General features: G+C 73.5%; 102 protein-coding genes, 2 tRNA genes and 3 pseudogenes (2 of these 107 running past the window's edge). 48 read left to right on the top strand and 59 right to left on the bottom strand.

What is annotated here, in order from left to right:
• Positions 1-272 carry the start of a Sco1979 family transcriptional regulator gene (locus HDA43_RS05695; protein ID WP_376770491.1) on the bottom strand. It extends 589 nt beyond the left edge of the window, so only the first 272 of its 861 coding nucleotides appear in the window; its start codon is at positions 270-272; its stop codon lies beyond the left edge, outside the window.
• A 184-nt stretch (positions 273-456) separates the two neighbouring features.
• Here HDA43_RS05695 and HDA43_RS05700 point away from each other — a divergent pair, with 184 nt between their 5' ends.
• Positions 457-972 (top strand): ATP-binding protein, encoded by a 516-nt coding sequence (locus tag HDA43_RS05700; RefSeq protein WP_179822826.1) that lies wholly within the window; start codon positions 457-459, stop codon positions 970-972.
• 432 nt (positions 973-1,404) lie between these two features.
• Entirely contained in the window at positions 1,405-3,801 is a 2,397-nt protein-coding gene (locus HDA43_RS05705) for a helicase-associated domain-containing protein (RefSeq protein WP_179818670.1), read from the top strand.
• Positions 3,802-3,941: 140 nt separating this feature from the next.
• Here HDA43_RS05705 and HDA43_RS05710 read toward each other — a convergent pair whose 3' ends face one another.
• On the bottom strand, positions 3,942-4,553 hold the full coding sequence (locus tag HDA43_RS05710; RefSeq protein WP_179818671.1) for a TetR/AcrR family transcriptional regulator: 612 nt from the start codon (positions 4,551-4,553) through the stop codon (positions 3,942-3,944).
• 50 nt (positions 4,554-4,603) lie between these two features.
• Between HDA43_RS05710 and HDA43_RS05715 the strand changes: the two genes are divergently transcribed.
• Positions 4,604-4,942: a rhodanese-like domain-containing protein gene (locus tag HDA43_RS05715; protein WP_179818672.1), complete on the top strand. Its 339-nt coding sequence runs from the start codon at positions 4,604-4,606 to the stop codon at positions 4,940-4,942.
• A gap of 6 nt (positions 4,943-4,948) precedes the next feature.
• Here HDA43_RS05715 and HDA43_RS05720 read toward each other — a convergent pair whose 3' ends face one another.
• The gene (locus tag HDA43_RS05720; protein ID WP_179818673.1) at positions 4,949-6,229 is read right to left on the bottom strand and encodes an ArgE/DapE family deacylase; all 1,281 of its coding nucleotides are present in this window, start codon (positions 6,227-6,229) and stop codon (positions 4,949-4,951) included.
• 4 nt (positions 6,230-6,233) lie between these two features.
• Complete coding sequence (locus HDA43_RS05725) at positions 6,234-7,844, bottom strand: DUF885 domain-containing protein (protein ID WP_179818674.1); 1,611 nt, start codon at positions 7,842-7,844, stop codon at positions 6,234-6,236.
• 77 nt (positions 7,845-7,921) lie between these two features.
• Between HDA43_RS05725 and HDA43_RS05730 the strand changes: the two genes are divergently transcribed.
• Positions 7,922-8,242, top strand: a complete 321-nt coding sequence (locus HDA43_RS05730) for a GroES family chaperonin (RefSeq protein ID WP_179818675.1) — start codon at positions 7,922-7,924, stop codon at positions 8,240-8,242.
• A 470-nt stretch (positions 8,243-8,712) separates the two neighbouring features.
• Positions 8,713-9,969, top strand: coding sequence for an MFS transporter (locus HDA43_RS05735; RefSeq protein WP_179818676.1), 1,257 nt, complete (start codon positions 8,713-8,715; stop codon positions 9,967-9,969).
• Positions 9,970-10,071: 102 nt separating this feature from the next.
• On the opposite strand, the gene HDA43_RS05740 is transcribed toward HDA43_RS05735, so the two are convergent.
• From HDA43_RS05740 to HDA43_RS05765, 6 genes are all read right to left on the bottom strand, one after another.
• Entirely contained in the window at positions 10,072-11,070 is a 999-nt protein-coding gene (locus tag HDA43_RS05740) for a hypothetical protein (protein ID WP_179818677.1), read from the bottom strand.
• A gap of 87 nt (positions 11,071-11,157) precedes the next feature.
• Positions 11,158-11,952: an SDR family NAD(P)-dependent oxidoreductase gene (locus HDA43_RS05745; protein WP_179818678.1), complete on the bottom strand. Its 795-nt coding sequence runs from the start codon at positions 11,950-11,952 to the stop codon at positions 11,158-11,160.
• A gap of 244 nt (positions 11,953-12,196) precedes the next feature.
• Positions 12,197-12,739, bottom strand: a complete 543-nt coding sequence (locus HDA43_RS05750) for a hypothetical protein (protein WP_179818679.1) — start codon at positions 12,737-12,739, stop codon at positions 12,197-12,199.
• A gap of 175 nt (positions 12,740-12,914) precedes the next feature.
• The gene (locus HDA43_RS36310; protein WP_312873033.1) at positions 12,915-13,439 is read right to left on the bottom strand and encodes a TIGR02611 family protein; all 525 of its coding nucleotides are present in this window, start codon (positions 13,437-13,439) and stop codon (positions 12,915-12,917) included.
• Positions 13,440-13,589: 150 nt separating this feature from the next.
• Entirely contained in the window at positions 13,590-14,450 is an 861-nt protein-coding gene (locus HDA43_RS05760; RefSeq protein ID WP_179818680.1) for a fibronectin type III domain-containing protein, read from the bottom strand.
• Between the two features lie 98 nt (positions 14,451-14,548).
• Positions 14,549-15,709, bottom strand: coding sequence for an RNA-guided endonuclease InsQ/TnpB family protein (locus tag HDA43_RS05765; protein ID WP_218911611.1), 1,161 nt, complete (start codon positions 15,707-15,709; stop codon positions 14,549-14,551).
• A gap of 333 nt (positions 15,710-16,042) precedes the next feature.
• Here HDA43_RS05765 and HDA43_RS05770 point away from each other — a divergent pair, with 333 nt between their 5' ends.
• Both HDA43_RS05770 and HDA43_RS05775 read left to right on the top strand, forming a co-directional pair.
• Positions 16,043-16,966: a phosphotriesterase family protein gene (locus HDA43_RS05770; protein WP_179818682.1), complete on the top strand. Its 924-nt coding sequence runs from the start codon at positions 16,043-16,045 to the stop codon at positions 16,964-16,966.
• Entirely contained in the window at positions 16,966-17,844 is an 879-nt protein-coding gene (locus tag HDA43_RS05775; protein WP_179818683.1) for a sugar phosphate isomerase/epimerase family protein, read from the top strand. The genes HDA43_RS05770 and HDA43_RS05775 overlap by 1 nt, the downstream gene beginning before the upstream one ends.
• 85 nt (positions 17,845-17,929) lie before the next feature.
• Here HDA43_RS05775 and soxR read toward each other — a convergent pair whose 3' ends face one another.
• Together soxR and HDA43_RS05785 are read right to left on the bottom strand one after the other, a co-directional pair.
• Positions 17,930-18,415 carry a redox-sensitive transcriptional activator SoxR gene (soxR, locus tag HDA43_RS05780; protein ID WP_179818684.1) on the bottom strand — a complete coding sequence of 162 codons (486 nt, stop codon included), beginning with the start codon at positions 18,413-18,415 and terminating at the stop codon, positions 17,930-17,932.
• Between the two features lie 156 nt (positions 18,416-18,571).
• Positions 18,572-19,567, bottom strand: coding sequence for a LacI family DNA-binding transcriptional regulator (locus HDA43_RS05785; RefSeq protein ID WP_312873034.1), 996 nt, complete (start codon positions 19,565-19,567; stop codon positions 18,572-18,574).
• A gap of 175 nt (positions 19,568-19,742) precedes the next feature.
• On the opposite strand from HDA43_RS05785, the gene arfA reads away from it, so the two are divergent.
• The 5 genes from arfA (at position 19,743) to HDA43_RS05810 (ending at position 25,404) form a co-directional block, all read left to right on the top strand.
• Entirely contained in the window at positions 19,743-21,257 is a 1,515-nt protein-coding gene (arfA, locus tag HDA43_RS05790) for an arabinosylfuranosidase ArfA (RefSeq protein WP_179818686.1), read from the top strand.
• Between the two features lie 2 nt (positions 21,258-21,259).
• On the top strand, positions 21,260-22,600 hold the full coding sequence (locus HDA43_RS05795) for a substrate-binding domain-containing protein (protein ID WP_179818687.1): 1,341 nt from the start codon (positions 21,260-21,262) through the stop codon (positions 22,598-22,600).
• Complete coding sequence (locus HDA43_RS05800) at positions 22,597-23,538, top strand: carbohydrate ABC transporter permease (protein WP_218911612.1); 942 nt, start codon at positions 22,597-22,599, stop codon at positions 23,536-23,538. Before HDA43_RS05795 ends, HDA43_RS05800 begins: the two co-directional genes overlap by 4 nt.
• An 82-nt stretch (positions 23,539-23,620) precedes the next feature.
• On the top strand, positions 23,621-24,457 hold the full coding sequence (locus tag HDA43_RS05805; RefSeq protein WP_218911613.1) for a carbohydrate ABC transporter permease: 837 nt from the start codon (positions 23,621-23,623) through the stop codon (positions 24,455-24,457).
• 101 nt (positions 24,458-24,558) lie between these two features.
• Positions 24,559-25,404 carry a patatin-like phospholipase family protein gene (locus tag HDA43_RS05810; RefSeq protein WP_179818688.1) on the top strand — a complete coding sequence of 282 codons (846 nt, stop codon included), beginning with the start codon at positions 24,559-24,561 and terminating at the stop codon, positions 25,402-25,404.
• A 73-nt stretch (positions 25,405-25,477) separates the two neighbouring features.
• Here the strand turns inward: HDA43_RS05810 and HDA43_RS05815 are convergent, their stop codons facing one another.
• Both HDA43_RS05815 and HDA43_RS05820 read right to left on the bottom strand, forming a co-directional pair.
• Entirely contained in the window at positions 25,478-26,134 is a 657-nt protein-coding gene (locus HDA43_RS05815; RefSeq protein WP_312873035.1) for a neutral zinc metallopeptidase, read from the bottom strand.
• A gap of 164 nt (positions 26,135-26,298) precedes the next feature.
• On the bottom strand, positions 26,299-26,520 hold the full coding sequence (locus HDA43_RS05820) for a DUF6158 family protein (RefSeq protein ID WP_179818689.1): 222 nt from the start codon (positions 26,518-26,520) through the stop codon (positions 26,299-26,301).
• Positions 26,521-26,677: 157 nt separating this feature from the next.
• Between HDA43_RS05820 and HDA43_RS05825 the strand changes: the two genes are divergently transcribed.
• On the top strand, positions 26,678-27,637 hold the full coding sequence (locus HDA43_RS05825) for a LysR family transcriptional regulator (protein WP_179818690.1): 960 nt from the start codon (positions 26,678-26,680) through the stop codon (positions 27,635-27,637).
• 44 nt (positions 27,638-27,681) lie between these two features.
• The gene (locus tag HDA43_RS05830; RefSeq protein WP_179818691.1) at positions 27,682-29,121 is read left to right on the top strand and encodes a hypothetical protein; all 1,440 of its coding nucleotides are present in this window, start codon (positions 27,682-27,684) and stop codon (positions 29,119-29,121) included.
• Between the two features lie 53 nt (positions 29,122-29,174).
• Here the strand turns inward: HDA43_RS05830 and HDA43_RS05835 are convergent, their stop codons facing one another.
• The gene (locus tag HDA43_RS05835; RefSeq protein ID WP_179818692.1) at positions 29,175-29,678 is read right to left on the bottom strand and encodes a hypothetical protein; all 504 of its coding nucleotides are present in this window, start codon (positions 29,676-29,678) and stop codon (positions 29,175-29,177) included.
• A 439-nt stretch (positions 29,679-30,117) separates the two neighbouring features.
• Here HDA43_RS05835 and HDA43_RS05840 point away from each other — a divergent pair, with 439 nt between their 5' ends.
• Positions 30,118-31,299 carry an ROK family protein gene (locus HDA43_RS05840; RefSeq protein ID WP_179822836.1) on the top strand — a complete coding sequence of 394 codons (1,182 nt, stop codon included), beginning with the start codon at positions 30,118-30,120 and terminating at the stop codon, positions 31,297-31,299.
• A gap of 63 nt (positions 31,300-31,362) precedes the next feature.
• On the top strand, positions 31,363-31,851 hold the full coding sequence (locus HDA43_RS05845; RefSeq protein ID WP_179818693.1) for a GNAT family N-acetyltransferase: 489 nt from the start codon (positions 31,363-31,365) through the stop codon (positions 31,849-31,851).
• Between the two features lie 25 nt (positions 31,852-31,876).
• Here HDA43_RS05845 and HDA43_RS05850 read toward each other — a convergent pair whose 3' ends face one another.
• From HDA43_RS05850 to HDA43_RS05905, 12 genes are all read right to left on the bottom strand, one after another.
• Positions 31,877-32,839 carry a UDP-glucuronic acid decarboxylase family protein gene (locus tag HDA43_RS05850; RefSeq protein WP_179818694.1) on the bottom strand — a complete coding sequence of 321 codons (963 nt, stop codon included), beginning with the start codon at positions 32,837-32,839 and terminating at the stop codon, positions 31,877-31,879.
• Positions 32,836-34,002: a glycosyltransferase family 9 protein gene (locus tag HDA43_RS05855; protein ID WP_246423911.1), complete on the bottom strand. Its 1,167-nt coding sequence runs from the start codon at positions 34,000-34,002 to the stop codon at positions 32,836-32,838. Before HDA43_RS05855 ends, HDA43_RS05850 begins: the two co-directional genes overlap by 4 nt.
• The gene (locus HDA43_RS05860) at positions 33,993-34,673 is read right to left on the bottom strand and encodes an SDR family oxidoreductase (protein ID WP_179818695.1); all 681 of its coding nucleotides are present in this window, start codon (positions 34,671-34,673) and stop codon (positions 33,993-33,995) included. Before HDA43_RS05860 ends, HDA43_RS05855 begins: the two co-directional genes overlap by 10 nt.
• A 16-nt stretch (positions 34,674-34,689) precedes the next feature.
• On the bottom strand, positions 34,690-36,048 hold the full coding sequence (rfaE2, locus tag HDA43_RS05865) for a D-glycero-beta-D-manno-heptose 1-phosphate adenylyltransferase (RefSeq protein ID WP_179818696.1): 1,359 nt from the start codon (positions 36,046-36,048) through the stop codon (positions 34,690-34,692).
• Positions 36,045-36,608, bottom strand: coding sequence for a D-sedoheptulose-7-phosphate isomerase (locus tag HDA43_RS05870; protein WP_312873382.1), 564 nt, complete (start codon positions 36,606-36,608; stop codon positions 36,045-36,047). Before HDA43_RS05870 ends, rfaE2 begins: the two co-directional genes overlap by 4 nt.
• Before the next feature lie 2 nt (positions 36,609-36,610).
• Positions 36,611-37,804 carry a glycosyltransferase gene (locus tag HDA43_RS05875; RefSeq protein ID WP_179818698.1) on the bottom strand — a complete coding sequence of 398 codons (1,194 nt, stop codon included), beginning with the start codon at positions 37,802-37,804 and terminating at the stop codon, positions 36,611-36,613.
• A gap of 129 nt (positions 37,805-37,933) precedes the next feature.
• Positions 37,934-39,031 carry a glycosyltransferase family 9 protein gene (locus HDA43_RS05880; protein WP_218911945.1) on the bottom strand — a complete coding sequence of 366 codons (1,098 nt, stop codon included), beginning with the start codon at positions 39,029-39,031 and terminating at the stop codon, positions 37,934-37,936.
• A 200-nt stretch (positions 39,032-39,231) separates the two neighbouring features.
• Positions 39,232-40,284, bottom strand: coding sequence for a glycosyltransferase family 2 protein (locus HDA43_RS05885; RefSeq protein ID WP_179818699.1), 1,053 nt, complete (start codon positions 40,282-40,284; stop codon positions 39,232-39,234).
• Complete coding sequence (locus HDA43_RS05890; protein WP_179818700.1) at positions 40,281-41,921, bottom strand: carbamoyltransferase family protein; 1,641 nt, start codon at positions 41,919-41,921, stop codon at positions 40,281-40,283. The genes HDA43_RS05885 and HDA43_RS05890 overlap by 4 nt, the downstream gene beginning before the upstream one ends.
• Before the next feature lie 223 nt (positions 41,922-42,144).
• Positions 42,145-42,330 carry a hypothetical protein gene (locus tag HDA43_RS05895; protein WP_179818701.1) on the bottom strand — a complete coding sequence of 62 codons (186 nt, stop codon included), beginning with the start codon at positions 42,328-42,330 and terminating at the stop codon, positions 42,145-42,147.
• A gap of 227 nt (positions 42,331-42,557) precedes the next feature.
• The gene (locus HDA43_RS05900; RefSeq protein ID WP_179818702.1) at positions 42,558-42,842 is read right to left on the bottom strand and encodes a hypothetical protein; all 285 of its coding nucleotides are present in this window, start codon (positions 42,840-42,842) and stop codon (positions 42,558-42,560) included.
• A gap of 115 nt (positions 42,843-42,957) precedes the next feature.
• On the bottom strand, positions 42,958-43,356 hold the full coding sequence (locus tag HDA43_RS05905) for a DUF1622 domain-containing protein (RefSeq protein WP_179818703.1): 399 nt from the start codon (positions 43,354-43,356) through the stop codon (positions 42,958-42,960).
• Between the two features lie 102 nt (positions 43,357-43,458).
• Between HDA43_RS05905 and HDA43_RS05910 the strand changes: the two genes are divergently transcribed.
• Positions 43,459-43,998: a hypothetical protein gene (locus HDA43_RS05910; RefSeq protein WP_179818704.1), complete on the top strand. Its 540-nt coding sequence runs from the start codon at positions 43,459-43,461 to the stop codon at positions 43,996-43,998.
• Positions 43,999-44,120: 122 nt separating this feature from the next.
• Here the strand turns inward: HDA43_RS05910 and HDA43_RS05915 are convergent, their stop codons facing one another.
• Positions 44,121-44,864, bottom strand: a complete 744-nt coding sequence (locus HDA43_RS05915) for a maleylpyruvate isomerase family mycothiol-dependent enzyme (protein WP_246423912.1) — start codon at positions 44,862-44,864, stop codon at positions 44,121-44,123.
• A gap of 186 nt (positions 44,865-45,050) precedes the next feature.
• On the opposite strand from HDA43_RS05915, the gene HDA43_RS05920 reads away from it, so the two are divergent.
• Entirely contained in the window at positions 45,051-46,364 is a 1,314-nt protein-coding gene (locus tag HDA43_RS05920) for an NAD(P)/FAD-dependent oxidoreductase (RefSeq protein ID WP_179818705.1), read from the top strand.
• A 138-nt stretch (positions 46,365-46,502) separates the two neighbouring features.
• Positions 46,503-48,035 carry an FAD-dependent oxidoreductase gene (locus HDA43_RS05925; RefSeq protein ID WP_179818706.1) on the top strand — a complete coding sequence of 511 codons (1,533 nt, stop codon included), beginning with the start codon at positions 46,503-46,505 and terminating at the stop codon, positions 48,033-48,035.
• A 107-nt stretch (positions 48,036-48,142) separates the two neighbouring features.
• Here the strand turns inward: HDA43_RS05925 and HDA43_RS05930 are convergent, their stop codons facing one another.
• Positions 48,143-49,336, bottom strand: a complete 1,194-nt coding sequence (locus tag HDA43_RS05930) for a globin domain-containing protein (protein WP_179818707.1) — start codon at positions 49,334-49,336, stop codon at positions 48,143-48,145.
• Between the two features lie 365 nt (positions 49,337-49,701).
• Positions 49,702-50,133 (bottom strand): annotated as a pseudogene (locus tag HDA43_RS05935) (RrF2 family transcriptional regulator); the annotation flags it as partial.
• A gap of 279 nt (positions 50,134-50,412) precedes the next feature.
• On the opposite strand from HDA43_RS05935, the gene HDA43_RS05940 reads away from it, so the two are divergent.
• From HDA43_RS05940 to HDA43_RS05995, 12 genes are all read left to right on the top strand, one after another.
• The gene (locus HDA43_RS05940; RefSeq protein WP_179818708.1) at positions 50,413-50,865 is read left to right on the top strand and encodes an NUDIX domain-containing protein; all 453 of its coding nucleotides are present in this window, start codon (positions 50,413-50,415) and stop codon (positions 50,863-50,865) included.
• A gap of 203 nt (positions 50,866-51,068) precedes the next feature.
• Positions 51,069-51,962 carry a TetR/AcrR family transcriptional regulator gene (locus tag HDA43_RS05945; RefSeq protein ID WP_218911616.1) on the top strand — a complete coding sequence of 298 codons (894 nt, stop codon included), beginning with the start codon at positions 51,069-51,071 and terminating at the stop codon, positions 51,960-51,962.
• Positions 51,959-54,475: a PEP/pyruvate-binding domain-containing protein gene (locus HDA43_RS05950; RefSeq protein ID WP_179818709.1), complete on the top strand. Its 2,517-nt coding sequence runs from the start codon at positions 51,959-51,961 to the stop codon at positions 54,473-54,475. The genes HDA43_RS05945 and HDA43_RS05950 overlap by 4 nt, the downstream gene beginning before the upstream one ends.
• Positions 54,476-54,512: 37 nt before the next feature.
• The gene (locus HDA43_RS05955) at positions 54,513-55,439 is read left to right on the top strand and encodes a neutral zinc metallopeptidase (protein WP_246423913.1); all 927 of its coding nucleotides are present in this window, start codon (positions 54,513-54,515) and stop codon (positions 55,437-55,439) included.
• Between the two features lie 142 nt (positions 55,440-55,581).
• The gene (locus HDA43_RS05960) at positions 55,582-57,126 is read left to right on the top strand and encodes a PucR family transcriptional regulator (RefSeq protein ID WP_179818710.1); all 1,545 of its coding nucleotides are present in this window, start codon (positions 55,582-55,584) and stop codon (positions 57,124-57,126) included.
• A gap of 286 nt (positions 57,127-57,412) precedes the next feature.
• The gene (locus HDA43_RS05965) at positions 57,413-58,663 is read left to right on the top strand and encodes an NAD(P)/FAD-dependent oxidoreductase (RefSeq protein ID WP_179818711.1); all 1,251 of its coding nucleotides are present in this window, start codon (positions 57,413-57,415) and stop codon (positions 58,661-58,663) included.
• 231 nt (positions 58,664-58,894) lie between these two features.
• Positions 58,895-60,109, top strand: a complete 1,215-nt coding sequence (locus HDA43_RS05970) for an MFS transporter (RefSeq protein ID WP_179818712.1) — start codon at positions 58,895-58,897, stop codon at positions 60,107-60,109.
• Complete coding sequence (locus HDA43_RS05975; protein WP_179818713.1) at positions 60,106-63,771, top strand: nitrate reductase subunit alpha; 3,666 nt, start codon at positions 60,106-60,108, stop codon at positions 63,769-63,771. The genes HDA43_RS05970 and HDA43_RS05975 overlap by 4 nt, the downstream gene beginning before the upstream one ends.
• 79 nt (positions 63,772-63,850) lie before the next feature.
• Positions 63,851-65,548: a nitrate reductase subunit beta gene (narH, locus tag HDA43_RS05980; protein ID WP_179818714.1), complete on the top strand. Its 1,698-nt coding sequence runs from the start codon at positions 63,851-63,853 to the stop codon at positions 65,546-65,548.
• Entirely contained in the window at positions 65,545-66,171 is a 627-nt protein-coding gene (narJ, locus tag HDA43_RS05985; protein WP_179818715.1) for a nitrate reductase molybdenum cofactor assembly chaperone, read from the top strand. Before narH ends, narJ begins: the two co-directional genes overlap by 4 nt.
• Positions 66,168-66,896, top strand: a complete 729-nt coding sequence (gene narI, locus HDA43_RS05990; RefSeq protein WP_312873038.1) for a respiratory nitrate reductase subunit gamma — start codon at positions 66,168-66,170, stop codon at positions 66,894-66,896. The genes narJ and narI overlap by 4 nt, the downstream gene beginning before the upstream one ends.
• Before the next feature lie 324 nt (positions 66,897-67,220).
• Positions 67,221-67,802 (top strand): nitrate reductase molybdenum cofactor assembly chaperone, encoded by a 582-nt coding sequence (locus tag HDA43_RS05995; RefSeq protein WP_179818716.1) that lies wholly within the window; start codon positions 67,221-67,223, stop codon positions 67,800-67,802.
• 72 nt (positions 67,803-67,874) lie between these two features.
• On the opposite strand, the gene HDA43_RS06000 is transcribed toward HDA43_RS05995, so the two are convergent.
• The 4 genes from HDA43_RS06000 to HDA43_RS06015 form a co-directional block, all read right to left on the bottom strand.
• Positions 67,875-68,036 (bottom strand): hypothetical protein, encoded by a 162-nt coding sequence (locus HDA43_RS06000; protein ID WP_179818717.1) that lies wholly within the window; start codon positions 68,034-68,036, stop codon positions 67,875-67,877.
• Positions 68,037-68,272: 236 nt separating this feature from the next.
• A complete protein-coding gene (locus tag HDA43_RS06005) occupies positions 68,273-68,893 on the bottom strand; it encodes a GH12 family glycosyl hydrolase domain-containing protein (protein ID WP_179818718.1) in 621 nt (206 codons plus the stop codon).
• Positions 68,894-69,182: 289 nt separating this feature from the next.
• Positions 69,183-69,944: an NUDIX hydrolase gene (locus HDA43_RS36315; protein ID WP_312873039.1), complete on the bottom strand. Its 762-nt coding sequence runs from the start codon at positions 69,942-69,944 to the stop codon at positions 69,183-69,185.
• Positions 69,945-70,101: 157 nt separating this feature from the next.
• Entirely contained in the window at positions 70,102-70,854 is a 753-nt protein-coding gene (locus HDA43_RS06015; RefSeq protein WP_179818719.1) for a peptidylprolyl isomerase, read from the bottom strand.
• A 178-nt stretch (positions 70,855-71,032) separates the two neighbouring features.
• Between HDA43_RS06015 and HDA43_RS06020 the strand changes: the two genes are divergently transcribed.
• The 6 genes from HDA43_RS06020 (at position 71,033) to HDA43_RS06045 (ending at position 77,202) form a co-directional block, all read left to right on the top strand.
• Positions 71,033-71,554, top strand: a complete 522-nt coding sequence (locus HDA43_RS06020; protein WP_179818720.1) for an O-acetyl-ADP-ribose deacetylase — start codon at positions 71,033-71,035, stop codon at positions 71,552-71,554.
• Between the two features lie 170 nt (positions 71,555-71,724).
• Positions 71,725-72,324, top strand: coding sequence for a riboflavin biosynthesis intermediates N-glycosidase (gene ybiA / locus HDA43_RS06025; RefSeq protein ID WP_179818721.1), 600 nt, complete (start codon positions 71,725-71,727; stop codon positions 72,322-72,324).
• Between the two features lie 253 nt (positions 72,325-72,577).
• Positions 72,578-74,362 carry a bifunctional metallophosphatase/5'-nucleotidase gene (locus tag HDA43_RS06030; protein WP_218911617.1) on the top strand — a complete coding sequence of 595 codons (1,785 nt, stop codon included), beginning with the start codon at positions 72,578-72,580 and terminating at the stop codon, positions 74,360-74,362.
• A 219-nt stretch (positions 74,363-74,581) separates the two neighbouring features.
• Positions 74,582-75,205 (top strand): TetR/AcrR family transcriptional regulator, encoded by a 624-nt coding sequence (locus HDA43_RS06035; protein WP_179818722.1) that lies wholly within the window; start codon positions 74,582-74,584, stop codon positions 75,203-75,205.
• Between the two features lie 178 nt (positions 75,206-75,383).
• Complete coding sequence (locus HDA43_RS06040) at positions 75,384-76,592, top strand: MFS transporter (protein WP_179818723.1); 1,209 nt, start codon at positions 75,384-75,386, stop codon at positions 76,590-76,592.
• 151 nt (positions 76,593-76,743) lie between these two features.
• Positions 76,744-77,202 (top strand): hypothetical protein, encoded by a 459-nt coding sequence (locus tag HDA43_RS06045; RefSeq protein WP_179818724.1) that lies wholly within the window; start codon positions 76,744-76,746, stop codon positions 77,200-77,202.
• Positions 77,203-77,317: 115 nt separating this feature from the next.
• On the opposite strand, the gene HDA43_RS06050 is transcribed toward HDA43_RS06045, so the two are convergent.
• From HDA43_RS06050 to HDA43_RS36635, 6 genes and pseudogenes are all read right to left on the bottom strand, one after another.
• On the bottom strand, positions 77,318-78,028 hold the full coding sequence (locus HDA43_RS06050) for an NADPH-dependent F420 reductase (protein ID WP_376770493.1): 711 nt from the start codon (positions 78,026-78,028) through the stop codon (positions 77,318-77,320).
• Positions 78,029-78,285: 257 nt separating this feature from the next.
• A complete protein-coding gene (locus tag HDA43_RS06055) occupies positions 78,286-78,447 on the bottom strand; it encodes a hypothetical protein (RefSeq protein WP_179818726.1) in 162 nt (53 codons plus the stop codon).
• Between the two features lie 75 nt (positions 78,448-78,522).
• Complete coding sequence (locus tag HDA43_RS06060; RefSeq protein WP_179818727.1) at positions 78,523-78,981, bottom strand: S26 family signal peptidase; 459 nt, start codon at positions 78,979-78,981, stop codon at positions 78,523-78,525.
• Between the two features lie 77 nt (positions 78,982-79,058).
• Positions 79,059-80,978, bottom strand: coding sequence for an ABC transporter ATP-binding protein (locus tag HDA43_RS06065; protein ID WP_179818728.1), 1,920 nt, complete (start codon positions 80,976-80,978; stop codon positions 79,059-79,061).
• Positions 80,975-81,493: a thioredoxin domain-containing protein gene (locus HDA43_RS36630; protein ID WP_362746251.1), complete on the bottom strand. Its 519-nt coding sequence runs from the start codon at positions 81,491-81,493 to the stop codon at positions 80,975-80,977. The genes HDA43_RS06065 and HDA43_RS36630 overlap by 4 nt, the downstream gene beginning before the upstream one ends.
• A 166-nt stretch (positions 81,494-81,659) precedes the next feature.
• A pseudogene (locus HDA43_RS36635) lies at positions 81,660-82,163 on the bottom strand (MauE/DoxX family redox-associated membrane protein); the annotation flags it as partial.
• 279 nt (positions 82,164-82,442) lie between these two features.
• Between HDA43_RS36635 and HDA43_RS06075 the strand changes: the two are divergent.
• Positions 82,443-82,925, top strand: coding sequence for a DnaJ family domain-containing protein (locus HDA43_RS06075; protein ID WP_179818730.1), 483 nt, complete (start codon positions 82,443-82,445; stop codon positions 82,923-82,925).
• 111 nt (positions 82,926-83,036) lie between these two features.
• Here the strand turns inward: HDA43_RS06075 and HDA43_RS35770 are convergent, their stop codons facing one another.
• Complete coding sequence (locus HDA43_RS35770; protein WP_179818731.1) at positions 83,037-85,988, bottom strand: S8 family serine peptidase; 2,952 nt, start codon at positions 85,986-85,988, stop codon at positions 83,037-83,039.
• Between the two features lie 151 nt (positions 85,989-86,139).
• Between HDA43_RS35770 and HDA43_RS06085 the strand changes: the two genes are divergently transcribed.
• Positions 86,140-87,138 (top strand): helix-turn-helix domain-containing protein, encoded by a 999-nt coding sequence (locus HDA43_RS06085; RefSeq protein WP_218911618.1) that lies wholly within the window; start codon positions 86,140-86,142, stop codon positions 87,136-87,138.
• Positions 87,139-87,289: 151 nt separating this feature from the next.
• Here HDA43_RS06085 and HDA43_RS06090 read toward each other — a convergent pair whose 3' ends face one another.
• A complete protein-coding gene (locus HDA43_RS06090) occupies positions 87,290-87,622 on the bottom strand; it encodes a hypothetical protein (protein WP_179818732.1) in 333 nt (110 codons plus the stop codon).
• A 39-nt stretch (positions 87,623-87,661) separates the two neighbouring features.
• A complete protein-coding gene (locus HDA43_RS06095; RefSeq protein ID WP_179818733.1) occupies positions 87,662-88,561 on the bottom strand; it encodes a LysR family transcriptional regulator in 900 nt (299 codons plus the stop codon).
• Between the two features lie 118 nt (positions 88,562-88,679).
• On the opposite strand from HDA43_RS06095, the gene HDA43_RS06100 reads away from it, so the two are divergent.
• Entirely contained in the window at positions 88,680-89,936 is a 1,257-nt protein-coding gene (locus tag HDA43_RS06100) for an MFS transporter (RefSeq protein WP_179818734.1), read from the top strand.
• A 23-nt stretch (positions 89,937-89,959) separates the two neighbouring features.
• On the opposite strand, the gene HDA43_RS06105 is transcribed toward HDA43_RS06100, so the two are convergent.
• Together HDA43_RS06105 and HDA43_RS06110 are read right to left on the bottom strand one after the other, a co-directional pair.
• Positions 89,960-90,832 carry a class I SAM-dependent methyltransferase gene (locus HDA43_RS06105; RefSeq protein ID WP_179818735.1) on the bottom strand — a complete coding sequence of 291 codons (873 nt, stop codon included), beginning with the start codon at positions 90,830-90,832 and terminating at the stop codon, positions 89,960-89,962.
• 173 nt (positions 90,833-91,005) lie between these two features.
• Positions 91,006-91,491, bottom strand: a complete 486-nt coding sequence (locus HDA43_RS06110) for a GNAT family N-acetyltransferase (protein ID WP_179818736.1) — start codon at positions 91,489-91,491, stop codon at positions 91,006-91,008.
• Positions 91,492-91,784: 293 nt separating this feature from the next.
• On the opposite strand from HDA43_RS06110, the gene HDA43_RS06115 reads away from it, so the two are divergent.
• On the top strand, positions 91,785-92,792 hold the full coding sequence (locus tag HDA43_RS06115; protein ID WP_312873384.1) for a trypsin-like serine peptidase: 1,008 nt from the start codon (positions 91,785-91,787) through the stop codon (positions 92,790-92,792).
• A gap of 206 nt (positions 92,793-92,998) precedes the next feature.
• On the opposite strand, the gene HDA43_RS06120 is transcribed toward HDA43_RS06115, so the two are convergent.
• From HDA43_RS06120 to HDA43_RS06130, 3 genes and pseudogenes are all read right to left on the bottom strand, one after another.
• A complete protein-coding gene (locus tag HDA43_RS06120) occupies positions 92,999-93,394 on the bottom strand; it encodes a DUF2809 domain-containing protein (RefSeq protein ID WP_179818738.1) in 396 nt (131 codons plus the stop codon).
• Between the two features lie 70 nt (positions 93,395-93,464).
• Positions 93,465-93,680: pseudogene (locus tag HDA43_RS06125) on the bottom strand (IS5/IS1182 family transposase); the annotation flags it as partial.
• Between the two features lie 99 nt (positions 93,681-93,779).
• Positions 93,780-93,853 (bottom strand) — tRNA-Ile (locus tag HDA43_RS06130).
• 172 nt (positions 93,854-94,025) lie between these two features.
• Between HDA43_RS06130 and galK the strand changes: the two genes are divergently transcribed.
• The gene (galK, locus tag HDA43_RS06135) at positions 94,026-95,153 is read left to right on the top strand and encodes a galactokinase (RefSeq protein WP_179818740.1); all 1,128 of its coding nucleotides are present in this window, start codon (positions 94,026-94,028) and stop codon (positions 95,151-95,153) included.
• A gap of 149 nt (positions 95,154-95,302) precedes the next feature.
• Positions 95,303-95,803 carry a DUF402 domain-containing protein gene (locus tag HDA43_RS06140; RefSeq protein ID WP_179818741.1) on the top strand — a complete coding sequence of 167 codons (501 nt, stop codon included), beginning with the start codon at positions 95,303-95,305 and terminating at the stop codon, positions 95,801-95,803.
• Here the strand turns inward: HDA43_RS06140 and HDA43_RS06145 are convergent.
• From HDA43_RS06145 to HDA43_RS06155, 3 genes are all read right to left on the bottom strand, one after another.
• The gene (locus tag HDA43_RS06145) at positions 95,798-96,586 is read right to left on the bottom strand and encodes an enoyl-CoA hydratase-related protein (protein ID WP_179818742.1); all 789 of its coding nucleotides are present in this window, start codon (positions 96,584-96,586) and stop codon (positions 95,798-95,800) included. The genes HDA43_RS06140 and HDA43_RS06145 overlap by 6 nt on opposite strands.
• Positions 96,587-96,814: 228 nt before the next feature.
• Positions 96,815-97,438, bottom strand: coding sequence for an FMN-binding negative transcriptional regulator (locus HDA43_RS06150; RefSeq protein ID WP_179818743.1), 624 nt, complete (start codon positions 97,436-97,438; stop codon positions 96,815-96,817).
• A 116-nt stretch (positions 97,439-97,554) separates the two neighbouring features.
• Positions 97,555-97,630 (bottom strand) — tRNA-Asn (locus tag HDA43_RS06155).
• A 168-nt stretch (positions 97,631-97,798) separates the two neighbouring features.
• Between HDA43_RS06155 and HDA43_RS06160 the strand changes: the two genes are divergently transcribed.
• On the top strand, positions 97,799-98,113 hold the full coding sequence (locus HDA43_RS06160) for a YtxH domain-containing protein (protein WP_179818744.1): 315 nt from the start codon (positions 97,799-97,801) through the stop codon (positions 98,111-98,113).
• 153 nt (positions 98,114-98,266) lie between these two features.
• On the opposite strand, the gene HDA43_RS06165 is transcribed toward HDA43_RS06160, so the two are convergent.
• From HDA43_RS06165 to dnaG, 4 genes are all read right to left on the bottom strand, one after another.
• On the bottom strand, positions 98,267-98,728 hold the full coding sequence (locus HDA43_RS06165) for a hypothetical protein (RefSeq protein ID WP_179818745.1): 462 nt from the start codon (positions 98,726-98,728) through the stop codon (positions 98,267-98,269).
• A complete protein-coding gene (locus HDA43_RS06170) occupies positions 98,725-100,029 on the bottom strand; it encodes an MGH1-like glycoside hydrolase domain-containing protein (RefSeq protein ID WP_179818746.1) in 1,305 nt (434 codons plus the stop codon). The genes HDA43_RS06165 and HDA43_RS06170 overlap by 4 nt, the downstream gene beginning before the upstream one ends.
• A 213-nt stretch (positions 100,030-100,242) precedes the next feature.
• On the bottom strand, positions 100,243-101,346 hold the full coding sequence (rpoD, locus tag HDA43_RS06175; protein ID WP_346020611.1) for an RNA polymerase sigma factor RpoD: 1,104 nt from the start codon (positions 101,344-101,346) through the stop codon (positions 100,243-100,245).
• A gap of 184 nt (positions 101,347-101,530) precedes the next feature.
• The gene (gene dnaG / locus HDA43_RS06180) at positions 101,531-103,381 is read right to left on the bottom strand and encodes a DNA primase (protein WP_179818748.1); all 1,851 of its coding nucleotides are present in this window, start codon (positions 103,379-103,381) and stop codon (positions 101,531-101,533) included.
• 214 nt (positions 103,382-103,595) lie between these two features.
• On the opposite strand from dnaG, the gene HDA43_RS06185 reads away from it, so the two are divergent.
• Positions 103,596-104,504, top strand: coding sequence for a M23 family metallopeptidase (locus tag HDA43_RS06185; protein ID WP_179822857.1), 909 nt, complete (start codon positions 103,596-103,598; stop codon positions 104,502-104,504).
• A gap of 121 nt (positions 104,505-104,625) precedes the next feature.
• On the opposite strand, the gene HDA43_RS06190 is transcribed toward HDA43_RS06185, so the two are convergent.
• The 4 genes from HDA43_RS06190 to HDA43_RS06205 form a co-directional block, all read right to left on the bottom strand.
• Positions 104,626-105,864 carry a deoxyguanosinetriphosphate triphosphohydrolase gene (locus HDA43_RS06190; RefSeq protein WP_179818749.1) on the bottom strand — a complete coding sequence of 413 codons (1,239 nt, stop codon included), beginning with the start codon at positions 105,862-105,864 and terminating at the stop codon, positions 104,626-104,628.
• 164 nt (positions 105,865-106,028) lie between these two features.
• A complete protein-coding gene (gene ppdK, locus HDA43_RS06195) occupies positions 106,029-108,671 on the bottom strand; it encodes a pyruvate, phosphate dikinase (RefSeq protein WP_179818750.1) in 2,643 nt (880 codons plus the stop codon).
• A 358-nt stretch (positions 108,672-109,029) separates the two neighbouring features.
• Positions 109,030-110,415: a glycine--tRNA ligase gene (locus HDA43_RS06200; protein WP_179818751.1), complete on the bottom strand. Its 1,386-nt coding sequence runs from the start codon at positions 110,413-110,415 to the stop codon at positions 109,030-109,032.
• Between the two features lie 194 nt (positions 110,416-110,609).
• Positions 110,610-110,888, bottom strand: coding sequence for an antibiotic biosynthesis monooxygenase family protein (locus HDA43_RS06205; RefSeq protein WP_179818752.1), 279 nt, complete (start codon positions 110,886-110,888; stop codon positions 110,610-110,612).
• Positions 110,889-111,082: 194 nt separating this feature from the next.
• Here HDA43_RS06205 and HDA43_RS06210 point away from each other — a divergent pair, with 194 nt between their 5' ends.
• From HDA43_RS06210 to HDA43_RS06220, 3 genes are all read left to right on the top strand, one after another.
• The gene (locus tag HDA43_RS06210) at positions 111,083-111,487 is read left to right on the top strand and encodes a DUF6703 family protein (protein ID WP_179818753.1); all 405 of its coding nucleotides are present in this window, start codon (positions 111,083-111,085) and stop codon (positions 111,485-111,487) included.
• A gap of 68 nt (positions 111,488-111,555) precedes the next feature.
• Positions 111,556-112,533 (top strand): metal ABC transporter substrate-binding protein, encoded by a 978-nt coding sequence (locus HDA43_RS06215; RefSeq protein ID WP_179818754.1) that lies wholly within the window; start codon positions 111,556-111,558, stop codon positions 112,531-112,533.
• Between the two features lie 35 nt (positions 112,534-112,568).
• On the top strand, positions 112,569-113,040 hold the 5' portion of the coding sequence (locus tag HDA43_RS06220) for a metal ABC transporter ATP-binding protein (protein WP_179822862.1). It continues 281 nt past the right edge of the window; only the first 472 of its 753 coding nucleotides appear in the window; its start codon is at positions 112,569-112,571; its stop codon lies beyond the right edge, outside the window.

Below are 113,040 nucleotides of genomic sequence, written 5' to 3' on the forward strand. Positions count from 1 at the left end.
TGCCACCATCCGGGGGTGTTCGCCTCGCGGACCATCTCCAGCAGGCCGCGCCGTTCCGCGTCGTCGAGCACGCCGTACAGGGTGAGCAGGTCCTCCACGTCGCGGGTCTTGAAACCGACACGGCCGAGTTCCATCCGGCTGATCTTGGACTCCGAGGCGCGGATGTGGAATCCGGCGGCCCCGCGGGTGAGTCCCTTCTCTTCACGCAGGCGGCGCAGGCTCGCGCCGAGCATGATGCGCCGAACGGTGGAACCGGTACCGGGCGGGTCCATGGACACGTGGTGCTCCTCGCTCGCTTTCCTGATCGACAGTTTGTCACTTCGCGGCCCGTGACTTGCTTGGCCGCGGAAAATCCCCTTTCCGCGTTGATCGACCGACTTACCGGCAACCGTAGCGCTTGCACACGCCCAATGCACGTGCATTCGCTCTTGCACCTGCACAGGAGTTTGCACCATGATGATCCATGTGCAGTCCGCCCAAACCGCTCCCCCCAGAACGTCGTGGACGGCGCTCGACTGGTGGCCGCCCGTGGGCTGGTGGCCCGACGCCGCGCGCGACCTCCTGTCCGGGTCCCCGGCTCCGGCCAGCGCCACCTTCGTGCTCCCCCCGAGCGCGGAGTCGGTCCACTCGGCGCGCAGCTTCGCCACCGGCACCCTGACCGGCTGGAACCTCGCCGACCTGAGCGAGAGCATGGAACTGATCGTCTCGGAACTGGCCACCAACGCGTTCCGGCACGGCCTGCGGCTGGCCGAGGCGCGCGCCAAGGAGCCCATCAGACTCTCCCTGCTGCGCCGGGACGGCCTCGTGGTCTGCGCGCTCAACGACCCCGGCGCCGGCTTCCCCGCGCTCCGTGACCCCTCCCCGCTGGACGTCGGCGGCCTCGGGCTGCACATCGTCGACTCGCTCAGCCTCCGCTGGGGCTGGGCTCCGCTGGCCCCGTACGGCAAAATCGTCTGGGCCGTCCTCGGTTAGGCTCCGTGCCGTGGATCGTCCCGCCCCGCCGCGGAGATCCACGGCACGGAGCCCGACCGGCCGCCGCGGGCGCCCCCGCCGGAGAACGGCCGGCCCCGTCCCGCGAGGCGGACCCGCCCCCTCGACCCGCCGCCGTCCCCGGCGCCCCCTCCTCGGTCCTCCCGAAGTCCAGCCCCTCCCCGAAGCCCGCACACCCCACAGTCCTTCCCGGAAGGCGCCGCCTCTTCCCCTCATCTGGCGCCGGCCCGGTTCCGGGGCCGCCATCCGACTCCCCTCGGGCGGCCCCGGGACCCGGCCAGAGAACAGATGGTCACCGGCGGGGAACTCATTGCATTCTGCGCGGTGCATGCCTCCCGGGATGCCCTCTGCATTACCGTGGATGCCTATGGCTCGCGGAGAGTCCCCGCGCGAGATTCCTGAGAGAGCTGCGAGATGGACGATGACCTGCTCGGCTGGCTGAAGACCCTCGACGAAGACCGCCTCACCCGGCTGCTGGCCAACCGGCCGGACGCCATCGCCCCGCCGTGGCCCCGCCGCATCGACACCCTCGCCCAGCGGCTGGGCAGCGGCTTCGCGGTGATCGGGGTCATGCGGGGCCTTCCGCTGCCCGCCATCGAGGTGGCGCAGGCGTCGCTCGCCCTCGGCGGCCGGGTCTGGCTGGAGGAGCTGGCCCGGTTCATGGGCGTCCCCGAGGCCGAGGTGGCCCCCTGGATCGACCGGCTGTTCGACCACGCCCTGGCCTGGCCCGACGCCGAGGGGCGCATCCGCGTCGCCGAGGGGGTCGCGCGGTGGTGGACCGCCCCCTGCGGGCTCGGCGAGCCGCTCACCCACTACCTGGACTCCTGGACGGTCAGCGCCGACGCGCTGCGGGCCCTGGCCAGGACGCTCGGCCTGCCGCAGGGGCCCAAGCGCCGCACCGTCACCCGGATCATCGAGGTGCTGTCCGACCCCGGCCGGGTCACGGCCATGATCGGGCGGGCGCCGGAGGGCACCCGGCGGCTGCTGGAGGGGTTCGCCTGGGACGGCCCGGTCCGCGACGTCGACGGCGGGCGCTTCGTCGCGCCGGGCACCCCGGAGAAATGGGCCGGCGACCACGGGCTGCTCTTCCGGCCGAGCTGGAACGTCGCCGAGATGCCCCGGGAGGTGGCGCTCGCCGTACGCGGCCCCGGCTACCACCCGCCCTTCACCCCCGTCCCGCCCGACCTCGCGGGCGTCCCGGTCGATCCGGAGACGGTCGACCACCTGATGACGCTCGCCGCCCCGCACGTGGTGGAACGCTGCTCGGCGATGCTGGAGAACACCGCCAAGGTCCCGCTGCCGCTGCTGAAGGCGGGCGGGATCGGCGTGCGCGAGGTCCGGCGGCTGGCCAGGGACACCGGCTGCGACGAGGACGAGACCCGACTGCTGCTGGAGGTCTGCGCGGTGGCCCGGCTGCTGGCCTGGGACGAGCCGGCCGGCGGCCTGATGCCGACCGAGAAGTTCGACCGCTGGCGCCTGGACGACTCCGCCGCCCGGCTGCGGGTGCTGCTGTCGGCGTGGTGGCGGATGGAGCGCTCGTCGCTGCGCCGGGTGGACGGCAGGTACGGCACCGTGCTCGGCGACGACCTCGCCGGGGCCTCGGTCGCCCGTGCCCGGCGCGCCGTCCTCGGCGTGCTGGCCCGGCTGCCGGCGAGCACCGCGTGCACCGACATGGACGGGCTCGTCAGGGCGGCCCACTGGCACGCCCCGCTGCTCGACATGCCGCTGCTCGCCGAGTGCGCCCCGGCCGTGCTGGAGGAGGCGCGGATGCTCGGGCTGGTCGCCTGCGACGCCGTCACCGACCTCGGTCGCGCGCTGGCCTCCCTGGACGCCGTCGCCGGGGACGAGAACGACGACTGCGCGCCGGCGGTGGAGAACGACCCGGTGCTGGTGGAGTGCTCCGTCCGGGCGCTGGCCAGCGTGCGCCGCAGCGCGCTGTTCGGCGCCGACCTCACCGCCGTGGTGACCGGCCCGCCCTCCGCCGAGCTGGCCGAGCTGCTGGACCGCGCCGCCGACCGCGAGTCGCGCGGCACCGCGTCGGTGTGGCGGTTCACCCCGGCGAGCGTGCGCCGGGCGATGGACGCCGGGCACACCGCCGACGCGCTGCTGGCCGACCTGGCCGAGGTGGGCGCGGTGCCGCAGCCCCTCGACTACCTCGTGCGCGACGTGGCCAGGCGGCACGGCGAGGTCACCGTCACCACGGTCGCCTGCATCGTGCAGGCGTCCGATCCCGCCCTGCTGGCCGAGATCGCCGGGCACCGGCGACTGTCCCGGCTGGGCCTGCGGCTGCTCGCGCCCACCGTGCTGGCCAGCGCGCAGCCCGCCGACCGTACCCTCGCCGCGCTCCGGGAGAACGGCTACGCGCCGGTCCCGGTCGAGGACACCGGGGAGATCACCGTCCGCCGCGCCCGCGTCGACGAGCCGCAGAACGGGCGGCTGATCCTGCTGCCCGGCGGCCGGGTCGCCGAGCTGGAGCAGCCGCCGCACCCGCTGGTCGAGCCGCCGCCGGATCCCGGCGAGCACGCCCGGCGGCTGCTGTCGGCCGAGAACCACATCGCCCAGGCCGGCGGCCGGACCTGGGCGGTCATCGGCCGGATGGCCTCCCGGCTGCCGACGGCCCAGCAGTCGCTGCTCGGCTTCGTGGTGGACCGCGGCGTCCGGGCCGCGATCACGCTCGCCGACGGCCTGACCGCCACCGTCAGCCACGGGGAGCTGCGCAGCGGCGTGCTCGACGCGTGGTGCGAGGAGGCGGGCGACTACCTGGAGTTCCCGCTGGCCGACATCATCGAGGTCCGCGGCGCCTACGCCTGATCCCGCCGAGATCCGCGGCGTCCGCGCCCGGCCCCGCCGAGATCCGCGACGTCCCCACCCGGCCCCGCCGAAGCCGCCGCGGTCGCCACGGCCGGGGGCAGAGGGAGGTGAGGTAGCGGCCGGCGTGCGCGGTTCCGGCCTCACCCCAGGACGAGCGCCCGGACCGCCTCCCTGGCCCGTGCCTCGCCGTACTCGGCGACCAGGGCCGTCATGTGCTCGGCGGCCAGCGGGGCGAGCAGGGCGTGCGCCAGGGGGCCGGCGTCGCACCCGGGGCGGGCCTCGGTGAGCAGGATCGCCACGTGGTGGCACCAGAACCGGTAGGCGCCGATCCGGTAGCGCGCGCCGGGGCTCGCGGTCTCCGACATCCGGACCAGGTCGAGGTGGCCGAGCAGGTGCTCAAGGTAGGCGTCCACGAACGCCGCGAGCCGTTCGGCGGCCGGAGCGCCGGGCCCGAGGGGCGCGGGCCCGGACAGGATCGCCGCCTGCAGTTCGCGCTCGCGCTCGTCGAGGAGCGCCACGGCCAGTCCCGACTTGTCGCCGAACCTCCGGAAGAGCGTGCCCTTGCCCACGCCTGCCTCCGCCGCGACCGCGTCCATCGAGACGCCGTCCACCCCCCTGTCCCGGAACAGCTTCGCCGCCGCCGCCAGCACCTTCGCCCGGTTACGCGCGGCGTCGGCCCGCTCCCTGGGCCGCGTGGCGGGCGGCGACGGCGGCTCGCTTGACGAAGCGGACCGCGGTCCGTTAAATTCCATGTCGCTCACAAAAACGGACTATAGTCCACTTATGGCCGAGGAGGCCAGCCATGACCGCACTGATCAGCCGTGACGAGCTCAGGGCCGCGATCGAGACGGGCACCGTCGTCGTCGTGGACGCGCTCGGCGGCGACTACTACGCCCAGCAGCACCTGCCCGGCGCGCTCGCCCTGGTCGAGAACGAGGTGGCCGACCGCGCCGCCGGACTGCTCCCCGACAAGGACGCCGCCATCGTCACCTACTGCTCCAACCCCGCCTGCGGCAACAGCGAGGCGGTGGCCCGGCGGCTGACCGGCCTCGGCTACACCAACGTCCGCAAGTACCGCGAGGGCATCCAGGACTGGGTCGAGGCAGGGCTGCCCGTCGAGTCGGGCGTCGCCGTCCACTGACGGCGGTCAGCCGCGCACCCCGCAGCGGCGCACCGCCAGCAGGGCCAGCACCCGGGTGACGTCGCGCAGCTCGCGCAGGCCGACCCGCTCGCGCGGGGCGTGGGCGAGGCGGACGTCTCCCGGGCCGTAGTGCAGGGCCGGCACCCCGCCCGCGGCGTAAAGGCGCAGGTCGCTGCCATACGGCGCCGCCGTCTCGGCCGGCCGGGTCCCGGTGACGTCGGCCACCGCCGCCGCGACCTGGGCTGGCAGCTCGTGCCCGGCGGGCACCCGGCCGCTCGCGAACCGCCCTCCGGGCCAGGTCACGATGGGCGGGTGAGCGCGCAGCCACGAATCGCCGATCCCGGCGACCGCCTCCTCCAGAGCGCGGCGGGCCTCGGCCGGGTCCTCGTCCAGCCGCACGCCCATCCTGCCCTCGGCGACCAGCAGGTCGGGCACGCTGCTGGCCCAGTCGCCCGCGCGGACCGTGCCGACCTCGATCGGGTAGGGAAGCGGGTTGCCCGCGAAGATCGGATCGGGGTCGCGGTTGCGGTCGGCCTCCAGCCGCCGCAGCTCCGTGAGGACCGGCCAGAACGCCTCCAGCGCGTTGACGCCCTCGTAGCGGGTCGCGCCGTGGGCGGCCCGGCCGGCGACCTCGACGCGGAACGTCAGCGCGCCGGCCGTGGCGGTGATGACCGCCCCGCCGGTCGGCTCGGTGATCACCGCCGCCTCGCCGCGGTGGCCGCGCGCCAGGGTGGCGAACGCGCCCAGGCCGCCGTCCTCCTCGCTCACGACGCAGTGCACGGCCAGCGGCCGGGCCAGCCGTACGCCCGAGCGGTGGACGGCGGCGGCGACCGCGAGGTTGGCCGCCAGCCCGGCCTTCATGTCGCAGGCGCCCCGGCCGTGCAGGACGTCGCCGGTGATCCGGGCGCCGAAGGGGTCGCCGCCCTCCCACTTGGCCAGGTCGCCGGTGGGCACCACGTCCACGTGCCCCTGAAGGACCAGGGCGGGCTCGCCCTCGCCCCCGGTGACGGCGACCACGCCGTAGCCCTCGGTGCGAGGGGCCTCGGTGCCGGGGAACCCGGGGTCGGCGCGCAGGGCGTCCAGGTCGAGCTTCCAGACGTCGACGTCCATGCCCGCCTCCGAGAGCAGCCGCCCGCAGCGGTGCTGCAGCTCCGACTCGGCGTCGGTGCCGGTCACGCTGGGCGTCCGCACCAGCTCGGCCAGCAGCCGGACCGTCTCCGCCTCGTCGATCGCCGCCAGCACCCTCGCCTCGTCGGGGGACACCCCGCCCGCCACGCCCTCGCGCATGCCGTCAGCCTTCCATGGCGACCCGGCGGGCCAGCCCGAGGGGCAGGCCACCGGAGCCGGCCAGCGCGTCGTGGAAGGAACGCAGGTCACCGCGGCCGGCGGCGAGGTAGTCGGCGCGAATGCGGTCGATCTCCAGGGCGCCGGTGAGGTACGACGGGGCCTGGGTGGGCCAGGCGCAGTAACGGTTGACCTCGCCCTTGGCCGTGCCCGGGGTCAGCGAGGTCCTCTCCGTCATGAAGGTCTCGGCCTCCTCGACGGTCATCTCGCCGCAGTGCAGCGAGACGTCCACGACGATGCGGGCCGCCCGGAAGAGGCGGAACTCCAGGTGGGCGAGCTCCTGGGCGGGGGTGGTGAAGTATCCCTCCTCCCGCATGACCTTCTCCACGTACAGGGCCCAGCCCTCGGTGAAGTACGGCGTGCGGAACAGCCTGCGGGCCCGGCGCGGGTTGCCCGCCATCCAGGACAGGTGCCAGTGGTGGCCGGGGTAGGCCTCGTGGACGGCGATGGAGGGCATCTGCGCCCTGGCGTTGGTGCGCAACCGCTGGCGCACCTGCTCGCCGGTGAACGAGTCGGGGGTGAACGGCACGAAGAAGTGCCCGAGCCGGGAGGCGGACAGCGGCGGGGGCATCATGTATGAGGCGACGGCGAGGATGGGCCGCTGGAACTCCGGCGACGGCACCACCCGGCACTCCTCGCCATCGGCGAAGGTCACCAGGCCGCGCTCGCGCACGAACCTCCTGGCCCGCTCGGTCTCGGCCTCGTACTCCGCCCGCATGTCCTCAAGGGTCGGCGGGTGGTCGTCCTGGAGGGCCGTGATGGCCGCGTGCCAGTCCCCGGAGCCGCCGGGCAGCAGCCGGGCGATCTCCCGCATCTCGGCGTCCAGCTCCTCGTACGCCTTCTGCCCCCGGCGCAGCAGCTCGTCGGCGCCGTAGCCGAGCATCTCCCGGTCGCGCAGCAGCGTGGAGTACAGTTCCTCGCCCATCCGCCAGGTCCCGGTGGCCCGGAAACCCTCCAGGAAGGCGGCCAGCTCGTCGAAGGCCGCCGCCGCGGGCTCGGCCGCCGCCGCCAGCCTGGCCCGCAGGGCCTCGTCGGCGACCTGGCCGGGGATCGTCTCGGTGAGCAGGCGCCGGGCGGTCCGCGCCTGGCCCAGGCCCCGCTCGACCAGCAGGGGGCTCGCCAGCCCGGGGTCGAGGTTGGCCCGGCAGGCCGAGAGGACGCCCGGCACCTCGGCGAGCCGGGCAACGGCGGCCTCGACCAGCTCGGCCTCGGGGGCCAGCCGGTGCATGAACGGGGTGAACATCGAGTTGAAGATCGGCCCCGTGTAGACCGACGGGTCACGCCGCCAGGCGGGCCAGGACCCCTGGGCCAGATCGCCGCGCAGCCCGGACATCACCAGCTCGCGGTCGATCCGCTCCTCGAAGTCCCCGCCGGGGACCGCCTGGAGGCGCTCCAGCCAGCGGCGGGACTCGCGCTCGCGGGCGAGGATGCCCCCCTCCGTGAAGTCGCCGAGGGTCCTGTCGCGACCCTCGGCGCCCATGAGGGCGGCGAAGATGGGGTTGGCGTCGAGATACCAGTCGATGTAGTCGCCGACCGGATCCGGGGAGAGCTCCGTCATGCTCCGTGAGCCTACTGCCGCGGGCCGGCTCCGGGGTTTGACGGGCGCCGCCCCGCCCGTCCCATAAGCTTCGTGGTGTGGGTGACCCGAAGTTCGAGATCCAGATGCTCCACGACCGCGTCATGGTGAAGGTGGAGCCGGAGTCAGAGGAACGGCGCAGCACGGCGGGGATCGTCATCCCGGCGACGGTGAAGATGGCCAACCGGCTCGTCTGGGGTCAGGTCTGCGGCGCGGGCGCGAACGTCCGCGCGGTCAAGGTCGGGGACAAGGTCCTGTTCAACCCCGAGGACCAGTACGAGGTCGAGGTTCACGGCCAGATCTACCTCGTCCTGCGCGAGCGCGACCTGCACGCCATCGCCACCCAGCAGACCGACAACGGCACCGGCCTGTACCTCTGACGCGCCCCGCCGGCGCCGCTGAGCGCCCTCGCCCCTTTCCTCCCGGCGAGTGCGTGAATCGGCAAGGAACCGTGCGCGTGACGTCAATGACGGCCGCCGTCCGCCTCATTACCGTGATCTCCGGCCGCCGGAAATCCGACCGGAGGCCGGACCGGTCCGCCTCGGCCTTCACCGGCACCGCGGTCCGCCCGCCGAACCGGAGAAGAGGAGGACTCCATGCGCGTCCGCCGCGACATCGTCTGGACCTGACCCGCGCGTGCCCTCCGAGGCCCAGCGCGTCCCCCGATTCAGAAAGAGAGGTGCTCCGTGCGCATCCGCCGCGACGTCATCTGGAACTGATCCGCGCGTGATCGTCCACGCCTCGTGATCACGGATGGAACACGCCGCCGTCGGTGACGTGGTCCGCCGTACGAGGGGCCGGCGACGCACCCTCCTGTCGCCGGTCCCTTCACGAACCGACGAGGAGAACGATGAGCGAGGCCGCCCGCCCGGCGACGTACCGGGCGGTCTTCGGCGTGGCGGAGTTCCGCGCGCTGTGGCTGACCGCGGTGCTGTCACGCGCCGGAACCCAGATCGCCCGGGTCGCCCTGGCGGTGCTCGCCTACCAGCGGACCGGATCGCCGGCCGTCACCGCGCTGGTCTACGCGCTGACCCTGCTGCCGGCCATCGTCGGCGGGTCCGTCCTGGGCGGGCTGGCCGACCGCTACCCGCGCCGCACGCTGCTGGCCGTCTGCGCCCTCTCCCGGGCGGCGCTCGTCGCGCTGATCGCCGTCCCCGGGATACCGCTGACGGTCCTGTGCGCCCTGGTGTTCCTCGTCCAGCTGATCGACTCACCCGCGCGGACCGCGCAGATGGCGATGACCCCCGACATCCTGACCGGTGAGGCCTACTCCCTCGGCGTGGCGGCCCTCACCCTCACCAACCAGCTCATCGCCCTCGTCGCGTTCGCCGCCGGGGGCGTCCTGGTGGCGGCCGTCGGGCCGGGCGGCTCCCTGCTCGTCAACGCCGCCGCCTTCGCGCTGATGGCGCCGGTCGCCCGGTGGGGACTGCGCCACCGGCCGGCGGCCCGGCCCGGGAGGCCCGGTGGGAGGCGGTGGCCGCGCGACCCGGAGGGCGGGGCCCGGCAGATCCTCGCCAGTCCCCCGCTGCGGAGCCTGCTCGCGCTGGCGCTGCTCGCCGGCTTCCACGTCGTGCCCGAGTCCCTGGCCGCGCCGTACGCCGCCGAGCTGGGGCTGGGCAGCCGGGAGGTGGGGCTGCTGATGGCCTCGATCCCGCTGGGCACCGTCGCGGGGGTCTTCCTGTTCACCCGGTTCGTTCCCCTGCCCGCGCGGCTCGCGTCGCTGGGGCCGCTCGCCGTGGCCGCCGGCCTCCCGCTGGTCCTGTCCGCGCTGCTTCCCGGCCTGGTGCCGGCGCTGGCGCTGTGGGCGCTCAGCGGGCTGCTCAGCGCCTACCAGGTGACGGCCAACACCGAGTTCACCAGGCTCGCCCCGCCCGAGCGGCGCGGCCGGCTGCTCGGGCTGGCCGGCTCGGCCCTCACCGGCGCGCAGGGAGTGGGCATGATCCTCAGCGGGGTCCTCGCCGACCACCTCGGCGTCTCCCGGACGCTCGCGGTCGCGGGCGCGGGGGGCTGCCTCGCCGGCCTGCTCGCCGCGGCGGGCTGGCGGCGGGCCCGCCGGACCCCGGAGGTTCACGCCCCGGCCCCGAGCGGGGCCGCGGCCTCCGGGTGAGACCGCCGTATGGCCGGCGGCGCGGGAACGGCCCGCGACGCGGAGACGGCCCGCCGGGCGGCGAGGTGCGCGCGGCGGTCCGGAGGAGGCCGGGACGGCGGGTCAGGGGCGGGTGTAGCTGAGGTAGACCCTGGCCTTCCAGTCGGCGGCGGGGATGTCGGCCAGCACTCGTGTGCTCTTCCCGGTGAGGTCGGCGACGACGGCCCGGTAGGCGGTGCCGGACGGGACGACGGCGATGAGGTGCCTGTCGTCCCACCAGCCCAGCAGGGCCTGGGCGCGGATGTTCACCTTGGCCGACAGCGCGCCCGTGGTGCGGTTCCAGACGCAGACGGGCTCGGCGTAGGTCAGCGGGCACCAGGTCAGGAAGGCGCTCCCGGAGGGTGAGAAGGCGTCCTCGCCCCCGGCGGGCGCGCCCGTCTTGGCGAAGGTGCGCCGGACGCGGCCGTCGAGGCCGTAGAAGCGGGTGCCACCCTGATGCTCGGTCACCACCTCCGTGCCGCCGGGTCCCCAGCGGAACCTGGCCGCCCTGTCCACCCCCGGCACGGTCACCGCCCGCGTGGTCCTCGCGGCGGCGTCGACGACCGCGAACCCGACGGTGTCCCAGCTCGTGCCGTTCTTCCGCTGCACGGTCAGCACCGCCTTGGCGCCGTCGCGCGACCAGTGGGCGAACTTGGCGATGAGCGGCCTGGCGACGGTCTGGACCTTCGAGCCGGTGTTCGCTGTCAGGTCGGCGAGGAGCACCGAATCGTGGTCGTTGACGTAGGTGGTGGGCACCGCGACGGCCCTGCGGCCCTTCGGCGCGACCGTGATCTCCTGGTAGCCGGTCTGCTTGGCGAACCGGCCGTTGCGGCGGAGGTAGGCGACGTTGCCGAGGGTGTAGGAGGTCACCTTGACCGGGTCGGCCGTCTTCTCGTGGACGGTCACGCCCGTCCCGGTCAGCTTGACGTCGACCACCACCGCCGCGGTCGCGGCCGGCGCCGCGTGCGCGGCGGGCGCGAGGGCGGCGACCGGCGCCGCGGCGGCGGCCACGGCGGCGGCGCGGCGGGCCGTTCGGCGGGCCGTACGGCGGATCGTTCGGCGGAGACCAGCGATCATGGGCACGGCCGCAGCCTAAGCCGGATACACCTCATACTTCGTGATCTATAACGGATCGGTTGGCGTGACAAGGGTCCCGGGCGCGGCCCGCCCTCAGGGCAGGATCGCGTCGACGTAGCCGCCGTCCACCCTGAGGGCGCCTCCGGTGGTCGCGGACGCCTGGGGGGAGCTGAGGTAGACGACCATGTTGGCGATCTCCTCGGGCTCGATGAGCCGTTGCAGGAGCGACTGCGGGCGGTGCAGGCGCATGAACTCGCGCTGCGCCTCCTCCCAGGGCAGGCTCCGGTCCACCAGCTCGTAGACGAAGTCCTCCACTCCCCCGGTGTGGGTCGGCCCGACGATCACGGAGTTCACGGTGACGCCGGTTCCGGCGGCGGCCTTGGCGAACCCGCGGGACACGGCCAGCAGGGAGGTCTTCGACATGCCGTACTGGATCATTTCCGCGGGGATGACGACGGCGGAGTCGCTGGCGATGTTCTGCACCCTCCCCCAGCCCCGCCCCATCATCCCGGGCAGGTAGTGGCGGGTCAGCCGTACGGCGCTGAGGACGTTCACGTCGAAGTAGGCGCGCCACTCGGCGTCGGTGATCTCCAGGGGCGGGCGGGAGCCGTAGATGCCGAGGTTGTTGACCAGGATGTCGGTTTCGGGGACCGCGTCGGCCAGCGTGGCCGCGCCGTCCTCGGTGGCGAGGTCCCCGACGACCGTGACGATCTCGGCGTCCGGCACCGTGCCGCGCAGCCGCCCGGCCGCGTCGTCCAGTGAGGAGGCGCCGCGTCCGGTGAGGACGACCCGTGCGCCGGCCTGGGCCAGGCCGGTGGCGATGGCGTGACCGATGCCCTGGGAGGAGCCGGTGACGACCGCGGTCCTGTCGGTGAGGTCGATGCGCACTTTGCCACCTTCCCTTCGCTCTCGCTCGCCCGGGACGGCGTCCCCGGACTTCCAGGGTGGCATCCGGCCGGAACGAGCCCTGGCCGGGGGCGGTTTCGCCGGTACGGCGAGGCGGGCGGCGACCCGGACGGCGCGGCGCGGGACGGCCGGGCCCGCGGGAGGCGGGGACCGGGCGTACGGCGAGGCGGGGACGGCCGTGCCGGCCGTCCCCGCCTCACTCAGGTGTCGTTTCCACGCCGCACGGTCAGAAGTAGCCGATGCCCTTGATGACCGCCGGGGTCTGGCCGAGGTTCTTGACCTTGAAGCGCAGGCAGGACTGGGCGAGGTGGGTCCGGGGGGTCGCCTGGGCGTCCCGCGCGGCCGTCCGGGAGGCGCCCTGAGTGTCCGTCTGGGTGGCGCCGCGGGTGTCCGTCTGGGCGGGGCCGCTCTGGGCGGGGCCGCTCTGGGCGGCGTCGTCCTGGTCCGTGCGGCCCAGGTTCCGGACGGCGCGCCGGGAGAGGGTCGCGGCGACCCGGGGCGCGTGGTCGTTGGGGGCGATCTCCACCTTTCCGATGGAGCGGCCCCGGCAGTTGGCGACCCGCACCTCGGTGGGCACGCTGTTGTTCTCCAGCTTGACCAGCACGTTGCCGCGGTAGGCGGCCGTGGGCATGAGCTCGGGTGTGAGCATCACCTCCTGGCCGGGCATGACCCTGGCGCGCAGGTTGACCGAGTCGGCGTGGGCCGCGGTACCGGTCACCGCGACGATTCCGGCCGCCGCCAGGGCGATCATCGAAGACAGGGCACGCATCGAGTGTCACTCTCCTTTGTGTCCTTGGGGATCAGACTCAGAGAGACTACGGAGTGTGACGCATTGGAATCGCTATGTGACCGTCGGTTCAGGGTAAAGGCTGCTCGGGGACTCACCGGCGGGCGGCGCCCCGCGCCGGTTCCCTTCCGCCGCGGGCCGTACCCGGGCGGCGGGTTCAGCGGTCGAGGAGGCGGCGGGCCTCCTCGATCAGGTCGATGCCCAGGCTCAGCTTGAGGCCGTAGTAGACGATGGCGGCGGCGGCGACGGCGGCGGCCAGGACGACGAGGATCCTGACCGTCCAGCCCCGGCGGCCGAGCCAGGCGGTCCACGCGGCGAGGGTCCGCCTGCCGAACTCCAGCAGCCGGCGGGCCCAGTGGAACTCGGTGGCCAGGACGGCGAGGCCGGCGAAGACCACCAGCCAGCCGGGGCCGGGGAACGGGACCATGATGAGGCCGCCGATGACCAGCACGGCGCCGATGACGCCGATGACGAACTTCAGGGTGAGGTGGCCGGTGCGGGTGGACCGGATGCCGTCGAGCCATCCCTGGATGCCGGAACGGCGGACCGTCGCGTCCCCGCCGGGGCCGGGGTCCTCGTCCCCGGCCCCGGACGGGCCGCCGGTCTCGCCGCGGAGGTCCGCGGCTCTCGTCTGGCGGGCGGTCCCGCCCTGGGCGTCGGGCGTTCCACCGGAGATCGTCACGTACTCCCCCGTACGGTCGGTTTCGCTCCAGGATAGAGGGAGCCCCTCCGGCCGGTTCCCGCCGTTTTCCGGCCGGAGGCGCGCGGGATCAGCCCGCCGTGCAGGCGACGGTGGCCGGGACGCCGTTGGTCGCCGAGGTGCCGGCGTTCTTCACCGTGACCTCGCCCTGGAACCGCCGGGCCAGGAGTTGACGACCTTGTAGGCGGCGGTGCAGCCGCCCGGCTGGCCGCCGCCGGACGTCGTGGTGAACGTGACCGGGTCGGAGGCGGCGGAGACGTTGCCCGCCGCGTCCCGGGCGACCACGTAGTAGGTGTAGGAGGTCGCCGGGGACAGGCCGGTGAGGGTGAACGCCGGGGAGGCCGGCGAGCCCGCCTTCACGTCGGTCGTCCCGGCCTCCCGGTAGACGTCGTAGCCGCTGACGCCGGTGTCGTCGGTGGAGGCGGCCCAGGTGAGCGTGGCGCCGGAGGAGGTGACCGACGAGGCGGCCGGCCTGCCGGACCTGGAGGGCGGGGTGGTGTCGTCGCCGGGCGGGACGGTCCCGGACGGGTCGGCGTAGAGGACGCCCCGGCCGTTGGTGCCGAGGTAGACGCGCCCGTGGATCCGCGGGTCGCCGGTGATGGCGTCGCCCATGTTGCCGTACCGGTGCCGGTCGTCGTTGATCCGCACCCAGGTCGCGCCGGCGTCGTCGGAGCGGAAGACTCCGGCGGTGCCGTCCACGGTGGCGGCGGCGTAGAGCGCCGGGTACGTCCTGCCGGTGGGCGGGCTGACCAGGTCGAGTACGGCGGTCTCCTCCAGGCCCCTGACCATGGGCTTGATGGTGAACTGGCCGCCGGCGTCCCATTTGAGGAGGTCCTCGGTGCCGTAGATCGTGGCGCCGGTGCCGTACATCATGCGGTTGGAGTCGAACGGGTCGATCTCCACGGACTCCGTCATCCAGCCGAGCTTGGGCGCGGTCTCCGGCGGCGACGGGTTGCCGCCGAAGGTGAGCCAGGGCGCCGAGGAGACGTCCATCCTTTGACGCGCTTCCCGGCCTGAAGGCCGGGGATTCAGCCCGCGCCGCGTCACGCGGCACCTCTGCGGCTTCCTGTTTCACCGGGTCCTGCCCTCCGCTAGGCGGCGGGTCTTACAGTCCCTCCGCAGGCGTTTAGCCTGTCCGCCCGTCCGGCGGCCAGGATGTTGATCGCCGCGTTCACGTCCCGGTCATGGGCCACCCCGCACGGGCAGGTCCACGACCGGATGGAAAGCGGCATGGTCTCGGCGATGGCTCCGCACGCCGAGCACAGCTTCGACGAGGGAAACCAGCGGTCGATCCTCGCGAAGGTCCGTCTGTACCGGGCGGCCTTGTACTCCAGCATCGCGGTGAAGGCCGACCAGCCCGCGTCGTGGACGCTCCTGGCCAGCCTCGTGCGTGCCAGGCCCTTCACCGACAGGTTCTCCACGTACACCGCTTGGTTGTCACGGATGATGCTCGCAGAGAGCTTGTGGGCGAAGTCCCGGCGCGCGTCGGCCACCCGGGCGTGAGCCTTGGCGACCTTGGCGACGGCCTTGTTCCGGTTCGCCGACCCGTTCACCTTGCGGCTCAGTGCCTTCTGCGCTTTACGGAGTTTCTTCGCCGCCCGGCGCAGGAACCGGGGGTTGTCGATCTTCCGGCCGTCCGATGTCACCGCGAAGTGCGTCAGCCCCAGGTCGATGCCGACCTCGGCCGCCGATTCGGGCAGCGGCTCGTCGCCGGTCTCGACCACGAACGACGCGAAGTACCGCCCGGCCGCGTCCTGGATGACCGTGACGCTGGACGGCTCCGACGGCAGGGTCCGCGACCAGCGCACCGGCACCTCCCCGATCTTCGGCAGGCGCAGCCTCCCACCCGCCGTGACCGAGAACCGGGCGTTCCTCGTGAAACGGATCGCCTGCCGCCTGTCCTTCTTCGACCGGAACCGGGGAGCGGCGACCTTCGGCCCCGTGCGCCTGCCGGTGATCGAGGCGAAGAAGGCGCGGTAGGCGGCGTTCAGGTCGGCCAGGGCCTGCTGAAGCACCACCGCCGAGACCTCGCCCAGCCAGGAGCGTTCCGGCGTCTGCTTCGCCTCGGTGACGACCCGCTTCGACAACTCCCCGTCCGAGACGTACGGCAGGCCCGCCTCACGCGCCGCCTGGCGGGCGCGCAGCCCGTCGTTGAACACCACCCGCGCGCACCCGAACGCCCGCGCCAACGCCTCACGCTGGACGGCGTCCGGATAGAGCCGGTACCGGCAACGAAGCCGCACGGCCCTCATCGTGCCACCCGACCATGACCGAACGCAGGGGAATCGGGACGATCCGTGGACACCTCGGCGACCGCGCCGACGCCGCGCACCACCCGGCGAGCACGCTGAACAGACTTCTTCGCATGTACGGCTTCCCTTCGCGGAGCAATGGTCAGACCGCCATGCACGGTCAGGGGGCGGGACCCTGACCTTCGACCGCCCGTGATGCACGTGCATGAACGCCCAGAGGGTCACACACCAGCGCACATCCCGTCAATAGTTTGCTAATCCAACTAAAGCCGGAAAGGTAAAGTCCTGTGGCCTTCTTCGATTTTCACCCCAAATATGGGCTAATGTCCGTTCATGCATGAGGCAAATCTCGTGATGACCGTCAACGGCCCGTGCCCCCCGCCGGCCATCGAGGGGGCGGTCCTCCCCCGCGAGCACCTCCGCAGCGACCTGCGCTGCGCGGCCGGCACGGCCTCCGACCCCAACCGCTGGCTGGACGAGGAGGACGCCGTCGCCGAGGAGCTGTGCGGCCTGCGCCGGTACGACGCCCTCGGCCTGGTCGTCGAGCTGAGCTGCATCGGCGCCGGGCGCGACGCCGCGGCCCTGGCCAAGGTCGCGGCGCGCAGCCGGGTCGGCGTGGTGGCCGGGACCGGCTTCTTCGCCGGCCCGTTCACGCCCGCCTGGGCGCTCGACGCCGACGTGGACACGCTCACCGCCCACCTGCTGGCCGAGATCCGCGACGGCCTGGACGGCACCGGCGTCCGGCCCGGTGTGATCGGCGAGATCGGCGCCTGGGACGGCGAGCCGTCCCCCGCCGAGGAGCGCTGCGCGGTCGCCGCCGCCCGGGCGTCCCTGGCCTCGGGCCTGCCGGTCGCGGTCCACCACCGCGGCGCCGTGGCGCTGCTGGAGATCCTGCTCGGCGAGGGGCTGCCCGCCTGCCGCGTCAGCGTCGCCGACGCCGGGACCGACCACGCGGTCCTCCGCAAGGTCGCCGAGGCCGGCGGCTACGTCTGCCTCTCCTCCCTCGGGCCGGACCGGCTCCGGCACGCCCTCGCCCTCGTCGAGGAGGGACACGCCCACCGGCTGCTGCTCAGCAGCGGCCTGTCGATGGTCTCGGAGATCGAGCGGTACGGCGGGGCCGGCTACGGCCACCTGTTCCGTACGTTCCTGCCCAGGATGCGCGAAGCTGGGATCACCGAGGACACCATCCGCCTGATCACCCGTGACAACCCCCTCCGCTGGCTGGCCCACCTGGAGCGGCGACACCTGGAGCAGTGATGTCGATCAAGGTCGCGAACGCCCCCGTCAACTTCGGGATCTACCGGGCCGACGACGCGCCGATAGGCCCGGCGACCATGCTCGGCGCGCTGGCCGGAGCCGGATACGACGGGATCGACTCAGGGCCGATCGGATACCTGGGCACCGGCGATGAGCTGCGGGAGCGGCTGGAGCGGGCCGGGATGGGCCTGGCCGGCGGCTGGGTGGACCTGCGCTACGAGGACGCCGGGGCGTTCTCGGCGGGCCTGCCGGGGCTGGAGGCCGCCCTGGCGGTGTTCGCCGACGCGGCGCCCGCCGACGGCCGGTTCGCGCCGCGGCCCACGCTCGCCTGCCCCGACCACCCGCCGCGGGTCGCCCGCGACGGCGCCCCGGGCCTGCCCGCCGCCGGGTGGGCGGGCTTCGCCGCCCGGGTCCAGGAGGCCGCCGACCGCTGCCGCGACCGGGGCCTGGAGCCCGTCTTCCACCACCACCTCGGCACCCTGGTGGAGACCGCCGAGGAGGTCGAGCGGCTGCTGGAGCTCACCGACGTCTCCCTCTGCCTGGACACCGGGCACCTGTGGCTGGCGGGCGGCGACCCGGTGGCGGCGCTGCGCGACTGGGGCGGCCGGATCCGGCAGGTCCACCTCAAGGACGCCGACCGCGCGGCGCGCGACCGGGTACGGGCGGCCGGGGGCGACCTGGCCGCGGTGGTCGCCGGCGGCGGCTTCCCCGCCCTCGGGGCCGGGGAGGTCGATCTGGCCGGGGTCCTCGCCGGGCTGGACGGCTACGAGGGCTGGCTGGTCGTCGAGCAGGACGTGCCCGGCTCCGGCCAGGACATCCGCCGCATCCTGGACGACCAGCGCGCCAACCGCGACTGGCTGCGCGCCCACGGTCTCTGACCGTTCCGGCGAGGAGGCCCCGGCCGTACGGCCGGCGCCCCGGGCCTCCCGCCGCGCGGCTCCGGCGGGCCGTACGGCGGGCCGATCAGCCCGCGGGCTCGCACATCTCGCCGGCGTACGGGCGCGGACGCGGGCGGCCGACCATCAGCCGCGAGCCCGGCCCCCGGGCCGCCGCCACGTCGTCGGGGTTGGCCAGCGCGCAGCGGTCCAGGGACAGGCAGCCGCAGCCGATGCACTCGGTCAGGCCGTCGCGGAGCCGCTGGAGCTGCTTGATCCGGTCGTCCAGCTCCGACCGCCACGTCGCCGACAGCCTCGCCCAGTCATCGCGGGTGGGGGTGCGCTCCTCGGGCAGCGCCGACAGCGCGGCCTGGATCGTCTTCAGCGGGATGCCCACCCGCTGCGAGACCCGGATGAAGGCGATCCTGCGCAGCGTGTCACGGGTGAAGCGGCGCTGGTTGCCGGCCGTGCGACGGCTGCGGATCAGCCCCTTGGCCTCGTAGAAGTGCAGCGCCGAGACGGCGACGCCGCTGCGGGTCGCGAGCTGGCCGACAGTGAGTTCGGAGTTGGGCACGGGCGCATCGTACCGCTACCTCCACCAATCTTGAGGTTCCGCCCCGGGCTGCGACGCCCCCGAGGGCCGGGCCCTGCCGCCTCGCCGGCCCTCGGCCGTCCCGGGCCGCGCGGGGAACCGCGGCCGTCCCGGGTCGCGAGGGGAACCGCGGCGCCCTCACCTCCCGAGGGTGCTCTCCCGGGGCACGAGGCGGTAGCCGGCCCGCGCCTCCCGGGGAGGCTGGCCCGGTCGGCCGTCGATGCGCTGCCGGAGCAGGTCGACCGCGATGCGGGCCAGCTCCGCCTTGTCGGGGGCGACGGTGGTGAGGGTGGGCGTGCTGTAGCGGCCGTCCTCGATGTCGTCGAGCCCGGCCAGCGCGATGTCCTCGGGCACCCGCAGTCCCGCGGCGAGGATCGTGCGCATCGCGCCCAGCGCCAGCAGGTCGTTGAAGCAGAACACCGCGTCGGGCCGCGGGTCCAGGGCCAGCAGGCCGGCCATCGCCGCCGCGCCCTCGGCCCGGTGGTAGCGCTCCACCTTCGCGACCGTCTCGGGCAGCCCGTGCTCGGCCAGGGCCTGGCGGTACCCGGCCAGGCGGAGCGGCGCCGTGCCGCTGGCGGAGTTGTCCTGCGCGCCGAGGGCGGCGATGCGGGCGCGGCCGAGGCCGATCAGGTGCTCGGTGACGTCGCGGGCCGCCCGGACGTTGTCGATGGCGACGTGGTCGGCCGGGCCGTCGTGGATCCGCTCGCCGAGCAGGACGAGGGCGGTGTCGTCGGTGCGGGCCGCCAGTTCCTCGGCGCCGATCGCGAAGGGGGTCAGGATGACCCCGTCCACCCGGTGGTCGCGGACCCCGTCGAGGGCCTGCCGCTCCCGGTCCAGGCCGCCGTCGGTCTGCTCGATGACGACCAGCCACCGGTGCTCGGCCGCGGCGTCGATGACGAACCGGGACAGCTCCGCGAAGTAGGGCGCGTCGAGCTCCGGCAGGGCCAGGGCGATCACGCCGGTGCGCCCGCGCCGCAGGTTCCGCGCCGACAGGTTGGGGCGGTAGTCGAGCTCGGCGAGCACCTTCTCCACCTTCGCCCGGGTCTCCGGCGAGACGTGGGCGTATCCGTTGACGACGTTGGAGACCGTCTTCACCGACACCCCCGCCAGGCGCGCGATGTCGCGCAGGCTCACTCCCACGTCCTCTTCCCATCCTCCCCGGTCGCGCTGCCCTTCCCGGCCCGCGCGAGATGCGAACCCGTCGATCGTAACGCCCGGGTATCGACTGTGGCAGCGACTGTTTACAACGTTGAAACAACGTTGTACAAACTTCCCTGTTCACGCAAGCCCCCGCAGGAAGAGGTCTGCCGTGCCCCCCTCCGCCCGCCTCACCCTGGACCCCGCCTTCCGGATCGGTCCGGTGGATCCCCGGCTTTTCGGCTCGTTCGTCGAGCACATGGGCCGCTGCGTCCACACCGGCGTCTTCGAGCCCGGCCACCCCCTGGCCGACGCCGACGGCTTCCGCACCGACGTGCTGGAGCTGACCCGCGAGCTCGGGGTCACCGTGGTCCGCTACCCCGGCGGCAACTTCGTCTCCAACTACCGCTGGGAGGACGGAGTCGGCCCCGTCCACGAGCGGCCCGCCCGCCTGGACCTGGCGTGGCGGAGCCTGGAGGGCAACCGCTTCGGCCTGAACGAGTTCATGGCGTGGGCCGCCAAGGCCGGGGTGGAGCCGATGATGGCGCTCAACCTGGGCACCCGAGGCGTGGCCGAGGCGCTGGAGCTGGTGGAGTACGCCAACCACCCCGGCGGCACCGCCCTGTCGGAGCTGCGCCGCTCGCACGGCGTGGACAAGCCGCACGACGTTCGGCTGTGGTGCCTGGGCAACGAGCTGGACGGCCCCTGGCAGATGGGGCACAAGACCGCCGCCGAGTACGGCCGGCTCGCCGCCGAGACCGCGCGGGCGCTCAAGCGCTTCGACCCCGGCCTGTCCCTGGTGGCCTGCGGCAGCTCCAACAGCGGCATGCCGACGTTCGGCTCGTGGGAGGCCGAGGTGCTGGAGGCCACCTACGAGATGGTCGACTACGTCTCACTGCACGCCTACTACGACCCCACGGACGGCGACACCGACTCCTTCCTGGCCAGCGGCGCCGACATGGACCACATGATCCGCTCCATCGCCGCCACCGCCGACCACGTCGGCGCGAGGCTGCGCAGCAAGAAGAAGATCATGCTCTCCTTCGACGAGTGGAACGTCTGGTACCAGAGCCGGTTCGGCGGCGAGTCCTCGCTGGGGTGGACCGAGCACCCCCGGCTGATCGAGGACACCTACGACGTCACCGACGCGGTCGTCGTCGGCAGCCTGCTGATCACGCTGCTGCGCAACGCCGACCGGGTCGGCGTCGCCTGCCAGGCCCAGCTCGCCAACGTCATCGCCCCGATCAGGACCGAGCCCGGCGGCCCGGCCTGGCGGCAGACCATCTTCCACCCGTTCGCGCTGACCGCCCGGCACGCCCGCGGCCAGGTGCTGCGGGTGGAGCCCGAGTGCGCGGTGATCCCCACCGCCAGGTACGGCGACGTCCCGGCGATCTGGGCCACCGCCACCCACGACGAGGCGACCGGCGAGACGACGCTCCTCGCCGTCAACCGCGACCGGAACGCCCCGTGCGACCTGGAGGTCGCCCTCCCCGGGGGAATGCGGGCGGTGGAACACCTGGAGCTCGCCGACGACGACCCCTCGGCCGCCAACTCCGCCGAGGCGCCCGGCCGCGTCGTCCCCCGCCCCGGATCCGGCGCCCGCGTCGAGGGCCGCCGCGCCTCGCTCCGGCTCTCCCCCTCCTCTTGGAACATCGTCCGCTTCGCCCCCGCGTCCCCCCAGGAGTGACAATGACCAGTCCGTTCTCCCGCCGCTCCTTCCTCGGCCTCTCGGGGGCCGTGGGACTCACCGCCGCGCTGACCGCCTGCGGAGGCGGCACGAAGATCGGGGCGGACTCCTCCGCGCCCGCCTCCCCCGCGCCGGCGTTCTCCGGCGGGGAGTACACCGGCCCCAAGGTGACGCTCGACTACTGGAACGGCTTCACCGGCGGCGACGGCCCGCACATGCGGAAGATGCTGGAGGAGTTCAACAAGCGGTTCGCCGGCCGCATCGAGGTCCGCAACGTCACCCGGCGCTGGGAGGACCTCTACCCGGCGATGCCGACGGCCATCGCCGCGGGCAAGGGCCCGGACGTGGCGGTGATCCACATCGACTGGGTCGGCACCTTCGCCGCCCGCAGAACGCTGCTGCCGCTGGACGACGTGGTGAGCTCGCTCGGGCTGACCGAGTCCGACTACATCCCCGCCATCTGGAAGGCCGGCGTCTACCGGGACCAGCGCTACAGCGTGCCGCTGGACGTGCACTGCCTGGCCGACTACTGGAACACCGAGCACCTGGACAAGATCGGGCTGAAGGAGGCGCCCGCCGACCGGGAGGGCTACGAGAAGGCGCTGACGGAGCTGAGGAAGGCCGGCGTCGCCAACCCGTTCTGGATGCCGAACAAGTGGCCGGCGCACCTGATGTTCATGAGCCTGCTGTGGCAGTTCGGCGGCGAGCTCTACAGCGAGGACGGCGCCAGGGCGCTGTGGGGCGGGCCGGAGGGCGAGCAGGCCCTGGCCTGGATGGTCGAGCAGATCGACAAGGGCCACAGCCCCGCCGAGGTCGCCCAGGACAGCCAGTACGCCGCCTTCAAGAACGGCAAGGTCAGCCTCACCTGGGACGGCATCTGGCAGATCAACGACCTCAAGACCAACGCCCCGTCGCTGAAGTGGGGCATGTCCCCGATCCCGAACATCGGCGGCACCGCCGCCATGTGGAGCTCCTCGCACAACTTCGTGATGACCTCCCAGGCCGGCAAGGACCCCAACAAGGTCCAGGCCGCCAAGTTCTTCATCGACCACATGGGCCGCCTGTCGGCCGAGTGGGCCAGGGCCGGCATGATCCCCGCCCGCAACTCCGCCCGCCAGGACCCGCAGATCGCCGGCCTGCCGCAGATCAAGCTGGCCGCCGACCCGGACGTGTTCCACTTCATCCCCGCCGTCCCGGGCGTCGGCGACGTGCAGAGCAAGGCCCTCGAACTGGCCGTCGCCAAGGCCGTGCTGAAGCAGTCGTCCCCCGCGGAGGCGCTGAAGGAGGGCGTGGCCTCGGCGGACAAACTGCTGGCCGACAACAAGCGGAAGTACGGTCGGTGAGCGGCCTGCCGGCCGGGGTGGGGGACCTGCGCGGGGCGGCGCGACCGGGCGGGTCCCCCGGGACCGCGAGCAGGATGCGGTCCTGGACGCCGTACGCGTTCTGCGCCCCCTACCTCGTGCTGTTCGCCGTCTTCATGATCCTGCCGATCGGCTTCGGGTTCTGGACGAGCCTGCACGAGTGGGACATCAACCTGCCGGCCAAGCCGTTCGTCGGGCTGGAGAACTACACCGACCTGTTCGACCCGGGGAGCGTCGACGGGTCGCGGTTCTGGTCGGCGATGCGGGCCACCGGGATCTTCACCGTCTTCTCCGTCCCGCTGCTGATCCTGCTGCCGCTGCTGGTGGCGCTGCTGATGAACGGCCGGTTCAGGGGGCGCAACCTCTACCGGGCCGTCTACTTCGCCCCCTACGTGCTGGGCGTCGTGGTCGTCGGCGTCGTCTGGCAGTTCCTGCTGGACGGCAACATCGGCCTGGTCAACCACTACCTGGGCCTGGACGTGCAGTGGACCACCGACGTGCCGGCCGCCTGGGTCGCCCTCGTCGGGGTGACGGTGTGGTGGACGCTCGGCCTGAACGCGGTGATCTTCCTCGCCGGGTTGCAGGACATCCCCCGGGAGCTGCACGAGGCGGCGATGGTGGACGGCGCCTCGGCCTGGGACCGGTTCCGCGCGGTGACCCTGCCCGGCCTGCGGCCGGTCATGCTGTTCGTGGTCAACACCACGATCCTGGCCTCGGCCAACATGTTCGGCCAGTCCTACCTCATCACCCGGGGCGCCCCCGCGGACCAGACCAAGACGGCGATCTACCTGATCGCCGAGACCGGCCTGCGCCAGTTCGACATGGGCACCGCCTCGGCGATGAGCTTCATCCTCGCCGCCTTCCTGATGGTGGCCAGCGGGCTGGTCTTCGGCGCGTTCCGGGACAGGAGGAAGGCATGACCGGGGCCCTCGGGAAGGAAGGCGGGAGAACCGTGACCGTGAACCCCACGATCCCCGTGATCCCCGCGGAGGTGGTGGAGCCGTGACCGGGGACGTCCGCCGGCTGCGCCGTACCCTGCTGCACCTGGTCCTCGCGGTGATCGCGGCGCTCTACCTGAGCCCGCTCGTCTACATGGTCGTCACCTCTTTCAAGACCCGCGAGGCCGCCGGCTCGACGGAGCCGCGGTGGGTGCCCGACCCGGCCACGCTCGACGCCTACCGGGAGGTCCTCGGCAGCGCCGACAGCCCGGCACTGCGCTGGTTCCTCAACAGCCTGGCCGCCGCCACCGGGCACGCGGTGCTCGTCCTGGTCACCGCCACGCCCGCCGCCTACGCGCTGGCCCGGCTCCGCTTCCGCGGCCGGAACCTGCTCTTCGGGACGATCGTGGCCACGCTGTTCGTGCCGCCGGTGGTGCTGCTGATCCCCAACTTCCTGATAGTCAACGAGCTGGCGTGGGTGGACAGCCTGCCCGCGGTGATCGTTCCGGCCGCGGCCGGCGCGTTCGGGGTGTTCTTCCTGCGGCAGTTCTTCATCACGCTGCCCGGGGAGCTGGAGGAGGCCGCGGAGCTGGACGGCGGCAACCGGTGGCAGATCTTCACCGCCATCGCGCTGCCGCTGGCCCGTCCCGCGCTGGTGACGCTGTTCCTGCTGTCGTTCCTGACGAACTGGAACGACTTCCTGTGGCCGCTGTACGTGCTGCTCAGCCCCGAGTCGCTGACCCTGCCCGCGGGCCTGGGCAACTTCCAGAGCGCCAACAGCGTCCGCTACGACCTGCTGATGGCCGGCGCGGTGATCGCCAGCGTCCCGGTGATCGTCATCTATCTCGCCGCCCAGCGCTGGGTGATCGAGGGCATCTCCCGTTCGGGCCTGAAGGGGTGAGGGACGCCCTGGCGGGCCGGGGACGGAGTGGGCTCCCGGCCCCGGGGGTACGCACGAGATCCGGCCGGAGGGTCCGGGCGGATGACGGTGAGAATGGGCGTATGACGAGAGCACTGGTGCTGGGCGGCGGAGGAATCGCGGGAATCGCCTGGGAGGCGGGGATCGTGGCGGGCCTGCGGGAGGCGGGCCTGGACCTGGGAGAGGCCGGCCTGGTGGTCGGCACCTCGGCCGGGTCGGTGGTGGGGGCGCTCGTCGCCACCGGGGCCGACCTGGAGAGCGCGGTCGCCGCCGAGGCGGACGGGACGAACGGAGCCGGCGGGACGGGCGCCGGGACGGCGGCGCGGCCGGCCGTGGACATGGAGCCGGTGATGGCCGCCTTCGGCCTGCTGTACGACCCGTCGCTGGAGCCGCGGGAGGCCCGGCGGCGGATCGGCGAGCTGGCCCTGGCCGCAGAGGGCGCCGCCAGGATCGAGTCGGTCGGCGAGCGGCTGCCGGTGAAGGAGTGGCCGGACCGCCGGCTGCTGATCACCGCGGTCGACGCCGGGACCGGCGAGTTCACGGTCTGGGACCGCGACTCCGGCGCGCCGCTGGCCGCGGCGGTCGCCTCCAGCTGCGCGGTCCCCTGCGTGTTCGCGCCGGTGGAGATCGGCGGGCGCCGCTACATGGACGGCGGGGTGCGCTCGGCCACCAACGCCGACCTGGCGGCGGGCAGCTCGGCCGTGGTCGTCCTGGAGCCGCTGGCGCACTTCACGCCCAGGACTCGCTACCGGGACGAGATCGCCGAGCTGGGCGGCGTCCCGGTGGCCCACGTGGCGCCCGACGAGGCGGCCGTCGCCGTGTTCGGCGCCGACGTCCTCGACCCGGGCCTGTGGAAGCCCGCCTTCGAGGCCGGCCTCGCCCAGGCGCCCGCGGTCGCGGACGAGGTGGGCCGGGTCTGGCGGGCCTGACCGCCGCGCGGCCGGGGCCGGTCACACGGCGGGCGGCGGGTCCGGCGCGGCAGGGCCGTACGGCGGCGCGGTGTCAGGGCAGGCAGCCGCGCACGCCGTACCTCGCGCCGCGGTTGAAGGAGGAGGTGCGCTGGGCGGCGGTGCCGTGGTCGGTCACGTCGGTCCAGGACGTCTCGTCGCCCAGCCTCCGGTGGATCTCGGCGATCTCCTCCAGGTCGCCCCGCTCGAACCGCAGCACGCCGTCGGCCGCGGCGCCGTACAGCACGGCGCCGGCCAGGCAGTCGGCCTGGAGTTCGTAGGTGGACATCACCAGCGAGTCGCGCAGCCGCGCCTGCACGGCGTGGCCCCACTCGTGGGCGACGACGAGGTACACCCACGCGTCGCCGATGCGGTAGCCCTGCGCCATGAGGTCGAGGTCCCAGGCGATGTAGTCGTCCTCGATGCAGTACCAGGCGTTGTCGTAGCCGAGGCGCCGGCCTCCGCACAGCGGCGGCTTCGTCACGCCCCTGCGGTAGCCGCCGTACACGGCCGGGGGGACGTACTTGCCGGTGAAGAACCGCGACCAGTGGGTCCGCCAGTAGCTGTCCACGACGTAGACCGCCGTGGAGACGTCCTGGCCCATGTCGTCCGTGCTCCGCGCCGCCGCGGCCGGGCTCGCCGGGCCGGCCACCGCGGCCAGGGACGACCACGCGACCACGAGGCAGAGCGCCTTCCATCGCCGCACGCGCACAGAGGCCTCCCGCCGGCCGGATCCTGCCTCGAAAGTAGGCGCGGATCGGGCGCGGCGGAAGACCGGGGAGCCGTATGGACGAAAGTTCTGTGAAGGGGCCGGAGGCCGGGCACGTCACCGGCCCCCGCCGCGGCGCGCGGTCGCGGCGGGGGCCGGCCGTACGGTCACCGCTGCCGGGCGCCCTCGCGCAGCCGTTCCGGGTCGACGTCGCGCTCGGGGTGGCGGCGCAGGTACTCCTGCTCCAGCTCCCCGGTGCGCACGGTGTGGTTCGCCAGCGCGTCGTCCGATCCGTGCATGAGCGTCTCCGTCCGCGTCTCGTGCATGTGCCGCAGCTCGCGGAGCAGGTCTTCCTCGGAGAGGTCCTTCGGGTCGATTCCCATCGTCATAGGGACTCGCCTACCCCGTCACCGCCCTCCCTCACCTTCCTCTCTCCCCTCCCGTCCCGCGCTGACGATCTCGCCCACACCCGATTTCACTAAATTCCGTCAGATTTCATGACTTCGCTACATTGCGGGTATACCGCCGTCGCTTTACCGTCCCGGTATGGACCTCGAGCTTCGACACCTCAGGATCGTGCGGGCGGTCGCCGAGGCCGGGAGCGTCACCAAGGCCGCGACCCACCTCGGGCTGGCCCAGCCGGCGCTGACCGCCCAGCTCAAGCGGATAGAGCGAGGACTCGGGGGAGCCCTGTTCCGGCGCGACCACACCGGCGCGCGACCCACACCTCTCGGCGAGCTGGTGCTTGCCAGGGCGAAAGTCCTGCTGCCCGCCGCCCGCGAACTCCAGGAGGAGGCGGTGCGGTTCGCCAACGCCGGCGGCACCGCGCCCAGCTACCGCCTGGGCGCCACCAACGGGCCGGTCCTGGGCGGCCTGGTCGACCGGCTGGCCACCGAGTGGCCCTCGACACCGGTCAGCACCTGCACCTCGTGGTCGGCCAGGGAACTCGCCACGATGGTCACGCTCGGCCGCCTCGACTTCGCGGTCGTCGGCACCTGCGGCGAGAGCCCACCGCCCCTGGAGGGGCCGGTGATGTGGCGGACGATCGGGCTGGACCCCGTCTTCGTGCTGCTCGGCGAAAACCACCCGCTGGCCGGGCGCGCGGAGGTGGAGCTCTCCGAGCTGGCCGACGAGCGGTGGGCCGTCGCCCCCGGCGACGGGTGTTTCGGCGACTGCTTCGCCGCCGCCTGCGCCCGTGCCGGCTTCACGCCCCTGACCATCTACGAGACCGACGTGGCCACGTGCCTGCACCTGGCCTCCGTCGGCCGCGCCGCCGTACTGTGCCAGGCGACCTTCCAGCCGACCCCGGGGCTGACCGCGGTGCCGCTCGCCGGCGCGCCGCTGCGCTGGCGGCACATCCTCGGCTGGCACCCGGAGGCGGCCCCCGCGCGGGTCGCGGACTCGGTCGCCGAGTACGCCAAGGCGGCCCATGCCGACGCGGTACGGCGCAACACCTGCTACGCCTCCTGGCTGAGCCGCAACCCGCGCTTCGGCACCATTCCCTGACCGGGCGTGTCACGGCGTCCGGCACGGTCGACCACAATGGTCGGATGAGCGAGGTTCTGACGCTGTGCGAGGGCGCGGTGCTGACGCACCTGGCCACCCGGGCCGAACTGGCGGCCGGCCGGCTGGCCGCCGCCGACGACCTGCGGCTGTGGGCGCGGCTGGCCGACGGCGAGGGGCTGCCGCTCGCCGGCGGCGGCCGGGTGCGCACCGTGGCCGAGGAGGGCGGGCCGTTCCTGGCCGGGCCCGCGGGCTGGCTGGCGGACGTGGCGGCCGAGGACGTCGTCGCGCTGCGCCTGCGCGACGGCCGGCTGGAGCCGTCCACCGTGAAGCTCGACTCCTTCCCCGCCGACCGGGCGATGCTCGTCGCCCAGGAGTTCGGCGAGCGGGCGCTCGACGCGCTGCGCTCCTTCGCCGAGGGGATCGAGCCCTCCCCCGGCGTCCCGATCGACGCGGTGGTGCTGGAGCTGCTGGCCAGGGCCCCGGAGACCTTCGCCGACCCGCTCCCTCCGCTGGCGCCGCTGCTGCGGGGGGCCTCGCTGGAGGTGCGGGGCGGCCGGGTGGGCGTCGTGGGCACCCCCTGGGACACCGGGTCGGTCGCCGGCCTTTCGCCGCTGGACATCATGCGGCTGACCTTGTCGCGCAGCGCGCTGCGCACCTACGACGAGGGGGCGGACCTGTCGAAGGCCGTCACGTACCTGTCGCGCTCGCCGGAGGTGCTGGAGCGGATCGCCGACGAGGTCGAGCGCGAGCCCCTCTCCCCCCGGGTGCTGGAGGCGCTCCCCCGCACCGAGCCGGCCGCGCTGCTGCTGGCCGCCCGCTCCGCCGAGGGCGAGGGGCGGTCGTTCGAGGCGGCCGGGCTCGTCGGGGAGGCGCTGTCCCTGGCGCCCGGCCTCGCGCCGGCCGAGCGGGACGCGGCCGAGTACGCCGCCTGCCGCACCGACCCCGGCGACCCGCTGCCCGCGCGGGCGGAGCACCTGTTCCGGCGGCTCGTCGCGTACGGTGACCGACCGGCCCGCCGCCGCCTGGTGGACGACCTGGTGGCGCTGAGCGTCCGGGTGGCCGAGCCCGCCCTGGCCGACCTCGCGCTGTTCGAGAACGACGTGGTGGGAGAGTTCCTGGACGCGCGGGGCGTGTGGCTGCGCGACGACGAGGTGGAGCTGCTGGAGTCCTGGCGGCGCACGCCGCTGCGCCTGTGGGAGGTCCTGGGCGTCGAAGGGGAGGAGGTCACCCTGCGCGACGCCGGACCCGGGGGGGACGGGCCGGTGACGGTGACCGACGAGCTGCTGTCGCGCCAGGCCGTGCCCGGCGACCTGATGCTGACCCGGCTGCTGGGCGACGGCCGGGGGCCGCGGGTTTTCGGCCACCCGTTCAAGGTGGCCCCGGAGCGGCGGGAGGAGATGCTGGCGCTGCTGACCGACCCGGTCGACCCCTACGCGGTGGCGGCCTTCTTCCGCCGGGCCCCGCGTCCGCCCGGCGCCCCCTGACGCGGGGCCGCGCGGCCGGCCGGACCGGCCGCGCGGCAGCGAGGAGCGTGTCGTCAGCCTCCGTAACCGCTCTCGCCTTCGTAACCCTTCTCGCCTTCGTAAGGCATCTCGCCTTCGTAGTTCTTCCCGCCTTCGTAACCCTTCTCGCCTTCGTAAGGCATCTCGCCTTCGTAGTTCTTCCCGCCTTCGTAACCCTTCTCGCCTTCGTAAGGCATCTCGCCTTCGTAGTTCTTCTCGCCTTCGTAGTTCTTCTCGCCCTCGTAACCCTTCTCGCTTTCGTTCTCATGGCCCATGTTCTTGTGGCCCATGTTCTCGTGGTGGCTCTTATCCCAATGTTGGCCCTTGTCCCAGCGGTGGCCCTCGTAGCCGTTCTCGCGCTTGCCGTACCCGCCGCCGTCGTCACCGTCACCGGCTACGTACCGCTGGAAGGGCTCGCCGACGGCCACGCGGGCGGTGGCCGTGCCCGCCGCCGCGGACTGGGCCGCCAGGGCGGCGGGGACGACAAGGCCGGAGCCCGCCACGATGCCGGCGGCGAGAGCGTAACTGATCCTGATCATGTGACCCCCCATATCCGTTGGTCACGCCCGGGCGGCGCCCGGACCGACGGGGCGCCGGGCCGGCCGCCGGGGTTCTCCCGACGGCGCGGAGACGGCGTACAACTGGGATTCCACCCGGACCGGAGCGGAAATCGGCGTCCTTCTCAGGAAAGGGGAAACCATTGATCCGGCCGACTTACCATCCGGTAGCGGAGAATGACGGCGGAGACGGTTTTCGTCACGCTCGGTCAGCGGCTCCGGAGCGAGGCTCGCCCTCCCGCGCCTTCCGCCGTCCGGCCGAACAGAACGGGCCGGTAGATCGCCTCCGCCTCCTGAGGCCGCCGTACGCCCCTCTTATGGCGAGAGCCGTACAAAAGTAGCGATCATTTGGGCATAATGACGGGAAGAGTGGGCGTAAGTCGCCGCGGCCACGCGTGAACGAGGAGTGTTGACTGTGCGCATGCCGAGCGAGGCGAACGGTCCCGACGCGGGCGCGGGGGCGCTGCTGAAGATCCTGCGCGACGGTCAGGCCCGCACCCGGGCGGAGCTGGTGCAGCTCACCGGCCTGGCGAGATCGACGCTCGGGCAGCGTCTCGACGCATTGGTGAGCCAGCGGTGGGTCGTCCCGGCCGAGGAGGCCATCTCCTCGGGGGGCCGCCCGGCCGTCGCCTTCACCTTCAACCGCTCGGCCCGCGTCGTCCTCGCCGCCGACCTCGGCGCGACCCACGCCCGGGTCGCGGTCACCGACCTCGGCACCGAGGTCCTCGCCGAACGCGCGGCGGAGGTGCCGATAGACCGCGGACCCGAGGAGACGCTTCACTGGCTCCAGCGGACCTTCGAGGAGATGCTCGCCGAGAGCGGCCACACCACCGGGGAGGTCTGCGGCATCGGGGTCGGCCTGCCCGGCCCGGTGGAGCACAGCTCCGGACGGCCGGTCAATCCGCCGATAATGCCGGGCTGGGACGGCTTCCCCGTCCCGGAGTGGCTCGGGGAGCGGCTGGGCGCGCCCGTCCTGGTGGACAACGACGTCAACATCATGGCCCTGGGCGAGCACTGGGCCGCCCGCCCCGAGGCCGACCACCTCATCTTCGTCAAGGTCGGCACCGGGATCGGCTGCGGCATCATCAGCGACCGCCGCCTGCACCGGGGCGCCCAGGGCGCGGCCGGCGACATCGGCCACATCCAGGTCTCCCCCACCCTCGACGTCGTCTGCCGCTGCGGCAACTGCGGCTGCCTGGAGGCCGTGGCGAGCGGCGCGGCCGTGGCGGCCCGGCTGCGCGAGGCCGGCGTGGAGGCGACCGGGGGCCGCGACATCGTCCGGCTCGTCCGGAGCGGCAACACCCAGGCCGTCCAGCTCATCCGCCAGGCCGGCCGGGAGATCGGCGAGGTCCTCGCCTCGATCGTGAACTTCTTCAACCCCTCGGTGATCGTGGTCGGCGGCGACGTGGCCGAGGCCGGGGAGCAGATCCTCGCCGGTCTGCGCGAGGTCATCTACAGCAGGTCCCTGCCCCTGGCCACCCAGCACCTGACGATCACCGCCAGCGACCTGGGCGACCGCGCCGGGGTGATCGGCGCCGCCGTCATGGTCATCGAGCACGTCCTGGCCCCCGGCGCCGCCGACCACGTGCCCGGCCGCCCCTGACCGGCCTCGCCGGGCGGTGTTCCGATCGACCGGCGGCCACGGATCGTGGGACACTCGCCGCCCATGAACGCCGAAGTGATCGCGACCGCGCGCCTCACCCTTCTCCCGCTGGCGGTCGAGCACGCCGCCGAGATGGCCGAGGCGCTGGACGACCCCGCCCTGCACGAGTTCACCGGCGGCTCCCCCGCGACCGCCGGGGAACTGCGCGACCGTTACGCCCGCATGGTCGCCGGACCGCCCGGCGGCGACGACGCTTGGCTCAACTGGGTGATCCGCGTGACGGAGAACGGCCGCCTGGCCGGCTACGTCCAGGCCACCGTGACCCCCGGCCGGACCTGGGTGGCCTGGGTCGTCGGCACCCCCTGGCAGGGCCGGGGCCTGGCGGCCGAGGCCGCGACCGCCATGGTCGCCTGGCTGCGGGAACACGGTGTGCACTCCTTCGCCGCCGCCATCCACCCCGGCCACGCCGCCTCCGCGGCCGTGGCCCGCCACGCCGGCCTCACCCCGACCCCCGCCACCGTGGACGGCGAGATCGTCTGGGAGACCCCCTGATCCTCGCGCCCCTGATGGGCGACTGTCAGCCGACCAGTTCCTCGGTGCGGCGGAGTTCGGCCTCGAACCAGGCGATGGTGCGGCGCAGGCCCTCGGTGACGCCGACCTCGGCCCGCCAGCCCAGGCGGGTGGCGGCCAGGGTCGTGTCGGGGCGACGCACGGCCGGGTCGTCGGCCGGGCGGTCGATGAAGCGGATCGGTGAGGCCGACCCGGTCAGCTCGATGACGGTGCGGGCCAGGTCGAGCATGGTGATCTCGGTGGGGTTGCCGATGTTGACCGGACCGGGGAAGTCGCTGTCGGCCAGGGCGAGGATGCCCTCGATGGTGTCGTCGACGTAGCAGATGGAGCGGGTCTGGGAGCCGTCGCCGGTGACGGTGAGGGGTTCGCCGCACAGGGCCTGGCGGATGAAGGTGGGGATGGCCCGGCCGTCGTGGGGCCGCATGCGGGGCCCGTAGGTGTTGAAGATCCGCACGATGCCGGTGTCGGTGCCGTGGGTGTTGCGGTAGGCGGTGGTGAGGGACTCGGCGAAGCGTTTGGCCTCGTCGTAGACACTGCGGGGGCCGACGGGGTTGACGCTGCCCCAGTAGGTCTCCGTCTGCGGGTGCTGCTGGGGGTCGCCGTAGACCTCGCTGGTGGAGGCCAGGACGAAGCGGGCGTTCTTCTCCCGGGCCAGGCCCAGGGCGTGCAGGGTGCCCAGGCTGCCGACCTTGAGGGTCTCGATGGGGTGGCGCAGGTAGTCGGCCGGGGAGGCGGCCGAGGCCAGGTGCAGGACGAGGTCGACGTCGCCGGGGACGTGGACGAACCCGGTCAGGTCGCATTCCAGCAGCCGGAAGGCGGGGCGGCCCAGGAGGTGGTCGACGTTGCGCGGCGATCCGGTCAGGAAGTTGTCCATGCAGATCACGGTGGCGCCGCGGGCCAGCAGGCGTTCGCACAGGTAGGAGCCGAGGAAGCCGGCGCCTCCGGTGACGACTGCGCGTCGGGTGTTCATCGGACGGTCACCTCCAGTAGGTCGGTCGCGGCGTCGAGGACCTCCTCGACGCCGATGGTCAGCAGGGCGGGGTCGGGACGGCCGGCGTGCGGGTCGCCGGGCGGGCGGCCGGGGTCGCCGTGCCACAGGACCGCGTGGGGTCCTTCGGGCGGTCCCCACAGCGCGGGCGGCGTCGGGCCGAACAGCACGACCGAGGGCGTGCCGAACGCGCCGGCCAGGTGCGCCACCCCCGTGTCGCCGCAGACGACGAGCCGGGCGGAGGCGACCAGCGCGGCCAGTCCGGTGACGTCCGTACGGCCCGCCGTCACCGCCTCGTCCGGCAGGCCGGCCGCGGCGGCCACCCGCCGGGCGAGGCCGCGTTCGGCGGCGGTCCCGGTGACCAGCACGTCGTGCCCGGCGTGGTGCAGCGCGGCGGCGACCGCGGCGAAGCGGTCCGGCGGCCAGCGCCGGGCGGGGTGGGCGGCCCCGGGGTGGACGATGACGGGGGCCGGACCGGAGGAGGCCGGGCCGGAGGGGGTCGGCCGTTCCGCCGGGGCGGATCCGCCCGGGGCGTGCCCGGCCGTGGTCGGCGGCCTCAGGGCCAGGTCGGTGGGGTCGGCGGGGATGCCGTGCCAGGTCAGCAGGTCGCACCAGCGGACGCGTTCGTGCGACCGGGCAGGCCAGGCCGGGCCGGACAGGAGGGGCAGACCGGGGTGGGCGTGGCTGATCAGCCGCCTGGGGTGGGTGGCCAGCAGGGCGACGGTGCTCTGCGGACCGCTGCCGTGGAGGTTGACGGCCAGGTCGGGGCGGTGGAGGGGGACGGGACCGGGTCCGGTGACGTCGAGCAGGTCGTCGCAGGCACCGATGAGCGGCAGCAGGCCCGCCAGCGGGGCGGGGGCGGCCAGGGTGATGCGGTGGGCGGGGAAGGCGCGGCGCAGGGCGCGCAGGGCGGGAACCGCGGTGAGCAGGTCGCCCAGGCCCAGACCGCGCAGCACGACCATGACCGGCCGCCCGTCCCCGGCGGCGCCGCCGGGGACGTCTCCGGGGAGGGGCGCGGCGCGGTCCGCGGGCGTGCCCGCTCCGGCGCCGGGCTCGTGCCGGGTGCCGGGCTCGTGCCGGGTGCCGGGGCGGGCCTCGTCCGCGCTCACCGGGCTCGCCGGGTGGCCGGCGCCGGTCACGGCCATGAGGTCTCCGTGGCGGGGCAGACGACGAGTTCGCGGATCTCACAGCCGGCGGGCTGGGACAGGGCGAAGACCACGGCGGCCGCGACGTCCTCGGGGGCGTTGAGCCCGGCGTCGGGGCCGGGCCTGTACCGGTCGGGACGGTCGTCGAAGAAGTGGGTGCGCATGCCGCCGGGGACGAGCAGGGTGACGCCCACCTGCCCGGCGAGCTCGGCGGCCAGGGCGCGGGTGAGGCCGACCACGCCGAACTTGGAGGCGCAGTAGGCGGTGGCGTCGCTGAGGGCGCGCAGGCCCAGCGTGGAGGCGCAGGTGACGATCCGACCGCCGGAGGCGGTCAGGTGGGGCAGGGCCGCGCGGATCGTCGCGGCGGTGCCGAGCAGATTGACCGCGACGACCTTCTCCCAGGCGGCGGCGGACACGTCCTCCAGACGGCCGCAGGCGTCGATGCCGGCGGCGGTGACGACCCCGTCGAGACCTCCGGCCGTCCCGGCCAGCTCGGTCACCGCCCGCTCCACCCGGTCGCGGTCCGCCACGTCGGCCAGGACGTGGTCCACGCCGTTCCCGGGCGGGCGGACGTCGACGACCAGCGGCCGGCCGCCCTCCTTGGCCACGGCCTCGGCCACGGCCCGGCCCAGCCCGGACGATCCACCGGTGATCAGGACGTTCCCCAGCATCGACGTTCCCCCTCGGTCACCTGGCCGCCCTCGCGGCCGCGATCAGATTGGTCGTGGACCGGCCGGACACCAGCGGCAGGATCACGCTCTCTCCACCGGTCCAGCGGACGGTCTCGGCCTCGGGCAGGTCCAGCGCCGTGTAGTCGCCGCCTTTGACCCACACGTCGGGGCGGAGCCGTTCGATCATCGCCACCGGGGTGTCCTCGTCGAACACGGCCACGGCGTCGACGCACTGCAGCGCGCGCAGCACCTCCACCCGGTCCCGCTGGCCGACCACGGGCCGCCCCGGGCCCTTCAGCCGCCGCACCGAGGCGTCGGAGTTGACGCACACGATCAGCGCGTCCCCCAGCGCCCGCGCCCGGCGCAGCAGGCTGACGTGCCCGGCGTGCAGCAGGTCGAAGCAGCCGCCCGTCGCGATCAGCCGCCCGCCGGTGGCCCGGACCACCTCGGCCACCTCCGGGGCCGTGCGCGGCCGGTCCCCGGGCGCGGGCGCGGGCGTCCGCACCATCGCCGCCCCGCCGTTCTCCACGAACCGGGCGGCCTCGGCGACGCCGGTCCCGACGGCCTCCTCCACCGGCGCGCCGGAGGCCAGCGCGAGCGCGGCGGCCCCGGAGAACCGGTCGCCCGCGCCGCAGGCGTCCGGACCCGTCGAGCACACCGGCGGCGGCATCCGCGTGGACCGGCCGCCCCGCCGGGCCAGCACGGCGCCCTCCCCGCCCAGCGTGACGGCCACCGCCTCGGCGCGCAGCGTCCTGACGAGGTGGCGGGCCATCCGGTCGGGTGACAGGCGCGGCTGGGCGCTCAGCGTCCGGGCCTCGGACTCGCTCGGGGTGACCAGCGTGCAGCCGGGTGGGGGCAGCGGCCCCCGCGGGTGCGGGTCCCACACCAGCGGTACGGCCGCCCCGCGCAGGAAGGGGCCCAGGACCTCGGCGACGCCGCGGCCGTAGTCGGACACCAGGACCGCGCCCGCGCCGCGGAGCAGCGACTCGATCTGCCCGGCCCGGCGGGCGTCGAGGGCCGGGTCCGCCCGGCCGTCACCGGTGTCGACGCGCAGCATGGTCTGCCCCCGGGCCCGCACCCGCGTCTTGGTGATCGTGGTGCCCTGCAGCGGCAGCCGTACCACCTCTACCCGGCCGGACAGCAGGCCCAGCAGGCAGCGTCCGGGGTGGTCGTCGCCGAAGGCGGCGACCAGGACCACCTCGGCGCCGCCCTCGGCGGCCAGCACCGCGGCGAGCCCCGCCCCGCCGGGGCGGCGGTGCTCCTGGCTGCCCGCCACGACCGGCACGGGGGCGTCGGGGCACAGCCGTTCGGCGTCGCCCTCGACGTCCACGTCGAGCAGCGTGTCCCCGATGACGACGATCGGCCGTGCGATCATCCGGTCGCCTCCTCCATCGCGTCCTCCACCGCGTCGCAGAGCATGTGGATCACCGCGAGGTGCACCTCCTGCACGGTCGCGGTGTCCCCGGCGGGCACCGCCAGGACCTCGTCGCACAGAGCGGCCAGCGGGTTGGGCGCCGGGCCGGTCAGCGTCCAGGCCGCGATGCCCGTCCGGCGGGCGGCGCGCGCCGCGGCCAGCACGTTCGGGCTGCGCCCGCTGGTGGACAGGCACATCAGCACGTCGCCGGGGCGGCCGTGCGCCCGCACCTGGCGGGCGTAGACCTCATCGGCGCCGAAGTCGTTGCCGATCGCGGTCACCGCCGAGGTGTCGGCGTGCAGCGGTATCGCCGCGTACGGCTCCCGGTCGGCGCGGTAGCGGCCGACCAGCTCGGCGGTCAGGTGCTGGGCCTCGGCCGCCGAGCCGCCGTTGCCGCAGACCAGCAGCCTGCCGCCGCCGCCCAGCACGGCCGCGAGCTTGCGGCCCCACACGGAGATCGTCGCCGTGTCGGCGTCCATCGCGCGGAGCGCGGTGCGCAGGCGCGACAGGTGCGGGTGCACGGTCATCCCCCCGCCACGGCGACCCGGGCCCCGCGGCCCGCGAGGACGTCCAGGTAGACCGACTCGGTGCGGGCCGCCACCCGTGGCCAGCCGTACCGGGTGACGGCGCGCCGCCGGCCGGCCTCGGCGAGCGACGCCCGCAGCTCGGGGCGGCCCAGCACGTCGAGCAGGGCCCGCGACAGGGCCCGCGGGTCGCGGGGCGGCACCAGCACGCCGCAACCGGCGACGGTGTCGAGGTGTCCGCCGACCGAGGAGGCGACCACGGGCACCCCGCAGGCCATCGCCTCGACCGGGACCATCCCGAACGGCTCGTACCACGGCACGGTCACCAGCGCGTCGGCCGAGCGCATCAGGGCCGGCACCTCGGCGCGGCCGACGCTGCCCAGCAGGTGGACCCGGCCGGTCAGCCCGCAGGCCGTGGCCAGGCCGGCCAGCCGCACCGCCTCGTCGTCGCGCGGCGTGCCGCCGACGATGAGCAGCTCGGCGTCCGGCAGCCGGCACAGCGCCCGCACGACGGTGTCCAGCCCCTTGCGGGGGACCATCCGGCCGACGCAGAGCACCCGCGGCGCCGGGCCGCGCGGGGCGACCGGCCCGTCGGGGCGGAACAGCTCCAGGTCCACCCCGCAGGGCACCACGGCGATCCGTTCGTGGCCGACGCCCATGCGCAGCAGCTCGCTCACCTCGTCGCGGCAGGTCGCCACGATCGCGTGCGCCCGGCGCGCGATGTCGGTCTCGGCGGCGACGCGTCCGGGCGGGCTGGTGTCGGCCGGGCCCTGCCAGCGCCGCTTGACCACGCCCAGGGCGTGGAAGGTCTGCACGACCGGCACGCCGAGGTCCCGCGCCGCGGCGAGGGCGGCCAGCCCGCTCATCCAGAAGTGGGCGTGGACCACGTCGGGTGGCCGTTCGGCCCACCGCCGCGCCAGATGGGCGCCGAAGGCGGGCATGTACGGCAGCAGCTCGTCCTTGGGCAGGTCCTCGGCGGGCCCGGCGGGGACGTGCTCGACGGTCAGCCCGGGTCCGGCGGAGACGTGTTCCGGCTGGTCGGGCGCGGTGCGGCGGGTGTGCACGGTGACCTCGTGGCCCCGCTCGGCGAGGGCGGCGGCCAGGGCGGCGACGTGGACGTTCTGCCCGCCCGCGTCCACGCCGCCGACGGCCGCGAGGGGGTTGGCGTGCTCCGACACCAGGGCGATCCTCATGACACGACCTCCTTCACACCTCACGGCACGGCCTCCTGCGCGGGCGCCTTCAGCTCGGCCTCCCGCGCCCTCACGGCCCTCTTCTTCGCCACGGCCCCCTTCACGGCACGGTCCTCTTCGCCGGTGCCCTCACGGCACGGCCTCCTTCACGGGCGCCAGGCGGCCGACGGCCTCGACGACCCGCGCGGGCGACACCGACGACAGGCACGGGTGGCCGGGCACCGGGCAGATCCGGGCGCGGCTCCCCGCGCACGGGGCGCCCTGGTCGCCGAGCAGCACCGACGGCACGCCGTACGGGGCCCAGCGGGCGGCCGGGACCACCGGGGCGAACAGGATGGCCACCGGCGTGCCGACCGCCGCCGCCAGGTGGGCGGGGCCGGTGTTGGCCACCACGACCGCGCTCGCCCCGGCGAGCACGGCGGCCAGCTCGGCGAGGGACGTCCGTCCGCCGAGGTCCCGGACGGCCTCCGCGGTGTCCGGGACGGCTCCCCCGGCCTCTGGAACGGCCTCTGCGACGTCGGAGCAGCCCGTCCCGGCGTACCCGGCGCCGCCGGCCACCCGCCGGGTCAGTTCGCACTCGCCGGGTCCCCCGGTGACGACGACCCGCCGGCCCGCGCGGACCAGCTCCCGGACCGCCTCGGCGCAGTGGCCCTCCGGCCAGGCCCGGGCCGGCGCGGAGGCGCCGGGGTGGACCACGACGTAGCCGGGCGGCCCGGTGAGGTGCGCGACCGACGGCAGCGGACGCCGTACGGCGAGCCGGCCGTCGTCGCCGGGCGGCAGGCCGAAGCCGGCGGCGCGGGCCACCGCGAGCATCCGCTCGGGTTCGGGCACGTCCGCGGTCTCGTCCACGATGTGGCGGACGTCCAGCAGCGAGCCGGGGTAGTCCTCGCTGATCGCGGCGATCCGGGGCACCCCGGCCAGCCTGAGCAGCAGCGCCGGCGGCAGCGACGACTGGTGGAAGGAGGTGAGGATCAGCGCCTGGTCGGGGGCGATCTCCCGGATGAGCCTGATCAGCCGGATGACGTGCGGGCCGGTCACCGGCTGCGGGTCGGGGTCGATCCACGGGGCCCGCCACTCCAGCACGCGGTCCACGCCGGGCAGCAGCCCGGCCGCGGCCCGGCCGTTGGGCCCGGCCAGCAGCACCACCCGGCGGGCCGACGCGGCGACGGCGCGGACGGCCGGGCCGGCGAGCAGCACGTCCCCCGCGTTGTCGAGGCGGACGACCAGGACGGTGCCGGCCGGGGCGCCGTTGAAGGCACGGGCCGGAGCGCCGGTCGCGGCGGTCGCGGCGGTCACGGCGGTCACGGCGGTCACGGCGCGGGTCACGGCGGGCGTGGAGCGGGCCGCGCCGCCGCTCGCCGGACCGTTCACCGGGCCGCTCGCCGGGCCGCTCGCCGGGCCGTTCGCCGTGCCGTTCACGGGGCCCGTCACAGCCGGATCCGCAACTCGCCGCGCAGCCGGTGCGCGCAGGCCGCCGGTGGGATGAGCACGCTGGTGAGCAGCATCCGGCCGATCTCCACGGGGGTGCGCGGCCCCGGGGCGATCCTGGCCCAGGCGAACTCGGCGGTCAGCGCCAGCCAGCCCGCCCCGGCCGCCGCCGCGGTTCCCCTGGCCAGCGCACGCGCCGGGCTCCGGCCCCGTTCCTGGAGAGCCGGACACCGAACCCGCCGGTCACGTGCCCGTCCGGCCGCCCGGCCGCGAGCCGGCGCGCCGGGGCCGGCGATCCCGGCGATCATGGGCAGCGCGCCCGCGAGGAGCGCCAGCCCGCCGAGGCAGGTGGTCAGCGCGTGGCGGCGCAGCCGTCCGGAGCCGCTTCCGATGGCCGCCCGCCAGGCCGGGCCGTGCAGGTGGCGCATCAGCGCGTCGTCGGCGTTGCCGCGCTGGCGGCGCACGCTCGCCCACGGCCCGTCCTCGCGCACCGGATGACCGGTGACGCGCTCGCCCTTGACCAGGCGGTAGCCGGCGGCCGTCACCCGCAGTGCGAGATCGGCGTCCTCCCGGTAGGCGCGCGGGAAGCGCTCGTCGAACCCGCCGACCCGCTCCAGCGCCTCGCGCCGGTAGGCCATGTCGGCGGTGATCCAGTGGGAGTCCGCGAGCCCGGCGGTGTTGCGCTCGTCGTCGGTCGGCCGCCTGCCCTCGGGCGGCGGCACGTGGATGCGGCCCTGACTGCCCCCCACATCGGCGGGCAGGCCGTCCAGATCGGCGCGGAGCGCCTTCGCCCAGCCGGGCGCGGGCAGCACGTCGTCGTCCAGGAACACGATCCACGGGGTGTCCGCGGCCCGCCAGCCGGCGTTGCGGGCGGCGGCCGGCCCCCTGCCGCCCGAACGCACCGTCCGCACCCCGTCCGGCACCGGAAGGGGTGCGGCGCGGGCGCTCTCCGGACGGTCGTCGGCGACGATGACGTCCAGGCCCGCGTCCAGCGCGGCGAGCGTCGCGGCGAGGCTCGGCCGGCCCACGGTCGGGACCACCACGGTGATCATGCGGCGAACACCCCCGCCCGGCGCACCAGGAACGGTCCCAGCGCCAGAACGTCCACCGGCGCCGACCCGAAACACTCCAGCGCGTCCCGCGGATCGTCGGCCATCGGCCGGCCCGCGGTGTTGAGGCTGGTGTTGACCAGCACGGGCAGCCCGGTGCGGGCCTCGAACTCCTCCAGCAGCCGCGCCAGCAACGGCTCGCTCCCCGGCTCGACGGTCTGGACGCGGGCGGTGCCGTCCACGTGCACCACCGCCGGGATCCGGCTCCGCCACTCCGGCGCCACGTCGTGGACGAACAGCATGTACGGGCTCGGCACCGGCCCCCGGCTGAAGATCCGTCCCGCACGGTCGGCGAGCACCATGGGGGCGATGGGGCGGAACTGCTCGCGGCCCTTGACGTCGTTGAGCCGCTCGGTGTTGGCCGCGTGCCCCGGATGAGCCAGCAACGACCGGTGCCCCAGCGCGCGGGGACCGTACTCGCCGCGGCCCTGGAACCACGCCACGATCCGGTCGGCGGCCAGTTCGTCGGCCACCGCCGCGGCCAGGTCCGCCGGCCGCTCGCAGGAGACGTTCGCCGTCCGCAGCCAGGCCGCCAGCTCCGCCTCGCTCCAGGACCGGCCCAGATCCGCGCCCGGCATCGGCACGACCGGCTCCCCCGCCGCCGCCGCCAGGTGCAGCGCGCCGCCCAGCGCGGTGCCCGCGTCCCCGGCGGCGGGCTGCACCCACACGTGCTCGAACGGGGTGGTCTCGGCGATGCGGGTGTTGGCCACACAGTTCAGCGCCACCCCACCGGCCATCGTCAGCACGCGCCGGCCGGTACGGCCGTGCAGCCACCGCGCCAGGTACACCAGCACCTCCTCCAGCCTGGCCTGTACGCTGGCGGCGAGGTCGGCGTGCTCGCCCGTCCACTCCCGATGCGGGCGCAGGGGTTTGGCGAAGGCGCTCCAGTCCACCGGTTCGGTGCGGAACCCGCCGTCCCCGGTGGGGTAGACGAGTGCGCGCAGCTCGGGCAGGAAGCGGGGGCGGCCGTAGGAGGCCAGCGCCATCACCTTGTACTCGTCGCTGGAGTGCAGGAATCCCAGGTGGGTGGTCAGGCTCTCGTACAGCAGGCCCAGCGAGTGCGGCAGTCCCTGGGCGGCGAGGATCTCCAGGGAGCCGCCGCGATACGCGCCGGCCAGGTGGGAGACCGCCTCGCCGCGGCCGTCGCACACCAGGACGGCCGAGTCGGTGAACGGCGCGGCCAGGCCCGCGGAGGCGGCGTGCGCGATGTGGTGGGGCACGAAGCGCACCCGCGCCGCGTCCAGCCCCGGCAGCGCGCCGGCCAGGAAGGACGGGGCGCGGCGGGCGTAGGTGGTGCGCAGCTCCTCCCAGCCCGGATCCTGGCCCGGCCCGCCGGGCACCACCAGGTCGGGGTCGTAGGAGTAGGCCACCGCGTCCAGGTCCTCCGGGCGCAGCCCGGCCCGGGCCAGGCACCAGGCCGCGGCCCGCTCGGGCAGTTCCCACGCCGAGAAAGGCACCGGGCGCTTGCCGTGCTTGCGGCGGCTGAAGCGTTCCTCCTCGGCCGCCGCGACCACTTCCCCGTCGACGACCAACGCGGCGGCCGGATCATGAAAGATCGCATTTATCCCGAGAAATCTCATTGAGTCGCCTCTCGTGATGTAGTTACTTAACTACCGAGAGCAGCGCTTCTCAAAACGAACATTCCGGGAAAAGAGCCTCTAAGAGAAGCAAGCATCGCTAAACATCACTCTGTGGAGTTTTTCTCCCGGCCGACGGGTGCGGTCGGCGTGTCATACAGGAGGGGCGGCCACCGCCCCTCGGTCACCGCCCCCCCGTCACCGCCCCTCCGTCTCCGTCCCCGGGTCAACGCCCCTCGGTCTCATCCAGGTCCCACGCCTCGGATCCGGCGACACCCTTGCGGTCGTCGATCATCTGCGGCTCGGGGCCTTCGGTGTCGACGCCCTCCGGGGTCTCGGCCCCGGCCGTGTCCACCCGGTCGTCGGGCACCTGCGCCGGCGGGTTGTCGCGCTCCGGATCGGTCTCGGTCATGGGTGCTCTCCTGCCTCCTCGGAAGATCCCCCCGGACCCCGGCACGGCGCACCCGGCTTCCGGGGGGCGTGGCCTTTCACACGCGGAGGCTTCCCTATCCATCGGGCGGGCCCTTATAGCGGGCGGAGGTAAATATTGCGGAACCGGGCCGCCACCCGAGCAGGAGGAGACCCGGCCGGCCCCCATGCCGTCCGCCGGAGACCGTCACACGAACGGGGAGAAGCCCGTCAGTCCCGCCGCGCCCCGGCCGCCGGAGGGGATCGCCGCACGGGCACGGAGAAACCCGCGACCGCGATCTTGCGGATCACGGCCGTGAGCGCCGCGGTGGCGATCGCCGCCCAGGTCTGCGCCTGCGACAGGCGCAGCAGCCCCGCGGCGAGGAGGAAGTCCAGCAGCACCGCGACCGCGGTACGAGGCCCGGCGGTGGGCAGAGCCGCCAGCGCGGCGACCACCCCGGCGGCGACGATCAGGTTGACGACCGCCTGGACGATCTCTCCCATTCCCTGCCCCACCGTCCTCTCCGTCCTCCCCGGTCCGCCCTGACGGGCCGGGCGGCGCCGTACCCGATCCGCCGGACCCGGCGGGCCCCGGAGGGTGCCGGACGCGGGGGCCGGGCGGCGCCGTACCTCATCGGCCGGGCCCTCCGGCGGCTCCGGGCGCCGGGGGCCGGGCGGCGTCCACCACGCGGCCCTCCCTTTCGATCTCCTTGCCGAGGAAGAAGTTCAGCGCCGTCCGGATGGCCGCGATCGCGGCGAGCTGGCCTATCTGGCCGAAGCTCGGCGCCACGGCCGTGCGCAGCACGTCCCCGGCGAGCTGGAACTCCAGACCGAGGACGAGGAACCGCCCCAGGAACAGGCGTACGCCCACGAACCCCTGCTCCTCCCGCCGCCGCACCGCGACCAGCAGGAACCGCACGAACGCCACGGCCGCGCCGGCGAAGATGACCAGCGCGCCCGCCGCCTCGACGAGGCGGACGAACAGGCTGACGACCTCCCGAAGCGTCTCCTCGGGCAGGAGTTCCGGCATGTGGTGCTGTTACCCGCCGCCGGGCACGCGGACCCCTCGGCCCGATCGGTCCCGGAACGTGAGTTCGCCCTCGCGCCGGGAGGCGTGAGATGGTTGCGCCCCATGAGCGGTTCGTTGACGATGCCCCGTGTCCTCCTGCTGGCCGTACTCGCCGCCGGGCTCTCCGCGTGTTCGGCGGACGGCGGCGCGGCCGCTCCCCCGCCGTCCCCGGCGGTCTCCTCTCCCGCCCCGGCGGAGAGCACCCCCGCCGGGGAGCCCTCGGTCTCCGCCGTGCCCACCTTCCCGGACGAGCCCTCGGACGGCTCCGCGGAGCCGACGGCGGACCCCGACGTGGCCGCCCGGGATGACGAGGCCGACGACGCGGAGCAGGCCGTCTACCTGCTCGGCAACCTCGGCATGAACCCGGCGCAGCCGGACACGCTGGACGTGCTGACCGGCGCGGGCGACACCCAGTCCGTCCCGCTCAGCCCGCACGCCCCGGTGCTCGACCAGCGGGGCAGGATCTGCGACAAGGGGAAGGTGCCGCACCGCTGCACCGTGGACCAGCTCAGGAAGGCGCTGGGCGCCCGCAAGGAGGTCCGCGCCAAGGTGACGCTCAGGAAGGGGACCGCCGTGCTGGTCGAGGAGGTCACCGAGAACTGACCGGTTCGGGAGATCGGTCCGGGAGATCGACTCGGGAGGTCGGTCCGGGAGATCGACTCGGGAGGTCGAAGGACTCGGGGGCGGACGGCCGCCTTCCGTCCAGATCCTTCCCGTCCGGGGCCTCAGGCCAGGCAGCGCAGGGCGTCCCGCAGCTCCGGGTCGAGACGTCCCTCGGGCAGCCGGCCGACCGTGGCGTCGACGAACTCCGCCATGGGCAGTCGCTCGCTCCGGCCGTCCATCCGCACCGCGACCCGGTCGCCGTCCGGTTCGGCACGGGCCGGTGAGTCCCGCTCGGTGAGGACGAACGCGCCCACCGCCGCCCGCCACCGGGCGCGCCCGCCGGCCTCGTCGTCCCCCACGGGCGCCCCGACGTCGTCGGCGTGGGTGGCGTACTCGGAGTCGTAGTGGAACGCCTGCAGGCCCACCGGGTACGGCCCGGCCATGGTCGGCAGCTCGGCGTCGCGTCCCAGCTCGCGCATGCGCCGGCGCGTCTCCCCGTTGGCCCGGCGCCACTCGTCGAGCACCTCCTCGACGGGGACGTCGCGGCGGCGCCGTACGCACCATTCGTTGAAGCCGTTGTAGCCGCCGCCGACGCCCTCGCGTTCGAGCGTCGCGCGGAAGCCCTCCAGGTCGTCGTCCAGGCAGGCGTGGTTGTACAGCTCCTCCCCGGCCAGGTGGGCGAGGACGTCCCGCACCGACCAGCCCCCGCACCGCGAGGGGCGGGCCCATCCCCCGGCGTCGAGCCCGGAGAAGAAGCGGTCCAGGCGGGCCGCCTCGGCGTCGAAGATGCCGAAGGGGTCGAGGGAGGACAGGCGCGCCTCGGCGTTCTCCCGGCCGCCGTGCCCCGAAGTGTTCTCTGTGCTCATGCGGGTCCGGTACCCGCCCGGCCCGCCCCCGAACGGCCCGCCCCGGTACGGCCCGCCCCACCCGCCCTCCGTACGGCCCGCCTCCCGAACGGCCCCCGCCCTTTTGCCCGCGCGGAGGCTTGCCCGTTCCCAAAACGGGCACCCGGCTAGGACAGCAGTTCCGCGACGTGGAAGGACCCACCGGAAATGGCCGACAGGCAGAGAGTCGTCATCGTGGGGGGCGGTTTCGCGGGGTTCACCGCCGCACGCACCCTCGCCCGAATGGCCCGGGGAGCCATCGAGATCGTCCTCGTCAACCCCACCGACTACTTCCTCTACCTCCCGCTGCTGCCCGAGGTGGCCGCGGGCGTCCTCGACCCGCGCAAGGTCGCGATCCCGCTGGCGGGCAACTGCCCGGGGGTGCGGCACCTGCTCGCCTCGGCCGAGTCCGTGGACGTCGAGGCCAGGCGGGTGACGTGCGTCGACGCCGAGGGCAACCGCCGCGACCTGTCCTACGACCGCCTGGTGCTGGCCGTCGGCAGCGTCAACAAGCTGCTGCCCGTCCCCGGGGTCGCCGAGCACGCGCACGGCTTCCGCAGCGTCGCCGAGGCCCTCTACCTGCGTGACCACCTGATCCGCCAGATCGAGCTGGCCGACGCCTCCGACGACCCCGAGGAGCGCCGGGCGCGCTGCACGTTCGTCGTGGTGGGCGCCGGATACACCGGGACCGAGGTGGCCGCCCAGGGGCAGCTGCTCACCCGCGACGCGGTCCGGCGGCGGCCGGGCCTGCGGGACCAGCCGATCCGCTGGATCCTCGCCGACCTGGCCCCGCGCATCCTGCCGGAGCTGGACCGGCGGCTGTCGGACACCGCGCAGCGCACCCTGTCCGAGCGCGGCGTGGAGATCCGCACCGGCACCAGCGTGGCCGAGGCGTACGCCGACGGGGTCAAGCTCTCCGACGGCGAGTTCGTGCCGACCCGTTCGCTGATCTGGTGCGTGGGCGTGCGGCCCGACCCGTTCGTGGAGTCGATGGGGCTGCCCACCGAGAAGGGCCGGCTGCTGGTGGACGAGTACATGAACGTCCCCGGCCACCCGGAGATCTTCGCCTGCGGCGACGCGGCGGCGGTGCCGGACCTGACCGACCCCGGCAAGTTCACCGCGATGACCGCCCAGCACGCCAGCCGCCAGGGCAGGCAGGTGGCCCGCAACGTCGCCGCCACCTACGGCCGCGCCGAGCGGAAGCCGTACCGGCACAACGACCTGGGGTTCGTCGTGGACCTGGGCGGGCTCAAGGCCGCGGCGAACCCGCTGGGCGTGCCGCTGTCGGGCCTGCCGGCCAAGGCGGTGACCCGGGGCTACCACCTGCTGGCCGTGCCGGGCGGACGGGCCCGCATCGCGGGGAACTGGCTGCTGGACGCGCTGCTGCCGCGCCAGATGGTCCAGCTCGACCTCGTCCGGGGCGGTTCGGTCCCGCTGACCAGTTCCTCCCCCGAGCGGCCCGGCGGCCTCAGCGGCCGCTGACCCGCTCCGGCCGCCGACTCCCTCCGGCCGCTGATCCGCTCCGGCGGCGGGGCGGGCCCCACGCGCGGATCCCGGGGCGCGGGCCCGCGGAGCCGTCCCCGCGTGTGACGGGCGGTGGCGGGGGCAGGGGCGGCGAGCATGACGACGCAGTCTTACTGGATGGAATCGGCCCCCGGCCGGCCGCACGCGACCCTGGTCCAGGACCTGGAGGTCGACGTCGTGGTCGTCGGCGCGGGGATCGCCGGGCTCAGCGCCGCCTGGGAGCTCCAGCGGGCGGGCCGTACGGTGGCGGTGGTGGAGGCGGGCCGGGTCGCGGGGAGCGTCACCGGCAACACGACCGCCAAGCTCACCGCCCAGCACACGCGGATCTACGCCCACCTGGAGAAGTCGGCGGGCGCGGAGGCCGCCCGGCTGTACGCCGCCTCCCAGCAGGCGGCGATCGAGCACCTGGTCGGCACGGCGCGCGAGCTGGGGATCGACGCCGAGGTGGAGCGGATGCCCGCGTTCACCTACGCCGAGTCGGCCGACGGCGCCGAGGAGCTGTGCGCCGAGGCCGAGGCGGCGGCGCGGGCGGGGCTGCCCGCGTCGTTCGTCACCGAGACGCCGCTGCCGTTCCCGGTCGCCGGGGCGGTGCGGGTGGACGACCAGGCACAGTTCCACCCGCGCCGCTACCTCCTGGGCCTGGTCGACTCGCTGGTGGCCGGCGGCGCGCTGGTCTTCGAGCACAGCCGGGTGACGGAGCTGTCCGAGAGCGATCCGTGCCGCGTCACCACCGCCGACGGCGTCACCGTCACCGCCCGCGACGTGGTGGTGGCCACGCACTACCCGGTCTTCGATCGGGCGCTGCTGTTCTCCCGGATGGAGCCGGGCCGCGAACTGGTCGTGGCGGCGGCCGTGCCCGCGGACCGGGCGCCCGAGGGCATGTTCGTCACCACCGAGGACAACACCCGCTCGGTCCGCACCGCCCCGTACGGCGAGGGCCGCCGGCTGCTGATCGTCACCGGTGAGGCGTTCAAGCCCGGCGCCGGGAGGGTCGGCGACCGCTTCGCCCGGCTCGCCTCCTGGATGGCCGACCGGTTCGGCGCCGAGCAGGTGTCCCACCGGTGGGCGGCCCAGGACAACCACACCACCGACCGGCTGCCGTTCGTGGGCCTCCTGCACCCGGGGGCGCGGCACACCTACGTCGCCACCGGGTTCGGCGGGTGGGGCATGAGCAACGGGGTCATGGCGGGGCGGCTGCTGGCCGAGCTGATCACCGGGGGCGAATCCCCCTGGGCCGAGCTGTACGACCCCCGCCGGCTGCACCCGGTGCGCGAGGCGGGCGCGGCGCTGCGCATGCAGGCCACGGTGGCGCGGCACTTCGTCGCCGACCGCTTCGGCGCGGGACCGGCCGGGGACGCCGGGGCGCTCCGGCCGGGCGAGAGCGCGGTGCTCAAGATCGGCGGGGAGCGGTGCGCCGTCCACCGGGACGAGGCCGGCCGCCTGCACGCCGTGTCCGCGGTGTGCACCCACATGGGATGCGTGGTGGGGTTCAACGACGCAGAGCGCACCTGGGAGTGTCCCTGCCACGGCTCGCGTTTCGGCGTGGACGGCGAGGTCCTGCAGGGACCGGCCACCGAACCGCTGGCCCCGGTCGAGGGCCTCGCGGCCGGTCCGGCGGACGGTTCCTGAGCGGGCCCTGCGAACGGTTCCGGTGCAGGCCTTGCGGACGGTTCCGGAGCGGGTCCCGCGCGGGACCCCCGCGGACGGCGATGGAGCCGGTTCCGCGGGTGCGGGCCTCAGTCCTCCGCACCGAGCCACAGGTCGGGGCCGAAGACCTCGTAGTGGACGTCCCGCGCCGCCACGCCCGCGCCGATCAGCGCCGAGCGCGTCACCCGCATGAAGGGCAGCGGGCCGCACAGGTAGACCGTCGCCCCCTCGGGGATCTCCACCCCGGCGAGGTCCATCCACCCGGAACGCTCGTCGCCGGTCGCGCCGGCCTCGTACCAGAGGATCCGCGTCGCGTTCGGCAGCGCGGCGACCAGCCGCTCGGTGTCCTCGCGCAGCGCGTGGTCGGCCGGGGAGCGGTCGGCGTGCAGCACCAGCACGCGCCGCGTGGAGCCGGTGCCGACCAGGTGCTCCAGCATCGCGACGATGGGGGTGCAGCCGATGCCGGCCGAGGCGAGCACGAGCGGGGCGTCGCCGTCCTCCAGGGCCACGTCGCCGAAGGGCGTCGTCAGGGTGAGCTCGTCCCCCTCGCGGACGGTGGCGTGCAGGAGGTTCGAGACCTCGCCGTCCGGGCCGCCCTCGCCGCGCACCCGCTTGACGGTGATGCGCCGGGTGCCCTCGGAGTCCGTGCCGGACAGGCTGTACTGGCGGAGCTGGCGCACGCCGTCGGGCATGCGCGCCTCGACGCTGACGTACTGGCCGGGACGGGCGGGCGGGACCGGCCCGCCGTCGGCCGGGCGCAGCAGGAAGGAGACCACGTCGAGCGTCTCCTCGCGGCGCTCGACGACGAGCCACTGACGCCGGCTGTCGCCGTCGGCGATGCCCGCCTCGCCGTAGAGGCGGGCCTCCATGGCGATCAGCGAGCCGGCCATCAGCCAGTACACCTCGTCCCAGGCCGCGGCGACGTCCGGGGTGACGGCGTCGCCCAGCACCTCGGCGATGGCGCCGAAGAGGTACTTGTGGACGATCACGTACTGGTCGTCGGTGACCCCGAGCGAGGTGTGCTTGTGGGCGATGCGGGCCAGCAGCGCGTCGGGGCGCTCACCGGGGTTGTCCAGCAGCATCGTGGCGAACGCGGCGATGGAGCCGGCCAGGGCGCGGCGCTGCGCTCCACTGGCCTGGTTGCCGCGGTTGAAGAGGCCGTCGAGCAGCTCCGGCCGATCGGCGAACATCGAGCCATAGAATCGGGCGGTGATGTCGTCGAGCGATGCTCCGATGACCGGCAGCGTGCTACGGACGATCGCTGCGGACTCCGCGGACAGCATGTGACCTCCTACGACAGGTACGGGGAAGACGCAGCCAACTTAATTTGCATCTCACATACATATTAAGGACCGCGTTGCCGTCCACCCCCGGGGCCGGAAGTCACCCGCCGTAGGGCCGAAAGTCACATCATCCGAAAATCCGCTGTTCGGCGGGGTTCCGGCAGGGGCGTTGCCCCGCCGGGACGTCAGACTGTGGCGGAGGACACTCCCGGCGTCGCCTCGGAGGACCCCTCGAACGGCGTCCCGGGCACCACATCGGCCTCCGTTCCGGACGCGCCCCCGGGCGTCGTCCCGGGCACCACGCCGGCCTCCGTTCCGGACGCGCCCCCGGGCGTCGTCCCGGACGGCCCGCCGGCTGACACCCTCGGCGGCAGCAGGTCGATCAGCATCGGGCCGGTCGGCTCCGCCACCAGGTCGTCGACCGTGATCGGGTCGAGCGAGGCGTAGAACGCCTCCCTGGCCCGTGCCAGCGCCCCCCGCAGCCGGCACGCGGCCCGCAGCGGGCAGGGCACCGCGTCCTCGCAGCCCGCCACGTCGCCGTCCCCCTCCAGCGCGCGGACGATGGCGCCGACCGACGCCCGGCGACCCGCCTCGGTCAGCCGCAGCCCTCCCCCGCGCCCGCGCCGGGTGTCCACCAGTCCCATCTCGCTCAGCCGCGCCACCGCCTTGGCCGCGTGGGTGTACGGCACGGCCAGCACCTCGGCGACCGACCGGGTGGTGGGCTGCTCCTCGCCGTCCGCCACGGCCAGCCGCATCACGATACGGAGCGAGATGTCGGTGAAGGCGGTCAGACGCATGTAATCACGGTATTCCGTCCCGTCGGCCCCGGCGACCGGCCCGGCGTGGCCCGCCCCCGTGGCCACGCCGCCGTACCAGCCAGGAGGACAGGTGGAGCCGCGTCTCTCCACCGCGAACGAAGGCGTCTGAGCCGGTCCGATTGCGGAAGCCCCCGAGGTCCGACACGGTGCTGCGGAATGTCCGTGCGAGCGGAACCGTCGTCACCGCACCGGCGTCGTCGCAGGTTCCCGACCCGCGTGAGGACCGGGAAGGGTGGCCGGACCACAGAGGAGATCATCGTGAAGAAGCTGGTCGCAGCGGCGTGGCGGCTCATTCGTGGGCCGATCCAGTGGCGGGTGCTGTGGATCTTCCAGGCGAAGTTCATGGTCGGGGTCACCGGGATCGTCCGGGACGAGGAGGGGCGCGTGCTCCTTCTCCGGCACCGGATGTGGCCTGAGGGGCGGCAGTGGGGCCTGCCGACGGGTTACGCGATCAAGGGCGAGAGGTTCGAGGAGACCGTTGTCCGCGAGGTGCGTGAGGAGACCGGGCTACAGGTCCGGGTGGGCGACCTCGCGTATCTCAAAAGCGGTTACCGGCTGCGGGTGGAGGTGGCCTATGAGGCCGCGCTCATCGGCGGCACCCTGAAAATCGACTCCTTCGAGATCCTGGAGGCGAAGTGGTTCACACCAGGTGATCTCCCGGAGGGGCTGCAGGAGTCGCATCGGCTTCTGATCCTCGGCGAAGGCGATTGACCGGCCCGAGGGCGATCGACCGGCCCGGCGGGCGGCCCGGCCCCGTCGGCGCCGGGTGAGCGCGTGGGTGGAGGCCCGGCAGGCGGGACGGGACGACGGCCCGATCGTCCTTCCCCGCCGGGCCGGCCGGAGGTGTGCTATCAATTAAATGACCGGACAGCGGTTTTTGGTCAAAATTCTCGGAACGGCTGGTTCACACGGACATGACGGCACAGAACAGACCCGACGACGGCTCGTCGGCCGACGCGGAAGACGGCCCGGAAGCCGGGCCGGGAGACGGCCCGGGAGACGGGCCGATGGCCGCCTCGGGAGACGGGCCGGGGACCGGGGCGAAGGACGGGCCGGGAGGCGGGGCGCGGTCCAGGCGGCCCGGCCGGCCCCCGCGGGACGCCGCCCGGCACCTGGAGCGGGCGCACCGCATCCTCGACACCGCCGGTGAACTCGTTCTCGACCGGGGCTACGACGCCACCACCATCGGGGACATCGCCCGGCGCGCCGGGGTCGCCAAGGGCACGATCTACCTGCACTGGCGGACCCGCGAGGAGTTGTTCGCCGCGCTGCTGCGCCGGGAGCGGGCCGAGATGGCGGCCGAGGTGCGGCGGAGCGCGGAGGACACCCCCGGCCGGCTCCGCGACCTGCTCGGCCTGCTCGCAGCCGGGCTGCTGCGCAGGCCCCTGCTGCGGGCGAGCCTCCTCGGCGACTCGGCGGTGCTGGGCGGGCTCACCCGGGCCAAGCGCGACGACCGGGCGGACGCCGAACTGCGCGCCGGGTTCGGCCCCTACCTCGCCGCGCTGACCCGGCACGGCGCGCTGCGGGCCGACCTGACGCCCGCCGAGCACGTGACGGCCCTCTCCTCCATCCTCTACGGGTTCCTGACCATCCCCCGCCTGCTGCCCGGGACGTACGTCCCGGACGACGGGCGGCTGGCCCAACTGGTCGCGGACGCCTGCGGCCGGGCGCTGGAGTCCGGCACGGCGCCCACCGACGACGACGCCCGCGAGATCCGGCGGGCGACCCTGCGCTACATCGACTTCGTCCTGGAGAGCGCGCGGCACAAGCTGTGCCTGTCCCTGGGCACCGAGGAGACCCCCCGTTGAACGTCATCCCCCTGTCCGACGACGCCGCCGACCTCGCGACCGCGGGCGGCAAGGGCGCCTCCCTCGCCCGGCTGGCCCGCGCGGGCCTGCCGGTCCCCGGCGGCTTCTGCGTCACCACCGGCGCCTACCGCGACTTCGTCTCCCGCGACGGCCTGCACGACGAGATCACGCGTGCCGCCACCGGCCTGCCCGCGGACCGGGCCGCCCGGCGGATCGCCGAGCTGTTCGCCGGCCGGGAGGTCCCCGCGGAGACCGCCGCGGAGATCCTCGCCGCCCACGCGGAGCTCGGTGACGACGTCCCGGTCGCCGTGCGGTCGTCGGCCACCGCCGAGGACCTGCCCGGGATGTCCTTCGCCGGGCAGCAGGACACCTACCTCAACATCCGCGCCGACGGCCTGGTGGCGGCGGTCGCGCGCTGCTGGGCGTCGCTGTGGACCGAGCGGGCCATCGCCTACCGGACCGGTCAGGGCGTCCCGCACGACGACGTGGCGCTGGCCGTGGTCGTCCAGGAGCTGGTTCCCGCCGACGCGGCCGGCGTCATGTTCACCGCCGACCCGGTCACCGGCGCCCGCGACCGGATCGTGCTCAACGCCTCCTGGGGTCTGGGCGAGGCCGTCGTCGGCGGACTGGTGACGCCCGACACCGTCGTGGTCGACCGGTCCACCGGCGAGGTCGCCGAGGAGCGCGTCGCCGACAAGACCGTCATGACGGTCCGTACGGCCGGCGGCACCCGCGAGGAGCCGGTCCCGGACGACCTGCGCCGCCGCCCCGTGCTCGACCGGGCGCGGGCCGTACGGCTGGCCCGGCTCGGCGAGGAGATCGAGGAGCTGTACGGCGCGCCCATGGACGTCGAGTGGGCCCTGCACGACGGCACGCTCCACATCCTGCAGGCCCGCCCGGTCACCGGCCTGCGGCGACGCGTCGAGGAGTGGAACGACACCGTCAAGGGCGACTACCTGTGGACCTCCGCCAACCTCGGCGAGGCCATCCCCGACGTGATGACGCCCTGCACCTGGTCGGTGGTGCGGCTCTTCATCACCGAGGCCATGTCGGCCTCGGCGCTGCCCGGCTTCGACCTGGTCGGCAACATCGGCGGCCGGTTCTACATGAACCTGAGCGTGATGCACTCGATCGCCGCGGCGCTGGGCATGAAGGGGCGGCTCGGCGCGACCGAGCAGGTCTTCGGCAAACTTCCGCCCGGCCTTGACGTGCCGCCGCTGCCCGCCTCCCGCTGGGAGATCATCAGGGCCGTGCTGCCCCTGGCCTTCACGCTGCGCCGGCGGGTGCGGGTCAACCTCGCGCGGATGCCCGCCTTCCTCGCCACGGCGCGGGAGCGCAACGCGCGGCTGCGCGGGCGGATCGCCGCGACGACCTCCCGCGGCGAGCTGGCCGACCTGTGGGAGGGGGAGCTGCTGCCGTACCTGGTGGAGGCGTGCCGCGTCCTGGAGGCCGCCGGGCGGCAGGGCGGCGCGACCCTGGTCATGACCCGCGACCGGCTGCGCAGGCTGGTGGGCGAGATCGACGCCGAGGCGATGCTCACCGGCGCCGGGGCCGACGGGGAGCTGGCCAGTCTCGGCCCGATCGTCGGCCTGGGCCGGCTGGCCAGGGGTGAGATCGACCGGGAGACGTTCGCCCGCGAGTACGGGCACCGGGGCCCGCACGAGTTCGAGCTGTCGGTCCCCCGGCCCGGCGAGGATCCGCGGTGGATCGACGCGCAGCTCGCCGCCATGTCCGGCGCCGAGGACCGGGAGGAGAAGCTGTTCACCCGCCGCCGGGAGGCGGGCGAGGCGGCCTGGCGGCGGTTCGGGGAGCGCTTCCCGCGCCGGGTCACCGCCACGCGGCGGCGGGTGGCGCGGTGGAGCGCGGTCGTCCGCGACCGCGAGGCGGCCCGCTCGGAGGTGATCAGGGCCTTCTGGGCGGTCCGCGACCTCGTGCTGCGGGCCGGTGAGCTCACCGGCCGCGGCGAGGACCTGTTCTTCCTGTCGATCCAGGAGGTCATCGCCCTGCTGCGCGGCGACGAGAGCCCCCTGGACCATGTCGAGGTACGGCGGGCGACCTACGAGCGCTACGCCGCCCTGCCCGCCTACCCCACGCTGATCGTCGGCCGCTTCGACCCCGAGCGCTGGGCCGCCGACCCGGACCGGCGGCGTGACCTCTTCGACGCCCGGGGCGGCGGCGTGCCGGTGAGCGAGACGGTCACCGGGTTCCCCGGGGCGCCCGGGATCGTCGAGGGCACGGCCCGCGTCATCGACTCCCCCGAGGACGGCGACCGGCTCGCCCCGGGCGAGATCCTCGTGACGACGCTGACCAACATCGGCTGGACCCCGATGTTCCCCCGCGCCGCCGCCGTCGTCACCGACATGGGCGCGCCCCTGTCGCACGCCTCGATCGTCGCGCGCGAGCTGGGCATTCCGGCGGTGGTCGGCACCGGCAACGCGACCATGCGCCTGCGCGACGGCGACCGGATCAGGGTGGACGGCGAGCGCGGCACCGTGGAGGTCCTCACCGCCTGACGGCGGCACGCGGCGCCGGGGCTCTAAGCTGCCGGTCATGCGATGCCTCCCCCCGATCGGCGCCGGTCCGCGGCGCCCTGCCGCCGCCGTCCGCCGGACCGCCCCCGCGGTGGTCGCCTGCCTGACCGCCTTCATGGCCACGTGCGCGACCGCGATGCCGTACGGGGCGGCCGCGCGGGCCGACTCGGTCGCGGATCCGCGCGCCGCCACGCGGGTCCTCCCGGCGGCGCCGTACGGGACGACCGCGCGGCCTCACGGAACGGCCGGCCGGGCCGGGTCCGCCGGGAGCCCGTCGCTGGGGAGGGGAAGGCCGGCGGTCACATCGTGCCCCGAGCCGCCGCTCGTCGACGGCGGGATCCCCCGGTCGCGGGAGTACCTCACGGCGATCATGGGATGCCTGAACAGGTCGTGGTCCGGCCACTTCGCGCGTGCCGGACTGCGTTTCCGCGCGCCCACGGTCCGCTTCTACGAGGAGCCCGCCGAGCGCGTGTGCGGCGTACCCTGGCCCACCGGCGCGGCGGCCTTCTACTGCACGGAGAAGGCCACGGTGGTGTTCCCGCTCACCGGCGACTGGATCGAGGGCCGGACCGACCTGTACCCGCTGAAGATCGCGGCGCACGAGTACGGTCACCACCTGCAGAGCCTCACCGGCTTCCGGGCCCGCTACGAGGCCCGCGCCCGCGCGGACCGTGCCCGCCGGGCCGAGCTCAACCGCCGCTACGAGCTGCAGGCGGACTGCCTGTCGGGAGTGTTCCTGGGCAGCGTGCGCGGCTCCCTGTCCCGCACCGCGCCGGACTGGACGGCGCTGTCGGAGGCGATCCGGGCCGCCGGCGACGACGGTGACGGCGGCCCGCGCACCCACGGCACCGGCGCCCACCGGGCCCACTGGTTCGACCGCGGCCTCCGCACGGTCTCCCCGGCCGCCTGCGACACCTGGGCGGCCCCGCCGTCCGCGGTGTCGTGACCGGCGGAGCCGCCCCGGCGGGCACGGACGGCACGGGCGGCACGGCGGGTGGAGACGGCACGGCGGGTACGAATAGCACGACGGGTACGGGCGGCGCGGGTGTCCCGGCGGGCACGGACGGCACGGTGAGGGAGGTGGGCGCGTGCTGAGACTGGACCGGCTGGTGAACGTCCTCGGCGGATACGGCGCCCGCCTGTGCTGCGCCCCGGCGTCGCGGGCGGTGGAGCTGCGCAGCGTGGCGGTGCACGACCCGACCGACCCTCACCCCGCGACCGGCGACGTCTTCCTGTCGGTCGGCGTGGACTCGGCGGCCGACGCCGTACGGCTGGCCCGCGCGGCGCGGGCCGCCGCGGTGCTGGTGCGCGGGCGGCCGCCGCTGGACGAGGAGGCCCTGGCCGGCGCCCGGGACGCCGGGATCGCCGTGCTGCTGGTGGAGCCGGAGGTGTCGTGGAGCCAGCTGGCCGGCGTGGTGTACGGGCTGGTGGTCGAGGGCCGCCAGACCGACGCCGGGCGGGGGCCCACCGACCTGTTCGCCCTGGCCGACGCGCTGGCGGCCGAGGTCGGCTCCGCGGTGACGATCGAGGACCAGATGTCGCGGGTGCTGGCCTACTCCGGTTCGCAGCAGGCCGCCGACCCGGCACGGCTGGAGACGATCCTGGGCCGGCGGGTGCCGGAGGCGATGCGCCGGCTGTTCGAGCGCGGGGGCGTCTTCGCGCACCTGACGACCTCCGACGAGCCTCTGTTCGTCGAGCCCTCGCCCGAACACGGCCTGCGGGGACGCATGGTGGTCGCGGTGCGCGCCGGACGCGAGCTGCTCGGCTCGATCTGGGTGGAGTGCGAGCGCCCGCTGCCCGAGGAGCGCCGGGTCGTCCTCGTGGACGGGGCGCGGGCCGTCGCGCTGCACCTGCTGCGGTCCCGGGTCGGCGCCGATCTGGAGCGCCAGGTGGAGTCGGACCTCGTCATCCGGCTGCTGGAGGGCACGGCCGAGGCGCCCTCCCTGGTCAGCAGGCTCGGCCTGCCCCGGGGCCGGTTCCGGGTGATCGCGTTGCAGGCCCACGTCGCCGAGGAGCGGCACGCGGCGATCCTGCTGGCCTTCGAACGCGCGACCACGGGGTTCGGCTGGTCCCGGCCGGGACGCAGCGCGCTGTTCGGCAACACCCTGTACACCGTGCTGCCCTGCGGCGGCGACCCCGGGCCCGCCCGCGACTGGCTCGCCTCGATCGTGAACGTCCTGCCGCGGCGGGTCACCGTGTTCGCCGGCGTCGGCGGAGCCGCGGACCTGGGCCAGTTGCCCGCGAGCCGGCAGGAGGCCGACGAGAGCCTCGCCCTGCGGGCCGCCCGGCCCGGCGGCGACCTGGCGGTCGTCTACGACGAGTCGTGGGACGGGATCCTGCTGCAGCGTCTGCGGGCGGCCGCCTCCGCCGGGCGCGTCCCGGCCCGCGGGCCCGTCGCCGAGCTGACCCGGCACGACGCCGAGCACGGCACCCGGTACATCGCGACGCTGCGCGCCTGGCTGGAGGAGCAGGGGGACCCGGTCGCCGCCGGGAGCCGCCTGGGCGTCCACCCCAACACCGTCCGCTACCGGCTGCGCCGGATGGGGGAGATCACGAGCCTGCAGCTGGAGCTGCCGGAGAAGCGGCTGGCGATGATCATCGCGCTGGCCGCCGGGCAGGACGAGCGGTCCTGACCCCGGGCGGCGGCCCGGCCTTCCGGCGTCCGCGGCGGCCCCGAAGGCGTCCCGGCGTCTCCCGGGAACGTCCCGGCGTCTCCCGAAGGCGTCCCGGCGGCCCGGGTGTTTGTCGCGGCCGGACAAGCCCGGCGCCCCCGGTTGTCCGGCGCCGACAGACCGTTCCCGCGCCGGGCGCGTCATGCTCGTGCCACGTGGGCAAGACCCGCGTCGGGCGTACGACGAGCGTACGTCCGCCGGACGCCGTGCGTACGGCGAGCGGACGAGTCGGAGCGGAGAGGTTGTCATGGGCATCGAGGGCGGACCGCGCACGGCGGTGGTGATCGGCGCCGGCGTGGTGGGACTGTCCACCGCCTGGTTCCTGCAGGAGCGCGGTGTGGAGGTCACCGTGGTCGACCGCGACGGCGTCGCCGCGGGCGCGTCGTGGGGCAACGCGGGCTGGCTCTCCCCGGGGCTGGCCATCCCGCTGAACGAGCCCGGGGTGCTGCGCTACGGCATGCGCTCCCTGCTGGACCCGAGCGCCCCGCTGCACGTGCCGGCCACGCTGGACACGAAGCTGTGGTCCTTCCTCACCCGGTTCGCCGCCAACTGCACCTGGCGGTCGTGGGGCCGCGCCGTACAGGCCAACCTCCCGTTCAACGAGGAGTGCCTGGAGGCGTTCGACGTGCTCACCGCCAACGGCGTCGAGTCCCCCACGATCGAGGCGCCGATCCTGGCCGGGTTCGAGACCTCGCGCCAGGCCGTGGGCCTCCTGCACGAGCTGCGCCGGATCAACCGGTCCGGGCTGCACATCGACTACGAGGTGCTCGACCGCGACCGCCTCTCCGGGTACGCGCCGCAGCTCTCCTCCGGGGTGCGGGTCGGGATCCGGCTGGACGGCCAGCGCTACGTCGACCCCGGGGAGTTCACCCGCTCGCTGGCCCGCTCGGTCGTCGCCCGCGGCGGCGTCATCCGGTCCGGCTTCCGGGTGACCGGGGTGGATGACGACGCGGGCCGGCTCACCGTCCGGTCCGGCGCGGGGGACGGCGTCACCGCCGACGCCGTCGTCCTGGCCACCGGCGCCTGGCTGAACGTGCTCGGCCGGGAGTGGGGGGTGCGGACGCCGGTGCGCGCCGGACGCGGCTACTCCTTCACCGTGCCGACCACCGAGCCGGTGCCGGGGCCGATCTACCTGCCCGCCGTACGCGTGGCCTGCACGCCGTACCAGGGCGGGCTGCGCGTCGCCGGGACGATGGAGTTCCGCGACGCGGACGCCCCCCTGGAGCCGCGGCGGGTCCAGTCCATCATCGAGTCCGCCCGGCCGCTGCTGGCCGGCGTCTCCTGGGAGGAGCGCACCGACACCTGGGTCGGCCCCCGCCCCGTCACGCCCGACGGGCGGCCGCTCGTCGGCGCGACCAACGCGCCGGGACGGTTCGTCGCGGGCGGGCACGGCATGTGGGGGTTCACCCACGGGCCGGTGACCGGGCGCATGCTCGCCGAGCAGATCACCACCGGCAAGCAGCCCGGGGCCCTGCGTGACTTCGACCCCACCCGCTGAGGAGCCCATCCGCTGAAGACCTCATCAGCTGAGAGCCTCATCCGCTGAGCGAACCCACCGCCGTCCGCGCCGCCCGGCGCGGGCGGCGGTGGCATGAGAACCTTTGCCGCCTCCTGACCGGTATGTGTCATTGGGACGAGGCGATGGGACCAAAGACCCTGATGTTCAACCAGCCATCCGGGGAAGGTACCTCCGAACGCTCGCCGCCAGGGACCGGAGGCTTTCATCGCGATGAGGACCACCCCGCAGACCGCCCCGCGGGCGACCGGAGCCGGAGGAGGCGCGACGGTCGCGCTGATACTGGCGACGGTCGCGTTCGCGGTGAACTTCTGGGCCTGGGCCCTGCTCAGCCCGCTCGGCCCGGCCTACCAGGAGCTTCTCCGGCTGAGTCCCGGCGAGGTGTCGATCCTGGTCGCCGTCCCGGTCATCGTCGGGTCGCTGGGCCGGATCGTGCTGGGCGGGCTGACCGACCGCTACGGCGGGCGCGCGGTCTTCGCGGTGGCGAGCCTGCTGGGCGTGGTGCCCGTGGTGTTCCTGGCCTTCGTCGAGAACTACCCGGCGCTGCTGACCGGCGGGTTCCTGCTCGGCATGACGGGGGCGACCTTCGCGATCGGCGTGCCGTACGTCAACGCGTGGTATCCGCCGGAGCGCCGCGGGCTGGCGCTGGGGATCTTCGGCATGGGCAACATCGGCACCGCGATCTCCGGCTTCGCCACCCCGTGGCTGGCGGACTCCTACGGGCGCAGGGCGCCGTTCTTCGTGGTCGCCGCCGCGCTCGTCGTGGTCGGCGTGGTCTTCTGGCTGGTGGGCCGGAACGCCCCGGGCACCCGGCCGGCCGCCGAGCCGTTCACCACCCGGTTCCTCGTCGCGGCACGGCTGCGCGTCACCCGTGAGCTGGCGGCGATGTACGCGCTGACCTTCGGCGGGTTCGTCGCCTTCGGCGTCTACCTGCCGCTGTACCTCAAGTCCGGTTACGGCCTGACCACCGCCGACGCCGCGGCCCGCGCCGCCGGGTTCGTGGTGCTGGCCACCCTCGCCCGGCCCGCGGGCGGCTGGCTGTCCGACCGGCTGGGCGGCCGCCCGGTGCTGGCCGTGGCGCTGGCGGTCGTGACGGCGTGCGCGGTCGTGGTGGCCTTCACCCCGGCGATGCCGCTGGCCACGGCCGCCTTCCTGGCCATGGCCGCGGCGCTCGGCGTGGGCAACGGCGCGGTGTTCGCCCTGCTGGGGCGGATGATCCCGGGCCCGATGGTCGGCAGCGCGACCGGCGTGGTCGGCGCGGCCGGCGGGCTCGGCGGGTTCCTGCCGCCGATCGTGATGGGGCTGATCTACCAGGCGACCGGCTCCTACGCCATCGGGCTGATGCTGCTTGCGACGGTCGCCGCCGCCGCGTTCGTCTACTGCCGCTTCGCGCTCGGCGCGAAGGAGCCGAAGGAGGGCACCGCATGACCGCCGTGGATGGACCCGTCAGCGACGCCCTGCTCCGGCTGGGCCGCCACCTGCGCCCCGGGGAGGTGTCCCCAGACCTGCGGACGCTGCATCAGATCGGCGGCCGCCAGGGCGACGCCTTCTACCGCGACCGGTGGAGCCACGACAAGGTGGTGCGCTCCACACACGGGGTGAACTGCACCGGCTCCTGCTCGTGGAAGGTCTACGTCAAGGACGGGATCATCACCTGGGAGGCGCAGCAGACCGACTACCCCAGCGTCGGGCCCGACCGGCCGGCGTACGAGCCGCGCGGCTGCCCGCGGGGCGCCGCGTTCTCCTGGTACACCTACTCCCCCACCCGGGTCCGCTTCCCCTACGCCCGCGGCGTGCTGGTGGAGATGTACCGGGAGGCGAAGGCGCGGCTCGGCGACCCGGTGGCCGCCTGGGCCGACGTCGTCTCCGACCCGGTACGGCGCCGCCGCTACCAGTCGGCCCGGGGCAAGGGCGGCCTGGTCCGCGTCACCTGGGACGAGGCGACGGAGATGATCGCCGCCGCGCACGTGCACACGATCAGGACGTACGGCCCCGACCGGGTCGCCGGGTTCTCCCCCATCCCCGCGATGTCCATGGTCTCCCACGCCGCGGGATCCCGGTTCGTCTCGCTGATCGGCGGCACCATGCTGTCGTTCTACGACTGGTACGCCGACCTGCCGGTCGCCTCCCCGCAGGTCTTCGGCGACCAGACCGACGTGCCTGAGTCGGCCGACTGGTGGGACGCCGCCTACCTGATGCTGTGGGGCTCCAACGTTCCGGTCACCCGCACCCCCGACGCGCACTACATGGCCGAGGCCCGCTACCGCGGCCAGAAGGTCGTGGTCGTCTCCCCCGACTACAGCGACGCGACCAAGTTCGCCGACGAGTGGCTGGCCCCGCACCCGGGCACCGACGGCGCGCTGGCCATGGCCATGGGCCACGTGATCCTGAAGGAGTTCTTCGCCGACCGGCGGACGCCCTACTTCGACGACTACATCCGGCGCCACACCGACCTGCCGTTCCTGGTCGCGCTGGAGGAGCGCGACGGCTCCCTGGTGCCCGGGAAGTTCCTGACCGCCGCCGACCTCGGCGAGGAGGGGGCGGAGGCGGCGTTCAAGACGGTGCTCCTGGACCGGACGACCGGCGGCCCGGCCGTGCCCAACGGCTCACTCGGCTTCCGCTACTCCGCCGAGGGCGAAGGCCGCTGGAACCTCGACCTCGGCGACATCGACCCGGCGGCGTCCCTGCACGGCCTGCCCGGGGCCGAGGCCGTACCGGTCGCGCTGCCCCGGTTCGACCAGCCGGACGGCGACGGGGTGCTGCGCCGCGGGGTGCCCGCGCTGCGGGTCGCGGACCGCCTCGTCACCACGGTCTTCGACCTCCTGCTCGCCCAGTACGGCGTGGCCCGCCCCGGCCTGCCGGGCGGCTGGCCGGCCTCCTACGAGGACGCGGCCGAGCCGTACACCCCCGCCTGGCAGGAGGCGGTGACCGGGGTGCCGGCGGCGCGGGCGGCGCGGATCGCCCGCGAGTTCGCCCGCACCGCCGAGGAGTCCGGCGGCCGCTCGATGATCATCATGGGGGCGGGCACCAACCACTGGTTCCACTCCGACACGATCTACCGGTCGTTCCTGGCGCTGACCACGCTGACCGGCTGCCAGGGCGTCAACGGCGGCGGCTGGGCGCACTACGTGGGTCAGGAGAAGTGCCGGCCCGTCACCGGCTGGGCGCAGCTCGCGGGCGGGCTCGACTGGGCGCGCCCGCCCCGGCAGATGATCGGCACCGCCTACTGGTACCTGCACACCGACCAGTGGCGCTACGACACCTACACCGCCGACACCGTCTCCTCCCCGCTCGGCGACGGCTCGTTCGCCGGGAAGTCCACCGCGGACCTGCTGTCGCAGTCGGCCCGGCTGGGCTGGATGCCGTCGTACCCGACGTTCGACCGCAACCCCCTGGACCTGGCCGACGAGGCCGCCGCGGCCGGGCTGGAGCCGGGACCGTACATCGCCGGGCGGGTCGCCTCGGGCGCCCTCGGCTTCGCCTGCGAGGACCCCGACGCGCCGGGCAACTGGCCGCGGGTGCTGACGGTGTGGCGTGCCAACCTGCTGGGCTCCTCGGCCAAGGGCAACGAGTACTTCCTGCGCCACCTGCTGGGCACCGACTCCTCGGTGCGGGCGGAGGAGGCCGCGCCCGACCAGCGGCCCGGCGACGTGCGCTGGCGCGAGGAGGCGCCACAGGGCAAGCTCGACCTGCTGCTGTCGCTGGACTTCCGCATGACGTCCACGACGCTGTTCTCCGACATCGTGCTGCCCGCCGCGACGTGGTACGAGAAGCACGACCTGTCGTCGACCGACATGCACCCGTTCGTACACGCCTTCTCCCCCGCGATCGACCCGCCCTGGCAGACCCGCACCGACTTCGCCGCGTTCGCCGCCATCGCCAAGGCGTTCAGCGCCCTGGCCCGCACCCATCTCGGGGTACGGCGGGACGTGGTGGCGGTGCCGCTGCTGCACGACACCCCCGACGAGCTGGCCACCCCGCACGGCCGGGTGCGCGACTGGCGGCTGACCGGGGAGACGCCCGTGCCCGGCCGGGACTTCCCGAAGATCGTGACGGTCGAGCGCGACTACGGCGCCGTCGCGGAGAAGATGGCGGCGCTCGGCCCCCTGACGGACCGGCTCGGCGCCACGACCAAGGGCGTCACCTACGACGTGGCCGAGGAGGTGGACCGGCTGCGGAGCCTCAACGGCGCCGTCCGCGGCGGTGCGGCCGACGGCCGGCCGTCCCTGGCCCGCGACGTCGACATGTGCGAGGCGATCCTCGCCCTGTCGGGCACCACCAACGGGCGGCTGGCCGCGCAGGGGTTCGCCACGCTGGCCCGCCGTACCGGGACCTCCTTCGACGGCCTAGCCGACGAGCACAAGCGGATCACCTTCGCCGACACCCAGGCCCGCCCGGTGCCGGTGACCACCTCCCCGGAGTGGTCGGGCAGCGAGACCGGCGGGCGCCGCTACTCGGCGTTCACCGTCAACGTCGAGCACCGCAAACCCTGGCACACCCTCACCGGCCGCCAGCACTTCTTCCTGGACCACGACTGGATGCACGAGGCCGGGGAGGCGCTTCCGGTCTACCGGCCGCCGCTGAACATGACCGCGCTGTTCGGCGAGCCGGGCCTCGGGGAGGGCGGCGCCGAGGGCGTCGTCGTGCGCTACCTCACCCCGCACTCCAAGTGGTCGATCCACTCCGAGTACCAGGACAACCTGCTGATGCTGTCGCTGTCGCGAGGCGGGCCGACCATCTGGATGAGCCCGGCCGACGCCGCCCGCGCGGGCATCGCCGACAACGACTGGGTGGAGGCGGTCAACCGCAACGGCGTGGTGGTGGCGCGGGCGGTCGTCTCGCACCGCATGCCGACCGGGACGGTGTACATGTACCACGCCCAGGAGCGGGTGGTGGACGTGCCGAAGAGCGAGACCTCCGGCCGGCGCGGCGGCATCCACAACTCCCTGACCCGCCTGCTGGTCAAGCCGACCCACCTCATCGGCGGCTACGCCCAGCTCACGTTCGCCTTCAACTACCTGGGCCCGACCGGCAACCAGCGCGACGAGATCACGGTGGTCCGCCGCCGCTCGCAGGAGGTCGACTACTGATGCCCGCCACGGAACCGCGCCGTCCCTTCGAACCCTTCATGCCCTTCGTGCCCTTCGAGCGGGAGGAGGTGAGCGGGCGATGACCAGGGTCATGGCGCAGCTCGCCATGGTGATGAACCTCGACAAGTGCATCGGCTGCCACACCTGCTCGGTCACCTGCAAGCAGGCGTGGACCAACCGGGCCGGAGTCGAGTACGTCTGGTTCAACAACGTCGAGACCCGTCCCGGCCAGGGCTATCCGCGCACCTACCAGGACCAGGAGAAATGGAGGGGCGGCTGGGAGCTGAACCGGCGCGGCCGGCTGCACCTGCGGGCCGGCGGGCGGCTGCGCAAGCTGCTGTCCATCTTCGCCAACCCGCTGATGCCGTCGATCCAGGACTACTACGAGCCCTGGACCTACGACTACGACCGGCTGTTCTCCGCCCCCGCGCAGGAGGACACCCCGGTCGCGCGGCCCAGGTCCCTCATCACCGGCGAGGACACCAAGATCACCTGGAGCGCGAACTGGGACGACGACCTGGCCGGCGGGCCGGAGCTGGCGCCCGCCGACCCGGTGCTGCGCAAGGTCTCGGAGGAGGTGAAGCTGGAGTTCGAGCGGGCGTTCATGTTCTACCTGCCGCGCATCTGCGAGCACTGCCTCAACCCCTCGTGCGTGGCCTCCTGCCCCTCCGGCGCGATGTACAAGCGCTCCGAGGACGGCATCGTCCTGGTGGACCAGGACCGCTGCCGCGGCTGGCGGATGTGCGTGACCGGCTGCCCGTACAAGAAGGTGTACTTCAACCACCGCACCGGCAAGGCCGAGAAGTGCACCTTCTGCTACCCGCGGGTCGAGGTGGGCATCCCCACCGTCTGCTCCGAGACGTGCGTCGGGCGGCTGCGCTACATCGGCCTGCTGCTGTACGACGCCGACCGGGTCGCCGAGGCCGCCGCCGTACCGGATGAGAAGGACCTGTACGAGGCGCAGCGGAGCGTGCTGCTCGACCCGCACGACCCCGAGGTGGCCGCGGCGGCCAGGGCGCAGGGCATCCCGGAGGACTGGCTGGAGGCCGCCCGCCGCTCCCCCGTGTACAAGCTCATCTTCGACTACAACGTCGCGCTGCCGCTGCACCCGGAGTACCGGACGATGCCGATGGTCTGGTACGTCCCGCCGCTGTCGCCGGTCGTCGACGCGCTGGCCGGCACCGGCCACGACGGCGAGGACGCCGGCAACCTGTTCGGCGCCATCGACACGCTGCGCATCCCGATCGACTATCTGGCCGGGCTGTTCACCGCCGGCGACCCCGAGCCGGTCCGCGCGGTGCTGCACAGGCTGGCGGCGATGCGCTCCCACATGCGGCGCGACAACCTCGGGCAGCAGCCGGACCCCTCGATCGCCGAGTCCGTCGGCATGACCGGCGAGCGGATCGAGGAGATGTACCGGCTGCTGGCCATCGCCGCCTACGACGAGCGCTACGTCATCCCCCGGGCGCACGCCGAGCAGGGCGCGTGGCTGGAGGAGACGGCCACCGGCTGCAGCCTCGACCGCGAGGGCGGCCCCGGCATGGGCGGTCCGTTCGGTGAGGCGTCCGGCATGCCCGCGCCGGTCTCCGTGGAGACCTTCCACGCGCTCAAGGACCGGCAGACCACCGAGGGCCTGGCCGAGGCCGACCGGCTCCGCGGCCGGGTCAACCTCCTCAACTGGGACGGCAAGGGCGTCCCCGAGGGCCTCTTCCCCCGCCAGGACGACGGCTCCCGCCAGGACGACGGCTCCCGCCAGGACGATGAGAGGAAGACATGAGCGCTCTCGACGACGCCGGGCTGCGCACCGCCCACATGGTGGCCTCGGTGCTGCTCGGCTACCCCGACGAACGGCTGTACGAGGCGCGGCCGCTCCTTTCGAGGTCGGTGGAGACCCTCCCCTTCGGGGAGGTCCGCGCCCGGCTGGCCGCCTTCCTCCGCCACGTGGCCGCCACCCCGCGGCGGGAGCTGGAGGCGCACTACGTGGCGACGTTCGACCTGAAACGGCGCTGCTGCCCGTACCTGACGTATTACACCTACGGCGACACCCGCAGGCGCGGCGCGGCGCTGCTGCGGTTCAGGCACGCGGTCCGCGCGGCGGGGTTCGACCTCTCCGGCGAGGAGTTGCCCGACCACCTGGCGGTGGTGTGCGAGCTGTCGGCGCGCGGCGCCACCGGGCCCGCCATGCGGCTGCTGCGCGAGCACCGCGCGGGCCTGGCGGTGCTGACGCGGGCGCTGCGGGAGGAGGGGTCGCCGTACGCCGACGTCGTGGCCGCGGTGCAGGCGACCCTTCCGCCGGCCCGCCCGTGGGAGCAGGAGGCGGCGCTGCGCCTGGCGGCCGAGGGACCGCCCGCCGAGGAGGTCGGGCTGGAGCCCTACGCGATCGCGGGGGGCGACCGGTGAACGCCCTGGACACGGCGCTGTGGGTGGTGGCCCCCTACGTGGCGCTGACCGTTTTCGTGCTCGGTCACGTGTGGCGCTACCGCTACGACAGGTTCGGCTGGACCACGCGCTCGTCGCAGATGTACGAGTCCCGGCTGCTGCGGGCCGGCAGCCCGCTGTTCCACTTCGGCCTGCTCCTGGTGATCCTCGGCCACGTCGGCGGGCTGGTGGTCCCCAAGGGCTGGACCGAGGCCGCCGGGGTGAGCGAGACGGCCTACCACGTCGCGGCCGTCGTGCTCGGCACGCTGGCGGGCGTGGCGACCGTGGGCGGCCTGGTGATCCTGGTCTACCGGCGCCGCACCGTCGGCCCGGTGTTCACCGCCACGACCCGCAACGACAAGCTCATGTACGCGGTCCTCGCCCTGACCATCGCGCTCGGCCTGGCCGCGACGGTCGTGGCCAACGTCATCGGCGGCGGCTACGACTACCGCACGACGATCTCCCCGTGGTTCCGGTCGATCTTCCTGCTCCACCCGGAGGGCGAGCTGATGGCGGGCGCCCCGCCGCTGTTCCGGCTGCACGCGCTCAGCGCGCTGGTGCTGTTCGCGATCTGGCCGTTCACCCGGCTGGTCCACGCGCTCACCGCGCCGGTCGGCTATCTCACCCGTCCCTACATCGTCTACCGCAGCCGGGACGACCGGCGCGGCCTGACGGCGCCCCGGCGCGGGTGGGAACCGACCCACTGACGGACCCGCGGGCCGTACGGCGGGCGGGCGTCCGCCGTACGGCCGGCGGCGCCGCCACCCGCCGCGCCGCCCCTCGCCGCACCGTCGGCCGTACCACCGGATATTTCCTGCTTTATGTGAACTTAAGGACCTTAGTCCCAGGCGGCCCGACCAAAGACCCTGCCGCGCCGACCGGCCATCCCGAAAAGCTGGTCCCCGCACGTATGACGCCACAGGGTCCGGAAGGGATTCCCACATGATGACCGCCCGACAGGTCGCCCGGGAGAGAACCGGACGAGGACCGTCGGCCGCGCCGGCACGAGCCGCGACGGGCGCCGCGTCGTCATGAGCGTTCTCGACGGCGGGGTGCGCACCGCCCACATGGTCGCCTCGGTACTGCTCGGACGGCCCGACGAGGGGCTGCGGGAGGCGTGGCCGCTCCTGGCGAGATCGGTCGCCACGCTTCCCTTCGGCGAGGTCCGCAACCGGCTGACCGCCTTCCTCGTCCACGTGGCGGCCACGTCCCAGACCGCCCTGGAGGCGCACCACACCGCGGTGCTCGGCCCGGGACGCAACCGCCGGTTCCGCCTGGCCTGCCACTCCCCCGGCGACGCGGCCGAACGCCAGGAGACTCTGCACCGGTTCGAGAACGCCTTCCGCACCGCGGGGTTCGGCCTGTCCGGTGAGCAGCCGGCCGACCACCTGGCGGCGGTGTGCGAGCTGTCGGCCCGCGGCGCCGTGGATCCGGCCGTGCAGCTGCTGCGCGAGCACCGCGCGGACCTGGCGGAGCTGCGCGGGGAACTGGAGGAGGAGGGGTCACCGTACGCCCACATCGTGGCCGCGGTGCAGGCGACCATTCCCCCGGCCGGCCCGCGCGAGCGACGCCCGGTGCCCTGCGCCGCGCGGAGCCGGTTCACCGCCTGGTAGCGCCGTACGGTGAACCGGCCCGGTTCACCACCCGGTGACGCCGGGAGGCCGGTCGAGGGGGACGGATGCGGGTCAGGCGGGCGCGAGGCGCTCGGCGGCCATGTCGCGCAGCCGGTCGGCGAACGCGAGCGCCTGCTCGGGCGTCATGCGCGGCTCGGGACCGACGTAGAAGACCACGATGTCGCCGTTGGGGGACGTCGTGGCCGCGAACGGGAGCGAAGGTGAGATGACCATGATGCGATCATTCTTGCCTGCCCCACCGACATTTCGCAGTTCGTTTAACCCGCCGCGGCCGCTTCCGCTCCTCAGGACACCGTGCGGGGCGTGCCGTTCGGGGTGAGTGCGGCCGGGGCCGGGTCGCCGGCGCCGTAGGAGCCGTTGAACCCGATGCCGGTCGAGGCGCCGGGGCGAGGGAGGCGGAACGGCCCGGGGGTACGGCCGAGCGCGCGTGCCGCGCCCCCGGGGCCGGGTCAGGACGCGGCGCAGGTGTAGCCGGAGGGCACCTGGATGTTGCCGTACCAGACCTCCCAGGTGGCCCCGGCGAGGCTGACCGTGCCCACCCGCGAGCCGACCGGCTGGATCGGCCCCACGCGGTTGAGCCACACCATGATCTCGGCGCCGGTGTTCTGGCCGTCGGTCCGCGGGGTCGGGTCGAACCAGATGTCGTAGGCGGCGTCGTACACCCCGCTGCCGGGGTAGGTCATGCTGACGCTGGTCTGGACGCCGTTGAACCGGCTGTCGCTGGCCCGCATCGGCAGGCCGCTGCCGGAGGTGCAGTTGGCGTAGTGGCATCCGGCGTAGATCGACGGGTACGAGCCCGGCGCGCCGTTCGTCGGCTTGTTGTGGCTCGCCTGGGTGACGGTGAAGCCGGTGCCCGTGACGTTGACGCACTGGGTCGTGTCGTCACCCCAGTTGTTGTTCTGGACGATGTACCTGCCGTTCTGGATGGTGGTCGAGCCGTACTTCTCGCAGATGGTCGTGTCGGCGCGTGCCGGGGCGGTGACCGCTCCCGCCGCGAGGACCAGGCCGAGCGCGGCGAGGATCACCGCGACGGCCCGGCTCATGCCGCGTCGTTCTCTCGTGTCCGTCATGGTGCGCTGCTCCGGGGGTCGCGAACGTCTGTGGGGTCCCTCCTGCACGACGCACCATAAAGTCCGGTCTCCTCGCTGCAAACGGTCGCCCGGTCGTACCGCGCCGAGTCCGGCCGGTCACCAGGTGCGATCCTCACCGGCGGGTCGCGGGTCCCGTGAAAATTTCACCCGTCTCCACCCTGCCGGAGGCCGCCGGAAGCCCGCCGGACGCCCGGGGCCGCCGCCCCGGGCTCAGCGCCCCGGGCTCACCGCTCTGGGCTCACCGCTCTGGGCTCACCGCCCCCGGGGCTCAGCGCTCCGGGTCGTCCCAGCCGTGGAGCGCGAAGCCCCGCCCCTCCGCGATCGCCCGCAGGGCCGCCGCGGGGTAGTCGACCATGTCCGCGGGCAGCCCGTCCATCGGATACCAGGCCAGGCCGTCGCACTTGCCGGGTTCGGCGTTGTACGGCTCGCCGGTCCAGCGCTCGGCCCGGAAGAACAGCCCGACCCGGTCGGGGGCGCGGTGCATGACGTGGACGAAGGTCAGGTCGGCCGGGTCGACGGTGACGCCGACCTCCTCCGCCGCCTCGCGGGCCGCGGCCCGGAGCGCCGGCTCCCCGGCCTCCAGGTGCCCGCTGGGCAGGTGCCACAGGCCGTCGCCGTACCCGGTGTTCGCCCGCCGCCCGAGCAGCAGCGCGCCGTCGCGGACGAACATCACGTGCACGTCGACGATCGCGGTGAACCGGGTCCGGCGCACCCGGTGCGGCGCGGTCGCGACGCGCCGGTCGAGGGCCTGCGCCCACTTGACGGCGACGGCGGCGACCTGGATCAGCTCGCCACGCAGCAGGTCGGGGTCGTCCTCGGCGAACGCCTCCAGGACCTCCTCGCGCAGGATGTGCCGCCAGGTGACCCCGCCCGCGCGCTTGGCCTCGTCGAGGTCGCGCTTGGCGCGGTCGGCGGCGGCCGTGCCCTCGGAGCCGGTGCCGTCGGGGTGCTCCTGTATCCCCCACATGGCGTCCTGCGCGGCCCGTTCGGCGGCGACGTCGGCGAGCACCCTCCTCAAGGATCCCGGCACGCCGGAGTCTCCGTCGGCCCTCACGCCCCACACCCTCTCCTCGCGCGTGCCCGCCGCCCGGTCCCCGGCGCGTCCGCCGTACGGTCGCGGCGGCGGAACGGCGTTCGGCGGTGACGCCTCCGCTGACGATCCGCCGCGGAGGCGTCACCGCGGACGACTAGTGCCGGATCCGGGCGTCGCCGATGTCGACCGGGAGGGCGGGCCTGCCGTCCACCGGCGGTGTCGGGCCTCCCTCGACGGGCTGGATGCCACCGGCCGCGATGCGGTCCAGGGCGGCGAGCCCGGCGGCGTCGACCGTCCCGAAGACCGTGTAGTTGGCCGCCAGCCCGGAGTCGCCGTAGACCAGGAAGAACTGGCTGCCGTTGGTGTCCGGCCCGGCGTTGGCCATGGCCAGCACTCCGCGCGCGTACGTCCTGCGCTGCCCGGTGGAGTCGCCCGGCCACGGCGGCAGATCGGTGGGCAGTTCGTCCTTGTACCGGTAGCCCGGTCCGCCCTCGCCGGTGAAGTTGGGATCACCGCACTGCAGCACCTTCAGCCGGTCATAGGCGGTCAGCCGGTGGCACGAGGTGGCGTCGTAGAACCTGTGCCGGATCAGGTGCACGAAGCTCTGCACCGTACAGGGGGCCTTGGCCGCGTCGAGGGTGAGCCCGATGTCGCCGTGGTTGGTCTTGAGGACCGCGGAGACGGGGCGGGTGGGGGTGCGACGCGGGTCCGGCGGCAGCGGCACCTTGCGCGCGGCCGGCTCGTCCGGGGTCGGGGTGTACTGACACGGACCATTCGTCGGCCTCGGCGGCCTGCCCCCGGCCTCGGCCGCCGAAGCGGGCATCACTCCCGATGTGACCAGCGAGCCCGTCGCCGCCATGACCATCGCGGCGCGTACCGCGCGTCGCGGCAACGCTCTGTCGAACATGGTGTCCTCCCGGGAGATGATCGATGACCTCCTGAGGTCTAATCGATCTGACCGAGGACGTCAAGGACTCGGCCCGGCGCACCGGCGGGATGTGAGAAGACCGGCCGCGGTGGAAGATTACGGGCCTGGTCTCCTCCCCGCGGCCGAAGCCCGGGGTCTCCACGCTCAAGGAGTTTCGATGAGAATCACGCTGGTCCCCGGGGACATCACCACCCAGAACGTCGACGCCGTCGTCAACGCCGCCAACTCCTCGCTCCTCGGGGGCGGCGGGGTCGACGGGGCGATCCACCGGCGCGGCGGCCCGGCGATCCTCGCCGAGTGCCGCGAGCTGCGCGCCTCCCGCTACGTCAACGGGCTGCCGACCGGCATGGCGGTGGCCACCACCGCGGGCGAGCTGCCGGCCCGCTGGGTCATCCACACCGTCGGCCCCGTCTTCTCCGCCGGCGAGGACCGTTCGGAGCTGCTCGCCTCCTGCTACCGCGAGTCGCTGCGGGTCGCCGACGAGCTCGGCGCGGCCGGCGTCGCCTTCCCCGCGGTGTCGGCGGGGGTGTACGGCTGGCCGATGGACGACGCCGCCCGCATCGCGGTCGGCACCGTGAGCGCCACGGCCACTCGGGTGTCGGAAGTGCGGTTCGTCCTGTTCACCGCGGACGCCCACGCCGCCTTCGACCTGGCGCTCAGCCTGCTGGACCGGCCGTAGCCCCGCGCCCGACCGACCGGACCCGCCGTGATTCCGTGTCCGCTGAGCCGTACGGCGTGCCGGGGCGCCGGGGCGGCGGCGTGCCGGGGCGGTGGGGCGCCGAGGCGGCGCGCCCGTCAATCCGGTGGCCCGGCCGCGGCCGTGCGTGACATGGTGAGCCGGTGTCCGGAATGAGCAGACTCCCCCGTTCGGTCGCCGAGGCCGTGACCGCCGAGCGGAACGGCGTGGCGCTCCGCCACCTGTTCTTCTGGGGGCACCGGCCGCCACGCGGCGGAGGCGTCGGCCCGGGGTGCCTCAGCCAGTGGTGGGAGGCCCCCTTCACGGTGGACGGGCACGTCTTCCGCTCCGCGGAGCACTACATGATGGCCCGCAAGGCGTGGTTGTTCGGCGACGACGAGACCGCCGAACGAATCCTCGGCGCCCGGCATCCCGATGAGGTCAAGCGGCTCGGCCGCGAGGTCCGGGGCTTCGACGAGGCCGTCTGGCGCGAGCATCGCTACGGGATCGTGGTGCGCGGCGGTGTCGCGAAGTTCGGCGCGCACCCGGAGCTGAGGGAGTTCCTGCTGGGCACCCGCGGCCGGGTCCTGGTCGAGGCCAGCCCGGTGGACCGGATCTGGGGCATCGGGCTCGCGGCGGACGACGCGCGCGCCGCCTCCCCCGCCGCCTGGCGGGGGTCCAACCTCCTCGGCTTCGCCCTCATGGACGCCCGCGACGCCCTGGCGGACGGCGACCCGGGGGAGCCGGGGACGACCCTCCCCGGGGCGGGGTGAGCCGGGACCGGCGCCATCGAGGGGACAGAAAGGTTCATTTAAGGCTAAAGGGACAATAACCCTAGAAGTCGAAATAAGGAACAATTCAAAAATAAGGCAAGCTTGGTGATTCAAGCCGACACTGATTAACAAAAAGGAGTCCGGGGAGCAGTCCTCAGATTTCTCCTTTTTGATAACTAATTGGTGGAAAGTCGTAAGGCGCGCCTGATCGGCTGTACGGGATCTTCAACCCGTACGACCCCAAGGAACACGCGTGCGACTCCTCCCCCGAAGGCTCCCCATCGTGGCGGGCCTGGCCCTGACCGCGCTCGTCACGACCCAGCCGGGCATCGCCCAGGCCCGGCCGCCGCACGAGCGGCCCGTGGACGTGCAACTGCTGTCCATCACCGACCTGCACGGCTATCTGCGCCCGCACGACGACGCGGCCAACGGCACCGTCAAGGACGCCGAGGGCAGGACGATCGTGGTCGGCGGCGCCCCCTACATCGCCACCCACCTGAAGCGGCTCCGGGCCGGCCACAAGAACTCGATCACCTTCTCCACCGGCGACAACTTCAGCGGCTGGCCGACCGAGGTCGCCTACCACGCCGACGAGCCGACCATCGAGTTCCTCAACCGCGTCGGCGTGGAGTTCAGCGCCGTCGGAAACCACGAGCTCGACCTGTCGCCGTCGTTCCTGCGCGACCACATGGGCAAGGGCCGCTGCTTCGGCGAGGTCGACGTGGACAGTTGCTTCACCGACTCGACCGGCCGGCGCTTCCACGGCGCGGACTTCCCGTTCTCCTCGGCGAACATCACCGCCAAGGGGTCGGGCAAGCCGCTGCTCGCGCCGTACGTCATCCGGTGGGTGAAGCCGGAACGCGGGCCGAAGATCCCGGTGGGCTTCATCAACCTGACGACCCCCACCACGGTGGGCGGCTCGACCTCCTACCAGCCGACTCTGGACAACCTCTCGCTGGTGGAGACCGCCAACCGCTACGCCGCCGAGCTGAAGCGCCGGGGCGTGGAGGCGATCGTGGCCAACGTGCACGAGGGCGGCACCGCGGGCGACGTCTACGACCGGTGCAACGCCAACCCCACGGGCCCGGTGTTCGACTTCGCCCGGCAGGTCACCCCGGACATCGACGCGATCGTCACCGGCCACTGGCACGCCCTGTTCAACTGCTCGGTGCCGGACCCGGCGGGCGACCCGCGCCCGGTGGTCGAGGCGGCCAACCACGGCAGGCTGATCAACGAGATCAACCTGCGGATCGACCCGGCCACCCGGGACGTGATCCGCTCGGCGACCACCTCGGTCAACCACCCGGTCACCCGTGACGTGCCCGCCGACCCCGAGATGGTCACGCTCGTCGACCACTGGGTGAACCGGGGCGGGCAGACCTACGCCCGGCCGGTCGGCACGATCACCGGGGACCTCACGCGGACCCGCGACGCCGACGGCGAGAGCACGCTCGGCAACTTCGCCGCCGACGCCGAGTACGCCGACTCCCGGCGCACCCCGGGCGGGAACGCCGACCTCGCGATGGTCGCCGTCGCCCCGGTCAAGGGCTCGGTGGCGCTCCGCGGCGACCTGCGGTACGCCAAGGGGACCAACCCGGCCGACGCCGACGGCACGGTGCTGTTCGGTGAGGCGTGGTCGGCCTTCGGCTACGCCAACCCGGTGGTCACCGTCTCCGTCACCGGCGCGGCGATCGAGCAGGCACTGGAACAGCAGTGGCAGACCCAGGCGAACGGCTCGGTGCGCTTCGCCCCGCTGGCCGTCTCCGGCAACGTCCGCTACTCCTACGACGCCACCCGGCCGGTCGGCGACCGGGTGAACCCCGCCGACGTCCTGATCGACGGCAGGCCCCTGGAGACCGGGCGCACCTACCGGCTCGCCGCCCTGGCCTACACCCTGATCGGCGATGACGGCTACACCGCGTTCGCCGGGTTCACCGACGCCGTGCGCGGCAGCCGCGACTACGAGGCGTTCCGTGCCCACTTCGCCCAGGGTCCCGTGACGCCCCCGGCCCTCGACCGGGCCACCGCGCTGCGCTGACCCCGGCCGACCGTACGGCCCGCGCGGCGGTCGTCGCCGCGCGGGCCGTACGCCGGAAGGCCACGTGGGCCGTACGCCGAAGGCCACGTGGGCCGTACGCCGGAAGGCCAGGCGGGCCGTACCGTCCTCGTGGCCCTCGAAGGCCACTCGCCGTAAGCGGCTCCCGGTGGGGTGCGAGCCGTACTGTACCGATCATTCCAAAAATGTTACGGTGACCGCATGGCACGGCCGAGGACGTTCGACGAGGACCGGGCCCTGGACGCGGCGATGCACGCCTTCTGGGAGAAGGGCTACGAGGCCACCTCGACCCAGGACCTGTGCGACGCCACCGGACTGGGCCGCAGCAGCATCTACAACGCCTTCGCCAGCAAGCACGACCTGTTCAAGCGCGCGCTGGCCCGCTACATCGAGACCATGGACGCCGCCCAGTTCGCCGTCCTGGAGGACGAGGGCAGGCCCGGCGCGGAGCGGATCCGCACCCTGTTCGCCATGGTGATCGGCGACGACCCGGACGACCGGCGCGGCTGCCTGGCCGTCAACACGGTCGTGGAGCTCGCCGACCGGGACCCGGAGGCGGCCGGAATGCTGGAACGCGACACCGCGCGCCGGCTGGCCGTCATGCGCGCGGCGCTGGAGGCGGGACAGCGCGAGGGCGGCATCACCTCCTCCCGCGACGCGGGCTCCCTGGCCCGCTTCGTCAACGCGGTGATCGCGGGGCTGCGGGTCTCGAGCCAGGGAGGCGCCGACCGCGCCACACTGGAGGCCATCGTGGCGACGGCGATGGACGCGCTCACCCGCGAACCCGCGCCTTCCGACCCCGGGCCGGCCACCCCGGACCGCTGACCACCGGCCCACCGATCCACTCACCCCGAACCACCGGCCCATGGGCCCACCGATCCACCGGCCCAGGACCGCCGGGCGCCGGCCTGGAACCCGCCCCCGAAGCCCCGGGACTCCACGCCGCCCTCCCATGCCCATGTTTTGAATCGATCAATCCAAAACCGATCTCCCAAGGAGAACCGTGCATCGCGCCGTACACATAATGGCCCTCGGCATCTTCGCCATGGTGACCAGCGAGTTCGCCGTCGCCGGTCTCATGCCGCAGATCGCGGAGGGGCTGGGCGTCACCGTCCCGCAGGTCGGCTACCTCGTCACCGCCTTCGCGGCGGCCATGGCCGCAGGCGGCCCGTTCCTGACCGTGGCGCTGCTCCGGGTGAACCCGAAGACGGCGCTGACGGCGCTGTTCGCCGTCTTCCTGGCGGGCAACGTGCTGGCCGCCGTCGCCCCCGGCTACGGGGTCATGACGGTGGCGCGGGTGATCACCGGAGCCGCCTCCCAGGCGTTCTTCGGGATCTCGATCTCACTGTGCCTGCGACTGGCGCGTCCCGAGGCGCGGGGCCGGGCCGTCGCGGCGGCCATGAACGGCCTGATGCTCGGCACGCTGCTCGGCATGCCGCTGTCCACCCTGATCGGCGAACGGCTGGGCTGGCGCGCCGCCTTCTGGGCCGTCGGCGTCCTGACGGTGATCGCCGCCCTGGCCACGCTCGCCGGGGTGCCGCGTCTGGAGCGCGCCGGCGACGGCGGGAACCTCCGGAGCGAACTGGCCGCCTTCCGCGCCCCGCGCCTGTGGCTGACGTTGTCCACCAGCACGTTCATCATCGGCGCGACGTTCGCGGCCTTCACCTACTTCACCCCGGTCCTCACCGGGGTCACCGGCTTCGCCGCCGGGACCGTCCCGCTGCTGCTCGTCGCCTACGGCGCCGCCACCGTGGCCGGGAACGTCGTCGTCGGGCGTCTCGCCGACCGGCACACCCTCGCCGTGCTGTTCTGCGGCCTGGTCCTGAACCTCGTCTTCCTCACCGGGTTCGCGCTGCTGGCCCATCTCCCGGTCCCCGCCGTGACGTTCATGATGGGGATCGGCCTGGCAGGGGTCACCCTCAACGCGGCGATGACCGCCCGCGTCCAGCGGGCCGGGAACGCCGGGCCGCTGGTCAACACCGTCCACACCTCCTTCATCACCCTCGGCGTCATCATCGGGTCCTGGGCCGGCGGGCTGGGCGTCGACGTCTTCGGCCTGCGCGCCCCGCTGTGGCTCGGCGCCGCCCTGGCCGCGATCGGGATCGCCACCCTCGTTCCCGACCTCCTCCGCCGCCGTCGCCCGGCGCTCTCGGACGCGCCGCGCGAGGGTGCCAGGACCGATGGCGATCTACTCTCCGAGGCCGTGAGTTGAGGACGGCTTCGGGAACGCCTGGCCGTACGAACCGGACGCCGGGGTAGGGAACCGGCAGGCCGCACGCCGCGGCGCCCGCGCCGTCCCACCGGCCGCCGCGGGCGTCCCGTCGGCCCGCCGGAGGACCCCACACGGAAGGTGAGGACCAGCAGTGGCCCACGCATGCAGGAACGGCCTGATCGCCGGCGCCGCCGGAACCGTGGCCCTCAACGCCCTGACCTACCTCGACATGGCCGTCCGCGGCCGGGGGCCGAGTTCCACGCCCGAGCAGGCCGCGGGGATCCTCGCCGGCAAGACCGGCCTCGACCTGGGCGAGGAGGAGACCGCCGAGCACCGCAAGGAGGGCATCGGCCCGCTGCTCGGCATGGCGGCCGGCCTCGGAGTGGGGGTGGCCTACGGGCTGTTCCGGCGGGCCGTGCCCCGTCTCCCCCGGCCGCTGGCCGTGCTCGCCGTGGGCGCGGCGGTGATGGTCGCGGGCAACGCGCCGATGGTGACGCTGGGGCTCACCGACCCTCGCGAGTGGGGGACGGAGGGCTGGCTGTCGGACCTGGTCCCGCATCTGGGCTACAGCCTCGCCACCGTGGCGGCCTATGAGGCGATCAGCCGCTGACCGGCGCCCGCCCGGACCGTTCCGGCCCCGCCCGGGCCGGAACGCCCGGATCACCCCGGCCGGGCTTGAGCGCCGGGTCAGGATGTCCAGGCCACCGCGTTCGGGCCGGTGTGGTTCAGGCCGGGGCCATGAAGGTGCCCGGGCTGCCGTCGGTGGCCCGCCATTCCGGGCCGCGCTCCCGGCTCGCCCCGGCCAGTGCCTCGCGGACCCCTTCGGCGTCCTTGTCCGTGGCGTAGACGGGAGTGCCGGGCTGCTGGCGCCAGGAGTCGTCCAGGCCGCCGGCGTCGACCGGGTCGAAGCCGAGCTGGTCGACCAGGTCCATGACGACCCTTTTCGCGGCCTCGTCGTCGCCTGCGACCGGCAGGGCCACGCGCCCCGGGGCCCCGGCGGGACGGCCGTGCTCGGCGAGGTGCCGGGCGTAGATGTTGTTGAACGCCTTGATCACCGGACGGCCGAGGCGCTTTTCCACCCAGCGGCTCTCCGGCAGGCCGGACTCGATCTCCTTGATGCGGCCGTCACGCTGCCGGGGGTAGTAGTTGCCGGTGTCGACGACGACCACGTCGTCCGGCACCCCGTCGAAGAGGCCGGAAGGCAGCTCGGGCACCCGGCACTCCGGGATCGTGATCACGACGAGGTCGGCCCCGCGCGGCGCCTCCTCGACGGTCACCGCCTTCGCCCCGGTCTCCGAGGCCAGGTCGGCGAGGGTCTGCGGGCCGCGCGAGTTGGCCACCGTCACCTCGTGACCGAGGTCCGTCAGCCGCCGGGTGAGGGCGCCGCCGATGTTTCCGGCGCCGATGATGCCGATCCTCATGGTCGCTCCAGGGATTCTCCGGGAATGCGGCGTGGCCGTCCGCTCCGGGCCCCGGGACGAGCGGGCCGGCGCGGCCCCGGACGGGCCGTGGAGGCGGGCGCCACCGGAAAACCGATCGTACGCGAAATGGCCGCCGTCGCGCGTTCCGCGCCACGCAAAGGAATTCCCCTCCGGATTCCGGAGCGATTAACGGTGATTCGAGACGAGACGGCGCGGACCGGAATTCCGGAACGCGTGCGGCGGGCGGGTGCCCGCCGCACGCCGGACGCGGATCAGCAGCAGGGACGCCTGCCGCCGTCGGCCTTCGCGCCGGTCCAGACGCCGTCGCCGCCACATCCGGACACGCAGCTGCCCTTGACGGGCGTCGCGTGCGCGGTCGCCTTACGGCCGAGAAGGGAGATGATCCGGTCGGTGACGCCGTTGACGAGCTTCATCTCAGAGACCTTTCGCCGGAACGGTCATTAATTTATCCATAGTCTTACTTGCATCAACTAAATACGTCAATGCACTCATTGTGAATTATTTCCGGCAGTCTCTCCGAGCCGCCTCACCACGACGCCCTGTATCCGGGCGGCGGCGAAGAATCCCTCCTGGCGGGAGTCCACGCTGTGCCCAGGATTGTCCCCGAGCAGCACGAACCGGTCGCTCGGCACCGGCGTGCCCGCGGCCCCGGCCAGCGCCGGCCCGAGGCCGTCCGGCACCGGGTCGCCCGGCACGGCCACCACCCGTTTGATCAGCAGCCGGCGGGCCGGCCGCCGCGGCCGGACGCCCTCGTACTCGGGCAGCACCACGACCACCTGCCCCGGCCGGACCCGCCCCGGCCGCACCGGCCTGGCCAGCACGCGGTCCCCGTCCGCGAAGGCCGGTTCCATGCTGGGCCCGCTGACCGTCGCCACCACGAGCCGCCGCGCCCACCGGAGCGCCGCAGCGGCGGCCACGGCCAGGGCCGCGGGGATCAGCCACCACACGTCACACCACCGTCCTCGTCCCGTCCCGCCGGTCCCACATCGCACCGCCGTCCCCGTGCCGGACCGCCGACTCCATGTCACACCGCCGTCCTGGACCGGTATCCCGACGCCTGCAGGGTGAACAGCCGCGCGTACTCACCGCCGGCGGCGACCAGCTCGTCATGGCTCCCCTCCTCCACGACCACGCCGCCGGACAGCACCACGATGCGGTCGGCGTCCCGGACCGCGCCCAGGCGGTGCGAGATCAGCAGGCTCGTGAGGCCGTTCCGGTACTCCTTGAGGCTCGTGTGCACCTCGTGCTCGGCGGCGGCGTCCAGCCCGGCGCTCGGCTCGTCGAGGATGACGAGGTCCCGGTCGGCGCGCATGAAGGCGCGGGCCAGCGCGACGCGCTGCCGCTGCCCGCCGGACAGGCCGACCCCGACCGCCTCCCTGTCCACGTCGCTGGTGAACCGGCGGCTCAGCAGGGTCCGGTAACCGTCCGGCAGCGCGGCGAGCGTCTCGTGCACCCCCGCCCGCCGCGCCGCCGCCTCGATGCGGTCCTGGTCGTGCAGCGCGTCCAGGTCGCCGACGCCGACGTTCTCGGCCGCGGTCAGCTCGTAGTCCATGTAGTCCTGGAACACGGCGCTGATCCGCCCGCGCAGCGCGTCCGGATCGGCCTCGCGGATGTCGACGCCGTCCCACAGCACCGCGCCCCGGGTCGGGTCGTAGAAGCGGCACAGCAGCTTGACCAGCGTGGACTTTCCCGCGCCGTTGAGCCCCACCAGGGCGACGGCCCGGCCGTACGGGATCACCAGGTTCACCCCGCGCAGCACCCAGGGGTGGCCCTCGGAGTAGCGGAACCACACGTCCCGCAGCTCGATGCCCCGCCGCAGCGGCGGCAGCGCGGCCGGCCGTACGGCCACCGGCAGGTCCGGGACGCCCCGCAGCACCGTGAGGTAGTGCCGGAAGAGCAACAGCGACTCGTGCGCCCTGGCGATGTCCTGCGCCACGCCGCCGAGCGCCGCCTGCACGCCCATGACGGCGGTGATGAACATCGCGACGTCACCGACGCTCAGCCGGCCGGCGCGCGCCGCCGCGACCGCCCACACCAGTCCCGGCACCAGCACCGCGACACCGACCAGGCCCAGGCCCGCCCGGACGGCGAACTCCCGGCGGTCCACCCGGCGCTGCGTCGCCTCGTGCGCCCGCCGTTCCGCCAGCATCCGGCCGCGCACGAACCCGCCCAGGCCGAGGAGGCGCACCTCCTTGGCGGCCCGTTCCGTCGCGAGCAGGTCGCGGTAGAAGATCTCCCGCCGCTCCGCCGGGGTGATCTCCCAGAACGCGGCCGCGCGGTGTTTGCCGAGCAGGAGCTCGGCGGCGAGCACCGGGACGCCGGACAGCAGCACGATCACCGCCATCAGCGGGCTCAGCGCGCTCACCAGGCCGAGCAGCCCGGAGATCGTGAGGGCGCTGCGCGAGACGCCGAGGAGTCCCTCGATCACCCGGTTCGGCCCGCGCCCGCCGGACTCGTCGGCGAGCTGCAGCCGGTCGAGGAAGGCCGGGTCCTCGAACGGGGCGAGACCGCGGATCCGCGCCACCGCGGTGAACAGCCGTTCCTTGGCGAGGGCGCCGATCTCCCGTTCCACCTCGGCGCGCAGGAACGTCCCGGCGGCGGTCAGCGCCATCGACCCGAGCACCGTGGCGCCCAGGGCCCCGGCGAGCAGCGCGGGCTCACCGAGACCGGAGTCCCCGGTCAGGCCGTTGACGATCGCCCGGGTGAGCCACGCGGTGCCGACCGGCAGCGCCGCCGACACCAGGGTCACGACGACGTAGAGCGCCAGCCGCCCGGGAGCCGCCCGTACGGCGAGCCGCGCCGCCTCGACGATCCGGGCCGCCGTGCCGTCACCGGTTCGCGGCGGGGTCGCGGGCTCGCCGCCGGTCGGCGACGGGACGGTGAGACCGGCGGGACCGGCGAAACCGGACTCGGGCTCCTCCCCGGTCCCCGACGGGCCGGTCATGGCCTCGCCGCCGCCAGGCCCGGCTCGTATCCGCTGGCCCGGATGGTGTGGTCGGGGTTGAGGACGCAGAACGCCGGGGTCGCGTAGAGATGGAAGGCGACCTGCACCGGGCCGCGTTTCTCCTCCACCACGACCCGCGCCACCGGGTCGAGCCGTGACGTCATCTCCACCGCCAGCTCCGGCGTGCCGCGCACCACCGCGAGGACCTGCCGCGGGTCGGACCTCCGCTCCGCCTCGGCGATGAACTGCGGCAGGCGGTCGTGGCAGACCTCGCAGTTCCAGTTGAAGAAGCCGACGTACACCTCGCCGGTGAGGTCCGCCCGCGTCAGCGGCTCGCCGTCGAGCGTGACCGTGGCGAAGTCACCGATCTCCACGCCGTCCGGCAGCATCGGCGGCACGCCCGCCTCGACCTCCGCCAGCCGGTCGGCCTGCTCCCTGACCTTGCGCAGCAGGCCGACGGTGAGCAGCAGGTTGAGCAGCGAGACCACGGTGAGTACGGCGACGAGAGCGGTCATGGGTTCTCCTATCGCTTGTGTTCCGCGCCGGCCGGAACAGCGCGACGAGGTCGTCGATCACGGTCACCAGGACGCCCGCGACGAGCCCGGCCAGCCCGGCGACCGCCGCCTCGCCGAACTCCGGGCCCCGCCCGGCGGGAGAGGCGGCGGAGGCCGCCAGGCCCAGCAGCGCCACCGCGACGAGCACCAGGTTGCGGACCACGTGGCCGGCGCCCAGCGGCGTCTCGGACCGGCCGAAGCACGAGCACGGTTCCCGGTTGCCCCGGGCGAGCGACATCGCGATGCCGGCGGTGAAGGCGGCCAGCAGCGCCGCGGCCACACCGAACCCCGCCGTCCCCGCCGCCCGCGCCGGTACGGCCAGCAGCAGCACGATCACCACCTCGGCCGCCGCGAACGCCAGTGCCGCCGGCCGTACCAGGCCCGAGGGCAGCACCTCCATCCGGCGCAGCGACCGCACGAAGGCGCCGAACCGGCCGGGACCGCCCAGCTTCCCGGCGGCGGCGATGAGGAAGATGACACCGATCATGAATCGGCACCCGATGACCAGATGGACCACGGCTCCGCCTTCCGGAATGGGGGGGAGGAAGACCGGCGGACGTATCAGCGGACATGTCAGCAGAGAAATGATGATCTTAACCGGACGATGACACGGTATGTCGATACACCGCATTCCGCCAGCCCCTCCCGCACCGGCGTTCGTGTCCCGGGTGGAACCCGGAGAGCCGCGTGCCCGCCCTGTCCGGGTCACCGGGCGGACGGCGGGCGGGGGCGGCGGCACGGGCGGCTCCGGTCGCCCGTCCGCCCGCCCGCCCGCCCGCCCGTTCGCCCGTTCGTCCGTTCGTCCGTTCGTCCGTTCGTCCGTTCGTCCGTCCGGGCAGGGCCCGCCGGGGCGGCCGACGCCGGTGGCTATGCTCGGAAACGCCACTGTCCGGCGTGCTGGAGGCGGGCGATGACGGAGCGCAGGCCACTCGGTGTCAACTTCGAGACGTGGGTCGACCGGCAGATCCGTGAGGCCGCGGAGCGCGGCGCGTTCGACGACCTGCCCGGCGCGGGCAAACCGCTGCCCGGCGAGGGCGAGCCGTACGAGGAGATGTGGTGGATCAAGCAGAAACTCCACTCGGAGGGCCTGTCGTTCCCGCTGCCCGGCACGCTCGCTCTGCGTAAGAAGGCCGAGGAGGCGCGGGCCGCGGCCGCCGAGGCGCGCTCGGAGGACGAGGTCCGCCGGACCATCGGGGAGATCAACGAGGAGATCGTCGAGGGGCACCGCAAGGCCCTGTCCGGTCCCCCGCTGAACCTGATGCCCTTCGACGTCGAGGAGGTCGTCCGCGACTGGCGCGACCGTCACCCGGCCCGGGAGGAGACCCCGGGGCCCGAGCCCGCTCCCCCGCAGAGAAGGCGGGGGTTGTTCGGCCGGTTCCGCCGGAGAGGATGACGCCGCCGGGCTGTTCGCCGGGGACGACAGCCAGGTGGTCGGGTGACGACGGCGGGCCCCCGCCCGCCGGGCAGGCGGACGGGGGCCCGGGAGCCGGACGGGGGAACCGCGTCAGTTGATCGTGACGATCGTCCCGAAGCCGTTGGGGTACTCGACGTAGCCGGTGTTCGTCCGCTGCGTCGCCTTCGTCCAGGAGGCCGTCAGCGGGATCGGCGTGCCGACGGTCGCCTTCGGCTTGTTCGGCGTCAGTGTGAGCGTGCCGCGCGCGTTGTCGGCGGTCACGAGGTTGACCTGGGTGAGGAAGTCGGTGGACGTGGTCCCGGGCAGGTCCCCGAGGGTGAGCACGACCAGGGTGTACCTGCCGGGGCGCGGGTGGGCCAGCACGGCGCGGGAGTCGCCGTCCAGGCTGAACACCCACGACACGAACTCGCGCGTGCCGTTCTCCTCATAGAAGAGGAGTCCGCCGACCTGGGCCTCGGGGTTCGCCGCCCTGAGCTTGAACGAGACGGCCTTGGCGTCGTCGGTGATCGTGACCGGGATGTCGCGGCCCCACACCTCGCTCTCGTTGACGGTGCCCGGCACCTCGTCCGCCGACACGAGACCGTACGGGGTGACCGAGAACTTCTTCGTTCCGGGCGTCACCTCGAAGCCCACCGAGCCGTCGGCGCCGGTGCCCTTCACCTCGGCGGGCGCCCGCGCGCTCAGCGGGGTGGCGACGATCGAGCTGCGCACGGTCGTGCCCGCGCCGGTCCACGTGAGCCGCCCGACGACGGTGTCCGTGGTGGTCGACGGGAGCATCTCCATGGAGACGGTGAACTCCTTGGTCTCACCCGCCTTCTTGAAGACCAGCGTGGACGGCTTGACCTTGGTCTTGAAACCGGGCAGTTCGATCGCCGAGTGGTAGACGCCCGGGGTGACGGCGGTGACCTTGCGGGTGACCGTCCGCGAGCCGAAGAGGTCGCCGACGGAGATCGTCGGGTAGTTCACGTCGGTCCCGGCCAGCGGCTTGGCGCCGGTGCCGGTCTTGACGCCCTTGCCCTCCAGGTAGCCGTACCAGTCCTCGGCGCCCGCGTCGTAGACCAGGCCCGGGGTGAGCATGCGGGCCGGGTCGACGTGCCCTGCGCCCTGGGCGAACACGTCCGGGGTCTTGGTGTCGTAGGCGGTGGTCATCATGGCCGACTTGATCGCCATCGGCGACAGGAGCGGGTGCTCGCCGAGGTAGAGGGCGGCCAGGCCGGCGACGTGCGGGGTGGCCATGGAGGTGCCGGAGTAGAAGTCGAAGTCCTTGCCGCCGTTGCCGGGAGGCGCCACGGCGGCCAGGATCGCCACGCCCGGCGCGGTGACGTCCGGCTTGAGCAGGTCACCGTTGTTGCCGAGCGAGGGGCCGCGCGAGGAGAAACTCGCGACCTGCGGGTACGGCTCGCCACCGGAGGCGGCCGGGGCGAACGTGGCCGTCGCGCCCGCGGTGGCCGCGTAGCCGGCGACCTTGTCCGCGTCGGGGGCGTTGACGTGCACGGTCGGCACGGAGTGCAGGTCTGCGTCGGTGCTCTGGTCGGTCGGGTTGCCCAGCACCATGCCGACGCCTCCGGCCCGCTTGACCTCGGCCGACTTGTCCACGCGGGCCGTGGTCCCGCGCAGGCAGTAGACGATCTTCCCGGCGGTCTTGGCGGGGTCGAGCGAGCCGGCCGCGCAGATCTGCGCGTCGGACTCGGTGGCCGTGCCCGTCTTCACCGACAGTGCCGTGACCAGCGGCTTGGGCCCGAACGGGGCGACGACCGTGGTGCTCACGCCGCGGACGACCGTGCCGTCGCCGAGCCGGACCTCGGCCTGCCAGGGCGCGATCGTGCCGGCCGCGACCGTCGTCGTCCACGGCATCGTGTTGTCCAGCGTGGACGGGTCGGGACCGGAGTTGCCCCCCGCCGTCGCGACGAAGACCCCGGCCTCGGCGGCGGCCAGGAAGGCGCGCTGGACCGGGTCGTCGGCCGCCGACTCGAACATGCCGCCGACCGAGTAGTTGATCACATCGACGCCGTCGGCGACCGCCTGGTCGACGGCCGCCACGAGGTCGGAGGTGTAGCCGCCCGTCGTGCCGCCGTCCTTGCCCTGCCAGAGGGCCTTGTAGACGGCGACGGCCGCGCCGGGGGCGACGCCGGAGATCGCACCGTAGTCGACGCCGTTCGCCGTGGCCTGGACGGCGTGGTCGCCCGCCGCGGTGCCGGCGGTGTGCGAGCCGTGGCCCTGCGCGTCCCGCGGGGAGACGTAGTCGGCGCGCTTGTCGGGCGGGTTGCCCCTCAGCCACTGCTCGCCGAAGTACCGGGCGCTGATGACCTTCTGGTTGCACAGGCTCGCGGCGAACTCCTCGCCGGTCTGGCACAGGCCGGTGAACGTGGCCCCGTCGGCCTTCTTCATGACCGTGGCCCCGTCCTTCAGGTAGGGCCGGTACGGTTCGGCGCTCGTGGGCGGCTCCGTGCCGAGGGCCGGAGCGGCGAAGGAGGGGTTCTCCGGCCAGATGCCCGTGTCGATGACGCCGACGACGACGCCCTTGCCCGCCTTGCCGGTGCCACCGAGCTTCGCCCACAGGCCGGCGTCGCCCGACAGGCCGAGGAAGTCGGTGGAGTTGCGGTCGTCCAAGGCCTTGCGCAGGGTGTCGGGGACGACCGACACCACGCCCTGGGTCGCGTGCAGCCGCAGCGCCTGGGCCGGGGTGAGCTGGGCGGTGAAGCTGTTGGAGGCGACCGCGTGGTGGCCGGTGGCGGCGGCGCCGACGCTGCGGGCCACCTCGTTCTGCCGGTCGGTCAGGCGGTCGCGGTAGCGCCTGGCGTGGGAACTGGTGGTGTCGACCTTCTTGCCCTTGCGGCCCCTGGTGGGGGCGATGCCCTCCGTACCGCCGTCGTAGGTGGCCAGCGGCGGTTCGGCCAGGGTGACGATGTACGCCGCGGGGGCGGGGGCGGTCGCGGAGGGTGCCGACGCGGCGGCGGGTTGGGCGATGGCCGGGGCGATGGCGGTGACCGCCAGCGCGGCGGCCAGCGCCGACACACGATGGACGCGGGGGTTGCGGAACATTGCGCCTCTGGGGGGATGAGCCTGGTCACCCGTCCGGGGAGGATCACCGGAGGGCCGCTACGGAGTCAAGCGTCCGGCGTTGATCCCTGTCGAGATATAGTGCTGGCATTTTCGGCCACATGACCAAAAACGACATTTCGGCAGGTGCTCCGTGGGCGATCGGTCCGTGCTCGGCGCCGTGGGCGTCACGGACTTCGACGAACGGGTGTACCGGCTGCTGCTGCGCCGGCCCGGCCGGCGGACGGGGGAGATGGCCGCCGAGCTCGGCGTCGGCCCGGCCCGGGTGCGTTCCGCGCTGGCCCACCTGGCCGATGCCGGGCTGCTGCGCCGCGGCGGGCCCGGCCGGTACGAGGCGGTGCCCCCGGAGGCGGCGATCGAGTGGCTGGTGGACCGGCGGCGGCTGGAGACCGAGACGCGGCTGGCCGCGGTCAGGACGGTCGTCTCGGACTTCACCCAGCTCTACCACTCGGGCCGGATGGAGTCCGGCCCGGCCGGGGTCGTGGAGGTCCTGGCGGGGGAGGAGGCCGTCAAGCGGGTCGTCACCGAGCTGCAGCGGACGGTCGGCACCGAACTGCTCGGCTTCGACCGCCCGCCCTACGTCGGCCGCCCCGACGACTCGACGGACACCAACGAGTCGGAACTGGAGACCACCCGGAGCCTGCTGACGCGTGGCGTGGACATCCGCGTGGTCTACTGCGCCGACTCCCTGTACCGCCCGGGCCGCCTGGAGACCCTGGTACGGCTGGCCGAGGAGGGCGAACGCTCCCGCTTCGTCGAGCACCTGCCGTTCAAGCTGCGCATCGCCGACCGCAGGGTCGGCCTGTTCCCGCTGGTGGACGGGGTGTACGACAACATCGCGCTGCTGCACCCCTCCCGGCTGCTCGACGCGCTCGTCGAGCTGTTCGAGGTCTACTGGGAACGCGGCCGGCCGCTGACGGGCCTGCCGCAGACGACGGACGAGCGGCCGCCCGAGGAGGACCTGCTCGTGCTGCGGTTGCTGAACGCCGGCCTCAAGGACGAGGCCATCGGCCGGCACCTGGGCGTCAGCGCGCGGACGGCCACCCGCAAGATCGCCGCCGTGGTCGAGCGGCTCGGCGTGACGACCCGCTTCCAGGCCGGCGCGGCGGCCGCCGCCCGCGGCTGGCTCTGACCAACGCGACGCGAGCGAACACGACGCGGACGAACACGACGTCAACGAACACGGCGTGGACGGACCCCGGCCGGGCCGGGACACCGATCAGGCCACCGATGTCCTCCCCGCTCCGCCGTCCCCCGGCGTCCTCAGACCGTCGGTGCCCTTCTCACCGCCCGTCCCGGCCTCCTCGGCCCCCGGCGTCCTCCTCGTTGCCCTGCCGCCGGTCGGTCGTGCCGGACGCCCGCTCGGTGGTCCACGTCGAACGCGTCTGGGAGGGCTCCCGCTGGTCGTCCCAGATCCGGCCGCCGTCGAGGTCGAGCACGCCCACGGGGGCGTCGATGGTGATCCCCGGCCGCGGGAACGGGGCGTCCGGGAGCCGGTAGGCCGTGCCCTCGCCGGTCGGCTGGTCGCTGGTGACACCGTCCCCGGCCAGGCCGTGCTCCCGCGCGTCGTAGACCCGGCACGCGTCGGCGCCGCGCCCCTTCGGGCGCCCGTTCATCCCCTCGCCGTACCTGGGGCTCCGCCCCGTATGCCCTGGTCAGGAGGCCGGCTGGCCGGGAACGGCGGGCCGGCGCGCCGACCCGGTGACGTAGTCGCGGAAGCGGGCGGCCGGGGCGGGCAGCGGACGGTCGGTGCGCCAGGTCAGGCCGATGGTACGGCGGGCGCCCTCGGAGGCGATGGGAAGCCCGACGGTGCCCGACTGCCCGGCGAAGGGCTCGGGGACGATCGCCACGCCGAGCCCGGCGGCGACGAGGCCCTCGATGGTGGCGAGGTCCTGGCTCTCGAACGAGATCGCCGGAGAGACCCCCGCGTCCCGCAGGAGGGCGTCGACCAGGAAACGGTAGCCGAAGCCGGCCGGTGTGGTGACGAGCTCCTCGCCGGCCAGCTCCTCCAGCCGGACCCGTCCACGGTCCCGCAGGCGGTGGCCGGGCGGCACGACGAGCACCAGCCGCTCCTCCTGCAGGGGGTACCAGCCGTGGTCACCGGGCGGGCGGGGGGAGGTGATGGCGAGGTCCACGGCCCCGGTGCCGAGGTCACGGCCGATCTCGTGGGCGGGCTCCTGGCTCAACAGCACCCGTACCCGGGGCGCGTGCCCGTGGAAGGAGCGGAGCAGCCGGGGGACGAGCGAGGTGGCGATGGAGTCGAGGAAGGCCAGCCGTACCACCCCGGCGTCCGGGTCCAGCACGCTCCCGAGGTCGGAGAGCAACTGGTCGTAGCGGGCGGTGAGGTCCCGCGCGGCTGCCACCACGATCTCCCCGGTGGGCGTCAGGTGCACGCCGCCGTGCGCCCGCTCGAACACGCGGGCGCCGAGCTCGGCCTCCACGCGGGCCAGGGCCCGCGACAGCGTCGGCTGGCTGGTACGGAGGACCGCGGCGGTGTCGGTGACGTGCCCGTGGTCGGCGAGCGCGACCAGCCAGGCGAGATCCCGGAGCAGCACGGATGAATCATACGCGTCGCGTATCGAAACCGGCCGGAACGCACATTGGACGTATCAGGTGTCGCGCCCGAGACTCGGAAGGTCAGTGAGAATCCACCACACCGAGGAACAGACAGGCATGAGTCGGCACACCGTGGAGGCGGCGCCCCGGCCGAGCGCCCCGCCGGAGGGCTACCTGCCCGGGTCGCGCGCCTACCGGCGCGTGGTCGTGGCGCTGTTCGCCGCCGGGGTGGCCACCTTCGCCCTGCTGTACAGCACCCAGGCGATCCTGCCCGAGCTCTCGGCGCAGTTCGGGGTCTCCACCGGGGACAGCACGCTGAGCGTCTCGCTGACCACGCTGGGCCTGGGGATCGCCCTGCTGGTCGCCGGTCCCGCGTCCGACGTGCTGGGCCGCACCCGCCTCATCCACCTGTCCGTCACGGCCTCCGCCGTCGTGGCGGCGGGGTGCGCGCTGGCCCCCGGCTGGTCCGCCCTGCTCGCGCTGCGCCTGCTCCAGGGCGTCGTGCTGGCCGGGCTGCCCGCCGTGGCGACCGCCTACCTGCGCGAGGAACTGCACCCCTCGACGCACGCCCGCGCCGCCGGGCTGTACGTCGGCGGCACCGCCCTGGGCGGCATGATCGGCCGTCTCGTGACGGGCGCCGTGGGAGAGGCCGCCGGCTGGCGCTGGGCGCTCGCCGCGGCCGCGGTCCTCGGCCTGGCGTGCGCCGTCGCCGTCCGCCTGCTGCTCCCCCGCTCGCGCGGGTTCGTCCCGGCCCCGGCCGGCGCCCGCGCCCTGCTGCGCATGAGCCTGCGCGCGGTCTCCGACCCGGGGCTGGTGACCCTCTACGCCATCGGCTGCTGCTCCATGGGAGCCCTCGTCGCCGTGTTCAACACCGTCGGCTTCCGGCTCCAGGGGCCGCCGTTCGACCTCGGCCTCGGCGTCGCGAGCCTGGTGTTCCTCGTCTACCCGCTCGGCACCCTCAGCTCCACCGCCTTCGGCCGGCTCGCCGACGTCCGCGGGCGCCGCGCCGTACTGCCGCTGGGCTGCCTCCTCGCCGTCGCCGGAGCCCTGCTGACCCTGCCGTCCTCGCTGCCGGTCGTCGTGGCCGGGCTGGCGCTCCTCACCGCGGGCTTCTTCGCCGTCCACGGCCTCGCCAGCGGGTGGGTGCCCGCCCGCGCGCACGCCGGCGGCGTGTCCACCGGCCAGGCCGCCTCGCTCTACCTGTTCACGTACTACCTGGGCTCGTCGGTCTTCGGCAGTCTCGCCGGACCCGCCTGGACGGCCGCCGCCTGGCCGGGCGTCGTCGCGCTCGCCACCGTGCTCCTGCTGGCCACCGGGGTGCTGGCCGTACTGCTGCGCCGGACACCGGCCCTGCCGGGAGGGCAGGCCCGCTGAGACCCCGGGCCGCGGAGAGCCGGCTAACGCTGAAAGTGCCAGAACAGCATCGACGGCGTCCCGGCGACGGCCGCGTGCGCCGCCTCGGGTGCCAGGTCGCACAGGGCCCACGGCCACACGTCCCACGGCTCCAGGACGCCGGTCCGTTCGCGTGGCTCCCCCGGCGGATGCCTGGGCTCCTCGCAGCGCCGCACCTGGAGTCCCGCCGCCAGCGCGGCTCGTAGGTAGTCCCCGACCAGGTGGCGGTAGGTGGCCACCCTCCCGGGCCGGCCGTCCGGCAGCCGCACGGGCGGGATCACTCCCCGCGCCACGCCCTCGGGGTGGATGTCGGCGATCACCACATGCCCGCCGGGCCGCGACACCCGGGCGAACTCGGCCAGCACCGGGTCCAGTACGGGCACGTGCGTCAATGCCAGCGCGCAGACCACCAGGTCGACGGACGCGTCGGGCAGCGGCAGGGAGGACAGGTCGCCCAGCCGGAACTCCGCCTGCGGCACCCTGCGGCGCGCCCGCTCCAGCATGTCGGGCGAGGCGTCCACGCCGCGCACCCGATGGCCGCGACCGGCCAGGTAGGCCGCCATCCTGCCGGTTCCGCACGCCGCGTCCAGGGCGTCGCCGACCGGCAGCGCGTCGACGATCTCCCTGACGAAGGGCTCGTCGAGGTCGAACGCGGTGTTGGGGCCGTCGTAGGTCCGCGACCAGACCCGGTAACCCTCCACGGTGTCCACGCGGGCCACCTCGACGGCGGCGTCGGCCAGGGAGGCGTCGTCGAGGAACCCGCGGATCTCGGCCAGGCGCGCTTCGACGAACGCGCGGTCGTGTTCGCCGGTGTATGCCCGCATCAGGGCGATGCCTTCCAGCCCGAGCACGTACGCCAGAGGATGCTCGTAGATCACCGTGACACGCTAACGACGACCACCGCGCGGACGCCATCGAATTCGAGCCGGACGGGCACGCGCTCGACACCGGCGACGAAGCCCGTCTGTGACGACCGCACCACACCGGTCACGGAAAAACGTTCGCGCTCCGGCCTGGATGTGGGCCGTGCCCGCCGAGGGCGATCGGCGGTTCACGCGCCGAGGTCCGCCCGAAGCGAGACGTGCATGGGAGCGAACCCGCGCGCCCGGTAGAAGCGGATGGCGTCGGTGTTGGCCGCGTAGGCGGACACCACGGCCTGGTTCGCGCCCCGCTCCCCGGCCCACGCGAAGAATCCTTCGATGAGCCGGGCCCCCACGCCGTGCCCCCGATGCTCCTCGTCCACCCGCATGCTGACCAGCTCGGCCACGACGGCGTCCGGACGGAGCTCGTCCCGGCCCCGCAGCCGGGCGGTGAGATGACCGACCACCGGCCCGTCGGGCGAACCGGCCCGGGCGAGCAGCGCCAGGCTCCTCACGCCCGTCACCATCCCCCGGTAGTAGTCGTGCCCGTCCCTCGCCGGCCAGTCCACGTCCATGAACGGATCCCGCCTGCCGCCGTCCTCCCGGAAGAGCGCGGCGGCCGAGGCGACGAGGGCGGGCACGTCCTCGACCCGCGCCGTCGTGAGTGTGACCTCCATACCGACGACAGTAAAGATCATGATTAATCATGTAAAGCGAATCGAGGTCCGGGGCGGGACCTCCGACCCGAAACGAGTCGGCGACCGCTCAGGCCGCGGCCGGCACGGTCGTCCGCCGTATCGAACATGTGATCTAAAAAATCTGGAACCGAATCCCTGCCGAGACTACGATCTTGATGTTCGCCGGCCGTTGGTCGGCCGGTTCTTCACGCTGACGGGGCGCGAAGACGCCTCATGACCGGACAGGAGATCCTTTGAAGCGTGCACTGGTCGCGTTGGGTGTCGGCTTGAGCGTGTTGGGTTCCACCGTCGGCGCCGGGCCGGCACAGGCCGCGAGTGTCGCGGTGGTCAAGTTGGCCCCCACCGTGGAGACGGCTCAGCAGGTCGCGAGGTTCTGGCTCGCCGACGGAGCCGCCAACCTGAGGAACGCCACGCCGTACACCGTGCAGACCGTGGTCGGCGGGGAGCGCCTGCCCACGGACATCGTTCCGGACGGCTCCCCGGTTTCCATCGCACCGGGGGAAGGGCCGACCTCACCGGAGACGGAGATGCCCACGACCTCGGGCAAGGTGTTCTTCATCGGCAGTGACCTCCAGCCGCACTGGTGCACCGGCACGGCCGTGTGGTCGAAATACTGGAACATCGTCGCGACGGCGGGTCACTGCCTGTTCGACATCGAGGCACCGGGCGGCGCGCTGGCCAAGTGGGCCTTCGTGCCCGGCTACTCCGAGGGCACGACCCCGTTCGGCCTGTACGTCGGGAAGCAGGGCTCCACTCCCTATGACTTCGACGACATCCGGGACTACGACAGCGACCTCGCCTTCGTCAACGTGTACCGCGGTGTCGTCCTCTCTTCTCCGGACGCGCTGACCGACGTCGGCAAGATGACCGAGAACGTCGGCGGCCAGGGAATCGCGTTCAACCAGCCGCTCGCACCCACGGTCGACGTCTTCGGCTACCCCTCCGGCCCCGAACCCGACGGCAGCCGGCCCTACACGGGCGAGACCCTCGAACGGTCGACCGGACCGGCGTTCGCCATGAAGGTCACCGGCCTCCGCGCGGACCGGCCCGTGGGCGTGGACTCCCCCTTCACCGGTGAGGGCTCTCTCGGTTCCTCGTGGCTGACCCATTACACGAGCGACAGCCGTACCGGCTATCTCAACGGCATCACGATCAGCGTCTCCGACACCGACGGCGACAGTCGGTACGACACCGGCGTCTCGGCGTACTTCGACAGTGAGGCGTACATGGCCTACCGGAATGCCTCCAACCTCTGGACCGGCTCCATCGTTCTGCAGTGAGACGTTCATGACCTACCGGAATGCCTCCGAGCTCTGGACCGGCTCCATCGTGTGAACGGTTCCGTCCCCGCCGCGTCCGCCCGAAGGGGCGGGCGCGGCGCCGTCGCGGGTACGGCCGGCGGTCGCCGCCCTCGCGCCCATGGGCACCGGGCGGCGGTGACGCCGGCGACGGATCCGATGACCTCGCCGCTGTGGGGACCGTACCGTCAGCGTGCCGGTGGGGTGGCGTCCGGGAGTCCGCCGGTCCGATCACCGGATCGGATCGATCGGCGTTCCCAGGCCACGGCCGCGACCACACCGACGGCGTAGGCGACCAGGTCCCATGGGTCGGGGAACGCGCCGACCAGGACACCGCCGACGCCCGGCGGGGTCATGCCGACCATTTGATAGAGCTCGACGGCGGCGGCGATCGCGGCCGTGGCCAGGGCGCGGCGTGCGACCGTGGTGCGCCATAGCAGCCCCAGGAACGCGTAGACCAGCATGGTGGCGACGACGTCGCTCACGTAACCGCGGATGAACGGTTGTCCCGGGCCCCGGTAGAGGAGGACGAACGCGCCGACGGCGAGGGCGACGCCACCCAGAAGGACCATGGCGCGGCGCATGAGATCGACACCTTCCGAAACTCAACGATCAGGGCGAACTGATCATAGAGCTCGCCCCTTGGACGGCGACTCATCTGGCGAGTCGGCGGTGGCGAACGAGGGCTGCGACGACTGCGATGAAGGATGCGAAGTGGTCGGCTCGGCGTTCGTAGCGTCGGTGTAGGCGGCGGCAGCCGGCCGGCCAGGAGACGGCGCGTTCGGCGACCCAGCGGTGGCGCCCCGATCTCCGGCCGGACTCGATGCCTTGGCGGGCGATGCGCGGGATGATGCCGCGGCTGCGTAGGAAGGCGCTGGGAAGAGACAGCCGCAGACGATCGGACACCGCAAGCCCGCCCCTGACCGCGAACAGGCAGGCCGAAGGCACATCCGAGGTGGTAACGAGAGGTAGGGCGGGCGGGACTCGAACCCGCGACCCAGGGATTATGAGTCCCCTGCTCTAACCGGCTGAGCTACCGCCCCTCGCGCGCATGCCGTACTGCGGCATTCAACCAAAGGTCGGGCCCGTTCGCACATCCGGCGGGCGCGGCGCGTTCAAGCTGTGACCTTCGGGGACCTCTGGGGACCTGCGAGGTCGGAGGGGCGTTCCGGACTCGCTACTCTACGGAGGGACCTTGTTGAGGAGTGTTTGACCATGCGCGTTGTTGATGCTTTTCGTGAGTCCTTCGGCACGGAGCCCCAGGGGGTGTGGCACGCTCCGGGACGGGTCAACCTGATCGGCGAGCACACCGACTACAACGACGGGCTGGTCCTGCCGTTCGCGGTGCCGTGGGGGGTCACCGCGGCGGTCTCGCCGCGCGAGGACGGCGTCGTACGGCTGCGCTCGCTCCAGGCGGCCGAGCCGGGGGGCGTCGAGACCGTCGAGGATCTGGAGCGGGCCGCGGGCTGGGCCCGCTACGCCGTCGGGGTGTTCTGGGCGCTGCGCGAGGAGGGGCACCCGGTGCGGGGCGCCGACCTGGTGATCGACGGGGACGTCCCGCAGGGGGCGGGGCTGTCGTCCAGCGCGGCACTGGAGGTGGCGGTCGGCACCGCCCTCAACGACCTGTACGGCCTGGGCATGACGAAGATGGAGGTCGCTCAGGTCGCGCAGCGGGCCGAGAACGACTTCGTGGGCATGCCCTGCGGGATCATGGACCAGGCCGCCTCCGCGCTCGCCGAGGAGGGCAGGGCGCTCTTCCTCGACTGCCGGAGCCTGGGGAGCAGGAACGTCCCGTTCGACCTGGCCGCGCACGGTCTGCGGCTGCTGATCATCAACACCGGGGTCCGCCACGAGCTGGCCGACGGCCAGTACGCCCGGCGTCGGCGCGACTGCGAGGAGGCCGCCAGGCGTCTGGGCGTGGCCGCGCTGCGCGACGTGACCGACCTGGCGGCCGCCCTGGGGCGGCTCAGCGGCGACGAGCGCAGGCGCACCCAGCACGTGGTGACCGAGAACCACCGGGTCGAGGCGGTGATCGGGCTGCTGCGGGCCGGGGCCGTTCAGGAGATCGGCGCCCTGCTGAACGCCTCCCACCTGTCGCTGCGCGACCAGTTCGAGGTGTCCTGCCCGGAGCTGGACGTGGCCGTGGAGGCGGCGGTCCGCGGCGGGGCGCGGGGGGCGCGGATGACCGGCGGCGGGTTCGGCGGGTCGGCCATCGCGCTGGTCGCCGAGGACCGGGTGCAGGCCGTACAGGACTCGGTGGTCCTCGCCTACGCCGAGCGCGGCTGGGCCCGGCCGGAGATCTACCCCGCCGTCCCGGCCGCCGGAGCCCGTCGCCTCCGGTGATCCTCCTCCGCCGCCTCGGTGACGAGGTGACGGCCTCGGCACCGAGGCGGCGGAGGAGCGGGTTCAGACCGGGCGGCTGCCACCGACGCCTTCGATCTGTCCGGAAAGCGGAGAATGCGCGAACAGCCGTCGGCCCGTATCGTCGAGGGATGCCCTCCGAGATCGTGAACGTGGTCTACCGCAAGTACGACGGCTCCCTGCACTGGCATCACCCTGCCGTGCTCCTCGGCGAGGACGAGCACGGCGTCTGGACCGGCTGCCCGGTGGGCACCGTCGCCCGCCGGGGCCACGAGTCGTCCGTCACCTGGAAGCACGCGTCCGTGATGCTCTTCCCCCGCGACGCCTGGTGGACGGCCTGCTTCAACGCCGCGCCGTACAAGGCGGAGATCTACTGCGACATCTCGACCGTGCCGCAGTGGCGGGACGGCGAGGTGACCATGGTCGACCTCGACCTCGACGTGCTGCGCATGCGCGACGGGCGGATCATCCTGGACGACGAGGACGAGTTCGAGGAGCACCGGGTCCGTTACGCCTACCCGCCCGAGGTCGTCGACGGCGCCCGCGCCTCGGCCGCCCTGCTGCTGGAGGCCGTCACCGCCCGCACCGAACCCTTCGGCCCCGCGCCCCACTGGCTCTCCCTTGTGTCATGAGCGCGGGAGCGGGGGGAAGCGGGGAGCGCGGCGTTCCAGGAAGGCCGCCACGCCCTCGGTGACGTCGGGGCGGCCGAACGACTCGGTCATCAGGCGGACCGCGGCGGCCTCGGCCTCCTCCAGGGTCCGGTTCCAGTCGCCCCGGACCTGGCGCTTCATCACGGCCATCGACGTCGGCGAGCTGTGGAGCGCCAGCTCGCGGGCGTAGGCCGCGGTCTCCGCCAGGAGGCTCTCCCCCGGCACCGAACGGCTGACCAGTCCCAGCTCGTACGCCTCGACCCCGGTGAACGTACGGCCGGACAGCAGCAGGTCCATGGCCCGCGCCTGGCCGATCAGCCGGGGCAGGATCCACGACAGGCCGTACTCGGCGATCAGGCCGCGCCGGGCGAAGGCGGTGGTCCACTTCGCCTCGTCCGCGGTGAAGACCAGGTCGCAGGCGAGGGCGCAGACCATGCCGAGCCCGGCGCAGGCGCCGTTGACCGCGGCGATGACGGGCTTGCCGAGCGTGGCCGGGAGGGTGACGGAGCGCCGGTCGGGCTCGCCCTCCCGGCGGTAGGAGCCGTCCAGGACCGCGGTGAGGTCCTCGAAGTCCGCGCCCGCGCAGAAGCCCCGGCCCGCGCCGGTCACGACGACCACCCGGACCGCCGGGTCCCGATCCGCCTCGGCGAGCAGGTCGAAGTAGCGGCGTCCCATCGCGTCGGTCCACGCGTTGAGGCGGTCGGGGCGGTTGAACGTCAGCGTCAGCACGCCCTCGTCGATCGCCGACAGCACCGGGTCAGCCATGTCCGCCCGTCCCTTCCCTCGGCCGTTCACATCGGAGCGCCTTCCGACACCGGGGAACGCTCCTGCGCCGCCGGGCATCCCGTCACCGGACGGGCGCCGACCAGAACACCGAACCATGTTCTGCTCAGCCCCGCAACGCCACCCGCCGGACGGCACGGCCCCGCCGTCCGGACCGGCGGAACCCCCGCGCCGCTCCGCCCGGGGCCCGCGAAGCCCCGCGCCGTCCGGCTATCGAGGCCGGGCGGCGCGTACGGCCTCGGCACTCGCGGTGTCGCCCCGCTCCTCCAGCCCGGCGATGACGCCGTCGATGTCCGGCCCCGGCCGGTTCTGGCTGAGCTTGAACTTCGCCTCGACGCGGCTGATGACCACCTCGACCCCGACGATGGCCCGCAGCTGGCCGGCGACGAACTTCGCGGGGGCGTCGTCCACCGACCAGGCCGGGTCGTTCCCCGCCTCGTGCAGCTCGGTGAGCCTGCGGACCACCATCTCCGTCCAGGCCGGGTCGTCGTGGACGACCAGCCGGCCGTAGACGTGGGCGGTGACGTAGTTCCAGGTCGGCACCACGCGGCCGTGCTCGGCCTTCGACGCGTACCACGAGGGCGTGACGTAGGCGTCCGGGCCGCGGACGATGACGAGGGCCTCGCCCTCTACGGGCTGCCGCCACTGCTCGTTGTTGCGGGCGAGGTGGCCGAGGAGCGCCCCGTGCGGGCCGCCGTCCGGGTCGTACACGAAGGGCAGGAACGTCGCGAGAAGCCCGGCCGGGGTCACGGTGACCAGGTCCGCCGCGCCCGGGTCGGCCAGGAGGTCGCGTACGGCGTCGGCGTCGGGGACGAAGTGGGCGGGGACGTACATGGTCTTCTTTCCGTTCCGGTCGAGGAGGTCCGGCAGAGACTGGAGACGCCGACGGGAGACAGACCGGGCGGCGGGAACGCGGAAGGCCCCGGGAGCGGGGCTCCCGGGGCCTTCGTTGGCTCCCGCGATAGGACTCGAACCTATAACCTGCCGGTTAACAGCCGGCTGCTCTGCCGATTGAGCTACACGGGATTGCGGCTCCGCGCTGGTCGGGGGGGAAGTTCTCCCCGTTCCTCGCGGCGCAGGAATAGATTAGCGCACTCTGAGAGTGTGTGTCGCATCGAAGCTCGCGGGTAGGTCGGAGAGGACCGCCCATCCATGGGTAGGGGGTCCTCGCGAAGCGCGGATGTGGAGGTTGAGATGTATCGACTGATGTTCGGGGTGGGTCTCGCGGTGGGCTACGTCCTGGGAAGCCGGGCCGGTCGGCAGCGCTACGAGCAGATCAAGCGCATGGCCGAGCGGGTGGCCGACAGCCCCGCCGTACAGGAGGCCGCCGGCCTCGTCGGCGCACGGGTTTCGAAGGCCACCGACATGGCCAGAACCAAGGTGGGCGGTGTGGCCAAGAACAAGCTGCCCTTCCTGCAGTCCGAGAACGGCTCGCAGGCCGGTGAGAGCGACGACACGGGCACCGGCTGGCCGCAGAAGGAGACCCAGACCGCGGCCGGGCCCTACTAGACCGCAAGGTGCGTGAGCACGACGAAGGCCCCTTTACCAGGGGCCTTCGTCGTGTCCGGGGTGGAAAGGCGGCCGACCCCGCCATAAGGCGCCTTCCCCGAGCCGGGCCCGCCATGAAACGTCTCTCCGGGCCACCGGGTCACCGGGCGGCCGTCAGACGCCGAAGCTGCGGCGGGCCTCCTCGAGCGCCTGCTCGGCCAGGGCCCGCAGGCCCGGGTCCTCGGGGTCCATGCCGCTGTCGAAGACGAACTCCCAGACCGTCCGGTCGTCGTCGGTCCTCCTGGCCACCAGCCGCACTCCCCCGCGCGCGTCCAGCGGGGCGTACTGGCTCACCACGATCGAGGCGGTCACCCGCTCCCGCACGGCCTCCGGGACGCGGCCGGGCTCGGGCAGCAGCGCCCGGTGCTCCTCGCCCGACGTGGTGACCACCGTCAGGCCCTCCTCGTCCCACAGCCCCCGGTCCACCCGGAACCACGGCAGCCGGGTCCCCCGGATGTAGAGCGCCCGGTCGGTGGCGATGACGTAGCCGTCGGGTCCGTCGGCGTAGGTGAGCACCCGGTCGGGCGGCGTGACCGCCTCGCGGACCTCGGCGGGCATGCGGTTGAAGAGCTTCATACGGCCACGCTATCGGCGAGCAGGTCGAGGGTGAGGGCGGCCGAGGCGGAGAAGTCGCGGCTGCCCCGGCCGCTGCCGTCGAAGGGGTCGAAGCACTCGCGGAAGCCCGCCTGCCGTACCAGGCGCAGGGTGCCGGCGGCCAGCAGCCGGGCCAGCTCGGTACGGCCGTGCGCGTCGGCCGCCCGCAGCAGCAGCCAGTTGGTGATCACCCAGGACGGTCCCCGCCAGTAGCGGGAGCGGTCGAACTGCGGGGAGCGGATCTCGCAGCTCGGCACCGGGTATCCGGCGGCGCCCATGAACCTGGGCGACTCCAGCACGCCCACCAGCGTGGCCATCAGGTCGGACGGCAGCCCCGGGTCGAGCAGGGGCCCGAAGGAGCCGACCGCGCAGACCGGGCTGAGCCGTCCGGCCCGCAGGTCGCGGGCGTGGAAGAGGCCGTCGAGCCAGAGGCGGTCCAGCAGCGCCGCCCGGATCCGCTCCGCCGCCTCCCGGTGCGGCGCGGGGTCGGCCCCCGCCACCGGCGCCAGCTCGGCGAGCGCCTCGCAGGAGGCCAGCCAGATCCCGTTGAACATCGGGTCCTCGACCGCGAAGGGGTGGTCGCGCAGGTAGGCGGGGTCGTAGCCGGAGTCGCGGTAGCGGGCGGCCAGCCAGGTGTAGCGGTCGTGGTGACCGGTCTGCGCCTCACCGCTCCGCTCCCGGCCGTGGTAGGCGGGGCGCAGGGGCGGCAGCGCGTCCAGCGGGGCGTCCCAGACGGGGCTGTCGTCCATCCCCGACTCCCAGGGATGCACGATCGCCGCCAGCCCTCCCCCGCCGAGGTCCCGGGTGACGGCGAGGTGGTCGTGCTGCGCGACGAGCATCGGGTACACCAGGCGGACCAGCGCCGCGGCCTCGTCGCGGTCGGTCGCGTGCCGCCACACCCACCACAGGGCCAGGGCCTGCGACGGCGGCTGGGTCAGCCCGGAGGTGGGCACCCGGTTCGGGGCCTCCGGGCGGTCCCGCGACCGCCAGAACGAGGGGCCGGGGAAGTACGTCTCGGCGTGGGAGTGGCGGGAGGGGTGGAAGACGATGTGCGGCACCATGCCGGTGCGCCACCGGCCCTCCATCAGGCTGAGCAGCTCCGTGCCGGCCCGGCGGGTGTCCCAGCGGGCCAGGCCGGCGACGACGAAGGCCGCGTCCCAGTTCCACTGGTGCGGGTAGAGGCCGGGCGCGGGCACGGTGCAGGAGCCCGTCCGGTTCGCGCCGAGCACGGACCACGCCTCACGCCCGAGCGCGCCGTTGTCCAACGCGGGCCGCGCTTCCATTCGCCCAGTCTGCTCCCGCAACGACGAGGAGAAAAGGTTCGGATCTGCTATCGGCCGATTCGCGCCCCGCCGCCGGGCGGGCCGCGACCGCGCCGGGACACCCCGGAAACGGGCTCCGGGAACGGCTCCGGGAACGGCTCCGGGAACGGCGAAGGCCCCGGGGAGCTGAGGTCGCTCCCGGGGCCTTCGCCGTACGGATGTCCCGGCGGACGCTCAGTCGAGGTAGTCGCGGAGCATCTGGGCGCGGGTCGGGTGGCGGAGCTTGGCCAGCGTCTTGGACTCGATCTGGCGGATCCGCTCCCGCGTCACGCCGAACTCCCGGCCGACCTCCTCCAGTGTCCGGGGGTGGCCGTCGGCCAGGCCGAAGCGCAGCTGGATGATGCGCTGCTCACGCTCGGACAGCGTCGCGAGGATGTCGTCGAGCTGGTCCTGCAGCATGATGAAGGCGGCCGCCTCCATCGGCACGACGGCGTCGGCGTCCTCGATGAAGTCACCGAGGTCGGAGTCCTCCTCCCCGATCGGCGACTGCAGCGAGACGGGCTCCTGGGCGATGCGCTGGATCTCGATCACCCGCTCGATCGGGAGGTCCATCTCCAGCGCGATCTCCTCGGGCGCGGGCTCGCGGCCGAGGTCCTGGTGGAGCTGACGCTGGACCCGGACGAGCTTGTTGATCGTCTCGACCATGTGCACCGGAATGCGAATGGTGCGCGCCTGGTCGGCGATCGCCCGCGTGATCGCCTGGCGAATCCACCACGTGGCGTACGTGGAGAACTTGTAGCCCTTGGTGTAGTCGAATTTCTCGACCGCCCGGATGAGCCCGAGGTTGCCCTCCTGGATAAGGTCCAGGAACAGCATCCCGCGGCCCACATATCTTTTGGCTATCGAGACGACGAGCCGCAGATTTGCCTCGATGAGGCGCTGCTTGGCGCGGTTGCCCTCCCAGACGAGCTCCCGGAACTCCGGGAAGGCCAGGCGTGAGGCGACGCCGGTCAGCTTGTCCTCGGCGAACAACCCGGCCTCGATCGACTTGGCGAGCTCCACCTCCTCCTCGGCGGTGAGCAACGGCACCCGGCCGATCTCCCGCAGGTAGATGCGGACCAGATCGCTGGTCGGCGCGCGTCTGCCGACGTCCTCCTCATCCGAGCGGCCCGGTTCCTCGTCGCCCTGGGGCTCGAGGACCTCCACTCCCTGTTCGGCGAGCATCCGCACGACGCGTTCGAGCGCGTCGGACGGCAGCTCGGACTTGTCGAGAGCGGCGGCCACGTCATCGACCGTGACGCTCCCGCGCTCTCTTCCCTTCGCGACGAGGTCGGCCACCTGGTCTACCGATGGCGGCCCACTTGGCAGCACCGATGCACCCACGGGAGACAGTCTGCTGTATTAGGCAGTCAAAATGGCAGACCCATTTTTGTAACCGAAGGTAAGGCCGCGATCATTATCGAATCGAGACCTCATTAGGGTTTGGCCGAATGACGGTGTGGAAATCAAAGACCATTACGCTTCAGCTTCCCGCGGCGCGTTCCCGCAGTACCCGCCGCTGCTGCTCCATCGCGACCAGTTCGCCGAACAGGCGGTTGTACTCCTGCTGCTCCTCGACCGGGTTGGTCCGCTCTAGCTGGGATTTGAGCTGGTCGAGCGCACGAGAGACCTTGATCAGCTCAAGAGCCGTCAGCATCCCCGTGGCATAGGGTTCCTCTTTCATCTGGTCGACCCGGATCTCCTCAACGGCGAACCGCGTCACGAGCCCGCTCAGCGTCTCGTTCGCGCTTCCCAACAGCCGGTCCACCCACTCTCGTCCCCCGGCGCCAGCAGCCGCCACGCCCCCCACCTCGGCGATGAGCCGGTAAAGGGCCGCGCACTCGGGAACAGTGAATGCATCCTCTCCGATCGCGTCGAACCCCGGCCCTAGGAGCGCCGGGCGCTGCACGGCCAGTTTGAGGATCTCGGTTTCCATGCGGATCGCGGAATCGGCCAGATCGGCACTCCTATGGGCCGCCTTCCTCCGGGAAGCGGCCTGCTTTGCCCCTCCGGACACTTCCATGATCCGGCTCAGCACGAAGCTCTCATCCTGGAAGCCGAGCCAGCGATCCAGGTTCACCGCGTAGAGCTTGCGCAGGCCCTGGTCCCTAATGCGAGCTACGAAGGGCGCGGCGGCGTCGAGAGCGGACAGCCGCCCCTCGTTGGTGGTGACGTCGTAGTTGGAGACCAGGTTGCGGATCGCAAACTCGAATAGCGGTTTCCTCGTGGCTACCAGATCGCGCACAGCGGCGTCGCCGTGCCTGATGCGCAGATCACAGGGGTCGAGCCCATCGGGCTGCACGGCCACGAAGGTCTGGGTGGCGAACTTCTGGTCGTCGGCGAAGGCCCGCAGCGCCGCCTTCTGGCCGGCCGCGTCGCCGTCGAAGGTGAAGATCACCTCTCCCTGGGAAATCGAACGGTCCATCAGTAGCCGCCGCAGCACCTTGATGTGCTCGGCGCCGAACGCGGTGCCGCAGGTCGCCACCGCCGTCGGCACGCCCGACAGGTGGCAGGCCATCACGTCGGTGTAGCCCTCGACGATCACCGCCTGGGAGCGCCGGGAGATCTCCCGCTTGGCGAGGTCGACGCCGTAGAGGACCTCGCTCTTCTTGTAGAGGGGGCTCTCGGGGGTGTTGAGGTATTTCGGGCCGTCCTCGGCGTCGTTGAGCTTGCGCGCGCCGAAGCCGATCACGTCGCCGGTGATGTCGCGGATCGGCCAGATGAGCCGCCCGCGGAACCGGTCGATCGGGCCCCGGCGCCCCTCCTTGGCCAGCCCTCCCTTGACGAGTTCGGCGGCGGTGAACCCGCGGGCCATCAGGTGCCGGGTGAGCGCCTCCCACTCGGCGGGGGCGTATCCCACGCCGAAGCGCTCGGCGTCGGCCCGCTCGAACCCGCGCTCCGACAGGAACCTGCGCCCGGCCGCCGCCTCCGGGGCGGTCAGCCTGGAGGCGTAGAACTCCGCCGCCGCCCGGTGCGCCTCGATCAGCCGGCTGCGCTCGCCCTGCTCCCGGCCGGGGACGTATCCCCCCTGCTCGTAGCGGAGCTGGATGCCCGCGCGGTTCGCCAGCTGCTCGACGGCCTCGGCGAACGACAGGTGCTCCAGCCGCCGGACGAAGGTGATGACGTCGCCGCCCTCGCCACAGCCGAAGCAGTACCAGTAGCCGCGGGCGGGCGTGACGTTGAACGACGGGCTCTTCTCGTCGTGGAAGGGGCACAGCCCCTTCAGGTTGCCGCCGCCCGCGTTGCGGAGCTGGATGTGCTCGCCCACGATGTCGGCGATCGGTGAGCGCTCCCGTACGAGCGCGATGTCGTCGTCACTGATCCGGCCTGCCACGCCGCGAGTCTAGTCGGGCGTCCCGACAGGTCGGCGTCCCCGCGACGTTCCCGAGGCGCCTCCGAGGCGTGCTCACGGCTTCTCCGCGGCGCCTCCGCGGCCGGGCCGGGACGGGGCCGCGGGACGGCGGACTTTCCCAAATGGTTCATGACGGACAATGAGGTCGGTTACAAATGTAAGGGCTGTTTCTCGATAGGTTACGCGGGTGGAGATCATGCGATCGGGGCACAAAGCACGACTGGCCGTCGTGACCGGCGCGGTGCTCGTCACCGGGGCCTGCGGCTCGGCCGGCGGGGCGACGAGCGTCAGCGCGCGACCGGCCCCCCTTTCCCAGGCGGTCGCCGCGACGGCCACGGCGACCCCGGAGACCCCGGAGACCCCGGCGGCGACGGGAAGCCCGGCGCCGGGAGCCACGGGGACGCCCGCCCCCCGGGTGCCACCGCAGACCCTGCGGCGCCCCAAGGCCGACGAGCCGGTGCGGGTGCCGCCGCCCAAGCTCTCCGACTTCACCTACTCATTCCCCGTCCAGGGGTGCCGGGTGACGTACCAGAGCCAGCTCCTCGTGCTGCCCAAGACCACCATCTGGGCGGCCAAGGGCTGCTCGTTCGTCTCCCCGGTGAACGGCGTGGTCGACGAGGTCAACGTCAAGAACCGGTGGACCGCCTCCACCGACCGGGGTGCCGACCGCGAGGGCCGCTTCGTGACCGTCGTCGGCGACGACGGCGTGCGCTACCTCGGCGGTCACCTGGAGCGGGTCGCCCCGGGGATCGTCCCGGGCCGGAGGGTGACCGCCGGCCAGATCCTCGGCCAGGTCGGCAACTCAGGCAACGCCCGCTCCACGGCCAGCAACCTCTACTTCGCGATCTCCTGGAAGACCGATCCCTCGCTCTGGTGGGTACGGCGCGGCATGGTCAACCCGTGGAACTACCTGGACGCCTGGCTCAACGGCAACCGCACCCTGTCCCCGCGCGACGAGATGACGGCCGTCAGGAACCGGACCGGCGCGGCACCCAGGTGCGCGACCCTGTGCGCCTCGAAGCCGAAGCCGAAGTCCAAGCCCACCGAGCGCCCGCCGCGGCCCGACGACAAGCACATCACGGTGGGCACGCTCAGCGGCGGCTGACCTCCGTACCCTCCGCACGGCCCGGCCGTACGGCCCGGACCCGCCGGCCCGGCGGGACGCATGACCTGACGGGCGCGGCCGGGCCGGGCGCGTGACCGGGTGAGGCCGCGGCCCGCGCCGGTCAGCGGGTCCAGCTCGTCAGGCGCCGGTGCCAGGTGACGGCCGCGGTGTCCGACAGCGAGGCGACCTGGTCGACGACCACCCGCAGCCGCCCGGCGTCGTCGGCGGCCCTGGCGAAGGCCGCCTGCAGGGCGGGCTCCAGCGTCTCCGGGGCGCCCCGCATGATCAGGTCGGCCAGCTCGCGGATGAGCTCGCGCTGCCTGGCCTGGTTGGCGTGGTGGACGTCGCGGGTCATCACGTAGTGGGCGGTGAGCCCCTTCAGCACCGCGCACTCCAGCCGGGTGGTCCTCGGCACGATGAGGCCGGCGTCGTGGCGGCCCGCCGCCGGGCCGTACTCCTCTCGGGTGGCGACCTGCGCCGACCGGCACAGGCGGCCGATGAGCTCGCTGGTCAGGGCCTTGAGCGCGGCGAGGTCGCCGAGGGAGCCGTCGAAGTGGCGGGGCCAGATCGGCTGGGCCACCAGGCGGGCGAAGACGTGCTCCAGCTCGCCGGGGTCGGCGTCCGGGGCGTACCAGGAGGCGGTGGTCACGCACACCTCGCGGCGCTCGGCGGGGTCGCGCAGGGCCTCCAGTACGACGTCCCCGGCGTGCAGGGCGTCCTCCAGGTCGTGCACGGAGTAGGCGACGTCGTCGGCCCAGTCCATGATCTGGGCCTCGAAGCTGACCCGCCGCTCGGGCGCGCCCTCCCTGATCCAGGTGAAGACGGGCAGATCGTCGTCGTAGGCGCAGTACTTGGGGCTCGTCCGGCGCGTCCAGGGATACTTGATCGTGGCGTCCAGGGAGGCGCGGGTGAGGTTGAGCCCGACGCTGCGGCCGTCCTCGGTGAGGACCTTCGCCTCCAGCCGGGTCAGCAGGCGCAGGCTCTGCGCGTTGCCCTCGAACCCCCCGCACGGGGCCGCGACCTCGTCGAGCGCGGCCTCCCCGTTGTGCCCGAACGGCGGGTGGCCGAGGTCGTGGGCCAGGCAGGCGGTCTCCATCAGGTCGGGGTCGCGGCCGAGCGCCTGCCCCATCTCCCGGCCGATCTGCGCGCACTCCAGCGAGTGGGTCAGCCGGGTGCGGGGGATGTGCTGCCCGCTGCCGAGCGTCTCGCCCGGCCCGACCACCTGGGTCTTGGCCGCCAGCCGCCGCAGGCCCGCGCTGTGCAGCACCCGCGCCCGGTCGCGTTCGAACGGCCCTCGCTCCGGGTTGCCGGGGGGTTCCGGCACCCATCTGGCCTGGTCGTGTTCGTCGTAACCGTGCATAAGTGCAGTGATTTTATCCGGCGTCCGCCAATCCATTCCGAACTACAGGAAAACAGCGGACGCCGCGCCGGCGGCCCGGCGGGCGGGTCCCGCGTCACGCGGGCCGCCCACCGGGCCCTTCCGGTCCTCTGTCCCCCGTTTCCCGGTCCCCGGTCCCCGCAGGGTCAGCGGGTGTCGGAGTCCGCGCAGACCAGGGCGGCCCGGCCCGCCTCCAGCCGGGCCACCGGGATGCGGAACGGCGAGCAGGAGACGTAGTCCAGCCCGGTCTCGTGGCAGAAGTGGATGGAGTCGGGGTCGCCGCCGTGCTCGCCGCAGATGCCGAGCTTGATGTCGGGGCGGGTCCGGCGGCCCTCCTCGGCGGCGAGCCGTACGAGTCGGCCCACGCCGTCGCGGTCCAGCGACTCGAACGGGGAGACGCCGAAGACGCCCAGCTCCAGGTAGCGGGAGAAGAACGCGGCCTCGACGTCGTCGCGGGAGAAGCCCCAGGTCATCTGGGTGAGGTCGTTGGTGCCGAAGGAGAAGAACTCGGCGGCCTCGGCGATCTGCCCGGCGGTCAGCGCCGCCCGCGGCACCTCGATCATCGTGCCGACCAGGGCCTCGACGCCGGTCTCGGCCAGGATCGCCCGCGCCTCGTCCCGGACGTTCTCCAGCTCCTGCACGGCGGCGACGAGTGGGATCATGATCTCCGCGCGGGTCCCCTCGACGGCCCTGGCCGCCTCGGCGATCGCCCGGACCTGCATGGCGAACAGACCGGGGATGACCAGGCCGAGCCGTACGCCGCGCAGGCCCAGCATCGGGTTCTGCTCGTGCAGCCGCTTGACGGCGGCGAGCAGCTTGAGGTCCTTCTCGTCGGCCCGGTCCCCGGCGAGGGCGACCTTCACCGACAGGTCGGTGCAGTCGGGCAGGAACTCGTGCAGCGGCGGATCGAGCAGGCGGATCGTGACCGGCAGGCCCTTCATCTCCCGGAAGAGCTCCACGAAGTCGCCCTGCTGCAGCGGGCGGAGGGCCTCCAGCGCCCGCGCGCGCTCGGCGTCGGTCTCGGCCAGGATCAGCTCCTCGACGAGCTGCCGCCGGTCGCCGAGGAACATGTGCTCCGTACGGCACAGCCCGATGCCCTGGGCGCCGAACCGGCGGGCGCGGGCGGCGTCCTCGGCGTTGTCGGCGTTGGCCCGCACCTCCAGCCGCCGCATCCCGTCGGCGTGCCGCATGACGCGGTCCACCGCCCGCACCAGTTCGTCCTCGTGGTCGCCGGAGCCCTCGAAGTACTCCACGACCTGGGAGTCCACCACGGGCACCTCGCCGAGGTAGACCGCGCCGGTGGAGCCGTCGATGGAGATGACGTCGCCCTCGTTGACCACGACGCCGCCGGGTACGGTGAACGAGCGGTCCTGGGTGGAGACCTCCAGCTCCTCGGCGCCGCAGACGCAGGTCTTGCCCATGCCGCGGGCCACCACGGCCGCGTGCGAGGTCTTGCCGCCGCGGCTGGTCAGCACCCCCTGGGCGGCGATCATGCCGGCCAGGTCGTCGGGGTTGGTCTCGCGGCGGACCAGGATGACGTTCTCCCCCCTGTCCGCGAGCTCGACGGCCCGCTCGGAGGAGAAGACGGCCTTGCCGACGGCCGCGCCCGGGGAGGCGTTCATCCCCTTGGCGATCTTCTTGGCGTCGGCGTCCCCGGCGAAGCGGGGGAACATGAGCTGGGCGAGCTGGTCGCCGGTGACCCTGGTGACGGCCTCGTCCATGCTGATCAGGCCCTGCTCGGCGAGCTGTACGGCGATGCGGAACGCCGCGCCCGCGGTCCGCTTGCCGACCCGGGTCTGCAGCATCCACAGCTTGCCGCGCTCGACGGTGAACTCGATATCGCACAGGTCGCGGTAGTGGTTCTCCAGCGTGGCCATGATCTGCATGAGCTCGTCGTAGACGGGCTTGTCGATGCGCTCCAGCTCCTGCAGCGACAGGGTGTTGCGGATGCCCGCGACGACGTCCTCGCCCTGGGCGTTCTGCAGGTAGTCGCCGTAGACGCCCTGGTGGCCGGTGCCGGGGTCGCGGGTGAAGGCCACTCCGGTGCCGGAGTCCATGCCGCAGTTGCCGAAGACCATGGAGCAGACGTTGACCGCGGTGCCGAGGTCGGCGGGGATGCGTTCCTGGCGGCGGTAGAGGATGGCGCGCGGGGCGTTCCACGACCTGAAGACGGCCTCGACCGCCATGTGCATCTGGCGGTGCGGGTCGGCGGGGAAGTCCTCGCCGGTCTGGTCGCGGACGATGCCCTTGTAGGTCTCGACGAGGCGCTGGAAGTCGGCGGCCTCCAGGTCGAGGTCGTCGCGGCCGGCCTTGAGCTCCTCCAGGGCGTCGTCGAACAGCTCGCCGTCGATGCCCTGGACGGTCTTGCCGAACATCTGGATGAGCCGCCGGTAGGAGTCCCAGGCGAAGCGCTCGTTGCCGCTGGACTGCTTGGCCAGGCCGTGCACCGACTCGTCGTTCAGCCCGATGTTGAGGACGGTCTCCATCATGCCCGGCATGGAGAACTTGGCCCCGGAGCGCACGCTGACCAGCAGCGGGTCGTCCGCCTGTCCCAGGCGGCGGCCCATCTTCGCCTCCAGCGCCGAAAGGTGCCGGGAGGTCTCCTCCTCCAGCCCTTCCGGGAGCCGGCCCTCCGTCAGGAAGTGGCGGCACGCTTCGGTGGTGATGGTGAAGCCGGGGGGCACCGGCAGGCCGAGATTGGTCATCTCCGCCAGGTTGGCCCCCTTACCGCCGAGCAGATCTTTGAGATCTTTGTTGCCCTCGGTGAAGTCGTAAACGTACTTGGGCACGGCTGCTCCTTCTGCGACTTCAAGCGACGTGTGTCACCGCCTCACTCCGGACTCTACCGACGAAAAAGATGATGAAACGTCACCCATCGGTATGCAGTGTGTTTTGGCCTGTCAGGGGGTGTTTGACGGTCTAATCCAATCCAAAGGAGAGCCAAATAAACCGCCATATCGGCCCGCCGTAGAATTGGTTTATACCAATTGGTGTAAACCAATTCACCGGGCATTCACCCGCCTCCCGCCCCGGGCGTCCGCACGGCCGCGCGGGGCGAGATCCCCGGAGAACGCGTACGGCCCCCGCCTCGCAGGGAGGCGGGGGCCGTACGGAACGGGACGGGACGCCGGGCAGGCCGGCGGCGGGTCAGTCGTTGAGGTGCTTGCGGAGGTAGGAGTCGACCTGGTCGAGGGCCACGCGCTCCTGGGCCATCGAGTCGCGCTCGCGGATGGTCACCGCCTGGTCCTCAAGGGTGTCGAAGTCGACGGTGACGCAGAACGGCGTGCCGATCTCGTCCTGGCGGCGGTAGCGGCGGCCGATCGCGCCCGCGTCGTCGAACTCGACGTTCCAGCGGCGGCGCAGCGCGGCCGCCAGGTCGCGGGCCTTGGGCGACAGGTCGGCGTTGCGCGACAGCGGCAGCACGGCCACCTTGACCGGGGCGAGGCGGTGGTCCAGGCGCATGACCGTGCGCTTCTCCATGACGCCCTTGGCGTTGGGCGCCTCGTCCTCGGTGTAGGCGTCGATCAGGAAGGTGAGCGTGGCGCGGTCGACGCCGGCCGCCGGCTCGATCACGTACGGGACGTAGCGCTCGCCGGTCTCCTGCTCGAAGAAGCTGAGGTCGGTTCCGGAGGCCTTGCCGTGCGCGGTCAGGTCGAAGTCGGTGCGGTTGGCGACGCCCTCCAGCTCACCCCACTCGCTGCCGGTGAAGTTGAAGCGGTACTCGATGTCGACGGTCCGCTTGGAGTAGTGCGACAGCTTCTCCTGCGGGTGCTCGTACAGCCGGAGGTTCTCGGGGTTGATGCCGAGGTCGGTGTACCAGCGGTAGCGCTCGTCGATCCAGTACTGGTGCCACTCCTCGTCACTGCCGGGCTTGACGAAGAACTCCATCTCCATCTGCTCGAACTCGCGGGTGCGGAAGATGAAGTTGCCCGGGGTGATCTCGTTGCGGAACGACTTGCCGATCTGGCCGATGCCGAACGGGACCTTCCTGCGCGCCGACTGCTGCACGTTGAGGTAGTTGATGAAGATGCCCTGGGCGGTCTCGGGCCGCAGGTAGGCCAGGCCGGATTCGTCCTCGACCGCGCCGAGGTAGGTCTTCAGCAGGCCGCTGAACTGCCGGGGCTCGGTGAAGGCGCCCTTGTTGCCGCAGTTGGGGCAGGTGATGTCGGCGAGCCCGCGTTCCGGGGCGTGGCCGTGCTTCTCCTCGAAGGCCTCTTCGAGGTGGTCGGCGCGGTAGCGCTTGTGGCACGACTGGCACTCGGTGAGCGGGTCGGTGAAGGTCTCGACGTGACCGCTGGCCTGCCACACCTCGGGGGCCAGGATCACGCAGGAGTCGAGGCCGACCACGTCGTCGCGGCCCTGCACCACGGCCTTCCACCACTGCCGCTTGACGTTGTTCTTGAGCTCCACTCCCAGCGGGCCGTAGTCCCAGGAGGCGCGCAGGCCGCCGTAGATCTCGCTGGAGGGGTAGACAAGACCACGTCGCTTGGCGAGGCTGACGATGGTGTCCATGATGTCCGTACGGCGTGCCATAAGGGAAAATCTCCATCCGGCTGGAGGTCGGCGAGGAATCGTTGGGCTCCAGCTTAGGGGAGCCGGGCGGGCGGGGTGCCCGCCCGGCTCGGCCCGTCCGTCTTGTCATTGAAAAGCCCGCGGGAACGTTCCGGGAAAAGCGGCGGGCGGCGGTCCGCCGGTTCCCCGGAGCCCGTCCCCCCGGCGGCGACCCGTCAGGCCCGCGCGACGTCCTCGAAGGCGCTCGGCTCGTTGATCATCAGCGTCATGAGCGGGTACATCGCCATCCGGGCCGCGCCCAGCGCCCGCCGGTAGAACCCGGCCCCCTCCCACTCGCTGACCAGCGCCCACAGCTCCGGGTCGTCCACCGACCTGGTCACCCGGCCCCTGATGTGACCGGGCTGGGCGGCCAGCGTGTCGGCGATGTCGTGGACCTGGGCGAGGAACTCCCCGGTCCGGGCGGCGGGCACCGAGTAGCGGATGACTGCGAGCATCCGCCCAGCATGCCAGAACCGCCCGGGAGGGCCGCGCCGCACATGCCGCCCCGGGGCGGGCCGTACCGCGCGTGCCGTCGGAGAGAGGACCGCGCCGCACATGCCGTCCCAGGGCGGGCCGTACCGCGTGCGCCGTCGGAGAGAGGACCGCGCCGCACGTGCCGTCGCGGGGAGGGCGGCGTTAGGCTCGGGCCGTGGCCGACAAACGAAGTCAGCGCCCCGCGCACCCTCTGGCCAGAAGCCGTCCCCCGGAGCGAGGACGCCCCCGGGGCGGCCGTCCGCTCCCGCCGGGCGAGCACTTCCTCACCCCGGGCGCCACGGGCCTGCGGCGCACGGTCGAGCGGCGCAGCGCGGCGCCGCTGGTCTTCCTGTTCGGGCTTCCCCGGTGGATCCTGCCGGCGCTGCTGGTGGTGCTGCTCCTGGTGGGCTTCGCGGTGCCGTCCGCCTGGGGCGGGGTGGCGGTGCTGCCGGTGCTGGCGTTCGTCGTCTGGCTGGCCTACATGTCGTGGCCGTCGCTGGGGATGAAGGGGCGCGTCCTGCGGGTGGTGCTGGTCACCTTCCTGGCCCTGCTGGCCGCCGACCGCTTCGGAGCCTTCTAGCCTGATTTTGACAATCATTTTCATTCACGTCCATACTGATGGACATGAAGTCGGATTTCCCCCGACGTATGCCCATGCATACTGCCGGCGCGCTCGCCCTGATGACCGTCCTCGCCACCACCGCGGCCTGCGGCTCCGGTTCGGCCGACTCCGGTAAGGCGGGGAGCGCGTTCGGCGTCAGCGCGGCCATGTACCCGCTGCAGTGGCTGACCGAGCGGGTGGGCGGACCCGACATCGCCGTCACCGGCCTGGCCAAGCCCGGTGTCGAGCCGCACGACCTGGAGCTGTCGCCCATCCAGGTGGCCCGGCTGGAGGAGACCGGACTCGTCGTCTACATCAGGGGCGTGCAGCCCGCCGTGGACGAGGCGGTCGGGCAGCACGCCGCCGACCGGGGGTTCGACGCGGCGACCGCGGTGCGGACCCTCCCCGCGACCGCCGGGGACGACCACGCCGACGAGCACGCCGGGGAGACGGGCGAGGAGCACGCCGGCGAACACGGCGACGAGCACGCCGGGGAAGGCGGCTCCCCGATCTCCTACGACCCGCACATCTGGCTTGACCCGTCCCGCTTCGCGACCGTCGCCACCAAGCTGGGCGAACGGCTCGCCGCCGCCGACCCCGCCCACGCCCAGGGGTACCGGGAGCGCGCCGCCAAGGTGGCGGCCGAGCTGACCGCCCTGGACGGCGAGATGGCGCGGGGCCTGCGGACGTGCGCCTCGAACGCGATCGTCACCAGCCACGCCGCCTTCGCCTATCTCGCCGACCGCTACCGGCTCCGTCAGATCGGGGTCAGCGGCGTCAACCCGGACGCCGAGCCCGCCCCCGCCCGCCTCGCCCAGGTGGCCGAGGTGGCCCGCCGGGAGAAAGTGACTACCATTTTCACCGAGAGCCTCGTCAGCCCCAAGGTCGCCGAGGTCCTCGCCAGCGAGGTCGGCGCGAAGACGGCCGTCCTCGACCCCATCGAGAGCCGGCCGGCGAGCGGCGACTACACCTCCGCCATGCGCCGCAACCTCACCGCACTCCAGGCAGCGCTCCGCTGCTCGTAAGGGCCATCGTGACTTCTGACCAAGCGGTTTTCACCATGAAGGGCGGCCAGGTGAGCCTGGACCGCCGCCCGGTGCTCCGCGGCATCGACCTGACCATCGAACCCGGCGAGGTCGTGTCCGTGCTGGGCGCGAACGGATCGGGCAAGTCCACCCTCATCCGCGCGCTGCTCGGCCTGACCCCGCTGACCGGCGGCACCACCCTCCTGTACGGCAGGCCGCCCGCCCGGTTCCGCGACTGGCGGCGGATCGGCTACGTGCCCCAGCGGCTGTCGGTGGGCGGCGGCGTGCCGACCACCATCCGCGAGGTCGTCGCCTCCGGCAGGATCGCCCGGCAGCGGCGGTTCCGCCCGACGAGCGCGGCCGACCGCGAGGCGACCGAACGGGCCCTCGCCGCCGTGGGCATGACCGGCCGGGCCGGCGACCCGGTCCAGGCCCTGTCGGGCGGCCAGCAGCAGCGGGTGCTGATCGCCCGGGCCCTGGCCGGGGAACCCGACACCTACGTCATGG

Origin of the sequence: Streptosporangium sandarakinum, from assembly GCF_013409935.1 — a bacterium.
GTDB classification, from domain to species: Bacteria; Actinomycetota; Actinomycetes; order Streptosporangiales; family Streptosporangiaceae; genus Streptosporangium; species Streptosporangium nondiastaticum.

Bases quoted from the DNA above. Each gene is read 5' to 3' on its own strand.
- HDA43_RS06015 (WP_179818719.1), bottom strand. From the start codon at position 70,854: ATGTTCGACAGAGCGTTGCCGCGACGCGCGGTACGCGCCGCGATGGTC.
- HDA43_RS05860 (WP_179818695.1), bottom strand. From the start codon at position 34,673: ATGCTGGGGAACGTCCTGATCACCGGTGGATCGTCCGGGCTGGGCCGG.
- HDA43_RS06190 (WP_179818749.1), bottom strand. From the start codon at position 105,864: ATGCACGGTTACGACGAACACGACCAGGCCAGATGGGTGCCGGAACCC.
- HDA43_RS05945 (WP_218911616.1), top strand. From the start codon at position 51,069: ATGACGGCACAGAACAGACCCGACGACGGCTCGTCGGCCGACGCGGAA.
- HDA43_RS05955 (WP_246423913.1), top strand. From the start codon at position 54,513: ATGCGATGCCTCCCCCCGATCGGCGCCGGTCCGCGGCGCCCTGCCGCC.
- HDA43_RS05700 (WP_179822826.1), top strand. From the start codon at position 457: ATGATCCATGTGCAGTCCGCCCAAACCGCTCCCCCCAGAACGTCGTGG.
- HDA43_RS05795 (WP_179818687.1), top strand. From the start codon at position 21,260: ATGACCAGTCCGTTCTCCCGCCGCTCCTTCCTCGGCCTCTCGGGGGCC.
- HDA43_RS06170 (WP_179818746.1), bottom strand. From the start codon at position 100,029: ATGGAAGCGCGGCCCGCGTTGGACAACGGCGCGCTCGGGCGTGAGGCG.
- HDA43_RS06160 (WP_179818744.1), top strand. From the start codon at position 97,799: ATGTATCGACTGATGTTCGGGGTGGGTCTCGCGGTGGGCTACGTCCTG.
- HDA43_RS06145 (WP_179818742.1), bottom strand. From the start codon at position 96,586: ATGGCTGACCCGGTGCTGTCGGCGATCGACGAGGGCGTGCTGACGCTG.
- HDA43_RS05775 (WP_179818683.1), top strand. From the start codon at position 16,966: ATGTCGATCAAGGTCGCGAACGCCCCCGTCAACTTCGGGATCTACCGG.
- HDA43_RS06075 (WP_179818730.1), top strand. From the start codon at position 82,443: ATGACGGAGCGCAGGCCACTCGGTGTCAACTTCGAGACGTGGGTCGAC.
- HDA43_RS05965 (WP_179818711.1), top strand. From the start codon at position 57,413: ATGGGCATCGAGGGCGGACCGCGCACGGCGGTGGTGATCGGCGCCGGC.
- HDA43_RS05905 (WP_179818703.1), bottom strand. From the start codon at position 43,356: ATGCCGGAACTCCTGCCCGAGGAGACGCTTCGGGAGGTCGTCAGCCTG.
- HDA43_RS05835 (WP_179818692.1), bottom strand. From the start codon at position 29,678: ATGATCAGGATCAGTTACGCTCTCGCCGCCGGCATCGTGGCGGGCTCC.
- HDA43_RS06110 (WP_179818736.1), bottom strand. From the start codon at position 91,491: ATGGAGGTCACACTCACGACGGCGCGGGTCGAGGACGTGCCCGCCCTC.
- HDA43_RS05925 (WP_179818706.1), top strand. From the start codon at position 46,503: ATGACGACGCAGTCTTACTGGATGGAATCGGCCCCCGGCCGGCCGCAC.
- HDA43_RS06205 (WP_179818752.1), bottom strand. From the start codon at position 110,888: ATGCTCGCAGTCATCCGCTACTCGGTGCCCGCCGCCCGGACCGGGGAG.
- HDA43_RS06150 (WP_179818743.1), bottom strand. From the start codon at position 97,438: ATGTACGTCCCCGCCCACTTCGTCCCCGACGCCGACGCCGTACGCGAC.
- HDA43_RS05760 (WP_179818680.1), bottom strand. From the start codon at position 14,450: ATGGACGTCTCCTCGGCGCCCTGGCTCACCTTCGGCGGCAACCCGTCG.
- HDA43_RS05810 (WP_179818688.1), top strand. From the start codon at position 24,559: ATGACGAGAGCACTGGTGCTGGGCGGCGGAGGAATCGCGGGAATCGCC.
- HDA43_RS36630 (WP_362746251.1), bottom strand. From the start codon at position 81,493: ATGACCGCTCTCGTCGCCGTACTCACCGTGGTCTCGCTGCTCAACCTG.
- HDA43_RS05820 (WP_179818689.1), bottom strand. From the start codon at position 26,520: ATGACGATGGGAATCGACCCGAAGGACCTCTCCGAGGAAGACCTGCTC.
- HDA43_RS05855 (WP_246423911.1), bottom strand. From the start codon at position 34,002: ATGGCCGTGACCGGCGCCGGCCACCCGGCGAGCCCGGTGAGCGCGGAC.
- HDA43_RS05975 (WP_179818713.1), top strand. From the start codon at position 60,106: ATGACCGCCGTGGATGGACCCGTCAGCGACGCCCTGCTCCGGCTGGGC.
- ybiA (WP_179818721.1), top strand. From the start codon at position 71,725: ATGAGCAGACTCCCCCGTTCGGTCGCCGAGGCCGTGACCGCCGAGCGG.
- HDA43_RS05830 (WP_179818691.1), top strand. From the start codon at position 27,682: ATGAGCGAGGTTCTGACGCTGTGCGAGGGCGCGGTGCTGACGCACCTG.
- HDA43_RS06035 (WP_179818722.1), top strand. From the start codon at position 74,582: ATGGCACGGCCGAGGACGTTCGACGAGGACCGGGCCCTGGACGCGGCG.
- HDA43_RS05715 (WP_179818672.1), top strand. From the start codon at position 4,604: ATGACCGCACTGATCAGCCGTGACGAGCTCAGGGCCGCGATCGAGACG.
- HDA43_RS05885 (WP_179818699.1), bottom strand. From the start codon at position 40,284: ATGATCACCGTGGTGGTCCCGACCGTGGGCCGGCCGAGCCTCGCCGCG.
- HDA43_RS05705 (WP_179818670.1), top strand. From the start codon at position 1,405: ATGGACGATGACCTGCTCGGCTGGCTGAAGACCCTCGACGAAGACCGC.
- HDA43_RS06140 (WP_179818741.1), top strand. From the start codon at position 95,303: ATGCCCTCCGAGATCGTGAACGTGGTCTACCGCAAGTACGACGGCTCC.
- HDA43_RS05930 (WP_179818707.1), bottom strand. From the start codon at position 49,336: ATGCTGTCCGCGGAGTCCGCAGCGATCGTCCGTAGCACGCTGCCGGTC.
- HDA43_RS05735 (WP_179818676.1), top strand. From the start codon at position 8,713: ATGAGCGAGGCCGCCCGCCCGGCGACGTACCGGGCGGTCTTCGGCGTG.
- HDA43_RS06000 (WP_179818717.1), bottom strand. From the start codon at position 68,036: ATGGTCATCTCACCTTCGCTCCCGTTCGCGGCCACGACGTCCCCCAAC.
- HDA43_RS05895 (WP_179818701.1), bottom strand. From the start codon at position 42,330: ATGACCGAGACCGATCCGGAGCGCGACAACCCGCCGGCGCAGGTGCCC.
- HDA43_RS06215 (WP_179818754.1), top strand. From the start codon at position 111,556: ATGCCCATGCATACTGCCGGCGCGCTCGCCCTGATGACCGTCCTCGCC.
- HDA43_RS06005 (WP_179818718.1), bottom strand. From the start codon at position 68,893: ATGACGGACACGAGAGAACGACGCGGCATGAGCCGGGCCGTCGCGGTG.
- HDA43_RS05910 (WP_179818704.1), top strand. From the start codon at position 43,459: ATGAGCGGTTCGTTGACGATGCCCCGTGTCCTCCTGCTGGCCGTACTC.
- narH (WP_179818714.1), top strand. From the start codon at position 63,851: ATGACCAGGGTCATGGCGCAGCTCGCCATGGTGATGAACCTCGACAAG.
- HDA43_RS35770 (WP_179818731.1), bottom strand. From the start codon at position 85,988: ATGTTCCGCAACCCCCGCGTCCATCGTGTGTCGGCGCTGGCCGCCGCG.
- HDA43_RS05875 (WP_179818698.1), bottom strand. From the start codon at position 37,804: ATGAGGATCGCCCTGGTGTCGGAGCACGCCAACCCCCTCGCGGCCGTC.
- HDA43_RS05765 (WP_218911611.1), bottom strand. From the start codon at position 15,709: ATGAGGGCCGTGCGGCTTCGTTGCCGGTACCGGCTCTATCCGGACGCC.
- HDA43_RS05890 (WP_179818700.1), bottom strand. From the start codon at position 41,921: ATGAGATTTCTCGGGATAAATGCGATCTTTCATGATCCGGCCGCCGCG.
- HDA43_RS05840 (WP_179822836.1), top strand. From the start codon at position 30,118: ATGCCGAGCGAGGCGAACGGTCCCGACGCGGGCGCGGGGGCGCTGCTG.
- HDA43_RS05750 (WP_179818679.1), bottom strand. From the start codon at position 12,739: ATGCGTGCCCTGTCTTCGATGATCGCCCTGGCGGCGGCCGGAATCGTC.
- HDA43_RS06020 (WP_179818720.1), top strand. From the start codon at position 71,033: ATGAGAATCACGCTGGTCCCCGGGGACATCACCACCCAGAACGTCGAC.
- HDA43_RS05770 (WP_179818682.1), top strand. From the start codon at position 16,043: ATGCATGAGGCAAATCTCGTGATGACCGTCAACGGCCCGTGCCCCCCG.
- HDA43_RS05915 (WP_246423912.1), bottom strand. From the start codon at position 44,864: ATGAGCACAGAGAACACTTCGGGGCACGGCGGCCGGGAGAACGCCGAG.
- HDA43_RS06165 (WP_179818745.1), bottom strand. From the start codon at position 98,728: ATGAAGCTCTTCAACCGCATGCCCGCCGAGGTCCGCGAGGCGGTCACG.
- galK (WP_179818740.1), top strand. From the start codon at position 94,026: ATGCGCGTTGTTGATGCTTTTCGTGAGTCCTTCGGCACGGAGCCCCAG.
- HDA43_RS06120 (WP_179818738.1), bottom strand. From the start codon at position 93,394: ATGCGCCGCGCCATGGTCCTTCTGGGTGGCGTCGCCCTCGCCGTCGGC.
- HDA43_RS05850 (WP_179818694.1), bottom strand. From the start codon at position 32,839: ATGAACACCCGACGCGCAGTCGTCACCGGAGGCGCCGGCTTCCTCGGC.
- HDA43_RS06055 (WP_179818726.1), bottom strand. From the start codon at position 78,447: ATGAAGCTCGTCAACGGCGTCACCGACCGGATCATCTCCCTTCTCGGC.
- HDA43_RS06090 (WP_179818732.1), bottom strand. From the start codon at position 87,622: ATGAACGGGCGCCCGAAGGGGCGCGGCGCCGACGCGTGCCGGGTCTAC.
- HDA43_RS05970 (WP_179818712.1), top strand. From the start codon at position 58,895: ATGAGGACCACCCCGCAGACCGCCCCGCGGGCGACCGGAGCCGGAGGA.
- HDA43_RS05995 (WP_179818716.1), top strand. From the start codon at position 67,221: ATGAGCGTTCTCGACGGCGGGGTGCGCACCGCCCACATGGTCGCCTCG.
- HDA43_RS06185 (WP_179822857.1), top strand. From the start codon at position 103,596: ATGCGATCGGGGCACAAAGCACGACTGGCCGTCGTGACCGGCGCGGTG.
- HDA43_RS05720 (WP_179818673.1), bottom strand. From the start codon at position 6,229: ATGCGCGAGGGCGTGGCGGGCGGGGTGTCCCCCGACGAGGCGAGGGTG.
- HDA43_RS06200 (WP_179818751.1), bottom strand. From the start codon at position 110,415: ATGGCACGCCGTACGGACATCATGGACACCATCGTCAGCCTCGCCAAG.
- HDA43_RS05920 (WP_179818705.1), top strand. From the start codon at position 45,051: ATGGCCGACAGGCAGAGAGTCGTCATCGTGGGGGGCGGTTTCGCGGGG.
- rfaE2 (WP_179818696.1), bottom strand. From the start codon at position 36,048: ATGATCGCACGGCCGATCGTCGTCATCGGGGACACGCTGCTCGACGTG.
- HDA43_RS06100 (WP_179818734.1), top strand. From the start codon at position 88,680: ATGAGTCGGCACACCGTGGAGGCGGCGCCCCGGCCGAGCGCCCCGCCG.
- HDA43_RS05710 (WP_179818671.1), bottom strand. From the start codon at position 4,553: ATGGAATTTAACGGACCGCGGTCCGCTTCGTCAAGCGAGCCGCCGTCG.
- HDA43_RS05845 (WP_179818693.1), top strand. From the start codon at position 31,363: ATGAACGCCGAAGTGATCGCGACCGCGCGCCTCACCCTTCTCCCGCTG.
- narJ (WP_179818715.1), top strand. From the start codon at position 65,545: ATGAGCGCTCTCGACGACGCCGGGCTGCGCACCGCCCACATGGTGGCC.
- HDA43_RS05725 (WP_179818674.1), bottom strand. From the start codon at position 7,844: ATGACGGAGCTCTCCCCGGATCCGGTCGGCGACTACATCGACTGGTAT.
- HDA43_RS06065 (WP_179818728.1), bottom strand. From the start codon at position 80,978: ATGACCGGCCCGTCGGGGACCGGGGAGGAGCCCGAGTCCGGTTTCGCC.
- HDA43_RS05825 (WP_179818690.1), top strand. From the start codon at position 26,678: ATGGACCTCGAGCTTCGACACCTCAGGATCGTGCGGGCGGTCGCCGAG.